Origin of the sequence: Pseudarthrobacter quantipunctorum, from assembly GCF_045291495.1 — a bacterium.
Classification (GTDB): Bacteria; Actinomycetota; Actinomycetes; order Actinomycetales; family Micrococcaceae; genus Arthrobacter; species Arthrobacter quantipunctorum.
This window is the reverse complement of the sequence record NZ_CP148033.1, coordinates 2,570,762-2,684,753: the sequence shown is the minus strand read 5'-3', so window position 1 is coordinate 2,684,753 and position 113,992 is coordinate 2,570,762. Positions and strand designations below refer to the sequence as shown.

The following is a 113,992-nucleotide window of genomic DNA, read 5'->3' as shown; positions in this document are numbered from 1 at the left end:
CGGCGAACCTCGCAAAGGCCGGGCACGACGTACGGGGGTTCGACCTCAACCCGGGTGCCCTCGCCGCCGCAGAAACCGGAGGGGTGAAGCCGGCAGGCAGCATCGCAGAAGTCGTGGCGGGCGCCGACGCCGTTTTCACCATGCTTCCGAAAGGCGAACATGCAAAGGCGGTCTACCTCGGCGGGGACGGGGTGCTGGCGCACGCCGATACGCGTACCCTCCTCATCGATTCCTCCACCATCGACATCGCCGCGGCGAAGGAACTGCACGACGCCGCCGCTGCCGCCGGCTTCCGCTTCGTCGACGCCCCGGTTTCGGGCGGCATGAGCGGCGCAAAGGCTGGAACGCTGACGTTCATGGTGGGCGGCGAACCTGGTGCCGTAGCGGACGCCAGCCGCTTCATCGAGCCGATGGCCGCCAACGTCATCCCTACCGGCGGACCCACCACGGGGCAGGCGGCCAAGATCTGCAACAACCTGATGCTGCTGATCAACCTGGCGTCCACGGCGGAGGGTGCCGTGCTGGCCGACAGGCTGGGCCTGGACAAGAAGGTGTTCTGGGACATCGCCTCGGTCTCCTCTGGCGACAGTTGGGCGCTGCGGACCTGGTATCCCGTTCCGGGCGTCGTTCCCACCGCAGCATCCAACAATGATTTCGCACCCACGTTCACAGCGGAACTGGCGAACAAGGACATCGGCCTGGCCATCAGCGCTGCCGAGGACACCGGCACACCGCTGGAAATTGGCAGGCACGTGCAGCAGCTGTACCAGCGCCTCATTGACGCAGGCGAGTCCGGCAAAGACTGCTCCATGATCATCAAGCTTGCCGATGGCTCGCTCGACGCAGCGAAGTAGCTGCCTCCGCGAGCCCGCCGTCCACGCCCCAGCCATCTGAACTCCCTTAGAAAGAGACCTCCGTGCACACTATTCCGCATTACATCAATGGCAGCCGCGTCACCGATGCCGAGCGATTCGGCCCCGTCTTCAACCCTGCCACCGGCGAGCAGGAAAAGCAGGTGGCGCTTGCCTCAGCGGCCAGGGTTGAGGAAGCCATTGCCGCTGCCAAAGCCGCGCTGCCGGCCTGGCGGGCTGCGAGCCTCGCCAAGCGGACCAACATCTTTTTCCGCGTCCGCGAAATACTCAACGAGCGCAAGTCCGAGCTCGCCGCCATCCTGACCAGCGAGCACGGCAAAGTGCTCTCCGACGCCGAGGGGGAAATTTCCCGCGGACTGGAGAACATCGAGTTCGCCACCGGCCTCTCCCACATGCTCAAGGGAGAACGCTCCGAGCAGGTGTCCAGCGGTGTGGATGTCCACTCCGTCCGGCAGCCCGTGGGCGTGGTGGCCTGCATTACCCCGTTCAACTTCCCCGCCATGGTGCCGCTGTGGATGATCGGCAGCGCCCTGGCGTGCGGCAACACGGTGCTGTTGAAACCCAGCGAGAAGGACCCGTCCTCTGCCGTGTTCATCGCAGAGGTCTTCGCCGAGGCAGGACTTCCGGCCGGTGTCCTGAACGTGGTCCAGGGCGACAAGGAAGCTGTTGACACCCTCCTGGAACATCCGGATGTCAAAGCGGTCAGCTTCGTTGGATCAACGCCCATCGCCCAGTCGATCTACAAGAGGGCAGCGGACCACGGCAAACGCGTCCAGGCCCTGGGCGGAGCCAAGAACCACATGGTGGTCCTGCCTGATGCGGACCTGGACATGGCCGCCGACGCCGCCATCTCCGCCGCCTACGGTTCTGCGGGCGAGCGCTGCATGGCGGTGAGTGTGCTCGTGGCCGTGGGCAGCATCGCCGATGACCTCGTGGCTGCCATCAAGAGCCGGATGGCCACCCTGAAAATCGGACCCGGCACCGACCCGGCATCCCAGATGGGTCCGCTGATCACGGCCGAACACCGCGAGAAGGTGGCCTCCTACGTTGCCGGCGCCGAAAACGAGGGTGCCACGGTGGTGGTGGACGGCCGGTCACAGCAGTTCGATTCGAACGGGTTCTTCATCGGCGTCAGCCTGGTGGACCACGTCAAGCCCGGCATGAAGGTTTACGACGACGAGATCTTCGGCCCGGTCCTGTCCGTGGTCCGCGTGGACAGCTACAGTGACGCTGTCCGCCTGGTCAATGACAACGAGTTCGGCAACGGGGTTGCCATTTTCACCCGCGACGGCGGCGCCGCGCGGCAGTTCGAGTTCGACGTCGAGGCCGGGATGGTGGGCGTGAATGTGCCCATTCCGGTGCCGGTGGGCACCTTCTCCTTCGGCGGCTGGAAGAACTCCCTGTTCGGTGACACCCACATGTACGGCCCGGACAGCATCCGGTTCTACACCCGCGGCAAGGTAGTGACCACCCGCTGGCCGGACCCGGCAACGTCGGTCATCGACCTGGGATTCCCCCAGGTCGACTGATACGGGCGGCGCCTGGTTGCTTCCTAGCCGTTCATGATCTCGCTGCGGCGGGCCATGTACTCCTCGACGGACAGCTCACCGTTGCTGTACTGCTGGTCCAGTTCCGCGAGCTTGCGCGCGCGGAACCCCTGAGGGGCCGACGGCGGCGGGGGAGTGGCGGGGGCAGCGGGCTGCTGCGGGGCTTCTTCGCGCTGGTTCTGCCCGTACGGCTGCTGTCCGTAAGGCTGCTGCCCGTACGGCGGGAACTGCTGGTCCGTGGGCGGGACGGGCTGGATTGGCGGCAGGGGCTGGTTGGGCGGGAGAGGCGCCGGCCGCTCGATCTGGCGGAAACCGCCCGCGAGGTAGTCCTGCTGGGTGAAGCCGTCCCGCGGCTGCTTGCTCTGCGGACCGTTGGAGCCAAAGCCACCCGGCTCGGGGAATTGCCCGGCGCCGGGGAACTGCTCCGGGTACCGTCCCGAGAAGGTTTGCTCCTGGTTCCGGCGGGCCACGGACTTCCGGTACATCCGCATGGCCATCGGAATCACGAATGACAGGATGATGATCCAGAAAAACAGGTTGCTCACGGTGCTAAGCCTCTCGTGTGTGTCCCTCCAGCTTAACCCCGGCGCGTTTACAACGGACTCAGTTTCGGCTCCCGGCGGCCTGCCCCAGCGGACCCTCGCCGGATCCCAGCGGAACGCCCGGACCAAAGACGGGACCCGGCGTCGGCCGCTTCGCCGTGATGCCGTCCCCTGACGACTGGTTGCGCAGCCGGCGCAGCACCCACGGCACAAAGTACTGGCGGGCCCATACCAGGTCCCCGGAACGCGCCTCCCGCCAGCTCCGTGGCGGGAACGGCTTGGGCTGCAGTGGCTGCAGGGTGTGCTCCACGTTCAGTGAATCCAGCACCATGGCGGCAATGGTGTGGTGGCCCAGGGGCGAGAAATGAAGCCGGTCCTCGTCCCACATCTGGGGGTCGCCGAGCTGGCGGAGGGACCACATGTCCGCAATGACGGCGTCGTGCCGGGCGGCCACTGTCCGCAGGTTCTCGTTGTAGATGGCAACCTTGCTGCGGATCCTGCCGAGCACGGACGTACCGGTGTCCGGGCCGTTGAACAGCACCACCGTGGCGCCGCCCATGGTGAGGATCTGAACCACGGAATCGAGCTTCGCGGCGAGGACGTCGGGGTCCCCTCCCCTCCGCAACAGGTCGTTGCCGCCCGCGGAAAGCGTGACGAGGTCAGGCTTCAGCGCAAGGCACGGGGCGAGCTGCTGGTCCACGATCTGCTGCAGGAGCCGGCCGCGGACGGCAAGGTTGGCATAGGCGAAGTCCGGCTGGATCCGGCCCAGTTCCTCGGCAACGCGGTCCGCCCAGCCGCGGTACCCGCCCGGGCTTGAAGGCTCGGGATCCCCGATGCCCTCCGTGAAGGAGTCACCCATGGCCACATACCGGGTCCACGGGTGGGAGCCGGCGGTCATGGATGGGGTCTCGATGGCGCTTGTGTCACTCACGGTCCTATCCTGCCTTTCGCTTCCCTGGCTACGCCAACGTAGGTAGTTACCTGTGGGTAACTGGTATGAATGGAAACCATGACTGACGCCGAAGTATTTCCTGCCCCTGTTGTCCTGTGGTCCCATCCGGAGGACCAGCGCGATGGCAAGCCCCTGCTGGTGCTCCTGCACGGCTACGGCGCAAACGAACAGGACCTGCTGAGCCTGGCCGACCTGCTGCCCGGCGGCTTCGCCGTCGCGTCCGTCCGGGCCCCCATTGCCATGGGTCCGGGGTTCACCTGGTTCCCGCTCACGGCCTCCATCGACTACTCGCTGGACCGCGTCAAGGAAGCATCGGCCTACGTGCTCGAATGGATCGACGCCATCAAGGCAGGGCACCCGTCCGTATCACTGCTGGGCTTCTCCATGGGCATGGCCATGGCCACCACGCTCCTGCGCCAGAGGCCCACGGACTTCGCCGCCGTCGTCGGGCTTTCGGGCTTCGTGGTGGACGCCGGTGAAGATCCCAGCTTCAAGGACTTCGAGCTGGACGGCACCGTGCCCATGTTCTGGGGCCGGGACCAGCAGGACCCCGTGATCACACCGGACAAGATCGACTTCACCATGGGCTGGGTGCGCAAGCACGTCAAGCTCACCAAGGTTCTCTACACCGGCATGTGGCACGGTATCAACCAGCAGGAGATCGGGCACGTGGGGGAGTTCCTCACCCACGAGGTCCTAAAGAAGTAGGAAGAACGACGGCGGGCGGCGGCATGGCGGCCGCTTGGCGGCTGCGGAGTCCGAACGGCCGCTGCCTGGCTTCCGGCAGGCCGCGGTCAGGCCCCGGGCGCGACGACCTTCACGGTCTGGCCGTTCACCGTCACGGTGTCGCCATTGTGCAGCTGCCGGCCGCGGCGGTCGTCGATCTCCCCGTTGACCTTGACCAGCCCGTTCTTGATGAGCTCCGCGGCCTCCACACCGTCCTCCACCAGGTTGGCGAGCTTCAGGAGCTGGCCCAGGCGGATCATGCTGTCGCGGATGGTGATCTCTTCAACATTGCTCATAGATGCAATGATGCCTGACGTAGGGTTGATTCAATGACTTCCAGCCCCCGCCTGCCGCTGCTCGCAGGCCTTCCACTCGCGGTGGGCGCGGGCCTCGCCATTCCCGTCCAGGGCCGGATTAACGGCGCCCTCGGCACCCGCCTCGATGACGGCATCGCCGCTGCGGTGGTGAGCTTCAGCACAGGCCTGGTGGTGATGGTCCTGATCTCGCTGCTCCTGCCGCGCGGCCGGGCAGGCCTGGCCAGGATCCTGCCCGCGGTCCGCAGCAAAGCGTTTCCGCGCATCTACGTCCTTGCCGGCGGCATCGGTGCGCTCTTCGTCTTCGCGCAGTCCTTCACGGTGGGCATCCTGGGCGTGGCGCTGTTCACCGTGGCAACTGTCACCGGCCAGACGGTCAGCGGCCTGCTGGTGGACAAGCTCGGCATTGGACCGGCGGGCCGGAAACAAGTCACGGCCATCCGCGTCATCGGCTGCCTCCTGACCATCGCCGCCGTCGCCTGGGCTGTGTCACCACGGTTCGCCGCAGCGGGCGGCACCCCGGGGGTGGCGGCCGACGGCGGCGCAGGAACAGGCGGGCCCGCAGCGCTCCTGGTCCCGCTCCTCCTGCCGGTGGCGGCAGGGTTCCTGATGAGCTTCCAGCAGGCCATGAACGGAACGGCCACCGTCCACTACGGCACACCCATCGCGGCCACCCTGGTCAATTTCATTGCGGGCTCCGTTGTGCTGTGGACGGCCTACGCGGTCAAAGTCTCGGTGGCCGGACCGGGGAACCCGCTGCCCGCTGAGTGGTGGTACTACCTTGGCGGTCCCATGGGATGCGTTTTCATCGGCCTTGGTGCGCTGTTGGTCCGGAGCCTGGGCGTGCTGGTCACCGGGCTGGGCATGATCGCCGGGCAGTTGCTCGGCTCGCTCGCCCTCGATGTGGTGCTGCCAACGCCGGGAACAATAGTGGCGCCGGCCACGGTCCTGGGCACCGTCCTTACCCTCGCCGCCATCATCCTGGCCACCCTGCCCTGGCCGCGGGGCGCCCTGCGCAGGTAGCGTCTGCGCAGATAACATCCGGGCAGGCAGCGGCCGGTAGGCTAGGGCACGCAGCTTTTTCGCATTTTCCTTCACCCGCCCCGCAGCCAGAGGTATCCCGCCGCTGGTTCCGCCGGGGCCAGAAACCGCGGACCGCACCCAGCGGCCCTGTAGAAATTGGAGTTACCCCCATGGCAGCAAAATCCGTACTCGACCAGGTCATCTCCCTCTCCAAGCGCAGGGGATTCGTGTTCCAGGCCGGTGAGATCTACGGTGGTTCGCGCTCTGCCTGGGACTACGGGCCCCTCGGCGCCGAGCTGAAGGAAAACATCAAGCGCCAGTGGTGGCAGTCCATGGTCCGCGGCCGCGAGGACGTGGTGGGCCTGGACTCCTCCGTGATCCTGCCCCGCCAGGTCTGGGAGGCCTCAGGCCACGTTGAGGTCTTCTCGGATCCGCTCGTTGAATGCCTCTCCTGCCACAAGCGCTACCGCGCGGACCACCTCGAGGAAGAGTACGAGGAAAAGAAGGGCCGCCCCGCCGAGAACGGCCTCAAGGACATCGCCTGTGCCAACTGCGGCACCCGCGGCGAATGGACCGAACCGCAGGAATTCTCCGGCCTGCTCAAGACCTACCTGGGTCCCGTTGCCAGCGAAGAGGGCCTGCACTACCTGCGCCCCGAAACAGCGCAGGGCATCTTCGTGAACTTCAACAACGTGCTCACTACGTCCCGAAAGAAGCCGCCGTTCGGCATAGGCCAGATCGGCAAGTCCTTCCGCAACGAGATCACTCCGGGCAACTTCATCTTCCGCACCCGCGAGTTTGAGCAGATGGAAATGGAGTTCTTCGTCGAGCCTGGCACGGACGAAGAGTGGCACCAGTACTGGATGAAGGAGCGCATGGCCTGGTACACCGGCCTGGGCATCCGGGAAGAGAACCTGCGCTTCTTCGAGCACCCGCAGGAAAAGCTCAGCCACTACTCCAAGGGCACCACGGACATCGAGTACCGCTTCGGCTTCCAGGGTTCCGAGTGGGGTGAGCTGGAAGGCATCGCCAACCGCACCGACTTTGACCTCTCCACCCACGCCAAAGCCTCCGGAACGGACCTGAGCTACTTCAACCAGGCCACCAACGAGCGCTACACCCCGTACGTGATCGAGCCTGCCGCGGGCCTGACCCGCTCCTTCATGGCGTTCCTGGTGGACGCCTACACCGAGGACGAGGCCCCCAACGCCAAGGGCGGCGTGGACGTCCGCACTGTCCTGAAGCTGGATCCGCGGCTGGCGCCGGTCAAGGCCGCAGTCCTGCCGCTGAGCCGCAACGAGGACCTGTCCCCGAAGGCGAAGGACCTCGGCGCCCAGCTGCGCAAGAACTGGAACATCGACTTCGATGACGCCGGCGCAATCGGCCGCCGCTACCGCCGGCAGGACGAGATCGGCACCCCGTTCTGCATCACCGTGGACTTCGACACCCTCGAGGACCAGGCCGTGACCATCCGCGAGCGGGACACCATGAGCCAGGAACGCGTCTCCCTGGACAAGGTGGAAGGCTACCTGGCCGCACGCCTGATCGGCGCCTGAGCATGGCCATCGAATACCGCGAATGGCGGGAAGGCGACGACCTGGCGCTGCTGGAAATCTGGGGCGACCCCGAAACCCACCAGGCGCGCCAGTTCCGCGGCGCGCTGGCGGTTTCCTCTGCCGGGACCAACGGCATGCCGTGGCGGCGCTGCATTGTGGCCGAGGACGTGATCGACGGCGTCGGGATTCCGGTTGCCGCCGGCGTTGTCTACGAAGCTTCCCTGCATCCCGAGCGGCTCTGGACCTACATAGAGGTGGCTCGGGACCACCGGCGCGCCGGCATCGGTGCCACCCTGCTGGCGATGCTGCGCCGCGAAGCTGCACACTCGCCGTCGGGCGTTACCAAGCTCCGCGCCAAGGTGGAGCCGGGCACCCCGGGGGCCGCCTTCGCTGAGGCCTTCGAACTGGAGCCCATCCAGCGTTCCCGGCTGGTGGTCATTGAACCGGGAGCCCTGCGGCTGCCGGTGTTTCCTGCCGACGGCAACGACGGCGCTCCGGCCAACGATGAGAACGCCGGCTCCGACGTCGTGATGGACCTGGCCACGGGCTCCGTGGAACTCACCGACGTTGTGGGCAGGTACTACACCTCCATCCACGGCTGGGATTCGCCGGGCGTACTGTCGGTGGGCCAGGTGCAGAAGCTCTTCCTGGACGACCTCACCGGTGCGCACGGCGCAATCGTGCTGCGTGCCCGGCCCGAGTCGGCGTTCGGGACAAACGTTGCACCCAGCAAGAAGGGCCGGATCCGGGCCTTCGCCGTGAGCTACGCCGCGCCGGCCAACCCGGACGCGGCGCCAGGCCAGGATGACGCCGGGCCTGAAGCGCCCACGGACGTCTTCGTCGGCCACGAGCCCGCACTTGCCCCGGACGACGCCGCTGAAGCCGTCCGCGACATGCTCGCGCTGATCGCGTACCAGCACCCGGTCATGCTGGAACTGGACGACTCCATGGCCGCCCTCCGTGCCGCCGTCGAGCCCCTGCTCGACAACGGCAAAGCCCGGCTGGCAGGCGCGGAGACCCTGGTGGTCTCCGACTAGGCGCCGCCACCCACCCAGGTCGCAGCAGGTGCCGTTATGGAGTCCCGTTTCGGCATCTGCTGCTGCCTAGCTTGGGCGGTGACCACGACGGCGGCCCTTGGCTGCGTCCTGTGCATCGAGTACCTGCCGCTCGGGTTCGGTCGGCGCGCTGCCGCCCAGGTCCGCGGGCATCCACCAGGCGCCGGGCACCGGCTGCAGCGGAAAGTCCCCAATGCACTTCGCGATCCCGTCCTGGAGCCGGACACGGAGTTCCGCAGTGCCGGCGTCAACATCGTCGCCCGGCGCGAAGGCCAGCGGCTCACCCACATGGATCCGGACCGGTGCCCGCCATGTCCTTCCGGCCGAAAAACCGTGGCCGCGGGTAAGGATCCGGTGGGCGCCCCAGACGGCGACGGGGATGACCGGAACCCCGGCTTCGGCCGCCATCCGGACCGCGCCGGTCCTGCACTCGCGCACGGTGAAGCTGCGGCTCACGCCCGCCTCGGGGAACACGCCAACATACTCACCGGCGCGCAGCTTGGCCACCGCCGCATCATAGGAGTCAGCCCGGCCGCTGTACCCAACCACCACGTGGCCGGCAGCGCTGATGGCCGGCCCGGCAAGCCAATGATCGGCGGCGCCCTGATGGACCAGGAACCGCAGCTCCGCGCGCGAGTGCTTCCACAGCAGGAGCTCGGCGACGGCAAAATCGACGTAGCCAAAGTGCGTGATGGCAAGAACGGCGCCGCTGCCCGGAACCACGGCCCTGGAGGTGCCGGTCCGTGGCCCCGAAGGCGGCAGGTGTTCCGTCCCGCTGCTGATGATCCGGATCCGGAAGACCCGGCGAAGCAGGAGTCCACCGCGGACAATCACACGGTAGAAGAGGTCATTGGGTACGGGACGCCATGCCATGGAATCGTCCCTACAGAGTCACCTGGACGGACGATTCCGGCAGCAGCCTGGTGAAATCCGCGGGCAGGGGGAGCTCACTGCCAATGCTTTCGGAGAACGCCTTCATCACAAAGCCGGTGGTCAGCGTCTGCCACACCCCGATCTTGCGGAGCATGAAGTGGCCTGCACCCTTGAGGGCAACGTACTGCATGCTGGCGGCCTCGGCAGAGGCGCGCCGCGCGAAGAGCAGGGACGCCGAGGCGCTCGTCCACCTGTCTGTGGTCCCGTGGACAATAAGCACCTTGCGGTCGGCGACTCCGGACGTGGGAGTTGCCGGGTTGAGCCAGGGGGCAAGGGCGACGACGGCCTCCACCCCTGGGTGGTCCGCGGCGCACACGGCGGTGAGCCCGCCCATGGAATGGCCCACCAGGAACACCGGCACATCCGGGTGCTGTTCCCGGATCCTGGCGAGTGCCCAGCGGGCGTCCTGCAGCGGCGACATGTCCGGGCCATTCCAGCCCCGAACGCTGTTGCGGAGCGACCACACGGCCAGCCCGTGCTTCCGGCCGGCGCGGTGCAGGTCCCACGCGAAGGGCACCATCCTTGCCGGGCTCAGGTGCCTGGCCTCCACGGGCTCACGGCTCTGGGACTTGCCCCCGTGCAGGACCAGGGCAACTCCCCGGGTGGGACCTGACGATTCCCGGACGCTGAGCACTGCCTCGCGGGCAGTGCCTGATGCTTCGGACGGGCGCGAGCCGCCGTTTTCCGAATTGCTGTTGGCCATACCTGGTACCTCCCAGTCCCCGATGATCCATTTATCAACCCTATGGTGCCGGACGTAGAGTTCAACGTATGAGGTTCTACAGCTGATGGGGTCCGGTCACTCCCACGCTTCCACAGGTCATTCGGAGCCGACGCCGCAGGCGATGGCTGCCCGGCGGAAGGCAAACCGCATCCTCGCGGCAGTGCTGATTCCGCTGACGCTCCTCACCCTCGCGGGGATGGCGATGCTCTGGCCCTCGGGCAGCAAGGAGGGCATCTCCCTGGCCAACCCCTACTCTGCCGCACCCGGGGTCACCTTCGACACCGGCACCATCCAAAGCGTGGTGACGGAAAACTGCATGCAGGGCATTGCCCAGCAGAGCCAGGGCGGCCAGGCCCAGAACCAGCAGGGCCAGCAAAGCCAACAGGGGTCCGACTGCACCTTTGCCTTCACGGAGCCGGACAAGGGCGGAAGCCCGGTCAAGGTGGTGATCAACCCGGACGTCGCCAAATCCCACGGGGTGAAGCCCGGCGACCAGATCCGGTACCTGAACCTGTCCAACGCCCCGGGCGCGTCCGCCGCCCAGGGTTCGCCCGCCTTCATCTTCGTCGACTTCGTGCGGACCCTGCCGATCGTCCTGCTGGCACTGCTGTACGCAGCGGTGGTGATAGCCGTGGCCCGCTGGAGGGGACTGCGCGCCCTAATCGGGCTTGTGGGCGCCTACTTCGTGCTGGCAAGCTTCATGCTTCCCGGGCTGGTGGAAGGAAAACCGCCGCTCCTGCTGGCCCTGGTGGGATCAACGGTGATCATGATCGGGGTCCTGTACTTCGCCCACGGCTTCTCCGCCAGGACCTCCACCGCACTGCTGGGCACCATGTTCGGGCTGGGGATCACGGCGCTCCTGGCTGCGTGGGCAACCGGTGCGGCTAACCTTGCCGGGGTGGGGAACCACGAGGCAACCACCCTGGTCAACACCTCCGCCAACATTTCCATCTCCGGGGTCATCCTCTGCGGGCTCATCATCTCCGGCCTGGGCGTCCTCAATGACGTGACCATCACCCAGTCCTCCGCGGTGTGGGAACTCTACGAACTGGCGCCGGGCAGCAGTGCCCGGAAACTCTTTACCTCGGCCATGCGGATCGGGCGCGACCACATCGCGTCCACTGTTTACACCATCGCATTCGCCTATGCCGGCGCGGCCCTGCCCATCCTCATCATCGTGATGTTGTACGACCGCCCGCTCGCCGACACCCTTACCAGCGCGGAGCTCTCCGAGGAAGTCATCCGCACCCTTGTGGGCTCCATCGGCCTGGTCCTGGCCATTCCGGTCACCACGCTGATCGCCGTGCTGGTGGTCAAGGCCACCGGAGTCCGGGCAGGAGTCCCGGAGGCGCCGGCGCCACAGGCGCCGGAAGCAATCGGACAGGATGAACCGGGAGTGACTGACACCGGGTCGCTGGCGGCCGCGGCCCTTAACCGCCAGTCGCGCCTTGCCGCCGGAGACCAGGACGACGCACCTGCCATCAGGCGGGGACGCCGGGCGGACCGCGGCTGAACCACACCGGCTGACCACCCCGGTTGACCACTTCAACTGACCAACACGGCCGGCCGCCCGATTTGCCCGGCTTTGCAACAATGGACAGGTGACTGTTGCAGCAACTCCTCCCGCCCCCAAGCTGGAACTCCCGCCCCTGAAGCTGGGTCCCATCACCGTGGACACGCCAGTGATCCTGGCTCCCATGGCCGGCATCACCAACTCCGCCTTCCGCCGCCTCTGCCGTGAATACGGCGGCGGCATGTACGTGGCGGAGATGGTGACCTCCCGTGCCCTGGTGGAACGGACCCCGGAATCGCTGCGGATTATTTCCCACGACGACGACGAAAAGGTCCGGTCCGTCCAGCTGTACGGCGTGGACCCGGTCACGGTCGGCAGCGCCGTGCGGATGCTGGTGGAAGAGAACCGCGCGGACCACATAGACCTGAACTTCGGCTGCCCGGTGCCCAAGGTCACCCGCCGGGGCGGCGGCTCGGCCCTGCCCTGGAAGATCGACCTTTTCACCTCCATCGTGCAGACCGCCGTCAGGGAGGCGTCGAAGGGCAATGTCCCGCTGACCATCAAGATGCGCAAGGGCATCGACGACGACCATCTCACGTACCTCGACGCCGGCCGCATCGCCCGCGATTCCGGGGTTGCCGCCGTCGCCCTTCACGGCCGCACGGCCGCGCAGTTCTACTCCGGACAGGCCGACTGGTCCGCCATCGCGCGCCTCCGCGAGGCCCTGCCGGACATCCCAGTGCTGGGCAACGGTGACATCTGGTCCGCTGAAGACGCGGTCCGGATGGTCCGCGAAACCGGGGTTGACGGCGTGGTGGTGGGCCGCGGCTGCCAGGGCCGGCCCTGGCTGTTCGGTGACCTGCAGGCGGCCTTCGAAGGCAGCGACACCCGGCACAAGCCGAATCTGGGCCAGGTAGCCCAGGGCGTCTACCGGCACGCCGAACTGATGGTGGAGACGTTCGGTGACGAGGGCAAGGCGCTGCGGGAGATCCGCAAGCACATCGCCTGGTATTTCAAGGGCTACGTGGTGGGCGGCGAACTCCGCACCCGGATGGCGCTGGTGAACAGCCTCGAGGAGCTGCGCGCCGCCCTGGACGAACTGGACACCGCCTCTCCCTACCCGGGTGTCGATGCCGAAGGCCCCCGCGGCCGTGCCGGCTCACCCAAGCGCCCCGCGCTGCCGAAGGACTGGCTCGAGTCCCGGGCCCTCAACGCCGACCAGTCGCGGGACATCTCCGCGGCGGAACTGGATGTTTCCGGTGGCTGAGACGCGCACTGCCGCCCCCGTCCTGCCGGGCTACGACACCCACGACTCCGCCCGGTGGGTGGAGGAGCCGCCCAAGAACGTCTACCGCTCCGATTTTGAACGGGACCGTGCCCGGGTGCTCCATTCCTCGGCGCTCCGCCGGCTGGGCGCCAAGACCCAGGTGGTGGCACCGGACACGGATGATTTTGTCCGCACCCGCCTGACCCACAGCCTCGAGGTGGCCCAGGTGGGCCGCGAGCTGGGGCGTTCCCTTGGCTGCGATCCGGACGTCGTGGACACCGCCTGCCTCAGCCACGACCTCGGCCACCCGCCGTTCGGGCACAACGGGGAATCGGCGCTCAACGAGGTGGCCCACGCCATCGGCGGCTTCGAGGGCAACGCCCAGACCCTCCGCCTCCTGACCCGGCTGGAGCCCAAGGTGCTGACGCCGGACGGCCAGCCCGCAGGCCTGAACCTCACCAGGGCCAGCCTGGATGCGGCAGCCAAATACCCGTGGTCCGCGCTGGAAGCCCCGGTGATCCACGGCCAGCGGACCAGCAAGTTCGGCGCCTATGAGGACGATCTGCCGATCTTCAACTGGATCCGGGAGGGGGCTCCGGAGCGCCGCTCCTGCCTGGAAGCCCAGGTGATGGACCTTGCTGACGACATCTCCTACTCGGTGCACGACGTCGAGGACGCAATCGTGGCGGGGCACTTCCAGCTGCGCTGGATGGACAACCCGGACCACCGCGCCCGGGTGGTGGGGTACGCCAAGCAGTGGTATCTGCCGCACAACGATCCCGCCGCCATCGACGCCGCCCTGGCCCGGCTTGAAGCCACGGATGTGTGGGTCCGCGAGGCCGACGGCAGCCGCAAGTCCATGGCGGCCCTGAAAAACATGACCAGCCAGCTGATTGGCAGGTTCTGCCAGAGCGCGCTGGAAACCACCCGAGCCGTGTACGGTCCGGAGAACCTGACGCGTTTCAACGCCGAACTCATGGTTCCGGACGAGACCGTCATGGAGATCGCCGTCATGAAGGGCCTGGCCACCACGTTCGTGATGACCACCGAGCACCGCCAGCCCATCTACGAGCGCCAGCGGGAGGTGCTCCACGCCCTGGTCACGGCCCTGAGCGCCACCGGTGACCGCCACCTGGAACCGATGTTCGCGGCGGACTGGAGGGACGCGCCCGACGACGGTGCGCGCCTTCGCGTGGTGATCGACCAGGTGGCGTCGCTCACCGACGGCTCGGCACTGGCCATGTACGAGCGGCTGGTGGGGAGCCTGCCGTCGCTGTGGTGAGGAATCCCACGTGGCGCTCATCGCCGTCGTACCCCAAGGCTAGGATGGCTCTGTGCCTGGGCTGATCAAACGCGAAGATATAGACGAAGTACGCCAGCGCACGGACATCAAGGAAGTGGTTGACGGCTACGTCACGCTCAAGGGCGCCGGGCTGGGGACTTTCAAAGGCCTGTGCCCCTTCCACGACGAACGTTCCCCCTCCTTCACCGTCCGGCCGCAGGTTGGCCGGTACCACTGCTTTGGCTGCGGCGAGGACGGCGACGTCATCGCGTTCGTGCAGAAGCAGGACCACAGTTCGTTCCAGGAAGCCGTGGAGAAGCTGGCCGCCCGGATCGGCTACGAGCTGCGGTATGAGGACGGCGGAACCGGCCCCAACCGGGAGGAAGTGGGGCGCAGGCAGCGGCTGCTGGACGCCCACAAGATCGCCGACGAATTCTTCCGCGCCCAGCTGCTGACCCCAGGGGCGGCGGAGGCCCGGACCTTCCTGCACGGCCGCGGCTTTGACCGCGCGGCGGCGGAGCACTTCGGCTGCGGCTACGCCCCGCAAGGCTGGGACGCGCTCCTCAAACACCTGCGCGGGCGGGGGTTCACAGATGCCGAGCTGAAGCTGACGGGCATGTTCTCCGAAGGAAACCGGGGGATCTATGACCGTTTCCGCGGCCGCCTGATCTGGCCCATCCGGGATATCGCAGGGGACACCATCGGCTTCGGCGCCCGCAAGCTCTTTGAGGACGACCAGGGCCCCAAGTACCTCAACACCCCCGAGACCGCTCTCTACAAGAAATCCCAGGTGCTGTACGGCATCGACCTCGCCAAGCGCAGCATCGCCAAGGACAGGCAGCTGGTGGTGGTGGAGGGCTACACGGACGTGATGGCCTGCCACCTTGCAGGAATCACGACGGCGGTGGCCACCTGTGGCACCGCGTTCGGCACCGAGCACATCAAGATTGCCCGCCGCCTGCTCTCCGACGACGGCACCGGGGGAGAGGTCATTTTCACCTTCGACGGCGACGCCGCCGGGCAGAAAGCCGCGCTGCGCGCCTTCGAGGAGGACCAGCGCTTCACCGCCCAGACCTACGTGGCGGTGGAGCCCTCCGGCGCGGATCCCTGCGACCTGCGCCAAAGCAGGGGCGATGAAGCCGTGCACGCCCTGGTGCAGTCCCGCCGGCCGCTTTTCGAGTTCGCTATCCGGACCACCTTGAAGCAGTTCAACCTGGACACCGTGGAGGGGCGCGTCCAGGGCCTGAAAGCCTCCGTGCCGGTGGTTGCCGCCATCCGGGACGCGTCCACCCGGACGGGCTACTGCCAGGCGCTCACGGGCTGGCTGGGGATGCCGGACCCAAACGAGGTGCTGCGCCTGGTCACGGCAGAAGTCAAGAACGCCGGCAAGCGCGGCGACCAGGGCGGGGCCCCCGCTCCCCGGTCTTCCGCGCCGCCCTCTGCACCCGCAGCCGCACCAGGAGGTCCCGGCGTTGCTGCAGGGCCGCCGTCGGGAGCCGTGCCGTCCTACCACCGGCCCGACCCCCGGGACCCCGTAGCCTCCATGGAACGGCAGGCGCTGGAGGTTGCCCTGCAGGAGCCCTCGCTCCTGGTCGGCGGCGTCTGGGAACGCTTTTCGGCTGCCCGCTTTGCCACCCCCGCCTTCCAGGCCGTCCACGACGCCATGCGGGCCACTGACCCCGCCCTCGCCGCCGACCCCGTTCGGTGGGTTGAGCACGTGATGCACGAGGTTCCGGAACCGCTGCGGCCCCTGGTGTCCGAGCTTGCTGTTGTTCCGCTGCCGGCCAGCACCGAGGAAGCGGTACAGAAGTATTGCCGGGACATCCTCTCCCGGCTGTTCGAACTTCAGATCACCCGGGTCAAGGCGGACAAGATGGGCCAGCTCCAGCGGCTGGACCCTGCGGCTGATCCCGAAACCTACCAGCGCCTCAACCGCGAACTCATGTTGCTGGAGATGGAACGCCGGGCGCTCAGGTCTGATGCCTGACCCCGATTTCGCTTCCAGCGGGGGTCTTTGCTAGGCTAATACCCGCTTCATTCCTCCTTAGCTCAATTGGCAGAGCATTCGACTGTTAATCGAAGGGTTGCTGGTTCAAGTCCAGCAGGAGGAGCGCGCAATCCCCGTTCCGGCCTCCGGAACGGGGATTTTTTTATGCCGGACCCTGCCCTTCAGAGCGGTAGGGATGCCGATTTCACTTTGTCCGGAATCCTTTGCTAATGTCATACCTGCTTCATTCCTCCTTAGCTCAATTGGCAGAGCATTCGACTGTTAATCGAAGGGTTGCTGGTTCAAGTCCAGCAGGAGGAGCAACCCGAAAAAATCCCCGTTCCTCCCTTGGGAGGAACGGGGATTTTTGTTTTCTAGACGAAGTCCATTTCCACCTGGAGAAAGCGCTCGGCCTCCACAATGGCGGCCAGGAACGCCTCTTTCTCCGTGGGTGACTTCCGGGGCTGGCGGGGATTCCACTCGTGGGGAGCCGAATGGATGCGGACCACTCCGGTGTCTGGTGGCGCGTAGAAGATGCCGAAGCGCTGCACGGGCCATTCGGGGGAGGTCTCAGGGGCTACCAGCAACGCGGCGTTGAAGGCGGGGTTGAACCACTGCGCGATGGGCCGCCGGCGGTCCTCCGTGAACAGCCCAGCGGCATAAAGCGCTGCCGACTGTTCGCCTGCCTGGGCGCACAGCCGCTCCCACCACAGTGGCAGTATCCGGTTATCGCACCGTTGCCATGTGGCCGGAAGCGGCGGTTGTTCCTGCCAGGTGGGCACAAACACCATTTTATCGCGGCTACTCTGCAGTCGGCAGGTCATCCACGTCCGCCACACGCTTCGCCTGCTCCCGGTTGCGGCAGCGTCAGGGGCGGTTCCAGGGCCCCGGGTTGACCCGGTACAGCAGCGCCGAACCTGCAATCATGCCCAGGACAATGCCCATGGCGGGGTTGCCCATGGCCCGGCCAGCAAAATAGCCCGCGACGGCGCCAATCACCGCACCGAGGAAGAGTCCCCGGCGGTTGCGGTGCGGCCTGCGCTTTGAGGTGTCCTTCATGGCGTCAGTGGATCGAGGGAACGGTACGTGGGCGGACCACCAGCCACAGGGCTGCCATGGCAAGCAGGATGCACGCTCCCTGCACCGCGCCCATGGGGGCGGCGCTGGTGATGCCCAGCCAGCCGACAACCGGGGAGATGAGCCCCGCCATCATGAACGTCGAGAATCCGAGCAGGGAGGCTGCGGTGCCGGCCTGGCCCGCATGGCCGGCCAGGGCGAGCACCTGTACGCAGGGGAACATGAAGCCCGTCCCCAGGATGTAGAACCACAAGGGAACCAGCACGCCCCAGAGGCCGAACCCCAGCTGGTCGAACACCACGATCAGCGTGGCCATCACGAACATCCAGGCAGTGGCGGCAGCAATGATCCACTGCGGCGGCACCCGGCGGATGAGGCGGGAGCTGGTTTGGATGCCCGCAACGATGCCCAGGGAGTTGATGCCGAACAGCAGGCCGTACTCCTGGGGGGAAAAGCCGAAAACGTCCTGGAACAGGAACGGGGAAGCGGACAGGTACGTGAACAGGCCGCCAAAATTCAGCCCCGCTACAAACAGCAGCCCAACGAATATCCTGTCGCTGAAAAGGATCCGGTAGCGCTGGCGGGCGGTCAGGCCGCTCTGGCGGCGCTTTTCGGGCGGCAGGGTCTCGCGGACCAGGAACAGGGCCGAGACGATCACCAGGGTCCCGTAGGCGGCAAGGAACACGAAGATCCCGGGCCACTCCATCACCAGGAGCAGCTGTGAACCGATCACCGGCGCCAGGATCGGTGCCAGGCCGTTCACCAGCGCCATGCGGGAAAACATCTTCACCATGGCATAGCCGGAAAACAGGTCCCGGACCATTGCCATGGCCACAACGCCGCCGCCGGCAGCGCCCACGCCCATCAGGACACGGAAAATGCCCAGGGTGGTGATGTCCGTGGACAGGGCGGCACCCACGGACGCCGCTATGTGCAGTGCTGTTGCCATGATGAGCGGGGTCCGGCGCCCGAACCTGTCACTGAAGGGGCCCACCACCAGCTGGCCGATGGCGAAACCCACGGTGGTGCCAGCCAGGGTCAGCTGGACCTGGGCCTCGGTCACGCCGAGGCTCTCCTCCAGGGCCGGGAACGCGGGAAGGTAGAGGTCGATCGTGAACGGACCCAGCGCCGTCAGGGCGCCGAGCAGCAGGATGTAAAGGAGTTTCCGGCGGCGGCTCAAAAGGTCGCCCGGATTGCTGGGTATGGTCACGGAGATCAATCCTAGGCCCGGCGCTGCCTAATTTTGCAGCGTTGTAGGGCACGCCGCCCGGCAAGCCCCGAAGTTCTCCCTTAACCTGAATGATAGTTTTGGTGCGGGGACTGTGCAGCTGCACTTTCCTGCAGCATACGGAAGCCGATTCGACCCATAACCAGTAAGGCGGAACCGATGAGCGGACGTCACAGCGGGCGTACCAGCCAGGGATTGCGCATCACTGCGCTGCCCAGGACGCTTAAACTCCTTTTCCGGTTGGCGCCGCGCCAGCTCAACGACGAAATCGCCTTCGCGAAGATCGAGCTCAAGCGCAAGGGAATCCAGGTCGGGGTTGCCGCTGCCTTTTTCGCCGTCGCCCTCGTTTTCCTTCTCTTCTTGGTGGTAGGCCTCATCGTCGCAGCCATCATGGGGCTGGCAACCATCATGCCCGCCTGGCTGGCCGCCCTCCTGGTGTCCGCGGCCTTCCTGCTGATAGCGCTGATCGGCGGCCTGATCGGCGCCCGGAAGTTCAAGAAGGCCATGCCGCTCATGCCGGAGGAGACCATCCGCGGCATCAAGCACGATATCGGCGTGGCCAAAGAAGGCTCCGCGTTCAATCCCGCTGTTCTTGATCCCAACAGCCCCGAGGCCAAGGCTGCCAAGGCCGCAAAGGATGAAGCGGCTGCCAAGGCCAAGGCCGAGAAGGCAGCCAAGGCCGCTGAACACGACAAGGAATTCCCGCACGCCTCCGAACCCGAGCTGGTGCGCCGGCTCAGCCAGCGCCGCCACCACCTCACCGAAGTGCGCGACGAACTCGGCACCGAACTGGACGTCAAGACCCAGGGCAGGTACCTGCTGGCAACGGCCCAGGACAAACTGCGGGAAGGCCAGGCCCTGGCCGGCCACGGCCGGGACATTGCCGGGCAGAAGTTCGCAGCATTGTCCGGATCCGCAGACCTGGAACAACGCTGGAAGCCGCTGGCAGCCTTCATCGCCGCGGGAACCGTCTTCCTGGTCCTGGTGCGCAAGCTCCTCCGGACGTACTAGCACCAGTAGCGGGCGGGCGTTCCGGCGGCCCGCGGAAGTTCAGAGAAAAACGGCAATAACGCTCGCAGGGGGCAGCAGGAAGGAAGGGGGACGGGGTGAAGTTCATTGGTGCCGGCTCCCGTCCCGGACGCCCCCAGGTGGACCACGACCTCGTGTTCACCATTCCCAACCTTCTCACCGTGGTGCGTTTCATGGGGGTGCCGCTCTTCATTTGGCTTGTCCTGGGCCAAAAGGAATACGGTGCCGCCGTTGTGGTGCTGGCCGTCATGGCCAGCACCGACTGGGTTGACGGGTACATCGCCCGCCGCTTCGACCAAACCTCGAAACTCGGCAGGGTCCTGGACCCGATCGCCGACCGCCTGGCGCTCATAGCGGTGGCTGTCACGCTGGTGATTGCCGGCGTCGTCCACTGGCTCTACCTGGCCGCCCTGGTGATCCCGGACGCTGTCCTGCTGACCATGACGCTGTTCTTCTTCCGGGGCCACCCGGACCTTCCCGTGAGCGTGGTGGGCAAGGTGCGCACCGGCCTGCTGCTGCTGGGAACCCCCCTGCTGGTCCTCTCACGGCTGGACACAGGGTTCCCCACTGAGTTGTTCGTCGCCGCGTGGATAGTCCTGGGCCTGGGCCTGGTCGGGCACTGGATTGCTGCCTACAACTACTTCTGGGCCATCCTGCGAAAGGGCAGAATGCAGGCACATCACGACGACGGGGCCGCCTGATGGTGTGGGTGGCAGTCGGTCTTGCGCTGCTTGGCGCCTTCTGCCTCGCCCTTGGTGCGCAGCGCCAGGGGAGTGCCGTCAAAGCTGACACTGGCGGCCTTGCCCTGAGCTCCAACGGCTTCCTGCGCCTGCTCCGGAATCCGCGCTGGGTGTTCGGCCTGCTGTTGCTGTGTGCCGGCATGGCCATGAACGCCGTGGCGCTCGTTTCTGCCCCGCTTACGGTTGTCCAGCCCATCGGCGCCATCGCCCTGGTGATCACCACGATCATCAATGCCAAGGACCAGGACCTCACCATCAACCGGGCAACCGTGGTGGCCATCGCGGCGTGCGTGACCGGCTCTGCGCTCTTCGTCCTCCTGGCTGTCAACGTCACGCAGGAAAACCACGACGTAACCCTCGCCGACGAGGTCACCATCGTGCTGCTGCTGGCGCTCGCCGTCGGACTCTTCGGCACCCTGGCCGTCATGTTCAGGCACCGGATCAACGCCTTCGTCTATATCCTGGGCGCCGGGGTCCTTTTCGGGTTCGTGGCCGTCCTGACCCGGATCATCGGCAAACACCTGCTCGATCCGAACGGGCTGTTCCTGCTGAACGTGCAGTGGTACTCCGTGGTGGCCCTTATCGCGGCGGGCGGGCTGGGGTCGTGGTTCGTCCAGAGCGCCTACTCGTCGGGTCCGCCGGACCTGGTGATCGCAGGGCTCACCGTGATCGATCCGCTGGTGGGCATAGCGATCGGCATTGTGATCCTCGGGGAACTGCGGCCGGATGTCCACGCCGTGATGGCCATTGCCATGGGAACAGCCGCCTCCCTTGCTATCGTTGGGGTGATCGCCCTTTCCAGGCACCATCCTGAGGTCACGAAGCGCAAGAAGGACGCGCGGAAGGCCGTGGGCAGGGCGAGCCGCTAGCCACTGTCCGCCCGATCCCATCCCACATTCCGCAAGCAAGATTCACCACGAGGCCAGGCGCCACCGCGCCAGCGGCCAACTGTGCTGCCAGTACATGCTGTCCGCACCGTGACCATCAGGAGCTCTCCACGTGACCACGCCCGCAGACCAGCGTCCCCTGACCATCCTGATCGCTGCAGACACCTATCCGCCGCACATTAACGGAGCGGCGCAGTTCGGCTACCGCCTGGCCAAGGGAATGACCGGCCGCGGGCACGACGTCCACGTGCTGGCCTGCCGGGCGGATAACGGAAAGAGCTTTACGGAGTTCCGGCCTGAGGGGACCGTCCACAGGCTCCGTTCCCACGGTGTCCCCACTCACGAGTACTTCCGCATTTGCCTTCCCTGGGAGATCAAAAAGGAAATCAGCCTCCTTTTTGACCGGGTGAAACCGGATGTTGTGCACATCCAAAGCCACTACATGATCGGCGAGCACGTCCTGTACGAGGCCGTGAAGCGCGGCGTGCGGATTGTTGCCACCAACCATTTCATGCCGGAGAACCTCAACCCGTTCCTGCCGTTTCCGCAGTGGTTCAAGGACATTATCGGGAAGATCTCCTGGAAGGACATGGGCAAAGTGATGGGCAAGGCGGACGTGGTCACCACGCCCACCCCGCTTGCCGCCAAGGCCATGCACCAGCACGCCTTCCTGCGCAAGGTCCTGCCTTTGTCCAACGGTATTGACTCCGCCGCCTACGAACTCCAGCCCGGCGAGCAGATCGAACCCCATGAGCACCCCACCGTGATGTTCGCCGGTCGGCTGGCCGAGGAAAAGCACGTGGACGTGCTCATCGAAGCCGTCAGCAAGACTCCGCCGGAACTCAACGTCCACCTCGAGATTGTCGGCGGCGGGGAAGTCCGGTCCTCCCTGGAAGACCTGGTCCGCCGGCTGCGGATGACCGACAGGGTGAAGTTCCTGGGCCTCGCCAGCGACGAGGAACTGCGCCGGGCCTATATCCAGGCCGACCTGTTCTGCATGCCCGGCACGGCCGAGCTGCAGTCGCTGGTCACGCTCGAAGCGATGTCCGCCTCCACCCCTGTGGTGCTGGCCGATGCCATGGCCTTGCCGCACTTGGTGCGCGACGGCGAAAACGGCTACCTGTTCACGCCGAATGACAGTGATGACCTTGCCAAGAAGATCACCATGGTCCTGGAGTTGCCGGCGGACCAGCGCGCCGCCATGGGCCTGGCCAGCCGGCAGATGGTGGAACCCCACAGCATTGAGGGCACGCTGCAGACCTTCGAGGACCTGTACCGTGGAGCGCGCTTCGAGGACAAAGTGGTCTGAACGCTTTCCCGGATTTGCTAGAGTAATTTTGCCCTGCCACCGCGTACCGATCGCGGGCGGTCCGGGCATGGGGGGCTATAGCTCAGCTGGTTAGAGCGCGGGACTCATAATCCTAAGGTCCTCGGTTCAAGTCCGAGTAGCCCTACTTTCTGATACCGGCCGTTGGGCAGGGCCGTCGCAGCCGAGAGCCGCTGGCGAATCAGATGCGGTTCCCCGCTTCCGGTGGTCGGTAGCCGCAACAGCTGGATCCCGTGCGTGCGGCAGATCTCGTCCTTCAGGTGGTCCCTGGCCTTCTGTGTCTGGTCGGCTTCATGGAAGGCAAACCCGTCAACCTCGATCGCGAGGACCGGCCTGTTGGTGATGCGGTTGTAAACCATGAAGTCAACGCTGGCCCGGTTCCGGACAAAGGTGGCCTGCTTGGCGGTGAGCCTGGACAGGTCAGGCAGCAGGTTACCCAAGAGGACCTGCGGGGCTACGGCCAAGTCCTTGAATGGCTCCTCGGCAATTATGTCCAGCAGCACTGTCCACATGATGTTCTCGGAAGCGAAAGTGGAAGTTGTCTGCAGCCGGGCGGCTAAAGGCTGAAGCGCTGCTGAATATTCTTTGTACAGGAGGTCGAAAACAGAAAGGACCCCACTCTCGAAGACACCGTCGTCTGGATCCTGGTAGTGGATGAAATGGACCAGGTCACGAAGATGGCGGCTGGCAGGGAGCATGTCGTGGTTGGTCACCAGGACAAAACGCTTAATAGCCCGGGATACCGCTACGTTGACCAGCTGTGGGCTATCCACGAAGTCGACCCCGGAGTTCCCGTCCCTGGTCTCGTCCAGGACCGTGCTCATTATGATGATCTCTTTTTCACGGCCCTGGAACTTATGGACTGTGTCAGCCTGGATGGTGTTGAGCAGGGCATCCGCCACTTTGTCCACTTGCCTGCGGTACGGGGTGACCACGCCGATATCCTCGTGCCGGGTGCCTGAGCAGAACCGTTCCAGCACTTCCTTCGCAATGACATCGGCTTCGCGCTGGTTGGTCCGCCCTCCGCCCAGGTGCTGCCGCATGTGATTGCCGGGGGCCGTGCGCACCACTGCAAGTGCCGTCCCTTCCGGTTCACTCTTGGTGTAGGGCACAAGCTGCCCGCCGTAAAACTTCCTGTTGCAGAAGTCGATGATCGCAGGATCGCAGCGGTAGTGTTCGCGAAGCATCGTCCGGGGAACGTCGGCCCCGAAGCGCTCGATGATAGAAGACAGGATGTTGTGCCGCCCGTAGTCGTAGCTCGGCGCCGGTGCTGGGCTGGCACGTTTGGCAGCTCCCAAGTCTGCGATGTGTTGAAGCTGCTGCAGGTCTCCGACGACTATCACATTGCGCGCGCAGGAGAGCGCCAGGCCTGCGGCGAGCAGGTCGACTTGGGAAGCCTCATCGATAATCAAGTAATCGAACAAGTATCCGTTATGGACGCTTCTCCGCAAGGAGTGGCAAGTACTCAGCACCACTGGATAGCTGTTGGTAAACGACGTGAACTGCCGGAGGTAGGAGTTGTCTGTGTAGTCTTGTGGCCGGACGCCGGCATAGCGGCGATACAGACTTGCCTTGAGCGACTCCTGCGATACGTGCCGCAATTCATCCTCGAGCGCGGCAAAGTCGTTTTCGGCCAGATGTATGGCGGCCTGCTCAATCTGCTTATCCAATTCCGCAATCTTGATGTCGTAGTAGGCTGCCTGAAGACGCATGACTACGTCGGTGTCACCGTGATCTATGGCCCGGGTCGATCCGTACCGGAAACGGCTCCTTATTTTGCGAAACAGCCGTCGTAGCGGGGCCTCGTTCGCTGGAATTGAAGCTGTCTCAGCCAGGAACTCAAGGATGCGGCTGGACGGCCCCTGCAGCAGGGCCAGGGCCGGCAGGGGAGCCAGATCGTGCTTGGCGACGTGGCGGCCGAAGTGGCGCTGTTCAAGCCTGTAGGCATCCAGTTCCTGGCGCTTTACTGCCAGTTCCCTGGCCACTACTTGTAACCGCTGCAGGCGCGTGTCGAGTTCCGATATCCCGCCGGCGTCTGGCATTGCGACAGGCGACGCTCCAGCGCAGCGTTGCATAGCCCTATTCTTGGCGTGCTGTTGCTCGAAGAAATCGCGTCTTAGATCGGTCCGCCTCAAGTCTGCAACAACGTGACCGAATCCCTCCTTGGCCAATTTGTCGCGAACGTTTTCCACGGCGGCATTGTTAGAGGACACGATGCCCACGCTCTTCCCCGGGTAGCGAATGATGTTTGCCACCAGGTTGAGGATTGTCTGTGTTTTTCCCGTGCCCGGCGGTCCGTCGATCACTGAGATACGGTGGGTGAGACCCTTTCTGAGGGCTTCCCGCTGGCTGAGGTTGGAAGAGAACGGAAAGATATAGCCCTCACCCTCAGCCTCAGGATCGGGAGCGTGCCCGTGAAGGTAGAGATTGAGGACGCTTTCCTGCGGGACTGTGCGAAAGTTCGCGTAGGGTCCGCGCAGTGGATCGTCCTGCGCCAAGTGGGACACAACGTCCTGCCAGTAGCTCAGGATCTTGTGTGCATCACTCCCGGTGCCAGGGTTTTGGGCGATGCTGACTTCTTCATGACGACACGTCCGGTATCTCTCGCCGGCCCTGTCTGGGAAGAAAGCCCTCCACCATGTCCCGGCCGGTCCGCGAAAGCACAACAGGTCAGTGACCCCATGGAGGGTCTGGCCGTTGAAACGTACGGAGGTCCCGCGGTCAATGTTTGTGCTGACGGGGTCACGGAGGATTGTCACATTCCGTGCCGCGTACCTGTAGCCACGGGGGCCCTTCGCCGTCCGGAAGGTGATGTGGATGACGTCCCCGTCGACTTCGTAATTAAGCACTTCAGACGTCTTGTCCACAGTGCCCTGTTGGTCCTTGCGGCGGATCAGGACTGCCTCGCGGCGCGGATCAATCAAGACATTTCCCCCCAAGTGAAGTGTTTGCTCCGTTGCGCTCCGACGTTACAGAACTTCCTGGCACGATTCATCCGGAGGACCGTCTGTTGCGAGCCGGGGCGCGGGTCCACTGAGCCGTTGCGGCAGCGATATACATGCGGTAAGTTACTCACCAGTAACTTACTGGGTCCGAAGGACCAATCCGGAGACCCTGCCGCTGATCATTTTGTGAGGTAATCATGTCCACTACTGCTGCCGACCTCAACGACCTTCCCTATGCCGACGGCGACTTCTACGCCTTCGAGCAACTGCTGAGTGACAAAGAGCGGGACCGGCTGGCGGAGATCAGGGAATTCCTGGCCCGCGAGGTGCGGCCCATCGCGGTGGACTTCTGGAACCGGGGAGAGTTCCCCATGGAGCTCATCCCGAAGCTCGCTGATATCGACCTCGTCAGCCCGGTGCGCCGGCAGGGCCATTCGAACCTGTTTGCGGGCCTGCTCCACGCTGAGGTGACCCGGGCCGATGCTTCCATTGCCACCTTCATGGGAGTCCATGACGGACTGTTCACCGGTTCCATTGAAGCTCTGGCTTCGGAGGAGCAAAAGGATGCCTGGCTCCCGGACATCTACAGCATGAAGAAAATCGGGGCGTTTGGCCTCACTGAGCCGCTTGGCGGATCAGACGTCGCAGGCGGAACCCGTACTACGGCACGCAGGGAGGGGGACTCCTGGATCCTGAATGGGGAAAAGCGCTGGATCGGAAATGCAACGTTCTCCGACTGGGTGGTGGTCTACGCCCGCGACCTGGCCGATGACAAGGTTAAGGGCTTCCTGGTTGATACGGCACTCGATGGCTTCAGCGCCAGCAAAATCGAGAACAAGATTGCGCTCCGCACCGTCCAGAACGCCGACATCAAGCTGGACAACGTGGTGGTGCCCGACTTCTTCAAGCTTGCCAACGCCAATAGCTTCCGCGACGTCAACAAGGTCCTGAAGGTCACCCGGCTCGGTGTCGCATGGCAGGCCGTCGGCCAGCAGCTCGCTGCCTTCGACGTGGCCCGGCGCTATGCCGTGGAGCGCCACCAGTTCGGGCGTCCGCTGGCTTCCTTCCAGCTGGTGCAAAGCCAGCTGGTCCAGATCCTGGGCAATGCCGTCAGCTCCATGGGCATGATGGTCCGGCTCTCCCAGCTGGAGGACGCCGGCGAGGCCAAGGACGAGCAGTCCGCCCTGGCCAAGGCGTTCACCACTGCCCGGATGCGTGAGAGCGTGGCGATCGGCAGGAGCCTCCTGGGCGGCAACGGCATTGTGACGGACTTTGAGATGGCCAAAATCTTCGCGGATGCGGAAGCCATCTATTCCTACGAAGGAACGCACGAGATCAATACGCTGGTGACCGGCCGGGCGATCACCGGGATTTCCGCCATCGTCTGAGGCCCACCGCGGCAGGCTCGCCGGCCTGCTGCCGCCTACCTGTCCAGCGGCAGCAGGACCGATGGCCTCAGGTCCATCACGAACGGCAGTGGATCGACGTAGTCTTCCCCGCGCCGGACGCCCCAGTGGAGGCAGGGCGCGGCAGTGCAGTGCCCCGGGCGCGCCGTGCCGATGACCTGTCCGGCCGCCACGGGGGCGCCGGCGGCCAGGGTGCTGTCAACCGGTTCGAAGCTGCTCCGCAGCCCGTCGCCATGGTCGATGGTGATCACCGGCCGGTCCACCACCACGCCCACGAAGCTGACGGTGCCTGCCGCCGGGGAGGTGACCGGCGCGCCGTCGGCCGCTGCTGCCAGGTCAACGCCCCTGTGGCCGCTGAGCCACGGCTTGGGTGGGGGATTGAAGTCCCGAAGCACCTGCGGGCGGGGAGCGAGCGGCCATTGCCACGAGGGCGCGGCGGTCCCCGAAAGTCCGGTGGGCGCCGCGTGGTAGCCCGCCTGTTGCGCAAGGTAGGCGGGTCCGAACGCCAGGGGCTCGCCTGCCGGGGCCAGCGAGGCCGGCAGCAGGAGGAGGGCCGCGAGCCGCAGTGGTGGTTTCATGCCACCAGAATGCTCCTGCTTTGAAGGCGCCGGGAGAGCCCGCCGGGGCTATGTGGACAAGCCCGTGCCGGCGTCGTTTCCGTCCCCGTCGGTGTCCTCCGGCTGAAGGTGCCTGTAGTACACTTGGTGGAGCAGTTTGCTGCGCCCTCAATGCTTTCGGTCCGGCGGATATCCCAGTGGTTTTTCCAACGGTATATGCCCGTGTCCGGAACGCGTCGGCACATCTCATTCAGGAGTGTGGGGGAGCAGCAGCTGACTACGCGCATCCAGCCCTCCAGAAGCGACGCTCCGGCCTCGCCGACGGGGGATCAGGCCTCCTGCGGTCAGGACCATCGTCCTGATGGGAAGCATGATGGATGCCAGGAGCACGGCCCAGCCTGGGCCACGCTAATCAACCGTCAACTATTGGCAGGGTAAGAAGCCTCCGGGCTCTCTCATGAATGACCTGCCGGAAGGAGCGTCGGCATGCCCGTCGTAACCATGCGCCAGCTGCTTGACAGCGGCGTCCACTTTGGACACCAGACCCGCCGTTGGAACCCGAAGATGAAGCGCTTCATCTTCACCGAGCGCAACGGCATCTACATCATCGACCTTCAGCAGTCGCTGTCCTACATCGACCGCGCCTACGAGTTCGTGAAGGCCACCGTTGCACACGGCGGCACCGTACTCTTCGTCGGCACCAAGAAGCAGGCCCAGGAAGCAATTGCCGAGCAGGCAACCCGCGTCGGCCAGCCGTACGTGAACCAGCGTTGGCTCGGCGGTATGCTGACCAACTTCCAGACGGTCGCCAAGCGCATCCAGCGCATGAAGGAACTCGAAGAGATCGACTTCGACGACGTCGCCGGTTCCGCGTACACCAAGAAGGAGCTGCTGCTCCTCAAGCGCGAGCTGACCAAGCTCGAGTCCAACCTCGGCGGTATCCGCAACCTGACCAAGGCACCTTCCGTGCTCTGGATCGTGGACACCAAGAAGGAACACCTCGCCGTTGACGAGGCCAAGAAGCTGAACATCCCGGTTGTGGCCATCCTGGACACCAACTGCGATCCTGACGAAGTCGACTTCCCGATCCCGGGCAACGACGACGCCATCCGCTCCGTGAACCTCCTCACCCGCGTTGTTGCAGACGCCGTTGCCGAGGGCCTGATCGCCCGCAACAACCGCGGCACGGGCGCTGCCGAAGCTCCGGAAGAGCCCCTGGCTGAATGGGAGCGCGAGCTCCTCGAAGGCAGCAAGGCTGAAGAAGCAGCTGCGGCTGCCCCGGCAGAAGAAGCCGCTGCATCTGAAGCTGCTCCGGCAGAAGAAGCTGCTGCTCCCGCTGAAGACGCCAAGTAACACAAGTACATCCGGATTTTCCGGCGCTGCCTGCAGCGCCGGAGCTGCTGACAGGATGGCGGCCCACCCGTGGGCTGCCGTCCTGTCAGTCCGTACACCACAACACATTTCTAGACAGAGGGGTTCACATGGCGAACTACACTGCCGCGGACATCAAGGCCCTGCGCGAGCGCACCGGCGCCGGCATGATGGACGTCAAGAAGGCTCTTGACGAGGCCAACGGTGACGCCGAGAAGGCCATCGAAATCATCCGCATCAAGGGCCTCAAGGGCGCTACCAAGCGTGAAGGCCGCTCCACCGCCGAAGGCCTGGTGGCCGCCAAGGTCAGCAACGGCGTCGGCGTCATGATCGAGGTCAACTGCGAGACCGACTTCGTGGCCAAGGCCGACAAGTTCATCCAGCTGGCCGACAAGGTCCTGGCCGTTGCCATCGAGTCCGGCGCTGCCGACCTCGAGACCCTGCTCGCCACCGATGTTGACGGCAAGCCCCTCTCCGAGGTCGTCGTCGAAGAAGGCGCCATCCTGGGCGAGAAGGTTGTTGTCCGCCGCATCTCCCGCATCGAGGGCGCAACGGTTGACGCTTACCTGCACAAGACCTCCAAGGACCTCCCGGCCCAGGTTGGCGTGCTGTTCGCTGTTGACGGTGAAGGCGAAGCCGCTGCCACCGCAGCCCACGACGTCGCAGTCCACATCGCTGCCATGGCTCCGAACTACCTGACCCGCGAGGACGTCCCGTCCGACCTGGTCGAGTCCGAGCGCCGCATCGCCGAAGAGACCGCCAAGGCCGAGGGCAAGCCCGAGGCTGCGCTCACCAAGATCGTGGAAGGCCGCGTTACCGGCTTCTACAAGGGTGAGGTCCTGGTTGACCAGGCATTCGCGAAGGACGCCAAGAAATCCGTGGCACAGGTCCTCTCAGAGGCCGGTGTCAAGGGAACCGCGTTCACGCGTTTCCGCGTCGGCTCCTAGTCGAAACTGCAAGGGGGTGGCCACTTCGGTGGCCGCCCCTTTTGCATGCGCGGGGGAGGCCCCCTGTGGGAGAGGCCCGTATAGGACCTTTGGCCGCGCAGCAGGATAACCTTTTTAGAGTCCACCAACGGGAAGGCATCATGGAAGCCGTCAACACTGTAATCCAGCCAGAGAAAAGCCGACGCCGGGTCCTCTTGAAGCTCTCGGGTGAAGTCTTCGGCGGCGGAAAGCTGGGCGTTGACCCTGAGACCGTCCGCGACGTCGCCAAGCAGATCGCCGCAGCCGTCCCCCAGGTGGAGGTGGCCATCGTCGTCGGCGGCGGCAACTTCTTCCGCGGTGCGGAACTTTCCCAGAGCGGCATGGACCGTTCCCGCGCCGACTACATGGGCATGCTCGGCACCGTGATGAACTGCCTTGCCCTGCAGGACTTCCTTGAACAGGCCGGCGTCGAAACCCGGGTCCAGAGCGCCATCACCATGGGGCAGGTCGCCGAGGCCTACATTCCCCGCCGCGCCATCCGCCACATGGAAAAAGGCCGCGTGGTCATCTTCGGTGCCGGTGCAGGCCTGCCCTACTTCTCCACCGACACCGTCGCCGCCCAGCGGGCCCTCGAGGTCCACGCCGACGTGGTCCTCATGGCCAAGAGCGGCGTGGACGCCGTTTACACTGCCGACCCCAAGAAGGACCCCACCGCCGAGCGGCTGGAAACCCTCAGCTACGACGACGCCCTCCGCCGTGACATCCGTGTCATGGACCAGACCGCCATGACCATGTGCAAGGACAACGACCTTTCCATGGTGGTCTTCGGCATGGAAGGCGAAGGCAACGTCACCAGGGCCATCCTCGGCGAAAAGCTGGGCACGCTGGTCACCGCCTAGCTCCGGCTAGGATGATTTCAGGACTGTTCCGTCCCTGCCCCCGCGGGCAGGGACGGGCCAGCATCAAAGAACCACGATTGTGCATGGACCCGGCGCCCCGGACTGCACCAGAATCTGAGGAGAGACCGTGATCGAAGAAACCTTGCTCGAAGCCGAAGAAAAGATGGACAAGGCCGTAGAGGTAGCCAAGGAAGACTTCGCTTCCGTCCGCACCGGGCGTGCCAACCCGGGCCTGTACAACAAGGTCCTGGTGGAGTACTACGGTTCGCCCACCCCGCTGCAGCAGCTCGCCTCGTTCGCCATCCCGGATGCCCGCACCATCCTCATCACCCCCTTCGACAAGACGGCGCTGCGCGACATTGAGCGTGCGCTCAGCGATTCCGAGGTCGGCGCCAACCCGTCCAACGACGGCAACGTCATCCGGATCACCATCCCCGAACTGACGAAGGAACGCCGCAAGGAGTACGTCAAGATCGTCAAGACCAAGGGCGAGGACGCCAAGGTCTCCATCCGCAACATCCGCCGCAAGGCCAAGGAGACCCTGGACCGCCTGGTCAAGGACGGCGAAGCCGGCGAAGACGAAGGCACCCGGGCCGAAAAGGAACTGGACAGCCTCACAAAGGCGCATGTGGACGGCATCGATGAGCTGCTCAAGCGCAAGGAAGCAGAGCTGCTCGAAGTCTGATGGGCCAGGCAGATCAGGCCCCGGCACCCAGGGCGCGCACGCGGGGGAAGCAGCCCAGGAGCAACCCGACGCCGAAGGCAGGGAGGAACCTTCCTGCCGCCGTCGTGGTGGGCCTGGCCATGCTGTTCGCCGTGCTGGGCGGACTGCTGCTGCTCCCGCTTGCCTTCGTTGCCGTAACCACCACGTTCGCCATTTTCGGCGTCTGGGAAATCTACCGCGCCCTCGAGGCCAACGGCACCAGGATGCCCACCATTCCGGTCATGACCGGTACCGTGGCCATGCCGTTCGCCGCCTACCTCGGAGGCATCGAGAGCCTCCTGTTCGCGATGCTGCTGAGCTCCGTGGCCGTACTCCTGTGGCGGTCCATCGAAAGTGCGGCCGGTTCAGCCAACAGCATCTTCGCCGGCGTCTTTGCGCTCGGCTGGGTGCCGTTCTTCATCAGCTTTGCGGTCCTGCCGCTGCACGCGGCCGGCGGTGCAACGCCGCTTGGCCTCTGGCCGGGCGGAACGGTTCCCGACGGTGCATGGCAGGTGGCCGTGATGCTCCTGCTGGTGGTTTCCAACGACACCTTCGGATACCTGGTGGGGGCCTCCCTCGGTAAGCACCCCATGGCCCCCAAGATCAGTCCCAAAAAGTCCTGGGAGGGATTCGCCGGCTCCATCGGCGGCGCCATGCTGATTGGCATCCTGGCCTGCCTTTTCGTACTGGACAAGCCCTGGTGGGTGGGTGCGGTGCTGGCGGTTGGCCTGGTTGCGGCGTCCACCGCCGGTGACCTGGCAGAGTCCATGGTCAAGCGCGAACTGGGCATCAAGGACATGAGCAGCATCCTGCCCGGGCACGGGGGAGTCATGGACAGGCTCGACTCAATCGTGTTCGCGTCCCCGGCCGCGTTCATCCTGTACGGACTGGTGTCCGGCGCCTGAGACAAACCCTGCCGGATCCACCGAGGACCCCCGGCACAAATAAGCTGGTGCAGAAGCACTCCGGCTGAAGAGCATTGAAGGAAGCAAAGTGGCATTGGACATTCATCGGCAGATCCCTGCGTCCTTTGAGCGCGTGCAGCGCGGTGAGTACGGCTACAACGCCAAACAGGTGGACCAGTTCCTGCAGCAGGCGCGGGTATCACTGGAAAACCCGGAATCAGCGCCGCAACCCATCAACAGTGCGGACGTGAGGGCCGTTTCCTTCGACCCCGTGAAAGGCGGGTATTCCGCCGCCATCGTGGACGCCGCACTGGACCGGCTCGAGGATGCCTTCGCGCGCCGGGAACGGGATGAGCTGATCGCTGCCCGTGGCGAAGAAGCCTGGCTTCGCGAGATCGGACACCTCTCGGGCATCCTGCGCGGCCGCCTGCACCGGCCGGACGGCGACCGCTTCCGCCGCCCCGCCAAGAAAAAGGTCCGCAGCTACAACACGGCCGACGTCGACAGGCTGTGCCGCGAACTGATCGCCTACCTTGAGCAGGACAAGCCGCTCAGCGTGGACAGCGTCCGCCGGGCAGTCTTCCGCCCTGCCGTGGGCCGGGACGGGTACGAGGAAGCCCAGGTGGACGCCTTCATGGACCGGGTGGTCGAGCTGATGGCTGCCATCGACTGATCCTGCCGGCCCCGGCTCCGGCTCACCGTTCGGTGGCGAGCGGCCGCTCGGGGGTGTGCAGGCGGGTCATCACCTTCGACATGGTTTTCGGGATCCGCTGCGACGTTGCGCGGGACACGGTGACCATCACCGCAAAAGCCGCGGGAACCGTCCAGGCCGCCGGCTGGGCGAGCCAGCCGGGCGTGCTGGCCGCCCCGGCCAGGGCTCCGGTGATCATTGCCCCGCCGCACAGAACTGCGCCGGTCAGCATGCCGGCGATCGCGCCGGCGTCGGTAAGCCCGCGCCACCAGATGCCCAGCAGCAGCACCGGGCAGACGGTGGACGCTGTGAACGCAAAGACCAGCCCGACACTCCCTGCAAGGGCGAACGAGTCGGTCATGAAGGCAAAGCCCAGCGGCACAACAGCGGAAATGACTGCTGCCAGCCGGAAGCTGCCCACGCCCGCCCCCAGGACGTCCTGGCTGATCACGCCGGCCAGGGAAACCACCAGCCCCGACGTCGTGGACAGGAACGCGGCGAAGGCTCCCGCCACCACCAGTGCGGACAACAGGTCGCCTGCCGTTCCGCCCACCAGTTCCCCCGGGAGCAGCAGCACCATGGCGTCCGCCTGGCCGGCGGTGGCAAGGCCGGGAGCGAACATCCGTCCCACCAGCCCGTAAGCGGTAGGGAACAGGTAGAACACGGACAGCAGCCCCAGGACGATCAGCGTGGTGCGGCGGGCGGACTGCCCGTCCGGGTTGGTGTAGAAACGCACCAGGACGTGCGGCAGGCCCAGGGTGCCGAACAGCAGGGCCACCAGGAGCGAGACGTTCTGGTAGAGGCCGGCAGGTGGCGCCCCTGTGGGATTGGCCGACGGCGGTGCAAGCGCGGCGGTGCCGTTCCCGGCAAGGACAAAGACGATGAACAGGATGGGCACGGCCAGCGCCGTGAGTTTCAGCCAGTACTGGAACGCCTGGACGAACGTGATGGAGCGCATGCCGCCCGCCACCACGGTGAGGCAGACCACGATCACCACCGCCACCGAGCCCACCCAGGACGGCAGGCCCGTGGTGATGCGGATGGTGAGGGCAGCACCATGCAGCTGCGGCACGATATAAAGCCAGCCCACCAGCACCACCACCAGGCTGGTCACTTTGCGTACCGGCAGGGAGTCAAGCCTTGCCTCGGTGAAATCGGGAATGGTGTAGGCCCCGGACCGCCGCAGCGGCGCCGCGACGAACAACAGCAGCATCAGGTATCCGGCCGTGTACCCGACGGGAAACCACAGCGCATCCGTTCCGGACAGCAGGATCAGGCCCGCTACGCCCAGGAAGCTCGCGGCGGACAGGTACTCGCCGCCGATGGCCGAGGCGTTCCACCACGGCCTGACCGTCCGGGAAGCAACATAGAAGTCACCCGTGGTCCTTGAAATCCGCAAACCGTAGAATCCGATGACTGCGGTGGCAACCGACACTCCCACCAGGGCGGTTACGGCCACGCCCGGGTTCACGGCACCCTCACTGGTCCTCAGCCAGGTCCCGGTAGCGCGCCTCGTTGCGCGCCGCAGTCCGGATGTACAGCCAGGCACTGAGCCCGATGAGCGGATAGATGCCGGCTCCCAGCAGCAGCCAGTCGAACGGGATGCCCGCCACCCGGGTTTCCGCCAAACCGGGAACCGCCGCGAGCAGCAGGGGAAAGGCGCCAAGGATCAGCAGGAAACCCGCGGCCACCACCAGGGCCAGCCGCAGCTGGGACCTGATCAGGGACCTGACGAACACCTGGCCCACTTCGGAGTCCTGCGCGGCCTCCCTCGTCTCCTTTGCCGGACGCGCCGCAGTCCTCGGAGCCGTCACCCGCACCCTGGTCATGTATTGGGCCTGATCCGGGTGGCCTCAAGCTTCTCCCGCACCGTGGGCAGGTGCCGCCTGCTGATGGGCAGTCCCGCTCCCGCCACGGTGACGCTGGGACCGTCCGCGGCGAGCTTCATCGAGGTCACGTGCTTGAGGGCCACCAGGTAGGACCGGTGCGTCCGGATGAACCCCGCATCCGCCCACTGCTGTTCGAGGTCCGCAAGCGGAACCCGGATCAGGTAGCTGGCTTCGGCGGTGTGGAGCCGGGCGTAGTCCCCCTGCGCCTGGACGTACGTGACGTCGTCGCGCCTGATCATTTTGGTGGTCCCGCCCTGGTCCACCGTGATCATCTCCGGGGCGGCACCGCCGTCGCGCAGTTCACTGATGCGCCCCACGCAGCGCGCCAGGCGTTCTGCCCGCACCGGCTTGAGCAGGTAGTCCACCGCCGCGAGTTCGAAGGCGTCCAGGGCATGGTCCTCGTCCGCCGTCACGAACACGACGGCGGGCGGCCGGCTGCTCCCGGCGATGGCACGGGCAATGTCCAGCCCGGACACCGCCGGCATGTGGATGTCCAGGAAAACGGCGTCAACGGGGGCGGAGGCGAGCGCTTTCAGTGCGTCGCCTCCGGACGTGGCCCGAAGGATTTTGCCCACACGGTCGTCCTTGCCCAGCAGGAAGGCCAGTTCTTCAACAGCAGGCAGCTCATCATCAACGACGAGGACGTTAATCATGCTCCTAGGGTAGCTTTCCGGAGCAGGGGTACCGTGCCGGCGCCGGCCCGTAGGGCCCCGTCCGGCTCACGCATCGTGCCCGGGCTGGGACTTGGGGACCCGCATGGTGATCAGTGTTCCTTCGCCGGGCGCGGTCTCAATGACCAGCCCGTGGTCGTTGCCGTAGACCTGGCGGAGGCGGGCATCAACGTTGCGCAGGCCCACATGCTCGCCGTCTGTGTGGCCGGCCAGCATGGACTGCAGCTGCTCCGGATCCATGCCCACGCCGTCGTCCTCGATGGTCACCTCCGCGAACGCGCCGGCATCGTTGGCGGTGATGCTGATGTGTCCCGGCCCTTCCTTGGCTTCGAGGCCGTGCCGGACCGCGTTCTCCACCAGCGGCTGCAGGCTGAGGAACGGGATGACGGTGCTCAGCACCTCCGGCGCCACCCTCAGGCTGACCTGGACCCGCTCACCGAACCGGGCGCGTTCCAGCAGCAGGTACCGGTCAATGCAGCGGAGTTCCTCCGCGAGCGTGGTGAAGTCCCCGTGCCGGCGGAACGAGTAGCGGGTGAAGTCGGCAAACTCGACCACCAGTTCGCGGGCGCGGGCGGGGTCGGTGTTGATGAAGGACGCGATGGCATTGAGCGAGTTGTAGATGAAATGCGGGCTGATCTGCGCGCGCAGGGCCCGCACCTCCGCCTCCATCAGCTGGGTACGGGAGGCGTCGAGCTCCGCGAGCTCCACCTGCACAGCCACCCAGTCCGCCACTTCGCTGGTGGCCCTGACCAGTCCCGCGCCGGCGGAGGGAGCGAACGCGGCGACGGCGCCCACCACCCGGGTGCCGGCACGCACCGGTGCGATCACGGCAGCGAGCGGGCCGCCGGTAGCCTCTGTGGCGGCGTCGGGCTCCCCGGCGGGAAGCACAGCCGTCCGGCCGTTCGCCAGGACGCCGGCAGCAAGGTCCATCATCCGCGGCTTCATGTCCTCGCCGGCACCGTCCCACGCCAGCACGCCGGACGTGTCCATGATGGCCAGGGCGTCACAGCCAAGCAGGGTCCGCAACTGGCGGCTGGCCTTGGCCGCACCGGCGGGGTTGAGGCCCCGGCGCAGGTGCTGGCCGGCCTGGGAAGCGGCATGCAGGGTGTGGTAGGTGGCGCGTTCAGCATCAGTACCCAGGTCGCGGAATGACCTGAGCACCTTGAGCCCCACGCCGACGACGACGGCGATGGCCATGGCGATGACGGCCACGGCCGCGGCGGTAAGGAGGGGGGAGTCCGGCATGGTGCCCAGCGTAGCCGCGGGTGCCGTTTGTCGCAGCATCCCGACCGTTGAGCGCCCGCAGGCCTGCAGGCTCTGGAACTGGCGGGATGCAGCCCGCAGAGTGATTGCAGTCACATTTGCGGTATCCCGTCTTTCGGGCCTGCCGTTGGGTGTGTTCAGGCAAGTCTCAACGAGGAGGAACGATGGGTAACGATGCCCACACTCCGGACGCAGCGGCGTCCGTGGACTTCGAGCAGGTCCAGTCGACGGAGCAGTTCAAGGAACTGCGCAAGCGTCACCGCAGCTTTGTCTTCCCCATGGCAGTCGCATTCCTGCTGTGGTACTTCGCATATGTCCTGCTCGCCGACTATGCCGTGGACTTCATGTCCACCAAGGTCTGGGGCAACATCAACGTGGGCCTGATCCTCGGCCTGCTCCAGTTCGTCTCCACGTTCGCCATCACCGGCTGGTACGTCCACTACTCCAACAAGCGGCTCGACCCCATCGCCAAGGAAATCCGGGACGAGATCGAGGGCCACGAATTCGATAAGCACGGCAACCGAGTAGGCGGAGTCACCAAATGATCAATATCGCAACAGCGGTGGACGTGGCCGCCCTCAAGGAAACCACGCTGCTCAACATGGGCATCTTCGGCATCTTCGTGGCCGTGACCATGGTGATCGTGCTCCGCGCCAGCCGGAACAACAAGACCGCCGCGGACTACTATGCGGCCGGCCGCTCCTTCACCGGCTCGCAGAACGGAACCGCCATCGCCGGCGACTACCTCTCCGCCGCCTCCTTCCTGGGCATTACCGGCGCCATCGCCATCAACGGCTACGACGGCTTCATGTACTCCATCGGCTTCCTGGTGGCCTGGCTCGTGGCACTGCTGCTCGTGGCCGAGCTCCTGCGCAACACCGGCAAGTTCACCATGGCCGATGTGCTGTCCTTCCGGCTGAAGCAGCGGCCGGTCCGCATCGCCGCGGCCATCTCCACCCTCGCCGTCTGCTTCTTCTACCTGCTGGCCCAGATGGCCGGCGCCGGCAGCCTCATCTCTTTGCTGCTGGGCATCAGTGACTGGACCGGGCAGGCCCTGGTGATCATCGTCGTCGGCGCCCTGATGATCATGTACGTCCTGATCGGCGGCATGAAGGGCACCACCTGGGTGCAGATCATCAAGGCCATCCTGCTCATCGCAGGCGCAGCCGTCATGACCCTGTGGGTCCTGGCCATCTACGGCTTCAACCTCTCCAGCCTCCTGGGCGCCGCAGTGGAGACGGCCAACAACCCGGCCGTCCTGAATCCCGGCCTGCAGTACGGCAAGACGGAAACCTCGAAGATCGACTTCATGTCACTCGGCCTCGCCCTGGTCCTGGGCACCGCAGCGCTGCCGCACGTACTCATGCGCTTCTACACGGTCCCCACGGCCAAGGAAGCCCGCAAGTCCGTGGTGTGGTCAATCTGGCTGATCGGCCTGTTCTACCTCTTCACCCTGGTGCTTGGTTACGGTGCAGCTGCCCTGGTTGGTGCCGAGACCATCAAGAGCGCACCGGGCGGCGTGAACTCGGCCGCCCCGCTGCTGGCCTTCTATCTGGGTGGGCCGCTGCTGCTGGGCTTCATCTCGGCCGTGGCGTTCGCCACCATCCTCGCCGTTGTGGCCGGCCTGACCATTACGGCGGCGGCATCGTTCGCCCATGACATCTACGCCAGCGTCATTTCCAAGGGCAAGGCCGACGCCGACACTGAGGTGAAGGTGGCCCGGCGCACCGTTGTGGTCATCGGCGTCCTGGCCATCCTGGGCGGCATTCTTGCCAACGGACAGAACGTGGCGTTCCTCGTGGCGCTCGCATTCGCCGTCGCCGCCTCCGCCAACCTGCCCACGATCGTCTACTCCCTGTTCTGGCGGAAGTTCACCACCCAGGGCGCAGTCTGGAGCATGTACGGCGGCCTGGGCTCCGCGATCATCCTGATCATCTTCTCGCCGGTGGTCTCCGGCGGAGCAACATCCATGATCAAGGACGCCAACTTCGCGCTCTTCCCGCTGAGCAACCCGGGCATCGTGTCCATCCCGCTGGCCTTCTTCCTGGGCTGGCTCGGAACGACGCTCGACAAGAATCGGGAGGATACCGCCAAGCAGGCCGAAATGGAAGTCCGCTCCCTCACCGGCGTGGGTGCCGAAAAGGCCGTCGACCACTGACCTGACGGCATCAACAGCAAAGCCTCCGCACCGGGAACAAGTTTTCCGGTGCGGAGGCTTTGCTGTGCTGCCTTTGTCTCCCGTTACCCTGCCGGCCGCAGCTTGATTTCGGTCATCTTGAGCTCTTCAGTGCCCTCGAAGCGGTAGGCGAGATCCACCTCTTTGCCGTCGCAGGCGATGAGCCCGGCAACATGTGCCGACTTCACGCCGTTTTCGGTGACCACGTTGAGGTCCCTGTAGTCCGGTGTGCAGGTTTCATCCATCCCAAGACTGCTAACCCCCTCAATGAACGCTTCCTTGGACAGCTGCTCCTGGAGGGCGGGGTCAAGGTATTCGTCGTAGGCCCTTGAGTTGTCTCCGGCGAGGACCAGCTTGGTGAAGCCGTCAGCCAGTCCCCGGGCCTGGTTGGTGGCGCTGCCCACCACGTTCACCAAAATGACTATGCCCAGGACCACCAGGAGGAGGACGCCGCCGGCGCCCGCCAGGATCATCCACAGTTTCCGCCGGCTCCTGGGCGGAGGCTGCCCCGGAAGCCCGAACGGGGATGCCTGTTCCTGCCCGTAGTAGGGAGGCTGCAGCTGCGGGGACGCCGGGCCTGCGTGGCCCGGCTGAAACGGTTCCTGGGGAGTGCTCAAGATGGAGCCTTTCCGGAAAAATGGTGCAGCGCACCGCCTGGATGCGGGGCAGCGCTGGGCCTGTCCCGCCGATTAACTGGCATTCAGCCTATAGCGCGGCCCGCCTGGTCCGAACTCCAGCCCCGCCCGCCGCCGTCGTGCTTTCCGCCATAGGGGCGCCCGCTGCTAAGCCCGCCCGGGACCGCGTTCAAGCAAAGGCTGGACGCGGAAGGGAATAAGCTCGCCCATGGCCAGCGCCGTGTCGGTCCGGTCCACGCCTTCGCAGGCCAGGATCTTCCCGTTGATCCGGAACAGGTCCTCGGCGTCAAGCGCCACCACGCGCAGCAGCAGGTCCGCTGAACCGGTCAGGCCGTAGCCCTCAAGAATTTCGGGAATGTCAGCGAGTTCCTTTGCCAGCAGGGCGAGCCGCTGCTGCTGGACATGGACGGAGATGAAGGCCATCAGCGGGTAGCCCAGGGCCGCCGGATTGATGCGCCGTTCGAAGGAGAGAAAAACGTGTTTCTTCTCCAACTGCGCCATCCGCGCCTGCACGGTGTTGCGGGAGAGTCCGAGCTTCTGGGCCAGTGCCACCACCGTTTTCCGGGGATCCTGCGCCAGGGCAGAGAGCAGGCGGGCGTCGGTGCCATCCAGGGCTTGCATAATGCGCAAGGCTAGCACGGTCCCGGGCGCTCCCGCAGAGCATTTTGCTCAGTGATCGCGCCGGTGGTTGTACCTCCTGAGCATTGTGAGTAGGGTCACAAATATCCGGGGCAACGGCGCCCGGGCGGCCGGCGGCTGAAGGGGCCACAAGTCCCAAAACCGGAGGTCAACGACGTGAGAAGGTTGCGGGCTATCGTGTCTACAGACGAAACGGGCCAGGGCGGACCAGCCGCCCCCAACAGCGCCCGGCATACCCATGCACAGGGGCGGGACCTGGTCCAGCTGGTCACCCCAACAGGGGAGCGGATCAGTCATCCGGAGTTCGATTACTGGGTCAGGGACGTCACCGACGAGCAGTTGTGTTCCCTCTTCGAGGACATGACCGTGATCCGGCGCATCGACGTCGAGGCAACGGCCCTGCAGCGGCAGGGCGAACTTGCGCTGTGGCCGCCGCTGCTGGGGCAGGAAGCCGCGCAGATCGGTTCGGGCCGGGCGCTCCGGACGGACGACTTTGTCTTCTCCAGCTACCGTGAGAACGGCGTGGCCTACTGCCGCGGAGTGGACCTGACGGACATCGTCCGGGTATGGCGCGGCAATGCGTCCTCGGGCTGGGATCCCTACGCCATCAACATGGCCACGCCGCAGATCATTATCGGCGCCCAGACCCTCCATGCCACGGGCTACGCGATGGGCATCCAGAATGACGGCGCTGATTCCGTGGCCGTGACCTATTTCGGTGACGGCGCAACCAGCGAGGGCGATGTCAACGAGGCCATGGTCTTCGCGGCAAGCTTCCAGGTGCCCGTGGTGTTCTTCTGCACCAACAACCACTGGGCCATTTCTGAACCCGTCCGGCTCCAGTCGCACATCCAGCTGTCCGACAGGGCCGCCGGGTTCGGCATCCCCAGCCTGCGCGTGGACGGCAACGACGTCCTGGCAGTGATGGCAGCCACCCGCGTGGCCTTGGACCGGGCACGCCGCGGCGGCGGCCCCACGTTCATCGAGGCCGTCAGCTACCGCATGGGACCGCACACCACGGCGGATGACCCGACGCGCTACCGCGACGCCAACGAACTCGAGGACTGGGCGGCCCGGGACCCGATCAGCCGGATCGCCGCTCTTCTTGAGCGGAAGGGCCTGCTGACGGAGGAACTCCAGCAACAGGTTAAGGGCAAGGCCGACGCCGTGGCACGCGAGATGCGGACGGGCTGCACCACCATGCCGGACCCGGAGCCCCTGGACGTCTTCAAGAACGTCTACAGCACGCCCAACTCCTGGCTGGACCGGCAGCAGGACCACTATGCCCGTTACCTGGCCACCTTCGGTGATCCCGCAGGAGCCGCTTCAGAAGAAGGTGCACGCTGATGACCCAGATGACCTTTGCCCGCGCGATCAACGCGGGCCTGCGCAAATCACTGGAGAACGATCCCAAAGTCGTGCTGATGGGGGAGGACATCGGCACCCTCGGCGGCGTGTTCCGGGTAACCGACGGGCTGCAGAAGGACTTCGGCACGCACCGGGTGGTGGATACGCCCCTGGCCGAATCGGCCATCGTGGGCACCGCCGTGGGCCTCGCCTACCGCGGCTACCGTCCCGTGGTGGAAATCCAGTTCGACGGCTTCATCTACCCTGCGTTCGACCAGATCGTCAGCCAGGTGGCCAAACTCCACTACCGCACCCGCGGCGCTGTCAGGATGCCCATCACCATCAGGGTCCCGTTCGGCGGCGGCATCGGCTCACCTGAGCACCACTCCGAGTCGCCGGAGGCCTACTTCACGCACACGTCCGGCCTGCGCGTCGTTACGGTGTCCAGTCCGCAGGACGCCTACACCGTGATCCAGCAGGCCATCTCGTGCGACGACCCCGTGCTCTACTTCGAGCCGAAACGGCGCTACCACGATAAGGGCGAGGTGGATGAGTCCCTTGACCACACCGCCCCGGTGCCCATGGGGCAGGCGCGCGTCCTCACCCAAGGCGGTGACGTCACACTGGTGGCTTACGGCCCGCTGGTCAAGACGGCCCTGGACGCCGCGTCGGCCGCCGCCGATGAGGGAATTTCCATCGAGGTCATCGACCTGCGCTCACTGGCACCGGTGGACTACGAAACCGTTGTGGCTTCAGTCCGCAGGACCGGGCGCCTGGTTATAACCCACGAGGCCGCACAATCGGGCGGCCTCGGGGCGGAAGTGGCCGCCAGCATTACCGAACGGTGCTTCTACCACCTGGAGGCGGCACCCGTCCGCGTCACCGGGTTCGACATTCCCTACCCCTACTCAAAGCTTGAGATGCACCACCTGCCGGGCCTGGACCGGATCCTGGACGGCGTGGACCGTGCCCTGGGACGGCCGAACTCCCTTAGCGGGCTGGAAGGATGAGCGGGACCATGATCAAGGAATTCCGTCTCCCGGACCTGGGGGAGGGCCTCACCGAATCGGAGATCCTCAGCTGGAAGGTGGGCGTGGGCGATACCGTCACCCTCAACCAGGTAATCGCCGAGGTTGAGACTGCCAAGGCGGTGGTGGAGCTCCCGTCCCCGTTTGCAGGGGTAATCAAGGAGCTCCATGAACAGCCGGGCACCGTCGTGGAGGTGGGCAAGCCGATCGTCTCCTTCGAGGTGGCGGACGACGTCGGCCCGGCACCTTCCGGGGCGGGCGGTCCTGCCGCTTCGGTCAAGGACGAGGCCGCGGGTCAGGCGGTGGGGCAGGACGCGGGGGAGAGCGCGGCCGGGACCCCCATGAGGGAACCCAACCTTGTGGGCTACGGTGCCGTCGTCGAAAGCACCGGCCGGCCCGCGCGGCGTCCACGGACCTTCCCTGTGGCCGGACCCGCCGACACCGTGTCCACGGCACCCTTGCCTGCGGAAACTCAACCCGCGGCCGTTGAGCACGTTGAGGCCGCACCGGAGCAGCCCGCAGGTGAGCGTCCGCGGTCCACCCCGCCCGTCCGGAAGCTGGCCAAAGACCTCGGGGTGGACCTGGCCAGGGTCACTGGTACCGGCCCCCAGGGGCTAATTACCCGGGAGGATGTCCAGCACTTCATGGACAGCCGGTCCTCGGAGCCAGGGCGGCCCGGTATGCCGGCCGCGGACCATGCGGGAGTGCAGGCCGGCGGGGGCGGACGGGAAACTCGCACCCCCATCAAGGGGGTCCGCAAGTTCACGGCCGCCGCCATGGTGCAGAGTGCTTTCACCGCGCCGCATGCCACTGAATTCCTGACCGTCGACGTCACTCCCTCCATGGAGCTGCTGGCCAGGCTTCGGGACAGCAGGGAGTTCGCGGGCGTCAAGCTCACTCCGCTGACCCTGGCCGCGAAAGCGGTGCTGATCGCCCTCAGGCGCAATCCTGCGCTCAACTCGCGCTGGGACGAAGAGAACCAGGAGATCGTCACCTACAACTACGTGAACCTGGGCATAGCAGCCGCCACGCCCCGGGGGCTGACGGTACCCAACATCAAGGACGCGGATTCACTGTCCCTGGTCCGCCTGGCGGAAGCGCTCGCGGCGCTCGCGGACACAGCCCGTGCCGGCAAAACCGCGCCGGCTGATCTGTCCGGAGGGACAATCTCGATCACCAATATCGGCGTTTTTGGTATTGATGCCGGCACCCCCATCCTGAACCCGGGGGAAGCGGCGATCCTTGCCCTGGGGGCCGTGCGGAGGACGCCTTGGGAGTACCGCGGGGACATCGCACTGCGCCAGGTGATGACCCTCAGCCTCTCTTTCGACCACCGGCTGGTGGACGGCGAACAGGGCTCCCGCTTCCTTGCCGACGTCGGAGCCCTCCTCGCCGATCCCGCCATGGTGCTGACCATGGTCTAAACCCCCGGACTTTTTGTCCAGATACGCACGGTTGGGGACGGGCAGATTCATATGGTGGTTGCAACGCTCTGATTGATGGAGCGTTTGATGCCGAAGTTGTTTCCTGTCCATGTTCGTGATGATTTTCTTGATTTGGTGTGCTCCGGCGCGTCCGTCAGTGAGGCTGCACGGCGTGTCGGAGCCTCGCGCGGGACCGGGAAGAAGTGGTGGGCCGAGTCTGGTCAGATGACGCTGAGCATCTCGGCCCATGGCGGCCTGGCAGATCCTGCCCCGTCCGTGGAGGTCTCCTGCGGGCGGGCACTAAGCGAAGCCGAGAGGGGGATGATTCAGATGGGCCGGCAAGCCGGGATGAGCTACGCGAAGATCGGTGCGGCCATCGGACGGGACAAGTCCGTCATCTGGCGGGAGGTCAACCGCAACTGTGACGCCGAGGGCAGGTACAACGCTAAAGTCGCGCACACCAGAGCCCATCAGGCACGCCGCCGGCCCAAGCCCTTCAAGCTCATCGAGGACGAGGATTTGTGCCGGCTGATCGCGGTGTGGATGGACGATGGGTGGAGCCCTAAGCTGATCTCGTCGATGCTGGCGTTTTACTTTGCCGGTGACCAGACTATGCAGGTGAGCCACGAGACGATCTACCAGGCCCTATACGTCCAAACCCGCGGAAGCCTGCGGAAAGACCTGGCCGAAAACCTCAGCCTGAAACGTAAACAACGCATCCCCCACACCGCCGACCGGCTCAAGAGCAGCCCCTACAAGGAGGCGTTCAAGATCAGCGAACGCCCCGCCGAGGTCCAGGACCGGGCAGTCCCCGGGCACTGGGAAGGTGACTTGATCATCGGTTCTGACGGGACCGCGATCGGCACTCTCGTGGAGCGCTCAACCCGGTTCACGATCCTGCTGCACCTGCCCGGGGACCACACCGCCGAAACCGTCGCCGCCGCGATGATCCGGGAAATGGCGAACCTCCCGGAGCACCTGCGCCGCTCGATCACCTGGGACCGCGGCACAGAACTCGCCGGCTACGCGAAGATCCAGACCGCGCTGGAAACCACGCTCTATTTCTGCGACCCGCACTCGCCCTGGCAGCGCGGCACCAATGAAAACACCAACCGGCTCCTGCGGTTCTGGTTCGAAAAAGGCTCCGACCTCTCGGCCCATACCCCTGAGGACCTCAACCGCATCGCGGCAAAGCTCAACCGCCGCCCCCGACCGACCCTCAACCTCGACACCCCAGCCAACCGGCTAAACCAGCTGCTGCAAGCGGCCTAACCACCCCGCGTTGCTCCCACCACTTGACATTGCCACGGTTTAAGCCGGCATATCTGGACAAAAACTCCGGGCTCTAGGGGGTGGTTCGGGAGTCGGCCAGCAGCGCAGCCAGGGCCATGTTCTCGAGCAGGGGCCGGGCCGTTCCGGACCCCATTTTCCTGCCGTGGTTGCGGACGGAGTGCGGGGTGGAGTTGATGAGTCCGAACGTGGCATGGGCCCGCATCCGGAGCTCCGAAGCGTCCGTCTCGGGATGGAGCCGCGCGAGGACCTCCACCCACACCTCCACATAGCTGCGCTGGAGGGTCCTGACTGCCGCCTGGTCCTCAGCGGAAAGGCAGCTGAAATCCCTGTCCTGGACCCGGATGACGTCAGGCTTGCCCAGCGCGAAGTCCACCTGGAACTCCACCAGGCCACGCAGGGCCGCAAGGGGATCGGCATTGCAGGCTGCCACCCGGCGCCCGCCGTCCAGCAGTTCCTGGCTGACGGTGACCAGCAGGTCCGCCAGGACCGCCTGCTTGCCGGGAAAGTGGCGGTAAACGGCCGGGCCGCTGACGCCGGCGGCTGCCCCAAGGTCCTCCAGGGAGACCCGGCTGAACCCGTGCAGCGCAAACAGCGACGCCGCAGCGGACAACAGCGCCTGGCGGCGGTTCTGCTTTGCCCGGCTCCGCTGTGTTGGGCTGCCGGGCTGGGGTGCGCTGCCGGGCTGGGTCGTGCTGCCGGCTGCAGCGGCGTCAGTGCTTGGCACAATTCCTCCTCGGACCCCGGAAGTCTAGCAAGGCAGCTGCTGTGTTGGACATCACAGTTAATCGAGACTAACCTGAATTTCAGTTATTGATCACTAACCGAGTGGGCTTCTTGGCCCCGGCCGGAACAGGAGCAGGACGCGTCGATGGAGACCCTTGCCAGCAGGATCGACCCCGCCAGCAGCACTTTCCTGGCGAACCGCGATTCGCAGCTGTCGCTGACGGAGGACCTGCGGAAAAGGCTGGCGGACGCTGCCCTGGGCGGACCGGAAAAATCCAGGCAGCGGCACGTGGCCAGGGGCAAGCTCCTGCCCCGCGAGCGCATCGACCAGCTCCTGGATGACGGCAGCCCGTTCCTGGAAATCGCTCCGCTGGCTGCCAACGGGATGTACAACAACGAGGCCCCCGGCGCGGGGGTCATTGCAGGCATCGGCCTGGTCCATGGCCGCCACGTGCTGGTAATTTCCAACGACGCCACCGTCAAAGGCGGGACGTACTATCCGCTGACGGTGAAGAAACACCTGCGGGCCCAGGAGATAGCCCTCGAGAACAGGCTTCCGTGCATCTACCTCGTGGATTCCGGCGGGGCCTTCCTGCCCAAACAGGACGAGGTTTTCCCGGACCGGGACCACTTCGGCCGCATCTTCTACAACCAGGCCCGGCTCTCGGCGGCCAAGATTCCCCAGATCGCCTCGGTGATGGGGTCCTGCACGGCCGGCGGCGCCTATGTGCCGGCCATGAGCGACGAAACAGTCATCGTCCGGAACCAGGGCACCATCTTCCTGGGCGGGCCGCCGCTCGTGAAGGCGGCGATCGGTGAGATCGTCACGCCGGAGGAGCTCGGCGGAGGGGACGTGCATTCGAGGATCTCCGGCGTCACCGACCACCTCGCCGAAAACGACGAACACGCGCTGCAGATCATCCGGGACATCGTGTCCACGCTCCCGCCTCCGGCGCCGCCCGCGTGGGAGGTGGATGCCGCCGTCGAACCTTCCGCGGAACCGGAGGAGCTCTACGGCGCCGTTCCCACGGACGTCAACGCCGCCTACGACGTGCATGAGGTCATCGCCCGGCTGGTGGACGGCAGCCGGTTCCACGAGTTCAAGAAGGAGTACGGCGCCACGCTGGTCACCGGGTTCGCCCGGCTGCACGGGCATCCCGTGGGGATCGTAGCCAACAACGGCGTGCTCTTCAGCGAGTCCTCCCTCAAAGGCGCCCACTTCATTGAACTCTGCGACCAGCGCGGCATCCCGCTGGTTTTCCTGCAGAACATCTCCGGCTTCATGGTGGGCAAGGACTCGGAGCAGGGCGGGATCGCCAAGAACGGCGCCAAGATGGTCACCGCCGTGGCTACGGCCCGGGTGCCCAAACTGACGGTGGTCATCGGCGGGTCCTTTGGCGCCGGCAACTACTCCATGTGCGGGCGCGCCTATTCCCCGCGGTTCCTCTGGATGTGGCCGGCCGCCCGGATCTCGGTCATGGGCGGCAACCAGGCCTCCAGCGTCCTGGCCACGGTGAAGCGGGACCAGTACGAGGCAGCAGGCCAGGAATGGTCCGCCGAGGACGAGGAAGCCTTCAAGGCCCCTATCCGCCGGCAGTACGAGGACCAGGGCAGCCCGTACTACTCCACCGCCCGCCTCTGGGATGACGGAGTGATCGATCCGGCCGACACCCGCACCGTCCTGGGCCTGGCACTGGACGTGGTGGCCCGCACGCCGTTGCCTGAAACCTCCTTCGGCCTCTTCAGGATGTGAGCGAGCAAATGACCACCCCTTCCCTGGCCGGCGCCCCCACCGCCACCCGGCCCATGTTCGGCACCGTCCTGGTGGCCAACCGCGGCGAGATTGCCTGCCGCGTGATCCGAACGCTTAAAGCCTTAGGCATCCGGCCGGTGGCCGTCTACAGCGATGCCGACGCCGGCGCCCGGCACGTGCGCGAAGCGGACACTGCCGTCCGGGTCGGCCCGGCAGCGGCCACGGAGAGCTACCTGAACATCGAGGCGATCATCGAGGCCTGCCGCAGGACCGGGGCGGAAGCGGTGCACCCCGGCTACGGCTTCCTCAGCGAGAACGCGGAGTTTGCCCGGGCCCTGGAACGGGCCGGGATCGCGTTTATCGGCCCGGGCGTGGAAGCCCTGAACATCATGGGGGACAAGATCCGGTCCAAGAACCATGTGGCCGGTTATGGCGTCCCCGTGGTGCCCGGCGTCGCGAAACCAGGGATGACGGACGGGCAGCTGGTTGACGCAGCCGCCGGCGTGGGGTTTCCGCTGCTCATCAAGCCTTCCGCCGGCGGGGGCGGCAAGGGCATGCACGTGGTGCAGCGTCCGGAGGACCTCCCGGCGGCGCTGGCCACGGCCAAGCGGGTAGCAGCCAGTGCCTTCGGCGACGACACCCTGTTCCTGGAACGCCTGGTCACCACCCCGCGGCACATCGAAGTGCAGGTCCTGGCGGACAGCCACGGCAACGTCATCCATCTGGGCGAGCGTGAATGCTCGCTGCAGCGGCGGCACCAGAAAGTCATCGAGGAGGCACCGTCGCCGTTGCTCGAAGCCCTGCCGGACGGCGCCGCCATCCGCGCCCGGATCGGTGAAGCGGCCTGCAACGCGGCCCGGAGCGTGAACTACAGCGGCGCCGGAACAGTCGAATTCCTCGTCTCCGACGACGCGCCGGACCAGTTCTACTTCATGGAGATGAACACCCGGCTGCAGGTGGAGCACCCGGTCACCGAGATGGTCACCGGCATCGACCTCGTCGAGTGGCAGGTGCGGATCGCCGCCGGCGGGGAACTCACCGTCCGGCAGGCCGACGTCGAACTTCACGGCCACGCCGCTGAAGCGCGCGTCTACGCGGAGGTCCCGGAGAAAAACTTCCTGCCCTCCACCGGGACTGTGCTGCTGCTGGACGAACTGCCCAGGGGGACAAGCGGCAAAGTCAGGGTGGATTCTTCCCTGGTGGAAGGCCTGGAGGTTTCCTCCAGCTACGACCCCATGATCTCCAAGGTCATCGCGTGGGGGGAGGACCGCACAGCCGCCCTGGACACCCTGGATGCGGCGCTCGCCGGCTATACGGCGCTCGGCCTGGACACCAACGTGGAATACCTGCGGCTGCTGATCAATGATGCCGATGTCCGCGCCGGGCGGCTGGAAACCGGGCTGATCGAACGAAAGCTGCCGGACCTGGCCTTCCGCAGGGTTGCCGACGCGGAACTGGCGGCGGCCGCGCTCTTCACCCTCGCCATGGAGGAACAGAACAACACTCCCTCATCGCCGGGACCCTGGCATGCGCGCAACGGTTGGCGGCTTGGGGCGCCGGCGCCGCGCCTGGTCAGCCTGGGAACGCCCGACGGCGGCGTGGCAGCCGTGCGGATCAGCAGCGCCGCGGAGGTGGGCGCGGAGGGGGACGGCCCTGTCCGAGGCGGCGCTGTCCCCGGTAGCGCCGGTTCCGGAAGGGTGTTCCTCGTTGCCGTGGGGGACGGGCCTGCCCGTCCGGCACAGCTGGAGTTCGCCTCCCGGCGGCAGGCAACGCTGACCCTCGACGGCCACGCCAGCACCTATTCCATCGCGCCGGTCTTCCGCGGCCCGGCGGCCCCGACGCGTGATTCCCCGGCACCCGGCGTGCCCGCAGAACTGTTCCTGGGTACCGGGGGCTGGTCCTGCCGGCTGGCAGTCCTGGGCCGGGAAGCGCGGCTTGAGCGGGTGCTTGCGGCCCTCCACCGGGAGGAGGGCGCCGCCGATCCCGCCGTGCGTTCGCCCATGCCGGGAACAGTGGTGTCGGTTCCGGTCAGTGATGGCGACACCGTGGCGGCCGGCGAGCTTCTGGTCTCGGTCGAGGCCATGAAGATGGAGCACCAGCTGGTGGCCCCGCTGGACGGGACGGTACACCTCAGCGCCCGCCCCGGCGACCTGGTGAAGGCGGACCAGGTGCTGGCCACCGTCCATCCCCACACAGCCGCCGCAAGCGAAGATACAGGCGCAGATACGGGCGCAGATACAGGCACAGACACACTCAATGGCGAAGGAGCCTAGGCATGGCAGGGTTTGAACTCAGCGAGGAATACCAGGACCTCAGCGACACGGTCCGGGACTTCGCGGACACCGTGGTGGCGCCGGTGTCCGCCAAGCACGACGAGGAGCACAGCTTCCCGTACGAGGTGGTCAAGCAGATGGCGGAGATGGGGCTGTTCGGCCTGCCCTTCCCCGAGGAATTCGGCGGCATGGGCGGGGACTACTTCGCCCTTGCCCTTGCCCTGGAGCAGCTGGGCCGGGTGGACCAGTCCGTGGCCATCACCCTGGAGGCCGGCGTCTCCCTGGGGGCCATGCCCATTTACCGTTTCGGCACGGACGCCCAGAAGCAGGAGTGGCTGCCCATGCTCGCCTCGGGCCAGGCGCTCGCCGGATTCGGGCTGACTGAACCGGAGGCAGGATCGGACGCGGGCGGCACCAAAACCACGGCGCGGCGTGAGACCGTCGGAGACAAGACTGGGTGGGTGATCAACGGCAACAAGGAGTTCATCACCAATTCCGGGACGGACATCACGCGGCTGGTGACGGTCACTGCCGTCACCGGGCAGAAGGAACGCGCGGACGGGACGGTGCAGAAGGAAATCTCCACCATCCTGGTGCCCACGGACACCCCCGGTTTCAAAGCGGAGAAGCCCTACAACAAGGTGGGCTGGAACGCCTCGGACACCCACCCGCTGACGCTGAAGGATGTCCGCGTTCCGGAAGAAAACCTGCTGGGAGTGGAAGGCCGCGGCTACGCGAACTTCCTGTCCATCCTCGATGAAGGGCGGATTGCCATCGCAGCGCTGGCTGCCGGCGCGGCCCAGGGCTGCGTGGACCTCTCGGTCAAGTACGCCAAGGAGCGCAGCGCCTTCGGCCACCAGATCGGCAAGTACCAGGCCATCTCCTTCAAGATCGCCCGCATGGAGGCCCGGGCCCACACCGCCCGCCTGGCCTACTACGATGCGGCGTTCCGCATGCTGGCCGGAAAGCCGTTCAAGACCCAGGCGGCCATCGCTAAGATGGTCGCAGGCGAGGCAGCCATGGACAACGCGCGGGATGCCACCCAGGTATTCGGCGGCTATGGCTTCATCAACGAGTTCACCGTGGCGCGCCACTACCGCGACTCCAAGATCCTTGAAGTGGGGGAGGGCACCACGGAGGTGCAGCTGATGCTCATCGCCCGCGAACTGGGTCTGTAGTACTGGCACTGTAGTAACTGGCACCGTAGCCGGCCTGAGAGGATCACTGATGATTGACAAGGTTGTTGCCAGCGCTGACGAAGCCGTAGCGGACATCCCGGACGGAGCGTCCCTGGCCGTGGGCGGTTTCGGGCTCTGTGGAATCCCGGTCGCCCTCATTGACGCACTGCACCGGGCAGGGACAACAGACCTGGAAACCGTCAGCAACAACTGCGGCGTGGACGACTGGGGGCTCGGCATCCTGCTCCGGGACGGGCGGATCCGCCGCACCATCAGCTCCTATGTGGGCGAGAACAAGGAGTTTGCCCGCCAGTACCTGGCCGGCGAACTTGAGGTGGTGCTCACCCCGCAGGGCACCCTGGCTGAGAAGCTGCGCGCCGGCGGCGCCGGGATCCCCGCCTTCTATACCAAGGCGGGGGTGGGCACACAGGTGTCGGAGGGCGGGCTGCCCCAAAAGTACGACGCCGGCGGCGGGATTGCCGTGGCGTCCGCACCCAAGGAGGTGCGCTCCTTCGGCGGGGTTGACTATGTGCTGGAGGAAGCCTTGACCCCGGACTTCGGGCTGGTCCATGCCTGGAAAGGGGACCGGCACGGAAACCTGGTCTTCCACGCCACCGCCATGAACTTCAACCCGTTGTGCGCCATGGCCGGCAGGGTCACCATTGCCGAGGTGGAGGAACTCGTGGAGCCGGGCGAGCTGGACCCGGAACACATCCACACCCCCGGCATCTTCATCCAGCGCGTGGTCCTCGCCGCCAACGCGGAGAAACGCATTGAAAAACGGACCGTGGCCCTGGCGCGGCCCGGACAGGCAGCATCCGCACACGACGCCGGCAGCACCCGGCAGGCAGGAGCATAGCCATGGACCCCAACAGCCCCGACGCTCCCCGCCCCGAAGGCGTCCGGCCCGGGTACCGCCGGGCCGCCGCCCAGCAGCACGAGATGCCGGCTGACGGAGCCGGCGCCAAAGGGTGGACGCGGAACGAGCTGGCCGCCCGGGTAGCCAAAGAGCTCAGCAACGGCCAGTACGTCAACCTGGGCATCGGCATGCCGACGCTCATCCCCAACTACATCCCCGAGGGTGTGGAAGTGGTGCTCCACTCGGAGAACGGAATCCTCGGCGTCGGCCCCTATCCGGCGGAGGACGCCATTGATCCGGACCTGATCAATGCGGGCAAGGAGACTGTCACCGTCAACAAGGGGGCGGCGTTCTTCGATTCGGCATCGTCCTTCGGGATGATCCGCGGCGGCCACGTGGACGTGGCCGTCCTCGGCGCCATGGAGGTGGCGGCGAACGGTGACCTGGCCAACTGGATGATTCCGGGCAAGATGGTCAAGGGCATGGGCGGAGCCATGGACCTGGTGTTCGGCGCCAAAAAGGTGATCGTGATGATGGAGCACGTGGACCGCAACGGGAACCCCAAGATCGTCCAGCAGTGCTCCCTGCCGCTGACCGGCAAAGCCTGCGTGGACCGGATCATCACGGACCTGGCCGTCATCGACGTCGTCACGGATGAATACGGGTCCCGGCTGGTGCTGCGCGAACTGGCGCCCAACGTCTCAGCGGAGGACGTTGCCGCGGCCACCGGGGCCGAGCTGTTCGAAGAGGACCAGGAACTGACCGTATGAGCGGCGGCGGCATGGACGGCGGCGCTGCGACGGGCCCGGCCAGCGGGGGGCCGCGGGTGATCGAACAGCGCGGGCTCTATTTCGAGGAGCTTGAGGAAGGCGTCACCTACGCCCACCGGCCCGGGCGGACGGTGACAGAGGCGGACAATGTCCTGTTCACCACGCTCACCATGAACACCCAGGCGCTGCACCTGGATGCCGCCTGGAGTGCCGGGCAGCCCTTCGGGCAGCGGCTCATGAACTCCATGTTCACGCTGGCCACCATGGTGGGACAGTCCGTTTCCCAGCTGACACAGGGGACCATCATTGCGCAGCTTGGCCTCACTGACGTTTCCTTCCCGCACCCGCTCTACCACGGTGACACGCTCTACACCGAGACCGTGATCAGCGGAAAGCGGCTCTCGGGCTCCCGGCCCGGGCAGGGGATCGTCACCATGGAGCACACGGGCCGCAACCAGGACGGCACGGTGGTGGCACTAGCCACGCGGAGCTGCCTGATGTGGACGCGGGAAGCCCATGCGGGCCGGCCCGGCAGCGGGCAGGGGAACGGACAGGAGACAATGCCGGTATGACATTCGTGATGGGTCCCGCCCTGCTGTTCTGCCCCGCCGACCGGCCCGAGCGCTACCAGAAGGCTGCTGCCAGGGCGGACGCCGTGATCCTGGACCTTGAAGACGCCGTGGCGCTGGCGGACAAGCAGCGCGCCCGCGGCGCCATCCTCGCCCAGCTGGGAACCACGGGGGTGGAACCGGAGCTCGAACCTAGCTGCACCATCGTGCGGGTGAATCCCGCCGGCACCGAGGAGTTCGAGAAGGATCTTCACTGCCTTGCCCACACCCCCTACCGGACGGTCATGCTGGCCAAGGCGGAAACCGTCCAGCAGCTCGAAGCCCTGGAGGGCTACAAGGTGATCGCGCTGTGTGAAACAGCGCTGGGAGTCCTCAACGCCCCCGCCATTGCAGCCGCCCCCAACGTGGTGGGCCTGATGTGGGGGGCAGAGGACCTGCTGGCATCGCTGGGCGGTACGTCCAGCAGGAAGGCCGACGGCGGCTACCGGGCCGTGGCGCAGCACGCCCGTTCCGCCGTGCTGCTGGCTGCGCGCGCCCACGGCAAGGAGGCGGTGGATGCGGTGTACACGGACATCCCGGACCTCGCCGGGCTGGAGGAGGAAGCTGCCGACGCCGTGGCTTCCGGCTTCAGCTCCAAAGCGTGCATCCATCCGAGCCAGGCCGCCGTGGTCCGGGCCGCCTACGCACCCTCCGACGCCGACGTCGCGGCTGCCGAAGCGCTCCTCGAGGCTGCAGCATCGGCCGGCTCGGGCGTGTTCCAGCACCAGGGGAAGATGATCGACGGTCCCATCCTCAAGCACGCCCAGGAAATCATCCGCCGCGCCCAGGCCATCGGTTAGCCGGCCTTCCCAGCGCGGCCGCCTTCACCCCATCCGCCCGGGTGAGCGCCGCAGTGACAGCGGCGGAATCGGCTCGTAGAGCAGCGTCCGCACCCAGCGGTTCCCGGTCTCCCTGAACTCTTTCCGGCTGGCAAAGCGGTAGTGGTAGCTGCGCACGCGCACCCAGCGCGGCGGCGCGCCGTCGAACGGGTCATGGCGGAGGAGCCGCAGGGTCTGCCGGTCCGCCTCCAGCAGCTTTCCCAGGAAGGCGTAAAACCACTCCTCGTGGACGGTCCTTAGCGGCAGGAACCACATCAGCCAGTCAAGCCGCAGGTGGTAGGGCGCCCACTGGCGGGGGAGCCTGCGGACATCGCCGGGCTTGCCCCTGAAGCCGTACTCCCGCCAGCCGGAGGCGCTGTCCGGCTCCTGGTCGAGGGTTCCCTCCACCACAATCTCGATCCGCTGCTTGGTCACGGTGCCGAACGCCCCGTAGGTATTGACCAGCTGCCACCGGTTGAAGCTGGCATTCATCAGCTGGCTGCGGGAGAAAAGGTTGCGCAGCGGCCAGTAGCTGAGGACCACCAGCAGCAGCGTTGCCGCCAGGGTGACGGCCAGCCACCACAGGGGAGTCTCCCTGTCTGCGCCGGCCTGGCCGTGCCAGTCCAGGGGGATGGCCGGCAGCACGGCGTGCGCAACAGGATCGCTGACGGCGGCGAAGGCCAGCACAATGGCGATCCAGTTCAGCCAGGCGAAGTTGCCGCTGGCCACCAGCCACAACTGGGTGAAAATAACGATCCCCGCGGCCACGCTGGCAACGGGCTGGGGCGCGAACAGGAAGAACGGCACCACCAGCTGGGCGAAGTGGTTGCCGATGACTTCAACCTTGTGCAGGGGCTTCGGCAGCAGATGCGCCTGCCTGCTCAGCGGCCCCGGCATCGGCTGGGTCTCGTGGTGGTAGTACAGGGCCGTCAGGTCGCGCCACTCCCGGCCGCCGCGGATCTTGATCATCCCGGCACCGAACTCCAGCCGGAACACCAGCCACACGATCAGGATCAGGATGGTGCGCGGCGGATCTGTCTGGTCCGAGCCCAGGAAGGCCACGGTAAAGCCGGCCTCAAGGAGCAGCATCTCCCAGCCGAAGCCGTAGAAGGTCTGCCCCACGTTGACGATGGACATGTACAACAGCCAGAGGAGCAAAAACGCGATGAGCGGGACCCAGGGCGGGCCCTGCTGCGGGATGCCCGCCACCAGGAGCGCCGAAACCAGCAGCCCGGTGGCGCATACCCAGCGCAGCAGCCTGTCCGAATACCGCCAGCGGAACAGGGACGGCCGCCGCAGGCGGCTGAAACCGGAAAGGTATTCAGGTACCGGGAGGAGGCCCCGCTCACCCAGGAGCGCCGGGAACTGGTTCAGCGAGGACAGGAACGCGACGAAATACAGTGCCGCCACGCCCCGCTGCAGCACCTGCCGGGCAAATTCGTATTCCGGCGCATCAAACCAGGAGAGCCAGTCCACGCACTCCACGTTACGCCCGGCTCCCGCAGGGATGCTACAGCGGGTAGGCCACAGCGGGGAGGCCACCAGGAAGATGCCACTAGGAAGTTGCCACTAGGATCGAGGGATGTTCGTGCTGGTGCTGATCGCCGTTATTGCAGGCGCGCTGGCCCAGCGGATCGCGGGCCTGGGCTTTGGCCTGCTCGTTTCCCCGGTGCTTGTGGTGCTCCTGGGCCCTTTCGACGGCGTGATGATCATCAACCTGTGCGGCGCCACATCCTCGCTCCTTATCCTCTCCCGGGTGTGGAGGCACGTGGCCTGGAAGAAGTACTTCGGGCTGGCGCTCGCAGCACTGGCGGGGGTGTTGCCCGGCGCCTGGTTGGCAAGCAACGTGCCGGAAGCCCCGCTGGAAATCTGCATCGGCGTCCTGCTCATCATCGCCCTGCTCGCATCCCAGCGGCTGACCAGGAGTTCCTGGCGTGCCAGCGGACCGGTCCCCATGGCATCCCTGGGATTTTCCAGCGGCCTCATGAATGCCGCCGCGGGTGTCGGCGGCCCGGCCATCACGGCCTATGCCATTGCCACCCGCTGGGAGCAGAAAAGCTTTAGCGCCACCCTGCAGCCCTACTTCATCACCACCGGCTTCACATCGCTGCTCAGCAAGTACGTGCTGTCCGGCGGGCACGTCCCTGCCCTGGAGGGCTGGCAGTGGCTGGCGATCCTGGCGGCCATGGTGACCGGCATCGTGGCGGGCGACCTGCTCGCCGGCAGGGTCCGCCCCGCGTCCGCCCGCCGCATCGTCACGGTGATTGCCTACCTCGGCGCCGTGGCCACCCTGGCCAAGGGCCTGGTTGAACTGGCTGCCGCCTGAGCGCTGCGCAGGATACCTCGTCCGGCGCCCACGCCTGCTGGGATGAATCCGGCGGCGCACCCGCCCTCGACAAGCTCCACCTGCGCCGGGCTGCACAAACATGTTTTGCTGGACCCATGACACGTGTTGCAGTGATAGGTGCAGGGATCGTCGGGCTGTCCACAGCCCATGCCCTCCGGAAGGCGGGTGTGGACGTCACCGTCTACGAGTCCGGGACCCCGGGTTCGGGGCAGTCGGCCGGGGAATCGAGGATCTTCCGGCACGCGCACGACGACGTCCGGCTGGCCGCGTTCGTGGGTCACAGCCGCACCCTCTGGCGGGACTGGGAGGCTGACTTCGGCGTAGAGCTGGTCTCCGGTGCCGGTGCGGTGGCCATCGGGGACAGCGTGGAGGACAAGCTCCGCGTCCTCAGTGGCCTGCCGGAGATTCCGGTGAGGCTGCTGGCGCCGGCAGAACTTGCGGCGGCGCTGCCGATCCTCGCGGACTTCCAGGGCAAGGCGATGTTCGATGCCCAGGGCGGGGCAATCCGCACCCGCGCCGCGTTCCGGGCCCTGGCCGGGACGCTGGAGGACGCCCTCGTGGCGGACCACGTGCTGACTGTCCGGCCTGCCGGCCGCAGTGTGGAGGTCCGCACCGGGACACGGGTAGACCGGTTCGACCATGCGGTCCTGTGCGCCGGCCGCGGGACGGCAGCCCTGGCCCGGGGCGCGGGGCTGGACATACCCGTTGAACACGCCGCGCATGCCCGGGTGACGTTCCGTGTGCGGGATGACGCGCCCGCTCCGCTGCCAACATTCCAGGACGGCAGCGGGGTCTTCGGGGAAACCGGCGTCTATGCTGCACCCTCGGCCGACAACCGGCGTTACGCGGTGGGCCTGAGCGAAACAACAGACGTGCGCCAGGACGGGAGCCTCGCCGACCCGGCTGCCCTGGAATCGCTGTCGGCCCGTGCGGCGGCCTACGTAAGGACGGCGCTGCCCGGCCTGGATCCCGAACCGGACGGCTACGTCCACTGCTGGGTGACGCGACTGCCGTGGGGCGATGACGGCGTGGGCATCTGGTCTGCCGGCAACGTCAGCGCGGTAGCCGGGCACAACCTCTTCAAACAGGCGCCGGCGCTGGGGGAGGCGCTGGCAGAGACAGCACTGTCCGGCGTCGTCCCCGCTGTCCTGCGGCCGGAATCACAGCTCGGAAGGTCCTGAACGGCCGGGCACCACGGTGCGCGATACTTAAGCAATGCAGCCACGCAGAATCGTCCTCCTCGGATCCACCGGTTCCATCGGCACCCAGGCGATTGACGTCGTCGACGGCGCCCCGCACCTTTTCGAGGTAGTGGCCCTCAGCGCCGGGGGAGGGAACCTGGAGCTCCTCGCCGGCCAGGCGGTGCACACCGGCGCGTCGGTCATCGGCATCGCCGGCGGTGACCCCGGAAAGCTGGCCTCGCTCATTGCCGACGCTGCCGCGGCGGCGGGAAAGCCCGGCTACCGGCCGGAAATCATCGCCGGACCGGACGCCTCCACCCGGATCGCCGGCGTTGAAGCGGACGTGGTGCTCAATGGAATCACCGGATCGATCGGCCTAGCACCCACGCTGGCGGCCTTGCATTCCGGGGCCACGCTTGCCCTGGCCAACAAGGAATCCCTCATCGTGGGCGGATCGCTGGTGAAGGCGGCAGCCCGGGAGGGCCAGATCGTCCCCGTTGACTCCGAGCACTCAGCGATCTCGCAGTGCCTGCGCTCGGGCTCGGCCGCGGAAGTGGAAAAACTGATCCTCACAGCATCCGGCGGTCCCTTCCGCGGCAGGAGCAGGGACGAACTGCATGGGGTGACCCCCCAGGAAGCCTTGGCCCATCCCACCTGGGACATGGGCCTCATGGTCACCACCAACTCGGCCACGCTCGTCAACAAGGGCCTGGAAGTCATCGAGGCGCACCTGCTCTTCGACGTGCCGCTTGAGCGCATCGAGGTCGTGGTCCACCCCCAGTCCGTGGTGCACTCCATGGTGCAGTTCATCGACGGGTCCATCATTGCCCAGGCATCCCCGCCCGACATGCGCCTTCCCATTGCCCTGGGGCTGGGCTGGCCGGACCGGGTGCCGCAGGCCGCCGCTGCCTGCGACTGGACGCGCGCGGCCACCTGGACGTTCGAGCCGCTGGACACGGAAGCCTTTCCCGCCGTCGGACTCGCCAAGGATGCAGCGAGGCAGGGCAGCACGTTCCCCGCCGTGTTCAACGCCGCGAATGAGGAAGCCGTGACCGCCTTCCACGCCGGGCGCATCAGGTTCACGGACATCGTGGACACAATCGATGCCGTCCTCAGCGAACACCCAGGGTCCTCCGGGCTGACAGTGGAGTCAGTGCTGGATGCTGAAAGCTGGGCACGTGCCCGCGCCAATGAACGTTTAGCAGTCAGAAGTCTCTAGGAAGCAGCAGCACGTCAATGACCCCCGTCCTCCTTTTTGTCCTCGGCGTCGTCTTTGTGGCGATCGGCATTGCCGTGTCCATCGCGCTGCACGAAGTAGGGCACCTGGTGCCCGCCAAGCTGTTCAAGGTGCGCGTCACCAAATACATGATCGGCTTCGGCCCCACCTTGTGGTCCAGGCGGAAGGGCGAAACCGAATACGGGGTGAAGGCCATTCCGCTGGGCGGCTTCGTGTCCATGATCGGCATGTACCCGCCCAACAAGGACGACGGCTCCGTCCGTCCGTCCAGCACCGGCATGTTCCAGACCCTGGCTACCGAAGCCCGGTCCATGGCCCACGAGGAAGTGGGGCCGGGTGACGAAAAGCGGGTGTTCTACCGGCTTCCGGTCTGGAAGAAGGTCATTGTGATGCTGGGCGGACCGGCCATGAACATGGTCCTTGGCGTGCTCCTCACCGCGGTGCTGCTCATGGGCTTTGGCATGGCCACGGCCACCACCACCATCTCCGAGGTTTCCAAGTGCCAGGTGGCGGCAGGGGAGACCGTCGATCCGGATTCGGCGGACTGCCAGCCCACGCCCGCTGCCGCGGCCGGCCTCAAACCGAATGACAGGATCACCTCCTTCGACGGCAAGGCCGTCACGGGCTGGGACCAGTTGACCGAGTGGATCCGGGCCTCCGCAGGGCGCGAAGTGGACATTACCGTTGAGCGGGACGGCACCCTGGTGTCCACCACGGTGACCCCGGTGCTGTCAGCCCGGCCCGTCATCGGGGCGGACGGCCGGCAGGAAACGGACGACGCCGGCACCCTCCGCTACCAGGACGTCGGCTTCCTGGGCATCGGCTCCCAGACAGAACTCGTGGCTCAGCCGGCGTCGTCCGTCCTGCCTATGGCGGGGGAGAACATCCGCCAGGTGGCAGGGGTGGTGTTCAACCTTCCCGCCCGCGTGGTGGGCGTGGCGAAGGCTGCCTTCAGCGAGGAACCCCGCGACCCCAACGGCCCCATCAGCGTGGTGGGCGTGGGACGGGTTGCCGGCGAAGTGGCCGCCATGGAAGAAATCCCGGTGCAGTCCCGGGTGGCCGCACTGATCGGGCTGCTTGCGGGCCTGAACTTCGCGCTCGCGGTCTTCAACCTGATACCGCTGCTGCCCCTGGACGGCGGGCACGTTGCCGGAGCCCTGTACGAGGGGGCGCGGCGGCAGGTGGCCCGGCTGTTCGGCAAACCGGACCCGGGTGCCTTCGACATCGCCAAGCTGCTGCCGGTGACCTACGTGGTGGCCGCGTTGCTGATGGGCATGAGCGCGCTCCTTATCTACGCCGACATCGTGAAGCCGGTCAATCTCTTCGGCTGACACTTGCCGCTCCCTCCGGAGCTGTGCCGTGCAGCCACTTAGGAAGGGCGGTCACATGAATCCGCAGGACACCGGCCGGTGGGTCCGAGTGGGTCTCTGGACGCTGCCTGCGTCATGGCTCCTCACCGCCTGGTCTTCCCTGGAGCCCCAGCCGGACCAGGCGGCGGATCCCGGCGCCTGGGCAAGGTTTGTCAGTACGGACTCCTACCAGGTCAGCCACCTCATCGGCAGTACGGGAGGCACCATCCTGGCTGTCTTCGGCCTCTTTGCGCTGGGCTGTTACCTGGCCGGCAGCCGGTCGGGACGCCTGGCGCTGGGAGCAGCGGTCACCGCGGCCGCGGGCACTGCCTTGCTGTTGGTGCCTGCAGTCATTTCCACGTTCGTAACTCCCGCCGTGGGCAGGGCCTACCTGGCGGGAAACCAGGACATCATGCAGCTCGAATTCCCCGGATCGATGACGGCAGCGTTTATGGCCGGGCTCCTGCTTGCTTTTGTTGGGACTGTCCTGCTGGGTGTCGCCGTTTGGCAGTCACACGTACTTCCGCGGTGGGCAGGGGCACTGTGGGTGGCCGGTGCCGTGGTGTTCTATGCCCTCGGAGTCGTCCTGGGGCAGGCCACAACCGGAAGCAGCCTGCCAACCCAAAGCGCGGGAGCCGCGCTGCTGGCAGTTGCCGGCGGATGGATTGCCTGGCGTGGTTCGCCCCAAGGGCACCGCAGGGGATCCCCTGCAGGGTGATTGCACGAAATCAGCCTATTACGGCTGATATCAATTAATCAGCCGAATATGTTTGATTAATAAACATCAGCTGCGTACGGTTAGGGCATGTACGTCCTCACGATCGACCAGCAGGGCAGCACGACGGATGTGGACCGGGTTCCGGACCTGATCGCGGCGCTCCGCAACCTCACGCCCGTGCCCTTTGAACGATCAGTAGGGGACGAACTCCAGGGAGTGGTGGAGGACGCCGCCGATGTGGTGGACGTGGCCCTGCACGCGCTCCGCGGCGGGCACTGGTACGTCGGGATAGGAATCGGGGTGGTCGGCCTGGCGCCCGGTGCCAGCCCCCGGGAGGGCTCCGGAAGCGGGTTCGTGGCGGCCCGCAAAGCCGTGGAACTTGCCAAGGGCGCCGCTGGACAGGTGCCGTTGTCAGTGGTGTCCGGCAGTATGGTCCGCGGTAAGGATCTTCAACCCCATGCCCAGGAGGATGCCGTGGCCAGCGCAAATGCCCAGGCGGTGCTTCGCCTGATCGGACGCCTGGTGCAGCAGCGCACCGAGGCCCAGTGGCGGGTGGTGGACCGGCTGCGGGCCATCCAGGGCGAGGTCAGGCATGGCAGCCAGAAACAGGTGGCCCGTGAGCTGGGAATAACCGAACAGTCGGTGAGCCGCACCGTCCTCAGGTCCGCATGGCAGGAAGAATGGGCGGCGAGGCCGGCAGCGGCCATGCTGCTGGACCATGCCTATTCCCTGGCGGCCCGCACTCCAACGGAAGGAAACCGGTGAACGCACTCTGGATCGCGGTTGCGCTGCTCGTCGCCGGATTCGCCGGCTGGCCCGTGACGGCCCTGGTATTCCGGCTGGCCAGGACAATCGATGACCGGGCGGACGCGGCCAAGGCTGCGGAGGAAGCCAAGCGGGCCGCTGAAGATCCGTCCGCGGATGTGACTGTTGACCCGGCCTCCGCTGGCGGCTCCCAGGGCGTCGACGGCGAGCTGACCGCAGCAGCCGACGCGCCGCCGTCGGGCCCTCCCGGTTCCGGACCGGCCGCTCCCACGCAACGGATCCTTCGGGGCGGTGCCATCATCGGGATCCTCGAGCGGCTGGGAGTGTGCCTTGCCATCCTGACCGGCCAGCCGGTTGCCATTGCCTACATTGTGGCGATCAAGGGCCTGGGCAGGTTCGCGGAGCTTAAGGAAACCCCGGTGGCGGCCGAAAGGTTCATTATCGGAACGCTTACGTCCATGCTCTGGGCTGCCGGAACAGCCGCAGCCATCAAGGTCATCTTCCTGGCCTGAGCGCCTCCAGGTCCGGGCCCCCTGCCCTGGCGGCCGGGCGCGTCCACGCTCCGGATGGGTGCGAAGGCGGGCAGGGCGATAGGGTAGCGGTATGACTGTTTTTGCCGTTGAGTACGTTTATGCCGCAGAGTCCACAGAAGACCGCAACGCCGCCCGGCCCGCGCACCGCGAATGGACTGCCGGCCTGGCGCAGGACGGCGCCATCCTGGCCAGCGGCCCGTATGGCGACGGGGCCGGTGCGCTGCTGATTTTCAAGGCTGACAACGAGGCCGCCCTCAATTCGATCCTCAAGCAGGACCCGTTCGCAGCCGCCGGGGTGATCGCCGGAACCCGGATCACCGAATGGTCGCCCATCACCGGCGTGCTTGCCGGCCTCGCCGCTTAAGCCTCCTCCCGCTTTCAATCTCTAGGAGTCCTCGTGACCTCGGTCAGCCTGGGAATGCCCTCAGCACCGCCACCCGTCCTTGCCCCCCGCCGCAAGACCCGGCAGATCAAAGTCGGTTCCGTGGGTGTTGGATCGGACTCGCCCATCAGCGTGCAGTCCATGACCACCACGCCCACCACGGACATCAACGCCACGCTGCAGCAGATCGCCGAACTGACGGCGTCCGGCTGCGACATTGTGCGCGTGGCCTGCCCGTCCGCCGATGACGCCGAGGCGCTGCCGATTATCGCGCGGAAGTCGCAGATCCCGGTAATTGCGGACATCCACTTCCAGCCCAAATACGTCTTCGCGGCGATCGAGGCCGGCTGCGCAGCGGTACGCGTAAACCCCGGCAATATCCGCAAGTTCGATGACCAGGTCAAGGAGATCGCCGCTGCGGCGCGCGATCACGGCACCTCCATCCGCATCGGCGTCAATGCCGGATCCCTGGAGCCGGGCATCCTCAAGAAGTACGGCAAGGCTACCCCTGAAGCACTGGTGGAATCCGCCGTCTGGGAAGCGTCCCTCTTCGAGGAGCATGGCTTCCACGACTTCAAGATCTCGGTTAAGCACAATGACCCCGTCATCATGGTGGCGGCCTACGAGATGCTGGCGGAGAAAGGCGACTGGCCCCTGCACCTCGGCGTCACCGAGGCCGGCCCGGCGTTCCAGGGAACCATCAAGTCGGCCACGGCCTTCGGCGCGCTCCTGTCCAAGGGCATCGGCGACACCATCCGGGTTTCCCTTTCGGCCCCGCCGGTGGAGGAAATCAAGGTTGGAAACCAGATCCTGCAGTCCCTCAACCTGCGTCCCCGCAAGCTCGAAATCGTCTCCTGCCCCTCCTGCGGCCGCGCCCAGGTGGATGTGTACACCCTCGCCGAGCAGGTCACTGCCGGGCTGGAAGGAATGGAGATCCCGCTGCGCGTCGCGGTCATGGGCTGCGTGGTGAACGGACCCGGTGAGGCCCGCGAAGCAGATCTTGGTGTTGCCTCAGGCAACGGCAAGGGCCAGATCTTTGTGAAGGGCGAAGTCATCAAGACTGTCCCCGAGAGCCAGATTGTTGAGACACTGATCGAAGAGGCCATGCGTATCGCGGAAGAGATGGGGGAGGCCGATGGCGAAGATGCTGTCAAGGGTAGCCCCGTGGTTAGCGTCTCGTAAGGACGTCCCCGACCCGCCGGGGATTTCCGTCCGCACCCTTGACGGGGACGACACCGCTGCCCTTGTGCTCCTGGCGCAGCGTGATCCGGTCTCCAACGTGTTTATCCTCGCGCATCTGCGCGCCACCGGCACCGCGGCTCCCACCAGCGGCGGTGCCGGCGTCCTGGGAGTGTTCGACGACGGCGTCCTGGCAGGTGCCTGCTGGGCCGGCGCCAACCTGGTGCCCATCCAGCTGGAGCCTACCCTGGCCGGAGTGGTGGCCGCGGCCGCCAACAGGTCCGGCCGCCGCTATGCCTCCGCCTTTGGGCCGGCCGCCGCCGTGCTGGCCCTGCATGCCGAGCTGGTTGACCTGGGGCACCGGGCCCACGAGGTGCGCCCGGACCAGCCTTTGATGACCATCAGTGAAGGGCCCTCCGTGGAGCCGAACCCGGGGCTGGCGTTGGGAAACCTCGCGGACTTCGACCGCATCCTGCCGGCCTGCGCCGCGATGTTCGAAGAGGAAGTGGGGTACTCGCCCTTCTTGGGCGGCAGGGAGTTCTACAGCCGCCGCGTGGAGGGCCTCATCCGGCAGGGCCACTCCCTGGTGCACTTGAACGAGGCCCGCGAAGTGGTGTTCAAGGCTGAACTGGGTGCCGTCACCTCCGACGTCACGCAGATCCAGGGTGTCTGGATGAACCCGCTGTACCGCGGCCAGGGCCTGAGCGCCGGGTACATGGCTTCCGTGGTGGAGCAGGCGCGGAAGGTCGCGCCCGTCACCAGTCTCTACGTCAACGGTTTCAATACCCGTGCGCGCGCCACCTACGAGCGGGTGGGCTTCAGCCAGGTTGGGACGTTCGCGACGGTGCTCTTCTAGGACACTTTCCGGGCGCCGGAAAGGCCCCAACCTGGATCCTGGTGTCGGGAATGTGGGAAGCACTTGTCATCGTGCGCTGGATCACATAGGTTCGATCTAGCTGCGCTGGAGTGGCGTGGGCGGTCTCACCAGTCCTCACCAGTACTTGGGCGATAACGGCGTCGAGCCACGCCCGGATGCGATGACCAGCCTCTTGGGGGGCCAGGGGCTTTGCATGTCCGGGCGTGGCTCAACTGCGTTCCGGGCTCCCGCAAGCCGGTAGATTAGTACCCAGACGAAACGCCCGGCTTGCTGTTGCCCCAGCACCTCCCCAGAAACGGATACCCACCCGTGGTTACAAGACTGTCCCAGCTGTTCCTCCGCACCCTGCGTGAAGATCCCGTCGACGCCGAGGTGGCCAGCCACCGGCTCCTGGTCCGCGCAGGCTACATCCGCCGCGCGGCCCCGGGCATCTACACCTGGCTGCCGCTGGGATTGAGCGTCCTGCGCAAAGTGGAAGCCATCATCCGTGAGGAAATGGCCAGCATTGGGGCACAGGAAGTCCACTTCCCGGCCCTCCTGCCCCGCGAACCGTACGAGGCCACCAACCGCTGGACCGAATACGGCGAGGGCCTGTTCCGGCTCCAGGACCGCAAGGGCGCCGACTACCTGCTGGCCCCCACCCACGAGGAAATGTTCACGCTGCTGGTCAAGGACCTGTATTCGTCCTACAAGGACCTGCCGCTGAGCCTCTACCAGATCCAGAACAAGTACCGCGATGAGGCGCGTCCCCGCGCCGGCCTCCTGCGCGGACGCGAGTTCATCATGAAGGACTCCTACTCCTTCGACGTTGACGACGCCGGCCTGGACGCCAGCTATGCCGCCCACCGCGGCGCCTACTTGCGCATCTTCGAGCGCCTTGGCCTGGAGGTCATTCCGGTCACCGCGACCGCCGGTGCCATGGGCGGGTCCAAGAGCGAGGAATTCCTGCACCCCACGGACATCGGCGAGGACACGTTCGTGCGCTCCGCCGGCGGCTACGCAGCGAACGTTGAGGCCGTCACCACGGTTGTCCCGGCGGACATCGACTTCAGCGCGGCTCCCGCCGCCGAGGTCCGCGACACCCCGGAAACCCCCACCATCGACACGCTGGTGGCCGCCTCCAACCAGATCGCGCCCCGCAGCGAGGCCGACGGCGGCGCCTGGACTGCCGCCGACACCCTGAAGAATGTGGTGCTCGCCGTCACCCTGCCCACCGGAGAGCGCCAGCTGGTGGTCATCGGCGTTCCTGGCGACCGCGGCGTGGACCTGAAGCGCGTTGAGGCGAACATCGGCTCGTTCCTGCCCATTGGCGGCGAAATCGGCCTTGAAGCGGCCAATGACGACGACCTCAAGAAGCAGCCGCTCATCGTCAAGGGCTACCTGGGCCCCGGCCTGTCCCTGGACGAGCCCCTGCTGGGCGCTGAAAGCCAAACGAAGCTCCTGTACCTCGTGGACCCCCGCGTGGTCCGCGGCACTTCCTGGATCACCGGCGCCAACCAGGCCGGCAAGCACGTGTACGGCCTGGTGGCCGGACGCGACTTCACCTGGGACGGCGTCATCGAATGCACCGAAGTCCGCGAAGGCGACCCCGCCCCGGACGGTTCCGGCCCGCTGGAAACCGCCCGCGGCATCGAGATGGGGCACATCTTCCAGCTTGGCCGCAAGTACGCAGAGGCCCTGGAACTGAAGGTCCTGGACCAGAACGGCAAGCAGGTCACCGTCACCATGGGCTCCTACGGGGTGGGAGTCACCCGCGCCGTGGCAGCACTGGCCGAGTCGAACCACGACGCCCGGGGGCTTGTCTGGCCGCGGGCTGTCGCCCCTGCAGACGTCCATGTCGTGGCGGTTGGCAAGGGCGAGGAGATCTTCGCGACCGCCGAGCGCCTGGCAGCCGAACTTGAGGCAGCGGGGCTCGACGTCCTCCTCGATGACCGGCCCAAGGTTTCTCCCGGGGTCAAGTTCGGGGATGCGGAACTGGTGGGCGTTCCCACCATCCTTGCCGTTGGCCGCGGCCTGGTGGACGGGGTTGTGGAGATCAAGGACCGCCGCAGCGGCGAGGCCGAGAACGTGGCGGTGGACAAGGCTGTTGACTATGTAGTCAACGCTGTCCGCGCCCACTGACGCAACGGTGGAGTTTGGACTCGAATCCCTCGGGCTGACAACGCTCCTCTTGATCGTCCTGGCCGGTTTTGCCGCCGGATGGGTTGACGCAGTGGTGGGCGGGGGCGGGCTGATCCAGCTTCCGGCCCTGCTGCTGGTCCCGGGGATCACGCCCGTCCAGGCGCTTGCCACGAACAAGATGGGGTCCATCTTCGGCACCGCCACCAGCGCCGCCACGTACTACCGCCGGGTGGGGCCCGATCTCAGGACGGCCCTGCCCATGGCCGTGATCGCCCTGGCGGGCAGCTTTGGCGGCGCCGTCCTGGCGGCAAACCTGCCCGCCAGCGTCTTCAAACCCATCATCGTCACGGCGCTGGTCGCTGTCGCGCTTTTCACGGCCCTGAAGCCGGACGTCGGCGGCATCACCGCGCTGCGCCACGCCGGCCACAAGCACTATGTGGTGGCCTGCCTGATTGGAGCCGTCATTGGCTTTTACGACGGCCTCATCGGGCCGGGAACGGGCTCGTTCCTGGTCATTGCGCTGGTCTCCGCCATGGGTTATGCCTTCCTCGAGGCCAGTGCCAAAGCCAAGATCGTCAACATGGCCACCAACGCGGGGGCGCTGTTGTTCTTCCTGCCCCACGGGTCCATCCTGTGGGGCGTGGGCCTGCTGCTGGGGGCGGCGAATATGGCCGGCGGCTACCTGGGAGCCAGGACGGCCGTGAAGCAGGGCAGCCGGTTCGTCCGGGTGGTCTTCCTGCTGGTGGTGTCGGCACTGATCATCAAGCTCGGCTACGACGTCTGGCAGGAAAACTTCGCCTGATACTGCCTGTCACCGGGGCCTCGTGGGCGCTGGCGCTGAGGCGTAGCATGCAGGTATGTCACACGGCGACGACGAGTACGCGCCGGCCCTGGCAGCAGCGGTCCGGCACTCCACAGCCTGGCTTGGCAGCCTTCCGGACCGGCGGGTGGGACCGGTGGCGGCAGCCCACGATCTTGCGGAGGCTTTTGGCGGGCCGCTGCCCCGGGGTGGAATGCCGGCCGAGGAGGTAGTTGACCTCCTGGCCGCAACGGCGGAACCAGGGCTCATGGCAATGCCCTCCGGGCGGTTCTTCGGCTGGGTGATCGGCGGGAGCCTGCCCGCCGCCCTGGCCTCAGACTGGCTGGTGAGCGCCTGGGACCAGAACGCCGGGCTGCGGTATGCCACCCCCGCCATGGCGGCCATCGAGGAGGCCGCGGGCAGTTGGCTCCTTGAGCTTCTGGGTCTCCCGGCGGCCTCCGACGTCGGCTTCGTCACCGGCGCCACCATGGCCAACTTCACCGGGATGGCCGCTGCCCGGTGGCGGCTTCTCAGCGACGCAGGCTGGGACCTGGACCGTGACGGTCTGTTTGGCGCTCCCCGGATCCGCTGCTTTGTGGGAAGGGAAAGGCACGACACCGTGGATCTTGGCCTGCGCTACCTGGGCCTGGGCAAGCCCACGGTGGTGGACGCCGACAGCCAGGGACGGTTGATCCCCGAAGCCCTGGACGCGGCACTCGCCCAAGGTTCGGGCCCGGCGCTGGTCTGCGTGCAGGCAGGGAACCTCCATTCCGGCGCTTTTGATCCCTTCCCCGAAGCCATCCGCGTTGCCCGCAAGCATGGCGCGTGGGTGCATGTCGACGGCGCTTTCGGCCTCTGGGCAGCCGCAGTGCCCGAACTGCGCGGCCTCACCCGGGGGTACGAGGAAGCCGACTCGTGGGGCACCGATGCCCACAAGACGCTCAACGTTCCCTACGACTGCGGCATAGCCATAGTCCGGGACGCTTCAGCCCTCCGCTCCGCCATGGGCCTGCACACCAGTTACCTGGTGCACGACGCCGAAGGTCCCGGCGATCCGTTCGAGAAAGTCCCCGAACTGTCGCGGCGCGCACGCGGCGTGCCGGTATGGGCAGCGCTGAAGAGCCTCGGCAGCGACGGCGTGGCAGCGCAGGTGCGGGGGATGGCTGCGGCTGCCGCGGACATTGCAGCAGGCCTCGGTGGGGTGGACGGCGTGGAGGTGCTGAACGACGTCGGCTACACCCAGGTGTGCCTGGCATTCGGCGGCGACGAGACCACCCGCGCCGTGACCGCGCGGATCATCGCGGACGGCAGGGTGTGGATGTCCGGCTCCCGCTGGCGGGACCGGGACATCCTGCGCGTCTCGGTCAGCAACTGGCATACCGGGGAGGATGAAGTCCGCACCGCGGTGGATGCCGTCAAAGCCGCTCACTCCGCCGTGCGCCCCGGCTGACGGGCTGCGTGTTCCCTGCCACCCGGCGTGCAGCGGACAGCGTGCCCAGCCGGACGTCAGGCCGCGGGCGCCTGGCCGGGCTCCGGCAACGCATGGGCCGGCGGCAGTCCCTCCAGGGTGCGGCCGGCAAGGGTGCTGGCAACCCAGAGGGACCGGGCCAGGTCGCCGCGGTGGCCCGGCTTTCCGGCGTACCACAGTGCGTTTGCCACTTCCCTGGCCAGGCCCCACTCCCGTGCGGCGTCGGGGTCAAGACCGGCAGCGGCGCTGAAGTCCGTGCAGCGCTGCCGCAGGCCGGCTTCGGGCTGGTTCAGCGGGAGGTCCTGCAGCCGGTTCCACAACAGCGGCGCCACCGCGAACTCGGCTTCACCGATCATGGGCTGCGGATCGATGGCGGCGAACGCGTCCGCCGTCGGCCTCCCCGCTTTTGCCGCAGCATCCGGCCTGGCCAGGATGTTGAGGTAGTGCAGGTCCGTGTGGACCAGGACGTCCCGGCCCCCGCGGCGCCCCACCGCGCCGCGGGTCTGGCACACCTCAAGCGCCGCTTCCAGCAGCCACCGTGGAAAGGGGCGGCCGAGCTGTTCCCAGTCAGCGGGAAAGTCGTCGCTCCACTGTTCGGCGCGGGCGGCGATGTGCTCGAACTCCCCCCACTGCGGCCGGCCGTCGGGAACAAGGCTCAACTGCCGGACAAGGCCGCCCCAGACTGCCACGGCATCAGCCAGGGGGACGGTAGCCAGGGAGTGCCCGGCGTCGAGCCTTTCGAGGAGCATGGAACACGTGCCGGCGTCGGCTCCCAGCAGTTCGACGGCACCGTGCCCGCCCCACAAGGCCAACGCATGGCGCTCAACGCGCGCTTCGTCGTGCGGGAAGGCGATCTTGAGGGCCGCCGGCATGCCGTCGTCCCTGAGCACCGGTACCACTACCGCTCCGTGGCCGTTCCACGGCAGGGAGCCAGGGGCGAGGTCCGGTGCGAGCCGCCACCGCTCCAGCAGGCCGGAGATGATGCCGGGCAGGGAGGCGAGCCAGTCGCGTCCTGCGCTGGTGCGGGCATAGCGCGCAGCAAGGTCCGGTGGAATCGGTACAACGGTTGACTGGCTCATCAGTTCCAGCCTAAGTGCAGGGGCCTTCTTCCCGGCCTAACGTATCCGCCGGAACATAAGGCTCCTACACCACGCCCGTGGCGCCGAGCAGGGTGCCGATGCTGAAGGTGGCAGCCAGCGCCAGGGCGCCGCCCACCACCACCCGGACTGCTGCCCGGGTTTTCGACCCGCCGCCGATCCAGGCGCCCAGCGTTCCCGTCAGTGCCAGCGCCACCAGGACTGCGGCGAAGGTCAGGGGAACCCGGATCCCGGGCGGGGGGAGAAGGATCGCCAGCATCGGGAGTATGGCGCCGATGACAAAAGCGACGGCGGAGGCGAAGGCTGCGTGCCAGGGGCTCACGATATCCGTCTCATCGATGTTGAGCTCCGCGGAGAGGTGCGCCGCCAGGGGATCGTGGGCCGTGAGCTCTTCAGCGACCTTCCCGGCCGTTTCCGGGCTAAGGCCCTTGGCTTGGTAGATGGCGGTGAGTTCGGCGAGTTCCGCCTCCGGTTCCTCGGCCAATTCCCGGCGTTCCTTCTCGATGAGGGCCCGCTGGCTGTCGCTTTGGCTGCTCACGGAGACGTACTCGCCGAGTGCCATGGATACCGCTCCGCCCACCAGCCCGGCAGCGCCGGCGGCGAGGATGGGACCCGTTTCGGAGGTAGCACCTGCCACGCCCACCACGATAGCCGCGACGGAGACGATACCGTCGTTTGCGCCCAGGACGCCGGCCCGGAGCCAGTTCAGCCGTTGGGCAATGTCCGTGCCGTGCGGTTCGGTTTCCAGATGGCGGCGCAACTCGGGGCTCGGAGCGTCCGTTCCTGCTGGCTGGGACTGGTCGTGTGCATCCATGCCTTCAGCAAACCATCATGAGTCCCTCCGGGCCAGCCTGCCCTGCGACCAGGACGGCGCCGCCAGTGGCGGCCGGCGGTCCTGTGGGGCGGGAGTCGCCGTCTGACGGGAGGCACAGTCCGGCGGGAGGCACAGTCCGGCGGGCCGCCGCCGTTGCCGGGGGAGCCTCGGCCGGGCGGGAGTCACGGTCGGGCAGGACCCCGGGTTTCCGCGGGCGGGGGCGCGGGACTGGCCGGAAGCTCCGGGAGCTGGTCCTGGTCAAGCAGGACGCCGGGAACCGGCCCCACAACGCCGTTCCAGTGTGCAGCGCGCCGTGCGGCGGACTGCAGGGCAGCGATCGCCCAGGCGCGCAGCCCGCCGTCGGCCCGCGCAATAACGTCCCCGTAGGCAGGCAGGGCTGCCAGTTCCAGGCGGGCCAATCCCTCGCCGGGCGCCGCCAGGAAGTCCGGATCCAGCACAAAGCCCGGCTGCTGCGACTGGGGGGTACTGCAGGCGGCACGGGCGTACGCCGCGGCCCCGGCCGCGAGTTCCCGGTGCTGCCCAAGGAAGGCCTCCGCCGCCTGGGAATCGACGGGTCCCAGCCGGGGGAGTGCCGCCTGGTAGGCGTAGGTGCTCTGCTGCTCGGCGGCCACAGCCGCGGACAGTGCGAGTCCCAGCCCGGCTGGGGTGTCCGCGGCAGCTGGTCCCCGTCCTGCAGCGCCTTGTCCTGCAGCGCCTTGTCCGGCCGCGCCCTGTCCGGCCGCGCCCTGTCCTGCCGCAGCACCGGGTTCCGTTGCGGCGCCGGGGCCTGTAGTACCGGGCGCCGGAAAGGGGGACGGGCAGGCAGATGCCGTCGCATCGGGTGCAGGCGCCGACGGGCTGGCCACGGGCGGCGCTGCTGCGCCGGCGTGGGGAAGCGTTTCCGGGGCGATTCCCGCTGCGGCGGCGAGGTTCTCCGCCGCCAGCAGCTGGGCGGTGCCGGCGCCCGCCAACAGGCGCGCCATCCCGCCGTCGGCCTCTGCGGCATCGGTGAGGCGTTGCACACCACTGGCCGACAACGCTGAAGCCAGCCCCGCGGTGGTGGGCTCCGGCGTCGCTGAGGGCCCCGACGGCGGCCCCGACGGCAGGGGAGTGGCGGACGCTGATGCATCATGCGGCGGGTAGGAATCCGCCGGTGAAAGGAAGGCGCGGGCCTGCAGGGTCAGCAAGGTCACAGTTTCGCCGGCGGCGGCTGGGTTTGCGTCGCCGCTGGCCCCGGCGGCGGCGGACAAACGCCCGGCTGCGGCACGCAGATCCAGCGCATCCTGCAGGGCAGCCGCCCTGGCCTGCTCGGAGAACGGGGGATCCCCGGGTTCCGGAGGATCGGCGGGAACAAGCGAGAATCCGAGGCTGAGCACAATCAGGGCTGTGAACGAAATAACGGCGTACCGGAAATAGCGCAGCTTTGGGCGGTTTTCCGGATCGTCTTCTTTCACAACAGACCATGGTGTCACGCCGTCGGGGGAATCTCCGCCCCACCGGACCGGTAAAATAGCTACGCTAGTACACACAACATCATCTATAAGGGAGGCGGCGCGGCATCGTGAGCAACGCAGAAGCCACGGCTTCATCAGACCAAACCGGAACGGGTAAGGCTGAAGCCGCCCCCGCACACAACCCGGAAGCTGACCGGCTCCGCGCACTCCTTGAACCTGCGGTGCAGGCGAACCGCCTCTACCTGGAGGACGTGGCCATCGTGGCCGGTTCCCACCGCGTGGTCCACGTCGTGGTGGACCTTCCCCAGGAGGAAACCGGCGGCGTCAGCCTCGACGTCATCGCCGACATCTCCAGGATCCTCTCCGACGTCCTGGACAACGATCCCGGAGACGACGGCCGGCCCTATGACCTCGAGGTGTCCTCTCCCGGCGTCGGGCGCCCCCTGACGGAGCCGCGGCACTGGCACCGCGCCAAGGGCCGCATGGCCAGGATCAACGTTGTCCAGGGCGAAAACGTCATGGGCCGGATCAAATCGGTGGACGGTGACGGCGTGACCATCGTCCCCGAGATCGCCGTGAAGAAGGGCATGAAGCCCAAGCAGGGCGACCCCATAAAACTTCCTTTCGACAGGATCCGCACCGGAAAAGTCGAGATCGAATTCAGCCACCTGAACGGGGATGGTCTGGAACCTGAACACAATGGACCTTCTGAGGAGGCCTGATGGATATTGACATGAGCGCACTGAGACTTCTGGAGCGTGAGCGTGAAATCCCGCTGGACCTCCTGATCCCCACCATTGAGCAGGCGCTCCTGGTGGCCTACCACAAGTCGCCCGGCGCCTTCGAAAAGGCCCGTGCCGAGCTGGACCGCAAGAGCGGCCACGTGACCATCTGGGCTGTGGAGATTGACGACGACGGCGCCCCCGTCGGCGAGTTCGAGCACACCCCTGAAGGCTTCGGCCGGATCGCCGCCAGCACCGCACGCCAGATCATCCTGCAGCGACTGCGCGACGTTGAAGACGACAACGTCCTGGGCGAGTTCAAGGGCCGTGAAGGCGAGCTGGTGTCCGGCACCATCCAGCAGGGCAACAATCCGCACATGATCCAGGTCAATCTGGGTTCCGTGGAGGCGCTGCTGCCGCCGCCGGAGCAGGTTCCCGGGGAAAAATACATCCACGGCAACCGGCTGCGTGCACTGGTAATCGACGTCCACCGCGGCTCGAAGGGCCCGTCCGTCACGCTGTCCCGGTCCCATCCGGGCCTCGTTCGGAAGCTGTTCGAACTGGAAGTGCCCGAGATTGCCGATCGCTCCGTCGAGATCGTTGCCCTGGCCCGCGAAGCCGGCCACCGCACCAAGATCGCAGTCAAGGCAAACGTTCCCGGCATCAACGCCAAGGGCGCCTGCATTGGCGAAATGGGGTCCCGCGTCCGCGCCGTGATGACCGAACTCAATGACGAAAAGATCGACATCGTCGACTTTAGCGAGAATCCGGCCACCTTCATCGCCAGCGCCCTGTCGCCGTCGCGCGTGAATTCGGTCACAATCACCGATGAAGCCACCCGCTCGGCGCGCGTTGTAGTCCCGGACTACCAGCTGTCCCTGGCCATCGGCAAAGAGGGCCAGAACGCCCGGCTGGCGGCCAAGCTCACCGGCTGGCGGATCGACATCGTGTCCGACGCCGCGGCTGCCCGCGACAACTGAACAGTTTCTGACGCCCTCCCGGCCTCGAATCGCCCGCCCAGTTTCGGGCAGAAAGGCTGGGAGGGGCTAGAATAGTAAAGACCGCGCCTAACGGCCGGCAGCCGTGCGCCCTGGGCGTGCCCCATTCCGTTCACTCGGAGGAGGGCCGTCCGCGGCCAGCAGATATGAACGTCAGGAAGATGACCGTGCCAGTAGCAAGCGGGAATCAGCCGGAGCGTACCTGCATCGGATGCCGGAAGAAGGGCAAGCGGAATGAGTTACTCCGGCTCGTCGCCGAAGGCAGCGGATCAAACGTTGTCCTGGTGGATGAACGACGCCGGATGGCTGGCCGGGGTGCATGGCTGCACCCCAGCGAATCGTGCCTGGCTCTGGCTTTGAAGCGGCGAGCATTCGGACGCGCCCTCCGGGGAGCGGCCGGTACCGCCGCCGTGGAACGCCGGATCACATCAGGCCCGAGCGTTGCACGCGTTCCGGCAACTGCAACACCAACCGTCCAACCTGAAAGCGGGTCAGAAAACTGATGGAAACCCGATGAGTTCCCAGCGATGAGTGCGCAACGATGACAACTTTGTTGCGCTCTGCAATGGGCCCTTCTGCAGCATTTGCGGCTTGGGCCCGCAGTAAGAAGTAGACGGTTCGTGCCTGGCTCGGTGCGGACCGAGACAGGAGAAATGTGGCCAAGGTCCGCGTACATGAGCTCGCCAAAGAGCTCGGTATTACTTCCAAAGATGCAGTGACAAAACTGCAGGAACTGGGCGAATTCGTTCGCTCTGCCTCTTCAACCATTGAGGCCCCCGTTGTGCGCAAGCTGCGCAACGCCTTCCCCGACGCCGCCCCCAAGGCTGCAGCACCGGCAGCAGCGCCCAAGGCGCCCGCCCCGGCGGCAGAGGCGCGTCCCTCAACACCCGCACCCGGTCCGGCAGCACCGAAAGCCCCGGCCCCCAAGGCTGAGGCCCCCGCGGCCGCCGCCCCGGCAGCACCGGCACAGGCAGCTGCTCCGGCAGCCCCCGCTGCCAGCGCGCCCGCAGCTCCGGCTGCACCGGCCCCGGCCGCTCCGTCCACCGGAGCGAAGCCCGGCGCACGCCCGGCACCCAAGGCTGAAACCCCCGCTGCACCTACCCGTTCCGGCGGCTCAGGGCAGGGTGGCTCCGCTCCCCGCCCCGGCGGTCCCCGTCCGGGCAATAACCCCTTCGCCACGTCCCAGGGCATGCCCCGCGGCCGCGGCGGCGACGGCGAGCGTGCTCCCCGTCCCGGCAACAACCCGTTTGCCACCTCGCAGGGCATGCCCCGCCCGGGTGGAAGCCGCACCGACGGCGACCGTCCCGGTGGTCCGCGTCCGGCAGCAGGTGCCGGCGGTCCCCGTCCCGGTGGTCCGCGTCCGGCAGCAGGCGCGGGCGGCCCCCGTCCCGCAGCAGGTGCCGGCGGCCCGCGCCCCGGTGCACCGCGCCCCGGTGGTGCCGGTGGAAACCGTCCTACTCCGGGCATGATGCCCAACCGCACTGAGCGTCCCGCACCCGCAGGTGCAGGGCGTCCCGGTGCCGGTGGGCGTGGTCCCGGACGCCCGGGTGGCGCTCCCGGAACCGGCGGTCCCGGTGGCGGCGGCGGTGCTCCCGCCGGCGGCGGCTTCGGCAAGGGCGGCCGCGGCCGCGGCGGTACCCAGGGTGCCTTCGGCAAGGGCGGCGCCGGTCGTGGCAAGCAGCGCAAGTCGAAGCGTGCAAAGCGCCAGGAACTTGAGCAGATGAGTGCCCCGTCGCTGGGTGGCGTGAGCGTACCCCGCGGCGACGGCAACACCGTCATCCGGCTGCGCCGCGGCTCGTCCATCACGGACTTCGCCGACAAGATCGAGGCAAACCCCGCCGCACTGGTGACCGTCCTCTTCCACCTCGGCGAAATGGCCACGGCCACGCAGTCGCTGGATGAAGAGACCTTTGCCCTGCTGGGCGAGGAGCTTGGCTACAAGCTCCAGGTTGTGTCTCCGGAAGACGAGGAGCGCGAGCTGCTCTCCGGCTTCGACATCGACTTCGATGCCGAGCTCGAAGCCGAAGGCGATGAAGAACTCGAGGCACGTCCTCCTGTTGTCACCGTCATGGGCCACGTGGACCACGGTAAGACCCGCCTGCTTGACGCCATCCGCAAGTCCGACGTCATGGCCGGCGAGCACGGCGGCATCACGCAGCACATCGGTGCCTACCAGGTCACGCACAACCACGAAGGCGACGACCGCAAGATCACCTTCATCGATACCCCGGGCCACGAGGCGTTCACCGCCATGCGTGCCCGTGGTGCGAAGGTCACCGACATCGCCATCCTGGTGGTCGCAGCGGACGACGGCGTTATGCCGCAGACCGTTGAAGCCCTCAACCACGCACAGGCGGCCAACGTGCCCATCGTCGTGGCCGTGAACAAGATCGACAAGGAAGGCGCCAACCCGGACAAGGTCCGCGGCCAGCTGACCGAGTACGGCCTGGTTCCGGAAGAATACGGTGGCGACACCATGTTCGTAGAGGTCTCTGCCCGCCAGAACCTCAACATCGACGAGCTGCTCGAGGCTGTCCTGCTGACCGCAGACGCTGCCCTGGACATGCGCGCCAACCCGAACAAGGACGCCCGCGGTATCGCGATCGAAGCCAACCTGGACAAGGGCCGCGGTGCGGTTGCCACCGTCCTGGTGCAGTCCGGTACCTTGCGCGTCGGCGACACGATCGTTGCAGGCACGGCCCACGGCCGCGTCCGCGCAATGTTCGACGACGACGGCAGCGCACTGACCGAGGCCGGTCCGTCCCGCCCCGTGCAGGTGCTGGGTCTGTCCAACGTGCCGCGTGCAGGCGACACCTTCTTCGTGACCGCTGACGAGCGCACCGCCCGCCAGATCGCCGAGAAGCGTGAAGCAGCCGACCGCAACGCCGCCCTGGCCAAGCGCCGCAAGCGCATCAGCCTGGAAGACTTCGACCAGGCAGTGGCCGACGGCAAGATCGACACCCTCAACCTCATCCTCAAGGGTGACGTGTCCGGTGCCGTGGAAGCCCTCGAAGACGCCCTGCTCAAGATCGACGTCGGCGAAGGCGTGCAGCTGCGCGTCATCCACCGCGGTGTTGGTGCCATCACGCAGAACGACGTCAACCTGGCAACAGTGGACAGCGCCGTCATCATCGGCTTCAACGTCAAGCCTGCCGAGCGCGTTGCCGAACTGGCAGACCGCGAAGGCGTGGACATGCGCTTCTACTCCGTCATCTACTCCGCAATTGATGACATCGAGATGGCGCTCAAGGGCATGCTCAAGCCGGAATACGAAGAATTCCAGCTGGGCACCGCCGAGGTCCGCGAAGTCTTCCGCTCCTCCAAGTTCGGAAACATCGCAGGCTCGATCGTCCGCTCGGGCATCATCCGCCGTAACACCAAGGCACGCATCAGCCGCGACGGCAAGATCATCGGTGACAACCTCACCGTTGAGACGCTCAAGCGCTTCAAGGACGACGCCACCGAGGTCCGGACGGACTTCGAGTGTGGTATCGGCCTTGGCTCGTACAACGACATCAACGAAGGCGACATCATCGAGACCTTCGAGATGCGTGAGAAGCCGCGCGTCTAGGTTGTTCCAGCCTTAGAAAAGGGTGCGGGGTCGTTGGATTTTTCCGGCGGCCCCGCCCCTTCGCTGGGCGGCCAACGTCTTACGACGTCGGCCACCCAGCTTCGGCAGGCCCGATGCCACTCCCAGGCCGCCGGAAAAATCCAACGCGGGTCCTTCGAAGACTCGCCATAGTGCGTGGCACCAATCGAACGTGGGTACGTCAGCTGCAACACGCCGTCGTACGTTCCAAAATTTTTTAGGAGTTGTTCATGGCTGATCCGGCACGTGCTGCCAAGTTGGCGCAGCGGATTAAGGTTGTTGTTGCTGAGGCCCTGGGCCGGAAGGTTAAGGATCCCCGGCTGGAGGGCATCACTGTTACCGATGCCCGGGTGACCAATGATTTGCAGCATGCCACCGTCTACTACACCGTGTTCGGTGACCAGGCTGTCCAGGCGGATGCTGCCAAGGGACTGGAGAAGGCCAAAGGCGTGCTTCGGCAGGAGGTTGGCCGGAACATTACCGTTCGGCTGACGCCCAGCCTTGAATTCGTTGCGGACCAGATTCCCGTGGTTGCCTCCAACCTTGAGGAGCTGTTGCGCGAAGCCAAGAAGCGTGATGCAGAGGTTGCCGCACTGGCTGCCCAGGCCAAGCATGCAGGCGACGCCGATCCGTACAAGAGCGACGTAGCGGCAGAGGTGGACATCGACGAGGACGACTTCGACGAAGAGGACCTCGACCTCAGCGACGATGAAGACCTTGACGAAGACGGCAACAAATAGCCTTCAGTAACGCCGAAATGCCCGGACCGCACACGCGGTCCGGGCATTTCGCTGCTCCGGATACAACCGGCACTACCCGATGCCGGCTTTGATCACCTTGCCTTGGGTGGGATCGGCGAAACTGAACCCAACTGTGGCGTAGAGCGTCTTTCCCCGGACTTCCACTGCCGCAGGCCCGTCCACCGCGAGGAACTGCTTCCTGTCGCTGCCCGAGTCATCGATCTCAATGATCTCGTTGCCGAACATGGACGCCACGTACACGTCGCCGTCGTCAGCGATTGCCAGGCCCGTCGGGCTCAGGAGGTCCTCAGCCCACACCTTCACGCTGCCGGTCGAAGGGTTCACGCGGAAGACGGCACCCCGGGCTCCCAGGGAAGGATCCTCAGGCCCGCCGGGAAGGGACGTGACGTACAGCCGGCCGTCCGGTCCGAACTCCAGATCCGTCGGCACGGGTTCAAAGGCGTATTCGTGCCCAACAACGCACGCAGGGACCTCCACGGTGTTTCCCTCCATGTCCACGGGGATCCTGGTCCCGGCAGGGATCACCGCAGGCCGGGGCGGCAGGACTGCCAGCGTGTCAACGTCCCCTGTGCCGATGTCCACTTCCAGGATTGCGTTTGCCCCCGCATCCGCCACGTACGCCTTATCACCGTCAATGGCCACGGCGTAGGGATTCGAGTCCAGGCCGCCCTGGTACCGGGCCGGCGGGAACGCAGGCCACTCGGCCAGGCACGCATCCGGGACCTCGGATCCGAAGCCGTAATGCTGGGCGCCGTCCGGGTTCTTTTCCCGTTCGTAGCCGGCGAGGTCGGCAAGGTCATGGACGTCACCGTCTGGTTCCAGTGACTTCAGCCAGCCTTTGAGGGCGGCCGGGTCGCCTTCCCCGGCGCCCGCGTTCTCCAGGAAGTACCTCGTGCCGTGCCGGGTTTCAACGCCTCCCACGCCCCAGCCCTCTGCGCCTTGATGGAGGGGAGTGGTGGACCCGTCACTGTTGACGCGGCTGAGGAGGCCGGCGAAATTCTGGGTCACCAGGATGGTTTTTTCATCGTAGGTTACGGTCAGGCTGAGGGGCCCCACCAAGCCCTCGGCCAAAGTGCGTGGCATCGCGTGTTCGGGGTCGGAACCCGCCCCTGCGGGCACGGCAGGAAAAACTATCGCCGCAGCGGCGAGGCCTGCAGCGAGGGCAAACTTTGTTTTCATTGGGTACTCCGGGTTGGCGCCCTTAATGGGCCGGATATGGGAGCCTCCCATGGAGGCTGTAAATGCGGACACCCCCGGCGCCAGAGTATTCCTGCACGGTTGGAATGTCGCCGGGATTTCCCCCTATCCGCCCCCTAATGCCATCCCCTAACGGCAGCCCCAATGACTAGGATCTAGCTATGACCGAGCCGAATGACACCCACCACACCGCGAAGTACCTCGAGCAGGCCGTGGAGCTGGCCACCAGGAACGTCGGCGCAGGAGGGGGGCCGTTCGGCGCGCTGGTGGTGACCGCCGACGGGCGGGTGCATGAAGGCGTCAACCGCGTAACCCTGGACAACGATCCCACCGCCCACGCCGAAGTGGTGGCCATCCGGGCCGCGGCTGCGGCAACAGCCAACTATGACCTGCAGGGGGCGGTTCTCTATGCGAGCTGCGAGCCCTGCCCGCTGTGCCTGGCGTCCGCCCTGTGGGCAAGGATCGACCGCGTCTACTTTGCCGCCGACCGCCACGGCGCCGCGGACGCAGGGTTCGACGACGCAGTCTTCTACGAGTACTTCGACGGAACCCGGCCGGAACTGTTGCCCGTCATACGGAGCGACATCCCGTCGTCGCACGCGCCGTTCCAGGCGTGGGGAGACTTTGCCGGCAGGAAGGAATACTAGGAATGGAACCGGCACTCGCAACCTGTCCAGCCTGCGGAAAGACCAACAGGGTCCCTGCCCAGGCGGCAGGCAGGCCGCGCTGCGGCAACTGCAAAGCGGACCTGCCCTGGATTGTGGCCGCGGGGGATGCGGACTTCGCGGCCGTCGCCGAGCAGTCACCCGTTCCCGTGCTGGTGGACTTCTGGGCTGCCTGGTGCGGCCCCTGCCGCATGGTGAGCCCGGTGCTGGACAAGCTGGCCAGGGAACGGCCCGGCCGGATCAAGCTCGTCAAAGTGGACGTGGACAAGTCTCCGGGCCTGTCGCGGAGATTCGACGTACAGGCGATTCCCACCCTGATGGTGATGGTCGACGGAAAAGTGGCCGCCCGCCAGGCAGGAGCGGCCCCCGCGGAGGTTCTGCGTTCATGGCTGGACGGTGCGCTGGCGGGAAGGGGAAACTAGCCCGCCCTGCCGGAACCAACAGGTGGCAGGCCCGGCGGCCTGCCAAGAGCTTCTTATTCAGCCCTGTCCGGCAGCCTGCCCAGGCCCTCCACCAGGTCTTCCTGCCGCCCGCACAGCGCTACCCGGACCCACCCTTCACCGATGGAACCGAAGGCAGTCCCCGGCGCCAGGGCAACACCCGAGTCTGCGAGGAACCGCCGCACCCAGCTGCGGACGTCCCCGCCGGTTGCGTGGGAGACATCCGCCCACAAATAGAAGGCCCCTTGCGCCTTGAGGTAGGGAATTCCCTTCGCGTCGAGAACGGCGGACGCCGCATCGCGGTTCGCCCGGTAGTGCCCGTGCGCATGCTCCACATAATCCTGCGGCCCGGTCAGGGCAGCAAGTGCAGCGTACTGGGAAGGTGAAGCGACGCAGGAGACAATCGCCTCCATCACGTTGTCCATCTTCTGCTTGATGCCCGGCGGGCAGACCAGGGCGCCGATGCGCAGCCCGGTGAGTCCGTAGGTCTTGGACAAAGTCAGCGAGGTGAAGACGCGCGCGTCACCCGGCGCATCGCCGTCGAACTTTGCGGGGCTGACGTGCGGCACATCGTAGGTAAACGCTTCATAGCATTCATCGGAGATGACCCAGAGATCATGACGGCGGGCCAGGTCCATCAGGTCCCGGGTCAGGTCCTCGCCCAGCACGGCGCCGAGCGGGTTGGAAGGGGAGTTCAGGACCAGCACCCGCGTGCGGTCAGTGACGAGCGCCTCGATGTCCGCGGGCCGCGGCTGGAATCCGTGATCCGGGTAGAGCGGGTAGCCAACGGGAACTGCGTTCAGCAGCCGGGCGGTCATCGCGAAGGTGGGATAGCCGGGGTTGGGGACCAGGATTTCGTCGCCGGGGGAGAGCAGGAGGCTCATGGCAAAGTGCAGGCCCTGCTGTGCCCCGTCCACCACGTACACCCGGTCGACGGCAATATCGATGCCCTGCTGCTCCCGGAATCGGGCCGCGAACGCCTCGCGCAACCCTGGAATGCCCGCGTTGGGCGTGTAGTTGGTCTCGTCCCGGTCCAGGCAGGCAATGCCGGCGTCCAGGACATGCCGCGGCAGCGGAAAGCCCGGCTCGCCGATGCTGAGCACCAGGGCGCCCGGAGTGCGCCACGCGGCCTCGGTGATTTCGCGGATCTGGTTGACGGGCACGTCGCGGACATGGGCAGCAAGCTCAGGCATGCCTGCCATCCTAGCTGGCGCCGGGACAGCCCTCCCGGGTGCCGGGGCCCGGGCGTGGGCAGGGGCCGGGACCGGCGCCGATATACTGGGAGGCGTGCTTTCTGGACTGGTGATAGTGGACAAGCCGCAGGGATGGACCAGCCATGATGTGGTTGGCCGGATGCGGCGCCTCGCAGGTACCCGGAAAGTAGGGCATGCCGGAACGCTTGACCCCATGGCCACCGGCGTCCTGGTGGTGGGGATCAACAAGGCAACCCGGCTGCTGACCTACATCGTGGGCACGTCCAAGACCTACACCGCCACCATCCGCCTGGGCCAGTCCACGGTAACGGACGACGCCGAAGGGGACGTCACTGCCACGGCCGGCACCTCAGGGGTCAGCGAGCAGGCAGTGTACGACGGTGTTGCGGCCCTTACCGGCGACATCCAGCAGGTGCCCAGCAGCGTCAGCGCCATCAAGGTCAATGGGGAACGCGCCTACGCGCGGGTGCGGTCAGGCGAAGACGTGAAGCTCGCCGCCCGCCCTGTCACCATCCACCGGTTCGAGGTGCACGCGATCCGGCGGGACCCGGAGGCAGACGTGGTGGACCTGGACGTCACCGTGGAGTGCTCCTCCGGCACGTACATCCGGGCCCTCGCCCGCGACCTGGGCAATGCACTGGGAGTGGGCGGACACCTCACCGCGCTCCGCAGGACCCATGTGGGGCCCTACTCGCTGGACCAGGCCCGCACCCTGGACCAGCTGGCCGAGGAGCTCAACGTCCTGGAAATGTCCCAGGCGGCGCGGGCGCTGATGCCCAACCGCGAGCTCAGCGCCGAGGAAGCCACTGAGATCTCCTTTGGCCGGCGCATCGCTGCCGGCGTCGCACCTGGAAGTCCCGGTGCCGCCACCGCCGACCACCCAGCAGCCGCCTTCGCGCCGGACGGAAGCCTGGTGGCACTCGTGGCCGATGCGGGCAGCTTCGCCAAACCCGTGCTGGTGTTCGCGCCCGGCAACGGCGCCCCCTCAGCCGGCAACACGGCGGAGGGCTGACGGTGGACGCGTATTTCTACATCATCCTGGTGGTGGGGCTCCTTTCCACGGCGGTGTGCCTGGCAGCGGGCATCCTCAAGAAGGCCCCGAATGATGTCACGATCCTGTCCGTGGCTGCGGTGGAGGTTGCCCTCCTCGTCTACCTGGTGGGATCTGTCGTCCGGGTCGTGGCCGGCGAACCCATCGCCGGGGAGGCGTGGGAGTTCTGGGGCTACCTGGTGACTGCCATGCTCCTGCCCCCGGCCGCCGTGTACTGGTCCATCCTGGAAAGGACCAGATGGAGCAACTTTGTCCTGGCCGCCGTCGGCGTTACCGCGCTGGTCATGGCCGCCCGCATGAACCAGATCTGGTACTGAAGTGGAAGAAGCACGCAACGTGAAAGACCAGCAGACCACTGCCGCCGGGCACAGCCAGGCGGGCAGCAGCGCGTCCAACAGCCGCAACACCGGCCCCGGGCGGCTGCTGATCGCCGTCTACGCCGTCTTCGCTATCTCGGCCTCCGCGCGCGCGGGCTACCAGATCCTCACCAAGTTCTCCGAGGCGCCGCTCGCTTACCTGCTCTCCGCCTTCGCAGCCATTGTGTACGTGGTGGCGACCATCTCGCTGGCCAAGGCCGGAAGTACCTGGTTCAAGGTTTCGGTTGCCGCTGTGCTGGTTGAACTGCTCGGTGTTCTGGTGGTGGGTGCCCTGAGCCTTTTCGACCCCGTCCAGTTCCCGCATGAAACCGTCTGGTCGCTGTTCGGCCGCGGCTATGCATTCATTCCGCTGCTGCTGCCCATCCTGGGACTGGTGTGGCTGTACCGCCGGCGCCCCGGTGCACGGACCGCCGCCTGAGGAACTTTCCTCCCGGACCGGCGGCCCCTTGCCGGAACACATGAAATATGTTTCACTGTTCCGTGTGGAGGGGAGTATCCCCAGAATGCCTCGTCGTCAGTCCGGCCGCCCCTGAGCGGCCCGGCGGGGCAGGCTCCCGAAGGGAGCCGGGAAAGACCTCCAGTTGGTACATCTGACTGGAAGCGGGTTCCCCCTGATGAACGTTCCCTTATGGGCCTGGCTGGCCGTACTTCTCTTCATCGTCCTGATGCTTGCCCTTGACCTCTTCGCGCACCGCAAAGCGCATGTGATTGGGGTGCGGGAGGCAGCATTGTGGTCCGCGGTCTGGGTCGCCTTCGGTGTCGGCTTCGGCGTGCTGGTGTGGCAGGTTTACGGTGCCGAGTTCGGCCAGCAGTATTTTGCCGGCTACCTGATCGAGAAGTCCCTTGCGGTGGACAACGTCTTTATCTGGGCCATCATCTTCACCTACTTCGCGGTGCCCAGGGAGTACCAGCACCGCGTCCTGTTCTTCGGCGTCCTGGGCGCCCTGGTGTTCCGTGGCATCTTCATCGCCGCAGGCTCAGCCATCATCGCCAGCGCTGGGTGGGTGCTCTACATTTTCGCGGCGTTCCTTCTCATCACCGGCTACCGAATGATCCGGCACCGGAATGACCACCTGGACCCGGATAAGTCCCGGGCGTTGAAGCTCTTCCGCCGCCACGTCCCCATGACCGATGACTTCCACGGGCAGCGTTTCCTCATCCGGCGGCGGGGCGTCCTCCTGGCCACCCCGCTGCTGGCAGTCCTGGTCCTCGTCGAGGCCACGGACATCATCTTCGCCGTCGACTCCATCCCCGCGATCTTCGCCGTCACCGACGACGTGTTCCTGGTGTTCACCGCGAACGCGTTCGCGATCCTGGGCCTTCGGGCCATGTACTTCCTCCTGGCGGACCTCATCCACCGGTTCATCTACCTGAAAACCGGACTGGCCCTCGTCCTGATCTGGGTGGGCATCAAGATGTTCCTGAAGATCGACATCTACTACATCCCCACGCCGGTTTCCCTGGCGGTCATTGCCGCCATCCTCCTCGTATCGGTGGCAGCCAGCCTGTGGGCAACGCGCGGCCAGGGCCGCCAGCCGCTTCCCGCGCCGGAGCGTGCACCGTTCGGGACAGCATCACCCGAGGAGATGGCAGCCCTTGAACCGCTGTGGCGCCGCCGGGAACCAAGCAGGTCCAACCATCCGTAACACCGAAAGTGATGGAGCATCCATGACAGCTGAAAGTTCCATCCACAGCGGCCAGGAAGCTCCACGTCCAGGCGGGCCCGCCCGGCCCGCCTGGACGTTCCTCACCAACCACGGCCATGTCCTGCTTTCCGTGGCGAGGGACCCGGACATCCGGGTAACTGACATCGCCGCGCGCGTGGGCATCACCACCCGGGCCGCCCTGCAGATCCTCAAGGACCTGGAAAGTGCGGGCTACCTCCAGCGGGCAAGGGTGGGGCGCAGGACCCACTACACCATCCGCCCCCATCAGCACTTCCGTCATCCCGCAACTGCGGCGCAGGAAGTGGACGGGCTGATCCGCCTGTTCGCCGGACCCGCTCCGGACGAGGGGCCGGCGGCGGAACAGTAACAGCCCGGCGCGCGGCCTTCCCGGCGTCCGGGCGGGACTCCGAATGCAGGTAATCTTAGAGAGTTCCGCGGCCGGCACCAGGCCCGAACATTGATACTTGCAAGCGGTTAAGGCGAGGGTGATGGTCTACATCTGGAACGATCCGTCCGAGGTCCCGGCGGACTTCGGCCCATCTGTTGTCACCATCGGAAACTTCGACGGCGTGCATCGGGGACACCAGCAGGTGCTGTCCGAACTGATCCGTACGGCCCGGATCACAAGGTCCAAAGCAGTTGTGGTCACCTTCGATCCGCACCCTGCCCTGGTCCACCGTCCGGAGTCGGCGCCTGAGCTGATCATGGGGCTGCAGGACAAGCTGGAGGCCCTGGGGGAGTTGGGCCTGGATGCCATCCTGGTCATGAAGTATTCGCTGGACCTCGCCAGCCTCACTCCAGAGGAATTCGTGGAGCAGTACCTCGTGGACTGCCTGCATGCCGGCCATGTTGTCATCGGCCACGATGTACGCTTCGGCCGCGGCAACTCCGGGGACCTGGACACCATGCGGGAGCTCGGCCGGAAGTTCGGTTTCGAGGTACAGGTGATCAGGGAGTTCGGTTCTGAGGGCTACCCCCTGCATGACGACGACGGCGAGGACCGCCGCTGTTCGTCCACCTGGGTGCGGGAAGCCTTGCAGGAGGGGGACGTTGCAACGGCGTCCGCCGTCCTGGGACGCCCGCACCGGATGCGCGGCGAGGTTGTCCATGGCGCGGCACGCGGCCGGGCCCTCGGTTTCCCCACTGCCAACCTGGCCAGCAACGCAAGCGGACTCATTCCTGCTGACGGCATTTACGCCGGCTGGCTGGTTGACCAGGCAGGGACGCGGTGGCCTGCGGCTATCTCTGTGGGCTCAAACCCCACCTTCGACGGCGTCAGCCGCCAGGTGGAAGCCCATGTGATCGACCGGCCCAAAGAGGACGTGGAAGATTTCGATCTGTACGGCCAGACAGTAGTTGTGGAATTCGTTGCCCGCCTCCGGGGCATGGTGGCCTACCGTGGACCGGAAGCACTCGTGGAACAGATGCGCCTGGACGTCGTCCAGGCACACGAGCTGCTGGCCAGGCGCTGAACCGGCCGGAAGGGCGCCACCAGGGAAAGGCAGCACCGTGTCCGTCGAAAAGAACACCCGGAAGCTGGACAAGGGCATCGTCCGCGACTTCAGCTCACGGATGAGCTACGCCTCCTACCTGCAGCTGCCAACCCTCCTCAGCGCCCAGCAACCGGTCAGCGAGCCGGAGCACCATGACGAAATGCTCTTCATCATCCAGCACCAGACCACCGAACTGTGGCTGAAGCTGGTCCTGCACGAACTGCGCAGCGCGGCGGCCTGGCTGCGGGCCGATGACCTCGGGTCGGCGCTCAAGGGCATCGCCCGGGTCAAGCACATCCAGAAAACCCTGACCGAGCAGTGGTCCGTCCTGGCCACGCTGACCCCCACCGAGTACTCCCAGTTCCGCGGCTTCCTGGGCAACTCCTCCGGCTTCCAGTCGAGCCAGTACCGGGCGGTTGAATTCGTGCTGGGCAACAAGAACCGCAAAATGCTCCCGGTGTTCGAGTCCGACCCCGAAGCGCACTCCATGCTGGAGGAACTGCTGGCAGCCCCCAGCATCTACGACGAATTCCTGGCCTACCTCGCACGGCAGGGCTTCGATGTGCCGGCGGCGGTCCTCCAGCGGGATGTGACCAAGGCCCATGAGTACACCCCGGAACTCGTGCCGCTGTTCAAGCACATCTACGAGAACGCCGCCGCCAACTGGGGCGCCTACGAGGCCTGCGAAGAACTGGTGGACCTTGAGGACAACTTCCAGCTGTGGCGGTTCCGGCACCTCCGCACCGTCCAGCGGACCATCGGCATGAAGTCGGGCACCGGCGGTTCGAGCGGCGCCGCCTTCCTGCAGAAGGCCCTTGAGCTGACGTTTTTCCCGGAATTATTCGCAGTCAGGACGGAGATCGGCCAATGAGCATCCGGCAACAGCCCGCTACACCAGGCGCAGAAGCGGCAGGAGCCTCCTTGCAGCAGCGCGCAGAAGAGCTGGACAGCCAGGATCCGCTGGCCCACTACCGCCACCACTTCATTGGCGCGGACACCCCGTTGTCCTACCTGGACGGCAACTCCCTGGGCCGGCCCCTCAAGCGGACCGCCGACGACGTCGCCGCCTTCATCCGCGACGACTGGGGAGGCCGCCTCATCCGCGGCTGGGATGAACACTGGCTCGCTATGCCCCAAGCCATCGGTGACCAGCTGGGCCGGGCAGTGCTGGGCGCTGCCCCCGGCCAGACCATCATTGCGGACTCCACCACCGTGGTGCTGTACAAGCTGATCCGTGCCGCCCTCGCCGCAGTGGCCAGCCCCGACCGCAACGAGCTGGTCCTGGACACCGAAAACTTTCCCACGGACCGCTACCTGGTGGAAGGCATAGCGCTGGAAGAGGGGCTGACCCTCCGCTGGATCCAGGCGGATCCGGCCGCCGGGGTGACCGTTGAGCAGGTGCGCGAGGCAACCGGACCGCGTACCGCCGTCGTCCTCCTCAGCCAGATCGCCTACCGTTCCGGCCACCTGGCCGACCTTCCGGCCATCACGGCGGCAGTGCACGACGCCGGCGCGCTGGTGGTGTGGGACCTGTGCCATTCCGCGGGGTCGGTGGAGATCGGGCTGGATGCGGCGGGTGTGGACTTCGCCGCCGGCTGCACCTACAAGTACCTCAACGGGGGACCGGGCTCGCCGGCTTTTGCCTACGTGAACCAGCGGCACCTGCCATCGCTCAACCAGCCCATCTGGGGGTGGATGGGGCGCAAGGACGCCTTTGAGATGGCGGCTGGATACGAGCCGGCCGCCGGGATCCGCGGATTCCTCAGCGGGACGCCGGCCATCTTCGGCATGATCGCCATGCAGGGCACCCTGGACGTGATCGAGGAGGCGTCCATGGCGGCCATCCGGGAGAAGTCGGAGAAGCTGACGGCCTTCGCCGTCGAGGTTTTCGATGCCCTGCTGGCTCCCCTCGGGGCGGAGCTGGCAACACCCCGGGACCCTGCACGGCGGGGCAGCCACATCACGGTGGATCACGCAGAGTTTACGAAGGCAACGGTGGAGGCGCTGTGGGACGGGGACGTCATTCCCGACTTCCGTGCGCCGCACGGCATCCGTGTGGGCCTCTCCCCGCTCAGCACCCGTTTCCGGGAGGTCCTGCAGGGCATGGAGGAAATACGGAACCGCCTCCAGGCATGACGAAGGCCCCCTTTCGACAAGATTAGGCAGCGGCCGGTAAACTAAACGATGGATCCGGCTGCAGTCCGTGGCGGCTGGTTCCTGTTGCGTACGGCGCTGACCGGTTTCCGGTTGCCAGCCGCGGCAGCAGACCCGGCAGTGAAGTACTGACCTGGGCCCTCACGGCACATCCCAAGGAGATATTGTGGCACTTGACGCCGCTGTAAAGCAGTCCATCATCAAGGAATACGCAACCGGCGAAGGTGACACCGGTTCACCCGAGGTCCAGGTTGCTGTCCTGACCCAGCGGATCAAGGATCTGACTGAGCACATGAAGGAGCACAAGCACGACTACCACACCCAGCGCGGTCTGCTGGCCATGGTTGGTCGTCGCAAGCGCATGCTGAGCTACCTCAAGAAGACTGACATCGCCCGCTACCGTTCGCTCATCGAGCGCCTCGGCCTGCGCCGCTAGTCACACTTTGGGGCGGCCCTTTCCCCCGTGGAACGGGCCGCCTTCTTCACCTGAATAACTAAACAGGAGGATCAACCGCATCACGCATTCGCGGTCCTCGGTAGTGATCCCCGGGAACGGCTCCCTTGAAGGCAGCCCCGGCCCGTGGGTCTCGATCGATGACCGGGTGCAGGGCCAGTAGACAGATGCTGGCTGGGTTGATGCGGCTGGACTTCCGTAAAACAGAAACGGAGGTGACTCTCTTGGAGGGTCCCGAAATCCAGTTCTCAGAAGCAGTCATTGACAACGGCCGATTCGGCAAGCGGGTTATCCGCTTTGAAACCGGCCGCCTTGCCAAGCAGGCAGCCGGCGCAGCAATGGTGTACATCGACGACGACACCGCACTGCTGTCCGCCACCACTGCCGGCAAGCACCCGCGTGAAGGCTTTGACTTCTTCCCGCTGACGGTCGACGTCGAAGAGCGCATGTACGCTGCCGGCCGCATCCCGGGTTCGTTCTTCCGCCGCGAAGGACGCCCGTCCACCGAAGCCATCCTGGCCTGCCGCCTGATGGACCGTCCGCTGCGCCCCGCCTTCATCAAGGGCCTGCGCAACGAGGTCCAGATCGTGGTCACAGTCCTGGCCATCAACCCGGATGAGCTCTACGACGTGGTGGCCATCAACGCCTCCTCCATGTCCACCCAGCTGTCCGGCCTGCCGTTCTCCGGCCCCATCGGCGGCGTCCGCGTTGCCCTCGTTGCCGACGAGAACGGTTCACAGTGGGTGGCTTTCCCCAAGCACTCCCAGCTGGAGAACTCGGTGTTCAACATGGTTGTTGCCGGCCGTGTCGCCGGTGACGACGTCGCCATCATGATGGTTGAAGCCGAAGCCACGGACAACTCCTGGAACCTCATCAAGGAACAGGGCGCCACCGCCCCCACCGAAGAGGTTGTGTCCGAGGGCCTCGAGGCTGCCAAGCCGTTCATCAAGGCACTCTGCGACGCCCAGGCGGACCTGGCAGCCCGCGCTGCCAAGCCCACCGTCGAGTTCCCGGTCTTCCTGGACTACGAGGACGACGTTTACGCCGCCGTTGAGGCCGCTGCCGCTGAGAAGCTCACCGCTGTCTTCCAGATCGCCGACAAGCAGGAGCGCGACAATGCTTCCGACGCTCTGAAGGACGAGGTCACCTCTTCCCTGGCCGGCCAGTTCGAAGGCCGCGAGAAGGAGCTGTCCGCAGCATTCCGCTCGGTCACCAAGCACGTTGTGCGCCAGCGCATCCTCAAGGACCAGATCCGCATCGACGGCCGCGGCCTGACGGACATCCGCCAGCTCACCGCCGAAGTTGAGGTCCTGCCCCGCGTCCACGGCTCGGCCATCTTCGAGCGCGGCGAGACCCAGATCATGGGTGTCACCACGCTGAACATGCTGAAGATGGAACAGCAGATCGACTCGCTGTCTCCGGTCAAGACCAAGCGTTACATGCACAACTACAACTTCCCGCCGTACTCCACCGGTGAAACCGGCCGCGTCGGTTCCCCGAAGCGCCGCGAAATCGGCCACGGTGCACTGGCAGAGCGCGCGCTCGTGCCGGTCCTGCCGTCCCGCGAGGAGTTCCCGTATGCCATCCGCCAGGTGTCTGAGGCTCTGAGCTCCAACGGTTCGACGTCGATGGGTTCCGTCTGCGCCTCCACCCTCTCGATGCTGAACGCCGGTGTGCCCCTGAAGGCCGCCGTTGCCGGTATCGCCATGGGCCTGGTGTCCGACCAGGTTGACGGCCAGACCCGCTACGCAGCCCTGACCGATATCCTCGGCGCCGAAGATGCCTTCGGCGACATGGACTTCAAGGTTGCCGGCACCTCTGAGTTCGTGACGGCCATCCAGCTGGATACCAAGCTCGACGGCATCCCCGCCTCCGTGCTGGCAGCAGCCCTGAAGCAGGCCCGCGAAGCCCGCCTGCACATCCTCGAGGTCATCGACTCGGCCATCGACACCCCGGACGAGCTCTCCGAGTTCGCACCGCGCGTGATCGCCGTCAAGATCCCCGTGGACAAGATCGGCGAGGTCATCGGCCCCAAGGGCAAGATGATCAACCAGATCCAGGAAGACACCGGCGCCGACATCTCCATCGAGGACGACGGCACGGTCTACATTGGCGCCACCAACGGTCCGTCTGCCGAGGCAGCACGCTCCGCCATCAACGCCATCGCCAACCCGCAGGTCCCGGAAATCGGTGAACGCTACCTGGGCACGGTCGTCAAGACCACCACCTTCGGTGCCTTCGTTTCGCTGACCCCGGGCAAGGACGGCCTCCTGCACATCTCCGAGCTGCGCAAGCTGGCCAACGGCAAGCGCGTGGACAACGTCGAGGATGTTGTTTCCGTCGGCCAGAAGGTCCAGGTGGAAATCACCAAGATCGACGACCGTGGAAAGCTCTCGCTTGCCCCCGTAGTTGCCGAGGAAGAAGGCGCCGCGGACGAGACCGAGCGTGCCCACGCCACGGAACCGGCTGAAGGCGCTGACGTCTAGCAATCCGCCGTGCGGGCACAGCCTGCAGGTTGAAGTATGAATCGGCGGGGCCGGTGGATGATCCACCGGCCCCGCCGCTGTTACGATGGCAGCCAGATCCCGGCTGCCCCTTTTGAAAGGCCTCAATGACTGTTGTACCCCTGCCGCTTGAGCAGAACCACCCTGGCGACACCCTGGTCCACGGTTCCGACGGCGGCTCCGAAGTCCGGCGTTCGGTGCTGCCCGGGGGAGTGCGGGTACTCACCGAGGCGATGCCCGGGCAGCGGTCGGCCACTATTGGTTTCTGGGTGGGGGTCGGTTCGCGGGATGAGGCACCGGGACAGCACGGCTCCACCCACTTCCTGGAGCACCTCCTGTTCAAGGGCACCAGGCGGCGCACCGCGCTGGAGATTGCCTCTGCCTTTGACGAGGTGGGCGGCGAGTCAAACGCTGCCACAGCCAAGGAGAGCACGTGCTACTTCGCACGGGTCCTGGATACCGACCTGCCCATGGCCATTGACGTCATCGCGGACATGATCACCGGAGCCGTCCTGGATCCTGCCGAGATGGAGCAGGAGCGCGATGTCATCCTGGAGGAAATCGCCATGGACAGCGATGACCCCACCGACGTCGCCCACGAGCATTTTGTGGCTGCCGTTCTTGGCAGCCACCCCCTCGGCCGCCCCATCGGCGGCACCCCCGACGCCATCAAGGCTGTAGCCCGCGACTCTGTGTGGGAACACTACCAGCGGTACTATCGGCCCGATGAGCTGGTCATCACGGCAGCTGGGGGACTGGACCACGACGTCGTCTGCAACCTCGTGGTGGATGCCCTCCAGTCGGCAGGCTGGTCGCTCGAGTCCGACGCCGCACCGGTGGAACGCAGGTCCACCGACCGCGCCCTCATCACGGGAACGGCTGGCCTGCACGTGGTCAAGCGGGCCGTAGAGCAGGCCAACATCATCATGGGCTGCCCCACCATCGTTGCCACGGACGAGAGGCGCTACGTCATGAGCGTCCTGAATGCCGTGCTGGGCGGCGGCATGTCCTCGCGCCTGTTCCAGGAGATCCGGGAGAAGCGCGGCCTCGTCTACTCCACCTACTCCTTTGCGTCTTCCTATGCGGATGCAGGCTATTTCGGCATGTACGCCGGGTGCACACCGTCCAAGGTCCGCCAGGTGCTGGAGCTGCTGGCTGTGGAACTGGACAAGCTCGCGGAGCACGGGATTTCCGAGGACGAGCTCCGCAAGGCCGTTGGCCAGCTGGGTGGCGGAATTGTGCTGGCGCTGGAGGACACCGGTTCCCGGATGTCCCGGCTGGGCCGGGCCGAGCTCGTCTCCGGCGAATACCAGGACATCGACGAAACGCTGCGCCTGATCAAGGCTGTCACCGCCGAACAGGTGCAGGAACTTGCGGCCGAATTGGCTGCAGCGCCGCGGACCGTGACCGTGGTGGGACCGTTCGAGGAGACCGAAACCTTCGGCTTCTGACTTCCGGGCCGCAGGCTTAGGATGAACCCCTGAGGGCAGGTCATTGCCCGGGTGAGGGGAGGACAACATATGGACCGGCCCCGAATCGATCCTGGCCACCCGGCGCTGGCGAGCCTGCTGGGACGCTGGCGGGGAACCACGCGGCTAGAGCCCGGCCCCTGGGGCCCGGAACGGTCAGTTGACGCGGAAATGACGTTCACCCTGGTTGCCGGCGGTTTGGCGGTGGTGCAGAGCTACCGACACACTGAACCCGACGGCGGCCACTTCGAAGGCCACGGCATCTTCACTGTTGACCCGGACCGCCAAGATGTTTTCTGGTACTACGTCAACAGTATGAGCCCGGCCCCGGCGGCCCCGGCGCGCTGCACCTGGCATGACGGGGTCCTCCAGGTGGAACGCCACACCGGAGCGGGTTCCACGCGCCATACCTTAAGTGTCAGCGAGGGACTCCTCTTGGACATCGCCGAACTCCGCCGGGATGACCCTTCCGGCACGGATCTCCGCGACCGTAGCGCCGCAAACGGGGCTGCGGACTCATATAAGCCCTTCATGACGTCGCGGTACCGGCGTGACCCTGGCGCACCACAGGCGGGATGACCCACGGCTGTGGCGTACTACCGGAATGCACCCCCGCGGCTCCAGTGGTGTCTATTCTCGTGTCTCGGCCACAACATGTCCCGATAACGCCAGCATCAAATAGAACTCGCCGAAATGATCCTGCGGCAGGTCGCACTCCGCTACTCCCGGGTCTTCCGGAATCTCAAATTCCGGCAGGTCAACAAGGGGAGGATCCTCGTCATCAGGCATCCCTGTATTGGCGGCATGGCCTACTGAACCTCTGCCCGGCTCGCGGACGTCAGTCATCCATGAAGAAGCCAGCCAGCCAGGCAAATGGGGTGGTTCCCAGTCCTGGTGTTCGCTTTTGTAATGCCGGCCGGTGGGTGAAGTCCAGCCGGGTGGTTCGTTTTTCGTGGCCGGTGTTGGTGTCCAGCCGGTGGTGTGGCGGAGTTTGTGGTGTTTGGGGCAAGGCTGTCCGAGGTTGCTGATCCCGGTGGTGCCGCCGTGGTGCCAGGCAAGGAGGTGGTCTGCTTCGTTATCCAGTGAACTGTTGCTGCAGCCGGGGAAGGGGCATGTGCCGTCCCGCAGCCGGAGCCAGTTCCGCATGGCTTTGGTGACCCGGTAGCTGGTCCGCCCGATCTCCAACGGGGCCCCGTCCCTCGGATTAACCAGGACACGGTGGAAGGAGTCGGCGCCGTCGGCGACGAGTTTCCGGGCCATGGACGGCGGGATGGGTCCGAAGCCGTCGAGCATGGCTGGTTCGTCGGTCAGTCCCATCAGCGAGAACACCGGCACCGTGATGAGGACCTGCGCCCGGATCGACGACGACGGGGCGGAATCTGTTGCTGCACCTGCACCTGCCCCGTCGCTGGCACGTGCACCGCCGCTGTCGCTGGCACCGTTGCCTGCAAGGACGCTTGGACTGTCACCATCAACGCGACTGCTGGCGCCGTTGACGGCGCTGGTGTCTGCAGGAACGCTGGAGCCGTCACCACTACCGCCATTGGTGCCGCTGCTGAGGATCGCTTGGGCGAATGTGTCGGCCCGTATTTGGGTGAAGGTGCGGGGTTCGTTGGGTCCTTGTGCGGCCCTGGCGAGTGCGTTGAGCCGGTTCCAGCCTGCCATGGCCTGGTGGGCGGGGAGATAGGCCGAGAGCCAGGCCATGCCGTCCTGATCCGGCCTGTATTCGACCCGCCGGTCCGCCACACCCTTGGCATGGCGCTTCTCGATGGATTCGGCGTGGTGGCGTTCCCGCCAGGTCCGGGCTTTATGCCGGAACCGGTGCGCGGGCATCTCCCCGATCGTGGCCGCGGTGGCCGGTCTTGGTGTGTCCGGGTCGAGGAAGTGGGCTTCGAGGGCTGCGGCGCCGGCGGGGTCGAGGGTGGCCGCCTCGTCCGCCATGCCCCGGGCGTGCTGCCAGGAGAGCGAACCGGCCTGCAGGGCCGAGAGTGTCAGGGGCAAGGTGGTGGTCAGCGCGTGGGATTCGGACAGGAACGCACTTGCGGCCCGCGGCCCGATGGTCAGCACTGCCCCGATCTCAGCTGCGATAGCCATCTCCCGGGCCTGCACCGGCGCCCCGGGAGGGGCCAGGGCATGGGCGGTGTCGACGTACTTCATGGCAGCCCGGGCCTTCAAACCCGCCAGTCCGGCTTCTGCTTCCTTGGCGCCGGCGAGAATGTCCAAGTTCCCATCGGCCAGCCCGGCCAACGGATCAGCAGCCGAGAACGTCTCCGAACCACACGCGTCCACCTCAGCATTGAGCACGGCAAGGGCGGCCCTGATATCCGCAAACGCCTTCACCACCGTTTCCCTGCCCATGTACTAATCATCGGGGGAGGGTCTGACAATCAGGGCTGGGCAAATGGACCGGCCGGAAAAGGCGGTCCCTAGCCCCCGGCGAAAGGAGGCAGAACGTCCACCACGTCGTCCGCTTTTAACACAACTGAGTGGTCACGCACCGCCACTTCGTTGAGCAGGAAACTGCTCCGGGACAGGATGCGGGGCAGCGGGGGAGTCCCGGCAGGAGGCTCGGGGCGCTCCATGGACCGGACGGCGTCGAGGAGGTCCGCAACGGTGGCGCCCGGCGCCAGGTCAAAGGTCTCCTCCTCGAGGCCCGCAGCAGCGCGTGCGGCAGCGAAGTAACGTACGTTCAAAGAATTCAGCCCCCGATGGCGCTCATGCTGCGGTCCGGCTGGACGAAGTCCGGAGCATCAAGTCCCACGTGGTCCATTCCGTGGGCCTTCGGCTTAAGCCACATTGCGTCCTGCCACCGCCGGGCGAGGGCTTCATCGCTTGCCCCGGTGCGCAGGAGGCCCAGCAGATCGAACTCCTCGCGGGAAAACAGGCAGCTCATGATTTTGCCCTCTGCTGTGATCCGGGTGCGGCGGCAGTCGGAACAGAAAGGTTCAGTCACGGACGCAATGATTCCAACGGTTCCCAGCACCGGACCGGACCCATGATCGGACCCTGCCGTCCGTCGTCGTACTTCAAAACGTTCTGCAGGAGCACCGTCGCGGGCGCGGGAGTCGGGGCTGAGGACAAAGTCAGCGGAGAGCAGCTGCCGGATTTCGGCAGCGGTGATCATGTTCCGCCGCGTCCAGCCATGGTCGGCGTCCAGCGGCATCTGCTCGATGAAGCGAAGCTCGTAGCCGCGGCCCAGGGCCCAATCCAGCAGGGACGGTGCCTCGGCGTCGTTGATTCCACGCATCAGCACCGCGTTGAGCTTGACCGGCCCGAGGCCCGCAGCCCACGCGGCATCCACGCCCGCCAGCACCTGGTCCAGGAACGGCCGGCGGGTCAGCTGGGTAAAGGTTTCCTCGTGCAGCGAGTCAAGGGACACGTTGATCCGGGTCAGTCCGGCAGCCTTCAGGGCGGCCGCCTTCTTCGCCAGGCCCACCCCGTTGGTGGTCATGGAGATCGGCAGGTCCGGGTGGTTGCTTCGCAGGGCGGCAATGATGTCCACGAGGTCGTGCCGGACCAGCGGTTCGCCGCCAGTCAGCCGCAGCTCGCGGACTCCCAGCTGCCCCACCCCAATGTCCACGATCCGGACGATCTCCGCAGCGGTCATCACCGCCTGCTTCGAAAGCCACTCCAGGCCTTCTGCCGGCATGCAGTAGGTGCAGCGCAGGTTGCATTTGTCAGTCAGGGACAGCCTCATGTCCGTCGCCCGGCGGCCATAACGGTCTGCCAGCCCTGCCGGCGCATCCCCCGGGCGTGCCGCCGGGACCGACGGCAGGGGCGCGTCTGCTTCCTCCCGTGGCTGCGGCATTCCTAGCTGGACACTCATGGATTCAGGCTACGCCACCTTGGGGCGCACATCACACCCGGGGTGGCGAACGCCGGAAACAGCAAGCCGGGGAACGGCGCCATGCGCAGTCCGCGAATCTAAGCTGGAGGTGTGAGCAGCTCCGAGCCAAGGCAGGCAAGGCACGACGACGGGCCGCGGCAGCCAGCGCGCGCGGAGCCTTCGCGGCTGGCGGCTTCGCAGCCGGGCCAGGCAATACCGGGTCAGGCTGTGCCAGGGCAGGCGGCGCCGGGCCCGGTGGTTCCGCAGCAGGCAATTCACGACGGCGGGCCGCGGCAGCCAGCGCGTGCGGCAGCAGCCGCCGGCGTGGTTGCCGTGGGAAGCGCCGCAGTGCTGGGGGAACTGCTGGCCGGATTCTTCAGTCCCTCGCTGTCACCCGTCACAGCTGTCGGAGGTGCCGTCGTTGATGCCGTGCCGCCGGGCGTCAAGGACTGGGCCATAACCGTATTCGGCACGGCGGACAAGGCAGCACTCCTGGTGGGCATCGCCCTGGTGATGGCCTTGGCGGCCGCCCCGGCAGGAGTCCTGGGATACCACAAGCGCTTTGCCGGCACCGCACTGATCGGCCTCTTTGGCATGGTGGGCTTGGCCGCCGTTTTGACCCGGGCCCAGGCCAGTGCCAACGCGGCAGTGCTGGCGGTGCTCACCGCCGTCGCCGCCGTACTTCTGCTGAGGTTCCTCGTCCGCAGGCTCCAGGATTGGGACGCCGGGAGGACGCCGGCGCCGGCTGCCGTACCGGCAGGCGGCGCGCCGTCGGCACGCCGCCGCTTCCTCCAGGCGTTGGCCGGGGGAGCGGCGTTCACTGCGGCAGGAGGCCTGCTGGCGGGAGCCTGGCGGGGTGCTGCAGCCATTGCCAGCGAGGCCAGGAGCCGCGTGGCGCTGCCGGTTCCAGCATCCCCGGCGCCGGCCATACCGGCGGCGGCGGAGGCCAAGGTCGACGGCCTGCAGCCGCTGGTCACGCCCAACAAAGACTTCTACCGGATCGACACCGCCCTGGCAGTCCCCGCCGTGGACCCTGCCACGTGGGTTCTCAAAGTCACCGGACTGGTGGACCGGGAGGTGGAACTGACCTTCGCCGATCTCCTGGCCAAACCCCTGACCGAACGCCACACCACCATTGCCTGCGTGTCCAACAACGTGGGCGGAGACCTGATCGGCAATGCCCGCTGGCTGGGCTGGCCGGTGCGCGAACTGCTGGCACTGGCCGGGCCCTTGGCCGATGCGGACATGGTGTTGTCAAAGAGTGCCGACGGCTGGACTGCCGGCACGCCGCTTGAGGTACTCGGCGACGGCAGGGACGCCCTGCTTGCCGTCGCCATGAACGGCGAACCGCTGCCCCTGGAGCACGGATTCCCTGTCAGGCTGGTAGTGCCCGGCCTGTACGGGTACGTGTCCGCCACCAAATGGGTCACGGAGCTGAAAGTCACCCGGTTCGCGGATGACGCCGCCTACTGGACGCCCCGGGGCTGGTCCGAGCGCGGACCCATCAAGACCTCCTCGAGGATCGACGTGCCGCGGAACGGCCGTCCAGTGAAGGCCGGAACAGTAGTGTTCGGCGGCGTGGCGTGGGCACAGCACACAGGTATTGGAAAAGTGGAACTGCGGCTGAACCGCGGACCGTGGCAGCAGGCGCACCTGGCAGAAGGCATCTCGGTGGACACGTGGTACCAGTGGAAACTCGGCGTGGAGCTGACGGAGGGCCAGTATGAAGTCCAGGTCCGTGCCACGGACCTTGCGGGACAGGTCCAGGACGAACGGAGCCGGCCGGTTGTCCCGGACGGAGCCACCGGCCTCCACACGATTAGAGTGGACGTGACACCCTGAACGCTCGAACTGAAGGCGGAACCATGGCCAGCCCGCAACCGCATGGAACGCCTGCAGCACCGGCAGCGCACGGGACGGAGCACCCGCGGCAGCACGCAGACGCACAGCACGCTGACGCAAAGCACCAGGCGAGGTCCGTGGCCGAGCACGCAGCAGCCGTTACTGCACTGTTGGAGCCTTTGCGGGCCGGGCACCGGACGGAAACGCTGCCCTTGGCCCGTGCCCTGGGCCGCGGTCTGGTGGCGGACGTGCGTGCGCCCATCAGCCTGCCGCCCTTCGTCAACTCCCAAATGGACGGCTATGCCATCCGTTCAATCGACGTGCCCGACGGCGGTGCAGAGCTGGGCATTATGCCTCCCGTTCCAGCGGGCGCAAGCCCTGGAGCACTGCAACCCGGCATGGCTGCGCCGATCATGACGGGAGCGATGCTCCCCTCGGGGGCCGACGCCGTCGTCCCTATCGAGCGGGCCGTTCCGGACCGCTTCCTGCCAGCCACCGCCCAGCCAAAGGAAGACGCCACCGTCTGGCTGCCACCCGCGGCGGCAGGCACGTTTGTCCGGGCGGCAGGAAGCGACGTCCAGGCCGGCGGGACGGCCCTGGCTGCGGGCACCTTCCTTGGCCCGGCCCAGCTGGGGCTCCTGGCCGCGCTGGGCCTGCCGGAGGTGACCGTTTTCCAGGCCGTGACAGTCCTGCTGGTCACCACGGGTGACGAAGTGGTGGAGCCCGGCCGTGAGCTTCCGCCCGGCAAGATCTTCGACTCCAACGGGACGCTCCTGGAAGCCGCCATGGAACAGGCAGGACTGCAGGTCCGCCGCGCCGGCATCGCCACGGACAACCCGGACCGGCTCAGGACGCTGCTGAGGGAAGAGGGCGCGGGAGCCGACCTGATCGTGACCACCGGCGGGGTCAGCAAGGGCGCCTACGAAGTGGTCCGGCAGGCCATGGCGGACCAGCCGGTCGAGTTCCTGCACGTGGCCATGCAGCCGGGCGGTCCGCAGGGGATCGGCACCTTCGAAGGCCGGCCCTTCCTCGGGTTCCCCGGCAACCCGGTGAGCTGCCTGGTGTCGTTTGAAATGTTCCTCCGCCCCGTCCTTGCCGGCCTGCTGGGCGCCCCGGCGCCCCGCCTGCCGGTCCGCGCCCGGCTCAGCCAGCCGCTGACCTCACCCGGGCACAAACACCAGGTCCGCCGTGGCAGCCTTGGGGCGGATGGAACCGTGGAGTTGCAGGGCGGGGAAAGCTCGCACCTGATGCATGCGCTCGCCGGCTCCAATGTGCTGGTCCATGTTCCGGAAGGAGTGGCCGCGCTCGCGGCAGGGGCGGAGGTGGAAGTATGGATGCTGTGAATGCAGAACAGACCCCGGCCGCGCTGACGCACCTGCGCCAGGACGGCAGCGCCCAGATGGTGGATGTATCCGCCAAAGCCGAAACCACCCGTGAGGCCACCGCCACCGCCACGCTCCGCACCACCGCCGAGGTGATGGGCCTGCTGGGCTCGGGCGGCCTGCCCAAGGGGGACGCCCTGGCCGTGGCACGGGTTGCCGGGATCATGGCCGCCAAGAAAACCCCTGAACTGATTCCGCTGTGCCATCCGCTTCCCCTGTCCAAGGTCACCGTGGACTTCGAGCTGGCAGCGGACTCCGTTTCCATCCTCGCCACGGTCAAGACCCGCGGCGTTACCGGCGTGGAGATGGAAGCACTTACTGCTGCCTCCGTTGCCGCGCTGAGCGTGTACGACATGGTCAAGGCAGTGGACAAGCATGCCGTCCTCACCGACATCAAGGTGCTGGCCAAAAGCGGCGGCAAGAGCGGGGACTGGACACTGTGAGCAGCCCCGGCACTTTGAATGCCCCCGAGCCGCACCGCCACGGCGACGTGCAGGGCCGCAAGGCCGGCGTCGTTATTGCTTCCACCCGTGCAGCGGCCGGGATCTACGACGACGAAACCGGTCCCGTGATCACCGACTGGCTCACCGAACACGGCTTTGACGTGTTCCCCGCCATGGTGGTCCCCGATGGCGAGCCGGTAGGTGCAGCCATCCGCGCCCTCCTGACCCAGCGCCCCGCCGTCGTCATCACCAGCGGCGGCACGGGCCTCAGCCCGGACGACCGGACCCCCGACGTCACCCTGCCCCTGCTGGACCGCGAGATTCCCGGCATCATGGAGGCGGTCCGCCGTGCCGGAGCCGCGAAAACCCCGCTGGCGGCCCTCAGCCGCGGCTATGCCGGTGCGGCTGGAAGCACGTTCATCATCAACCTGCCCGGATCACCGAAGGGCGTCATGGACGGGCTGACAGTCCTTGACCCGGTAATCGGGCACCTTTGCGACCAGCTGGAAGGCGGACATGGGCACTGAAGCAGCTTTCGAGGTAGTCAACGCGGTCCTGAGCGCGGAACCCATCTCGGTGGACCAGGCCATTGCTGCGGTGGAAAGTGACACCGCAGGCGCGGTAGTCAGTTTCAGCGGCGTGGTGCGCAACCACGACGACGGCAAGGCAGTTGAGCGGCTGAGCTACAGCGCGCACCCCACGGCCCACCAAGTGATGGCCGACGTCGTTGCCCGCCTTGCGGCCGAGCAGCAGGCCCAACGGGATGGCGGCGCCACCGGCCCATCCCCACAGCCCGTCCGGATCTGGGCGGCGCACCGGATCGGCATGCTGGAAATCGGTGATCCCGCGCTGGTGTGCGCCGTGTCCGCGGCCCATCGCGGGCAGGCCTTTGCCGTGTGTTCGGAACTGGTGGACAGGATCAAGGAGCAGGTGCCCATCTGGAAGGAACAGTTCTTCGTTGACGGCACTGTTGAATGGGTGGGTGCCGGCAGCTGACGCTGCTGCTCCGGCTGGTGGATCATCGAAGGGGTGACACCCGCCCTGTTCCTGCGAGGTAATGCACAGTCCCTGGTTCCTCCGCGTCAAGGCCCCGCCGGTAGGGTTAAGGCCATGACCGAACAACTCCCTGCTCCCATGCCAGTTGCCGTGCTGGGCGCGAACGGGCGCATGGGCGCCGAAGCCGTTAAAGCCATTGAAGCAGCGACAGACATGAAGCTCGTGGCGGCCCTGGGCCGGGGCGATTCGCTGGACCGGATCACCGCCGCCGGCGCGCAGTATGTTGTGGACCTGACCGTGCCGGAAAGCACCGAAGCGAACGTCCGCTTCGCCGTCGAGCATGGTATCCACGCCGTAGTGGGCACCACCGGCTGGGATGCAGAGCGCCTGTCCGGGCTGAAAGGCCTGCTGGCAAACCACCCGGAAACGGGCGTCCTGATTGCTCCGAACTTTGCCCTGGGTTCCGTGCTCGCTTCAGCCTTTGCGGCCAAGGCATCCAAGTACTTTGAATCCGTGGAGATCATCGAGCTCCATCACCCGGACAAGGTGGATGCCCCCTCCGGTACCGCGGTCCGCACGGCGCAGCTGATCGCGGCAGAACGCAACGCCGCAGAGATTCCGCCGAGCCCGGACGCCACCACCTCTGAGCTGGCAGGAGCACGGGGCTGCAAGGTTGACGGCGTGCGCGTCCATAGTGTGCGCCTCCGGGGACTGGTGGCACACCAGGAAGTCCTGCTGGGCGGTTCCGGCGAGCAGCTGACCCTGCGCCACGACTCCTTTGACCGCGCTTCCTTCATGCCCGGCGTGCTCCTTGGCCTGCGCAACGTGGCTGCCCACCCCGGACTGACGGTGGGCCTGGACGGCTACCTGGACCTGGGGCTCTAGGCCATGGGCGCACTGCTGGCCGGGTTCCGGAAGAACCGCACCAAGATCTGGGTTGGGGCGGTAACCCTTTTGCTGGTCTTCTACCTGGTGGTGTCCTTCCAGCGTTCCATCCTTCTCCTGACGGACAGCAACCTGGCGGCCCAGGCGATCGGGGCTGCCTATCTGGTGCTTCCGGTCATCGGCGCCTGGGCGCTGATCAGGGAACTGATGTTCGGGGCCCGGACCGAGCAGATGGCAAAGGTCCTGGAGGCCGAGGGCGGCCTGCCGGTGGATGAACTGCCCAGGACGCCTGCCGGCCGGATTGTCCGCTCGGCAGCGGATGCCGAGTTCGAGAAGTACAAGGCCGAGGCCGAGGCTGCCCCGGACGACTGGCGTTCCTGGTTCCGGCTGAGCTGCGCCTATGACGCCGCTGGGGACCGCAAGCGTGCCCGGGCCTCCATGCGTGACGCCGTCAGGCTCTTCCAGGGCAACGCCCCCGCCTAGGGTTCGGTAACGCCAGGCCCTTACCGGACAGCCCTGACGTTTCCCCGGCCCACCTGGTTTGCCGCGTGCCCCAGCCACTCGAGAGGGCCGCGCCACTTCAACAGCACGAACACCATGCCCACGATGACGGCAGTGGCAGCCTGGGCAAAGTACATCCCGTCCTCGGTCCAGCCGGCGGGCAGGGGCTTGAGGTAGAACCCGGAGACCACCCACACGTGGACCGTGTACAGGGTCAGGGTCATTGCACCCGCACCCCGCAACGGCAGCAGCAGGTCCAGGTCCACCCACTCGGCCAGCCGGCCCAGCAGGAGGCATGCGCCAATCACTGCCACGGCCACGGCGGACGTGTGCAGCAGGTCAAGTGTCGTTGCCGAGTGCGGCGCCGCGGACGCCAGCCACCACCACGAACCCTCCTGTGGAATGCCCGTCAGGTTGACCTGCAGAACGCTGCCCAACGGATAGCCGGGGGAATTGAGGACGTCCTCCAGGGCAGCGCGGCCGCCCCAGCTTTCCATCGCGGTGACGCCCAGGGTTTTGGCCAGGACGGCAACCACCGAACCGGCCACCAGGAGGACCACCGGAAGCATCGCCCTGGCCAGCACCAGCCTGCCAACAATGAGCCCTACCAGCAGGTAAGAGAGCCACTGGAACACGGGGTAATAGCCAGTGAAGAACAGGTCAGCCAGCAGCCGTGACGGGGTGGCAAGGTCCTCCCAGGACGGGTTGTGGCCCAGCTTGAGCGGAGGCTCGGCAGCCAGGAGCCACGGGCGCAGCAGGTATGCCAGGACGGGGGAGCCCAGGATCCAGCCGCCCGCCCAGGCGCAGAGCCGCTTCAGCCCCATGCCCAGGAAGGGCAGGACGCACAGGAACAGCACGGCGTAGTGGACCAGGATGATGGCAAGGTTGACTTCCAGCCCGCCCAAAGTCAGTCCGACGGCGGCAATCACCAGGGCTCGCAGAGCGATGCCGCGGCGGGCGGCGGAGAGGTCCGGGCCCTGCAGCGGCCTGTGCTTTCCCGTGGACAAGGCCAGGCCCACCCCTGCCAGGACGGCGAACAGCGCCGCCGCCCTTCCCGAAAACGTGAGGCCGATCCAGGTGGGGGTCAGCTCGGCGTTGGATTCGAAGGTGGGGAGCAGATGGGTGGCCATCATTCCCAGCAGGGCGAGACCACGGGCCGCGTCGATGCCGTGGAGGCGCCCCGTGACGGGCTGCCCGCCGGATTTCCGGGACGTTCTGGCCGCATTACGGGACGTCATGACCAGATCGTCTCACACCTGCCTGTGCCGGACCTGCCGGCACGACATCCTTGTATTCGAATATATGTTCGAATAAGATTGCCGCCATGTACACTCCATCATCCGTAAGCCCTGCGGATCAGCCCGGCACTGCCGGGCTTGCAAGGGCCATGAGTCCGGGGGTCGTTGACTACCTCTTCCGTCAGCTGGTGGCCGGCCGGCCGCCCGAGGATGTCCAGTGGCAGCGGGAGGGCATCAGCCTCGCCGCCCAGCCGGAGGGCGCAGAGCTGGCGCGGCGCCTCGCCGAGACAGACATCGATGCCCTCACACCCGTAGAGCTCTTCCATTACGTCAGGGCCGCCCAGCGGCTGTCGTCCTGGGCCGAGGACCTGCGCCAGGCCGCCGTCGGACGGTATTGCCACCCGCCGGAGTGCCAGGCGCCGGCGGAGGCAGCCCGCCCTGCCCGGCACTCCGCCTCCTGACCTGCGGCAGCTCAGGGCACCAAGGTCGGCGGTGCATCGTTTCCTGACAGCCGGTGTATCCGCTTCCTGACCGCCGGCTGCTCCGGTCGTGGTTCGGCGGCGCATCGCTTCCTTGCCGCCGGCAGCTCAGGTTGCCAGGTTTGCCGGCCGCGGGCTTTCCGGCAGTGGGCTTTGCGGCCGGGAGGCCCGGCGGCCGTGCCAGGGGAGGCAGTCGGTGCCCGGAAAATGGTGGACGGTGGGGGCGCCGCCAGCGGGTCGGAGGCGAAGCCAGTCGGTTATTTGACGTGCATCACGCCCCTGGCATTGTCCTAACCAGCCGCGGACAGGGTAACGTTTTTTCCATGGCTGACACATCCGCGCATCTCCCTGCCCTTGGTACTCTTCTGACCGCCATGGTCACACCGTTCACCAAGGACGGCGCAGTGGATTATGAGCAGGCCGCAGCCCTGGCCAGCAAGCTGGTGGACGACGGCTGCGACGGCCTGGTGGTCACCGGAACCACAGGCGAAACCTCTACCCTCACCGACGAGGAAAACCTCGGCATGTTCCGCGCCGTCAAGGACGCGGTCGGCGGCCGGGCTGCGATCATCGCCGGCACGGGCACCAATGACACCGCCCACTCGGTCCACCTGTCCCAGCAGGCAGCAGCCCTCGGCGTCGACGGCCTCCTCCTGGTGACGCCTTACTACAACAAGCCAAGCCAGGCCGGTGTCCGCGCGCACTTCGAAACCGTCGCCAACGCCGTGGACGTACCCGTCATGCTGTACGACATTCCCGGCCGCTCCTCCATCCCCATCGAGCCCGACACCATGATCCGGCTTGCGCAGCACCCGAACATCGTGGCTGTAAAGGATGCCAAGGCCGACTTCGTCGCTGCCGCCCGCGTCATGGCCGAGACGGACCTCCTGTTCTATTCCGGAGACGACGGACTGACCCTTCCGTGGATGGCCCTGGGCGCCGTCGGACTCGTGGGCGTAACGACGCACGTGGCGACGCGCCGCTTCCGTGAGCTCATCGACGCCGTCAACGCGAACGACCTCAGCACCGCCCGGAAGATCAACTTTGAACTCCTGCCCGTAGTACGCGCCACCATGACGCGGGTCCAAGGGGCCGTTGCGGCCAAGCAGATTCTTAAATGGCAGGGAGTCCTGCCCAACTCGATTGTCCGTTTGCCCCTCGTGGAGCCGGACGAAGCCGAGATCGAAACCATCCGCGGGGATTTGGCGGAAGCGGGGCTGGTCTTTTCCTGAGGAGTAAGACCAGCACCCTTCCGCCTGGAAAGTAGTGCAATATGACCCAAACTGCCCTTACCGGCCTTGTCACCCCTCCCCGCCTGCCGCAGGGAACGCTCCGGATTGTTCCGCTGGGCGGACTGGGGGAGATCGGCCGGAACATGGCCGTGTTCGAGATCGACGGCAAGCTGCTGATCGTGGACTGCGGCGTCCTCTTCCCCGAGGAAACCCAGCCCGGCGTTGACCTGATCCTGCCCGATTTCTCCTACATCGAGGACCGGCTGGACGACGTCGTGGCCGTGGTGCTTACCCACGGACACGAAGACCACATCGGAGCCGTTCCGTACCTGCTCCGGCGCCGCAACGACATCCCGCTTGTGGGCTCCCAGCTCACCCTCGCCCTGATCGAGGCGAAACTGCAGGAGCACCGCATCCGGCCTTACACGCTCACGGTTGAGGAAGGGCAGGTGGAGAAGTTCGGCCCCTTCGAATGTGAGTTCGTGGCCGTCAACCACTCCATTCCCGACGCCCTGGCGGTGTTCATCCGGACAGCCGGCGGCACTGTGCTGCACACCGGCGACTTCAAGATGGACCAGCTTCCGCTGGATGGACGCATCACGGACCTCCGCCACTTCGCCAAGCTCGGCGAGGAAGGCGTGGACCTCTTTATGTCCGACTCCACCAATGCGGACGTCCCGGGATTCACCACTGCCGAAAAGGAAATCGGCCCCACGCTGGAACGTCTTTTCGGCCAGGCCACCAAGCGCATCATTGTCGCCTCCTTCTCCTCGCACGTGCACCGGGTCCAGCAGGTCCTGGACGCAGCCGCCAAGCACAACCGCAAAGTGGCCTTCGTGGGCCGCTCCATGGTCCGCAACATGGCCATTGCCGAAAAACTTGGCTACCTGGATGTCCCGGCGGGCCTCATCGTCGACATCAAGAACATCGACAACTTGCCGGACAACCGCGTGGTGCTGATGTCCACCGGTTCCCAGGGCGAGCCCATGGCCGCCCTGTCCCGGATGGCCAACGGTGACCACCGGGTGGTGGTGGGCGACGGCGACACCGTCATCCTCGCCTCGAGCCTCATCCCCGGCAACGAGAACGCCGTCTTCCGGATCATCAACGGGCTGCTGAAGCTGGGCGCCGACGTGATCCACAAGGGCAACGCCAAGGTGCACGTCTCCGGCCACGCCGCGGCGGGGGAGCTCCTGTACTGCTACAACATCCTCGAGCCGCTGAACGCCATGCCGGTGCACGGTGAAACCCGCCACCTCATCGCCAACGGCAAGATCGCCATCGAGTCCGGCGTTCCCGAAGCAAGCGTCATCCTCGCCGACAACGGCACGGTCATCGACCTCAAGGACCACCGGGCTGACGTGGTGGGACAGGTGGAAGTCGGCTTCATCTACGTGGACGGCTCCAGCGTGGGCGAGATCACCGACGCCGACCTCAAGGACCGCCGGATCCTCGGTGACGAAGGGTTCATCTCCATCATCACGGTCATCCACCGGGCCACCGGCAAGGTGGTGTCCGGGCCGGAGATCCACGCCCGCGGCGTGGCAGAAGATGATTCCGTCTTCGACGACATCATCCCCAAGATCAACGCCGCGCTGGAGGAAGCCGTCCTCAACCACGCGGACCACACCAGCCACCAGCTCCAGCAGGTGGTCCGCCGCGTGGTGGGCACCTGGGTCAACCGCAAGCTGCGCCGCAAGCCCATGATCATTCCCGTGGTGCTCGAGGCCTAACATCGGCCGCCTGTACCGGCCCGCGCTCCCGTTCCCAACGGGACCGCGGGCCGGCGGCGTTTAAGGGCCGTAAACCGGGGACCGGCGGCACCTAAATCCCCGGGAATCCGGCCCAACTCGGGTACCGTGGCTACTATGGCCACTCGTACTACTTCCGCGCCCAATGGATCCAGCAGGGGCCGCGCCGGCAGCAAAACCGGCAGCTCCTCCGGCCGCGGCGCTGGTTCTGCGGCCGCCAAATCCGGGCGTGGCGGCGGCTCCTCCAGCACTGCCCGCACCCGCCAGTTACCCGCCGTCGAGCACCATCGGCCGTGGCTGCTGCGCGTGGTGGGCGGGGCGTGGCTGGGCCTCGGCCATCTGGTGGGCGGCGGCGTTCGGCGCATCGGCCATGATGTCAGCGACCTGCCGGCAGAGGACCGCCGGGACGGTGCGGCCCTGTTTAACCTGGCACTCGGGATCTTCATCGCCACCTTCGCCTGGTGGGGCCTGACGGGCTGGTTCCCGGACGCCGTGTATGCCGTGGTCAACGGGACATTCGGCTGGATCTCCCTGCTGCTTCCGCTCATGCTGTTTGTCTGCGCGTTCCGGCTCTTCCGCCAGCCATCCGACGGCCGTGGCAACAACAGGGTTGGCATCGGCTTCCTGATCATGACGTTCGCGGGCTGCGGGCTGGCGCACATCCTGGGCGGGGAGCCCACCGTTGCCCAGGGTTTTGACGGGCTCCGCCAGGCGGGTGGAATGCTCGGGTTCCTTGCCGCCTCGCCCCTGGCCGCCATCCATTCGGCTGTCCCTTTGGTGCTCTACTCCCTGCTGGCGTTCGTCTCTCTGCTGATCATCACCGCCACCCCGTTCACTGCGATCCCGCGGAGGCTGCATGCCGCCTACGAACACCTCATGGGCATCGACCTGCTGGATGAGCAGGACCGGGACAAGCATGACCGCAGCTACCTGGAACGGACCCCGGCGGCCGCGCCCCCCAAGAACGCCAGGAAGAAGAAGCGGCGCTTCTTTGGCAAGGATGAGGAGGACAGCGACGCCGGCCTGGAAGGCTACGTGGGCGACGAAGCCTTCGAGCATGCAGTGATCGACGACGACGACGCAAAGGGAGGCGCGGAGCCGCGCCCGGCACCTGGTGTCCGCCGCCCCACCCAGGCGGAAATCGCCGTCGAAAAGATCAAGGCAGCCCAGGGACTGGGCGCAGGCGCCCCCGCATCCCCAGGGGAAAACGCCACCGAAGCCATTCCCATGATCACCCCCGGCATGGCCCCGCCTGCGGCGAAGCCGGCGGCCGCGCCCACCGTGCCTTCCAATCCCGTGGCACCCGCGCCGCCGCCGGTTCCCATCCCGCAGCGCACCGAGCAGCTGTCCCTCGCAGGCGACGTCACCTACACGCTCCCGGCCTCTGACTACCTGACCCCCGGATCCATCCCGAAGGAGCGCACGGAAGCGAACGACGCCGTCGTCGCAGCCCTGACGGACACCCTCCAGCAGTTCAACGTTGACGCCACGGTCACCGGCTTCAGCCGCGGCCCCACCGTGACCCGGTACGAGATCGAGCTGGCCCCGGGAACCAAGGTGGAACGGGTCACCGCCCTGTCCAAGAACATTTCCTACGCCGTGGCGTCCAGCGACGTGCGCATCCTCAGCCCCATCCCGGGCAAGTCTGCCATCGGCATCGAAATCCCCAACACCGACCGCGAAACCGTCTCCCTGGGCGACGTCCTCCGCAGCCAGAACGCCCGCCGGACGGACCACCCCATGGTGATGGGCGTGGGCAAGGACGTGGAAGGCGGCTACGTGGTGGCCAACCTCGCCAAGATGCCCCACCTGCTGGTGGCCGGTGCCACCGGTGCCGGTAAATCATCTTTTGTGAACTCGATGATCACCTCCATCCTGATGCGCGCCACCCCCGATGAGGTGCGCATGGTCATGGTGGACCCCAAGCGCGTGGAACTCACGGCATACGAGGGCGTCCCGCACCTTATCACCCCCATCATCACCAACCCGAAGAAGGCCGCCGAGGCGCTCCAGTGGGTTGTCCGCGAGATGGACGCCCGCTATGACGACCTCGCCAACTACGGCTTCAAGCACATCGACGACTTCAACAAGGCTGTCCGCGCCGGCAAGGTCCAGCCGCCGGTGGACTCCAAGCGCGTCATCCGCCCCTACCCGTACCTGCTGGTGATCGTGGACGAGCTCGCCGACCTGATGATGGTGGCTCCGAGAGATGTTGAAGACTCGATTGTCCGCATCACCCAGCTCGCCCGGGCGGCCGGCATCCACCTGGTCCTCGCAACCCAGCGGCCGTCCGTGGATGTGGTGACCGGCCTCATCAAGGCGAACGTGCCCTCGCGCATGGCCTTCGCCACTTCCTCGGTCACCGACTCCCGGGTGGTCCTGGACCAGCCCGGGGCCGAAAAGCTTATCGGCCAGGGTGACGCCCTGTTCCTGCCCATGGGGGCCTCCAAGGCGATGCGCGTCCAGGGCGCGTGGGTCACCGAATCCGAAATCCACAAGGTGGTCGAGCACGTCAAGGGACAGCTCCAGGCCACCTACCGCGACGACGTCGCTGCGGAAGCGCCGAAGAAGCAGATCGACGACGACATCGGGGACGACCTCGAGGTCCTGCTGCAGGCCACCGAACTGGTGGTCACCACGCAGTTCGGCTCGACGTCGATGCTGCAGCGGAAGCTGCGCGTCGGCTTCGCCAAGGCCGGCCGCCTGATGGACCTGCTGGAATCACGGGGCGTGGTTGGTCCCTCCGAAGGCTCCAAGGCCCGGGACGTCCTGGTGAAACCGGACGACCTCGCGCCCGTCCTTGCCGCCATGAAGGGCCAGGAAGCCCCGGCAGCACCAGACTCGCAGACCGCCGCGCTGAGCGAGAACGCCAACGCCAACATCGCCCAGGGCGGCTACGCCGAAGACCTGGTGGCTGCGGACCTGGACCAGCGGAAGCAGAACGTCGAATATTACGACGGCTCGGATTCCCCGCCCGGCGGCTATGACGACGAAGACGGCTCCGAGGACGCCTGGTCCCTGACCGGGCGCTAGCCCGGGGACTGTAGCCTAGGAACGTGACTAGCACCGATGCAACCGCCGCCGGCCCGGGCCGTGCCGGGGTCTGGAACCTTCCCAACATCCTGACCATGATCCGCATCGCGCTGGTGCCGTTTTTTGTCTGGTTCCTCATCGCGGACGCCCCGGGGCTGCGCAGTGAGGCAGGCGTGTGGCGCTGGGCAGCGGTCCTTACGTTCGCCGTCGCCATCTACACGGACAAGCTCGACGGCGACATCGCCAGGAGCCGGAACCTCGTGACTGACTTCGGCAAGATCGCTGATCCCATCGCCGATAAGCTCCTTATCGGTTCGGCGCTGGTGATGCTGTCGGTGCTCAGCGAACTTCCATGGTGGGTTACCGTCCTGATCCTGGTCCGGGAATGGGGCGTCACCGCCCTGCGCTTCTTTGTGATCCGCTACGGCGTTATCCCGGCCTCCCGCGGCGGCAAGCTCAAGACCGTTGTCCAGACCGCGGCGATCTTCCTCTACCTCCTGCCGCTTGGTTCTTTTGCCCCGTGGCTGGTGTGGGTGGCGTTCGCGGTGATGATGGCCGCCGTGGTGATCACGGTGTGGACGGGCGTGGAGTACGTAGTGGAGGCGCTGCGGATCCGGGCAAAGGGAAAGCTGCAGGCACGCAGCGATAAAGGCCAGGAGCCCGCATGACCAATCTCCACCATCTGTCCGCTGAGGCGGTCCGCCAGGCGCTCGACGCGGGGCGGACCGTGGCCACAGCCGAATCATTGACCGCCGGCATGGTGTCCGCCGTCCTTGCCGATACCCCCGGCGCCTCCGGCATCCTGCAGGGCGGGGTGGTTGCGTACCAAAACTCCGTCAAGGAAAGGGTCCTGGATGTCCCGCCAGTGCTGCTGGCGCGGGCCGGATCCGTGGACCCGGACGTCGCGGCGGCCATGGCGGCAGGAGCCCGGACCGTCCTCGGGGCTGACATCGGCGTCTCCACCACCGGCGTTGCCGGACCCGAAGCGCACGACGGAAAGCCCGTCGGCACCGTCTACATCGGCATAGCCACCGCAGCCGGGACTTCGGCCTTCGAATACGCCTTCTCGGGAAGCCGTGCCGAGATCCGCGGACAGGCGTGCGGTGCGGCCTTGGAAAGGCTCCTCGAAGCGCTGTCCGGGTAGGGCCTGCCGCCCCGAAGTTACTGGGAGTAAAGTTGGCGGGAACAAAAGCCGGTACCGATTAGTTATTACTTTGTGTCGCTTCCGAAGAGCGGAGGCGCCTAGGATGAAATGACCACGACGGTTCGCCTTGGGGCGGACCTGACCAATGAGGGAGCAAGGCGATACAGATGGTAAAGCAGCCCGTATCCGTAAACGGCGTTGTCCGCTGGAAGGATGTGGGCCTCGCCGATCAGGGCAAGAGCGAACAGAAGGAGCGCAAGATGGTTGTACTTCGTCACGAAATTGGTGATGTCCTGCGCGATGTCCGCCAGCGTCAGGGGCGTACGCTCCGTGAAGTTTCGCACAGCGCCCGTGTCTCCCTGGGTTACCTCAGTGAAGTGGAGCGCGGCCAGAAGGAAGCATCATCCGAGCTGCTGTCTTCGATCTGCTCGGCCCTGGACGTTCCGTTGTCCAGCATGCTCCGCGAAGTAAGCGACAGGGTGGCCGTTGCAGAAGGCGTTGCCGTTCCGGACACCGTTCCCCAGGAATTCTCCCAGCGTTACGGCCGCGACCTTGAGCGCGACCTCAACACTGAACTTAACGACGAACTGTCCACGGGCCTTCTTTCCGGCGCCCGGTAGGGTCCCGCCGAAAGACGGCTCCCGGAACGTAATGCACTGAAGCCCCCGGCCGCGGCCGGGGGCTTCAGTGCGTTTTTTGCTACTTGTCTTCCCCGGCGGGCGCCGTGCCGTCCTTCGGGAAGCCGTCACGCTCGTAGGTGGAGTTCAGCTTGGCCATACAGCGGGCCAGTTCCTCCAGTTCCTCAACCGGCCATTCACCCAGGCGTTCGCGGAACACCTGCCGCCGGGCGTCCTGGACCTGGTGCATCTTTTCCTCGCCTTTGGGTGTCAGGCGGATGGCCTGCGCCCGTCCGTCCAGGGGATCAGCCTCCTTGGACACCAGCCCCAGGCTCTCCAGGAAAGCAATCTGCCGGCTGACGGAAGGCTTTCCGACGCCGATGTTCATCGCCAGGTCGGTAAGGCGGATCGGCCCCTCCCGGCGGATGACCGTCAGGAGGCCGTACGCCGCAGGTTCCATATCCGGATGCACCTGGCGGGAAAGCTGGTTGGAGATCGACCTTGCGCGCCGCCAGAAAAGGCTGATCTGGTGTTCCACGTTCTGCACGGCGGCGTCCACGGTGGCTTCGTCGTGGCGGCCCTGCAGGGACGGGACATCAGGGGAGTTGCTCATGGCAACAATTCTAGTGCGCGGGATCATGAGAGACTTTTCTGGTGCGAATCAGCGATTATTGGCGACTCATGGACGACGAATTTGGCGCCGGGTACTCGCGGGTCCTCAGCAGCACCCTTGTCCTGGCAGGGGTGGGCGGGCGTACCGCGGACCAGGCGCTTGCCGCCGGCATAGAGCCCCGCAAGGTGTGGCTGGCCCTCTGTGATGTGCAGGATGTTCCCGCGGAGCGCCGGCTGGGCCGGGACATCAAGCCCCGCACGGACTAGCCGGATTCTCCTGACACGCCGTGCGGTTGTTCGAATACCTGTTCGGGTAAAGCTATGCTTTTCCTAGCGGGTTATCCACATAGCCGCCCTCACCCGGCCGGAATGTCAGTGGGTCCCAGTAGCGTCAGAGATGACCAATAAACGGCCGCTGAGGCCACTCCAAAGCGAGAAAGCATTAGAGGTGTGAACCATGGCGGCAGCCCCGGATCGTGCAAAAGCGCTCGAAGCAGCGCTGGCCCAGATCGACAAGCAGTTCGGTAAAGGCTCGGTCATGCGGCTCGGCGATGAAGTCCGTGCCCCGATCGAGGTCATCCCCACCGGATCCATTGCCCTGGAT

110 protein-coding genes and 3 tRNA genes (2 of these 113 cut by a window edge) are annotated in these 113,992 nt (G+C 66.4%); 85 read left to right on the top strand and 28 right to left on the bottom strand.

Annotated elements, in window-relative coordinates:
- Positions 1-854, top strand: the 3' portion of a protein-coding gene (gene mmsB / locus WHH00_RS12225; RefSeq protein ID WP_406633091.1) for a 3-hydroxyisobutyrate dehydrogenase. The gene continues 49 nt to the left of window position 1, outside the view; only the last 854 of its 903 coding nucleotides appear in the window; its start codon lies beyond the left edge, outside the window; its stop codon occupies positions 852-854.
- Between the two features lie 62 nt (positions 855-916).
- A complete protein-coding gene (locus tag WHH00_RS12220; RefSeq protein WP_406633089.1) occupies positions 917-2,401 on the top strand; it encodes a CoA-acylating methylmalonate-semialdehyde dehydrogenase in 1,485 nt (494 codons plus the stop codon).
- A gap of 23 nt (positions 2,402-2,424) precedes the next feature.
- Here WHH00_RS12220 and WHH00_RS12215 read toward each other — a convergent pair whose 3' ends face one another.
- Together WHH00_RS12215 and WHH00_RS12210 are read right to left on the bottom strand one after the other, a co-directional pair.
- Positions 2,425-2,964: a hypothetical protein gene (locus WHH00_RS12215; protein ID WP_406633087.1), complete on the bottom strand. Its 540-nt coding sequence runs from the start codon at positions 2,962-2,964 to the stop codon at positions 2,425-2,427.
- A 58-nt stretch (positions 2,965-3,022) separates the two neighbouring features.
- Positions 3,023-3,892: an SGNH/GDSL hydrolase family protein gene (locus WHH00_RS12210; RefSeq protein ID WP_406633086.1), complete on the bottom strand. Its 870-nt coding sequence runs from the start codon at positions 3,890-3,892 to the stop codon at positions 3,023-3,025.
- Positions 3,893-3,970: 78 nt separating this feature from the next.
- On the opposite strand from WHH00_RS12210, the gene WHH00_RS12205 reads away from it, so the two are divergent.
- Positions 3,971-4,621, top strand: coding sequence for an alpha/beta hydrolase (locus WHH00_RS12205; protein WP_406633084.1), 651 nt, complete (start codon positions 3,971-3,973; stop codon positions 4,619-4,621).
- A gap of 86 nt (positions 4,622-4,707) precedes the next feature.
- Here WHH00_RS12205 and WHH00_RS12200 read toward each other — a convergent pair whose 3' ends face one another.
- A complete protein-coding gene (locus WHH00_RS12200) occupies positions 4,708-4,935 on the bottom strand; it encodes an RNA-binding S4 domain-containing protein (RefSeq protein WP_231455315.1) in 228 nt (75 codons plus the stop codon).
- 33 nt (positions 4,936-4,968) lie between these two features.
- Here WHH00_RS12200 and WHH00_RS12195 point away from each other — a divergent pair, with 33 nt between their 5' ends.
- The 3 genes from WHH00_RS12195 (at position 4,969) to WHH00_RS12185 (ending at position 8,569) form a co-directional block, all read left to right on the top strand.
- Positions 4,969-5,976 carry a DMT family transporter gene (locus WHH00_RS12195; protein WP_406633083.1) on the top strand — a complete coding sequence of 336 codons (1,008 nt, stop codon included), beginning with the start codon at positions 4,969-4,971 and terminating at the stop codon, positions 5,974-5,976.
- A 170-nt stretch (positions 5,977-6,146) separates the two neighbouring features.
- The gene (locus WHH00_RS12190; RefSeq protein WP_104185255.1) at positions 6,147-7,532 is read left to right on the top strand and encodes a glycine--tRNA ligase; all 1,386 of its coding nucleotides are present in this window, start codon (positions 6,147-6,149) and stop codon (positions 7,530-7,532) included.
- Positions 7,533-7,534: 2 nt separating this feature from the next.
- Complete coding sequence (locus tag WHH00_RS12185) at positions 7,535-8,569, top strand: GNAT family N-acetyltransferase (RefSeq protein ID WP_406633080.1); 1,035 nt, start codon at positions 7,535-7,537, stop codon at positions 8,567-8,569.
- Positions 8,570-8,635: 66 nt separating this feature from the next.
- On the opposite strand, the gene WHH00_RS12180 is transcribed toward WHH00_RS12185, so the two are convergent.
- Together WHH00_RS12180 and WHH00_RS12175 are read right to left on the bottom strand one after the other, a co-directional pair.
- Entirely contained in the window at positions 8,636-9,460 is an 825-nt protein-coding gene (locus WHH00_RS12180) for a lysophospholipid acyltransferase family protein (RefSeq protein ID WP_406633078.1), read from the bottom strand.
- 10 nt (positions 9,461-9,470) lie between these two features.
- Positions 9,471-10,223, bottom strand: coding sequence for an alpha/beta hydrolase (locus tag WHH00_RS12175; protein ID WP_406633076.1), 753 nt, complete (start codon positions 10,221-10,223; stop codon positions 9,471-9,473).
- A gap of 142 nt (positions 10,224-10,365) precedes the next feature.
- Between WHH00_RS12175 and WHH00_RS12170 the strand changes: the two genes are divergently transcribed.
- From WHH00_RS12170 to WHH00_RS12145, 6 genes are all read left to right on the top strand, one after another.
- Positions 10,366-11,757 (top strand): YibE/F family protein, encoded by a 1,392-nt coding sequence (locus tag WHH00_RS12170; protein ID WP_406633074.1) that lies wholly within the window; start codon positions 10,366-10,368, stop codon positions 11,755-11,757.
- Positions 11,758-11,845: 88 nt separating this feature from the next.
- Positions 11,846-13,024 (top strand): tRNA dihydrouridine synthase DusB, encoded by a 1,179-nt coding sequence (gene dusB / locus WHH00_RS12165; protein WP_406633072.1) that lies wholly within the window; start codon positions 11,846-11,848, stop codon positions 13,022-13,024.
- Complete coding sequence (locus WHH00_RS12160) at positions 13,008-14,306, top strand: deoxyguanosinetriphosphate triphosphohydrolase (protein WP_231455322.1); 1,299 nt, start codon at positions 13,008-13,010, stop codon at positions 14,304-14,306. Before dusB ends, WHH00_RS12160 begins: the two co-directional genes overlap by 17 nt.
- Before the next feature lie 52 nt (positions 14,307-14,358).
- Entirely contained in the window at positions 14,359-16,293 is a 1,935-nt protein-coding gene (dnaG, locus tag WHH00_RS12155) for a DNA primase (protein ID WP_406633070.1), read from the top strand.
- 51 nt (positions 16,294-16,344) lie between these two features.
- Positions 16,345-16,417 (top strand) — tRNA-Asn (locus tag WHH00_RS12150).
- A 124-nt stretch (positions 16,418-16,541) separates the two neighbouring features.
- A tRNA-Asn gene (locus tag WHH00_RS12145) sits at positions 16,542-16,614 on the top strand.
- Between the two features lie 53 nt (positions 16,615-16,667).
- Here the strand turns inward: WHH00_RS12145 and WHH00_RS12140 are convergent.
- The 3 genes from WHH00_RS12140 to WHH00_RS12130 form a co-directional block, all read right to left on the bottom strand.
- Entirely contained in the window at positions 16,668-17,075 is a 408-nt protein-coding gene (locus tag WHH00_RS12140; RefSeq protein WP_231455324.1) for a hypothetical protein, read from the bottom strand.
- Between the two features lie 85 nt (positions 17,076-17,160).
- Complete coding sequence (locus WHH00_RS12135; RefSeq protein WP_406633068.1) at positions 17,161-17,352, bottom strand: hypothetical protein; 192 nt, start codon at positions 17,350-17,352, stop codon at positions 17,161-17,163.
- Between the two features lie 4 nt (positions 17,353-17,356).
- Entirely contained in the window at positions 17,357-18,580 is a 1,224-nt protein-coding gene (locus WHH00_RS12130) for a multidrug effflux MFS transporter (protein ID WP_406633066.1), read from the bottom strand.
- A gap of 177 nt (positions 18,581-18,757) precedes the next feature.
- Between WHH00_RS12130 and WHH00_RS12125 the strand changes: the two genes are divergently transcribed.
- From WHH00_RS12125 to WHH00_RS12105, 5 genes are all read left to right on the top strand, one after another.
- Positions 18,758-19,609 carry a phage holin family protein gene (locus tag WHH00_RS12125; RefSeq protein WP_406633064.1) on the top strand — a complete coding sequence of 284 codons (852 nt, stop codon included), beginning with the start codon at positions 18,758-18,760 and terminating at the stop codon, positions 19,607-19,609.
- Positions 19,610-19,704: 95 nt separating this feature from the next.
- The gene (locus WHH00_RS12120) at positions 19,705-20,328 is read left to right on the top strand and encodes a CDP-alcohol phosphatidyltransferase family protein (RefSeq protein WP_406633062.1); all 624 of its coding nucleotides are present in this window, start codon (positions 19,705-19,707) and stop codon (positions 20,326-20,328) included.
- A complete protein-coding gene (locus tag WHH00_RS12115; RefSeq protein WP_406633060.1) occupies positions 20,328-21,236 on the top strand; it encodes a DMT family transporter in 909 nt (302 codons plus the stop codon). Before WHH00_RS12120 ends, WHH00_RS12115 begins: the two co-directional genes overlap by 1 nt.
- A 130-nt stretch (positions 21,237-21,366) precedes the next feature.
- Positions 21,367-22,563, top strand: a complete 1,197-nt coding sequence (locus tag WHH00_RS12110; protein ID WP_231455330.1) for a glycosyltransferase — start codon at positions 21,367-21,369, stop codon at positions 22,561-22,563.
- A 71-nt stretch (positions 22,564-22,634) separates the two neighbouring features.
- Positions 22,635-22,708, top strand: a tRNA-Ile gene (locus WHH00_RS12105).
- Here WHH00_RS12105 and WHH00_RS12100 read toward each other — a convergent pair.
- Positions 22,668-25,088, bottom strand: a complete 2,421-nt coding sequence (locus WHH00_RS12100; protein WP_406638587.1) for an AAA domain-containing protein — start codon at positions 25,086-25,088, stop codon at positions 22,668-22,670. The two genes, WHH00_RS12105 and WHH00_RS12100, sit on opposite strands and share 41 nt — an antisense overlap.
- A gap of 635 nt (positions 25,089-25,723) precedes the next feature.
- On the opposite strand from WHH00_RS12100, the gene WHH00_RS12095 reads away from it, so the two are divergent.
- Entirely contained in the window at positions 25,724-26,914 is a 1,191-nt protein-coding gene (locus WHH00_RS12095) for an acyl-CoA dehydrogenase family protein (RefSeq protein ID WP_406633057.1), read from the top strand.
- Positions 26,915-26,949: 35 nt separating this feature from the next.
- On the opposite strand, the gene WHH00_RS12090 is transcribed toward WHH00_RS12095, so the two are convergent.
- Complete coding sequence (locus WHH00_RS12090) at positions 26,950-27,510, bottom strand: M23 family metallopeptidase (protein ID WP_406633055.1); 561 nt, start codon at positions 27,508-27,510, stop codon at positions 26,950-26,952.
- A 465-nt stretch (positions 27,511-27,975) separates the two neighbouring features.
- Between WHH00_RS12090 and rpsB the strand changes: the two genes are divergently transcribed.
- The 6 genes from rpsB to WHH00_RS12060 all read left to right on the top strand — a co-directional run bounded on the left by rpsB (position 27,976) and on the right by WHH00_RS12060 (position 32,966).
- Complete coding sequence (gene rpsB, locus WHH00_RS12085; RefSeq protein WP_406633053.1) at positions 27,976-28,842, top strand: 30S ribosomal protein S2; 867 nt, start codon at positions 27,976-27,978, stop codon at positions 28,840-28,842.
- A gap of 128 nt (positions 28,843-28,970) precedes the next feature.
- Positions 28,971-29,807, top strand: a complete 837-nt coding sequence (gene tsf, locus WHH00_RS12080) for a translation elongation factor Ts (RefSeq protein WP_231455334.1) — start codon at positions 28,971-28,973, stop codon at positions 29,805-29,807.
- 140 nt (positions 29,808-29,947) lie between these two features.
- A complete protein-coding gene (pyrH, locus tag WHH00_RS12075; protein WP_174178863.1) occupies positions 29,948-30,685 on the top strand; it encodes a UMP kinase in 738 nt (245 codons plus the stop codon).
- A 127-nt stretch (positions 30,686-30,812) separates the two neighbouring features.
- The gene (gene frr / locus WHH00_RS12070) at positions 30,813-31,370 is read left to right on the top strand and encodes a ribosome recycling factor (RefSeq protein ID WP_066274709.1); all 558 of its coding nucleotides are present in this window, start codon (positions 30,813-30,815) and stop codon (positions 31,368-31,370) included.
- A complete protein-coding gene (locus WHH00_RS12065; protein WP_406633050.1) occupies positions 31,370-32,293 on the top strand; it encodes a phosphatidate cytidylyltransferase in 924 nt (307 codons plus the stop codon). The genes frr and WHH00_RS12065 overlap by 1 nt, the downstream gene beginning before the upstream one ends.
- A gap of 88 nt (positions 32,294-32,381) precedes the next feature.
- Entirely contained in the window at positions 32,382-32,966 is a 585-nt protein-coding gene (locus tag WHH00_RS12060; RefSeq protein WP_406633048.1) for a DivIVA domain-containing protein, read from the top strand.
- Between the two features lie 22 nt (positions 32,967-32,988).
- Here the strand turns inward: WHH00_RS12060 and WHH00_RS12055 are convergent, their stop codons facing one another.
- The 4 genes from WHH00_RS12055 to WHH00_RS12040 all read right to left on the bottom strand — a co-directional run bounded on the left by WHH00_RS12055 (position 32,989) and on the right by WHH00_RS12040 (position 36,789).
- On the bottom strand, positions 32,989-34,455 hold the full coding sequence (locus WHH00_RS12055; protein WP_406633047.1) for a cation acetate symporter: 1,467 nt from the start codon (positions 34,453-34,455) through the stop codon (positions 32,989-32,991).
- Between the two features lie 7 nt (positions 34,456-34,462).
- Positions 34,463-34,813 (bottom strand): hypothetical protein, encoded by a 351-nt coding sequence (locus WHH00_RS12050; RefSeq protein WP_231455338.1) that lies wholly within the window; start codon positions 34,811-34,813, stop codon positions 34,463-34,465.
- Positions 34,810-35,526 (bottom strand): LytTR family DNA-binding domain-containing protein, encoded by a 717-nt coding sequence (locus tag WHH00_RS12045; protein ID WP_350003682.1) that lies wholly within the window; start codon positions 35,524-35,526, stop codon positions 34,810-34,812. Before WHH00_RS12045 ends, WHH00_RS12050 begins: the two co-directional genes overlap by 4 nt.
- Before the next feature lie 66 nt (positions 35,527-35,592).
- Complete coding sequence (locus WHH00_RS12040; RefSeq protein ID WP_406638584.1) at positions 35,593-36,789, bottom strand: sensor histidine kinase; 1,197 nt, start codon at positions 36,787-36,789, stop codon at positions 35,593-35,595.
- A 182-nt stretch (positions 36,790-36,971) separates the two neighbouring features.
- Between WHH00_RS12040 and WHH00_RS12035 the strand changes: the two genes are divergently transcribed.
- Positions 36,972-37,352, top strand: coding sequence for a DUF485 domain-containing protein (locus WHH00_RS12035; RefSeq protein ID WP_066274718.1), 381 nt, complete (start codon positions 36,972-36,974; stop codon positions 37,350-37,352).
- Positions 37,349-38,965, top strand: coding sequence for a cation acetate symporter (locus WHH00_RS12030; RefSeq protein ID WP_406633044.1), 1,617 nt, complete (start codon positions 37,349-37,351; stop codon positions 38,963-38,965). The genes WHH00_RS12035 and WHH00_RS12030 overlap by 4 nt, the downstream gene beginning before the upstream one ends.
- Before the next feature lie 83 nt (positions 38,966-39,048).
- On the opposite strand, the gene WHH00_RS12025 is transcribed toward WHH00_RS12030, so the two are convergent.
- Positions 39,049-39,600 (bottom strand): hypothetical protein, encoded by a 552-nt coding sequence (locus WHH00_RS12025; RefSeq protein WP_406633042.1) that lies wholly within the window; start codon positions 39,598-39,600, stop codon positions 39,049-39,051.
- Between the two features lie 165 nt (positions 39,601-39,765).
- The gene (locus WHH00_RS12020; protein ID WP_231455343.1) at positions 39,766-40,239 is read right to left on the bottom strand and encodes an Lrp/AsnC family transcriptional regulator; all 474 of its coding nucleotides are present in this window, start codon (positions 40,237-40,239) and stop codon (positions 39,766-39,768) included.
- Between the two features lie 195 nt (positions 40,240-40,434).
- Here WHH00_RS12020 and pdhA point away from each other — a divergent pair, with 195 nt between their 5' ends.
- The 4 genes from pdhA to WHH00_RS12000 all read left to right on the top strand — a co-directional run bounded on the left by pdhA (position 40,435) and on the right by WHH00_RS12000 (position 45,328).
- On the top strand, positions 40,435-41,604 hold the full coding sequence (gene pdhA, locus WHH00_RS12015) for a pyruvate dehydrogenase (acetyl-transferring) E1 component subunit alpha (RefSeq protein ID WP_406633040.1): 1,170 nt from the start codon (positions 40,435-40,437) through the stop codon (positions 41,602-41,604).
- Positions 41,604-42,614, top strand: coding sequence for an alpha-ketoacid dehydrogenase subunit beta (locus tag WHH00_RS12010; protein ID WP_406633038.1), 1,011 nt, complete (start codon positions 41,604-41,606; stop codon positions 42,612-42,614). Before pdhA ends, WHH00_RS12010 begins: the two co-directional genes overlap by 1 nt.
- A complete protein-coding gene (locus WHH00_RS12005; RefSeq protein ID WP_406633036.1) occupies positions 42,611-44,056 on the top strand; it encodes a dihydrolipoamide acetyltransferase family protein in 1,446 nt (481 codons plus the stop codon). The genes WHH00_RS12010 and WHH00_RS12005 overlap by 4 nt, the downstream gene beginning before the upstream one ends.
- Positions 44,057-44,143: 87 nt before the next feature.
- A complete protein-coding gene (locus WHH00_RS12000; protein WP_374152828.1) occupies positions 44,144-45,328 on the top strand; it encodes an IS30 family transposase in 1,185 nt (394 codons plus the stop codon).
- 73 nt (positions 45,329-45,401) lie between these two features.
- Here the strand turns inward: WHH00_RS12000 and WHH00_RS11995 are convergent, their stop codons facing one another.
- Positions 45,402-46,073, bottom strand: a complete 672-nt coding sequence (locus tag WHH00_RS11995; RefSeq protein ID WP_406633033.1) for a TetR/AcrR family transcriptional regulator — start codon at positions 46,071-46,073, stop codon at positions 45,402-45,404.
- Between the two features lie 144 nt (positions 46,074-46,217).
- Here WHH00_RS11995 and WHH00_RS11990 point away from each other — a divergent pair, with 144 nt between their 5' ends.
- The 7 genes from WHH00_RS11990 to WHH00_RS11960 are packed head-to-tail and all read left to right on the top strand — an operon-like array spanning position 46,218 to position 54,313.
- Positions 46,218-47,825, top strand: a complete 1,608-nt coding sequence (locus tag WHH00_RS11990; RefSeq protein ID WP_406633031.1) for a carboxyl transferase domain-containing protein — start codon at positions 46,218-46,220, stop codon at positions 47,823-47,825.
- Positions 47,826-47,833: 8 nt separating this feature from the next.
- Positions 47,834-50,098, top strand: coding sequence for an acetyl/propionyl/methylcrotonyl-CoA carboxylase subunit alpha (locus WHH00_RS11985; protein WP_406633029.1), 2,265 nt, complete (start codon positions 47,834-47,836; stop codon positions 50,096-50,098).
- A gap of 2 nt (positions 50,099-50,100) precedes the next feature.
- Positions 50,101-51,276 carry an acyl-CoA dehydrogenase family protein gene (locus tag WHH00_RS11980; RefSeq protein WP_350004714.1) on the top strand — a complete coding sequence of 392 codons (1,176 nt, stop codon included), beginning with the start codon at positions 50,101-50,103 and terminating at the stop codon, positions 51,274-51,276.
- A gap of 49 nt (positions 51,277-51,325) precedes the next feature.
- A complete protein-coding gene (locus WHH00_RS11975; protein WP_350004713.1) occupies positions 51,326-52,135 on the top strand; it encodes a CoA transferase subunit A in 810 nt (269 codons plus the stop codon).
- A 2-nt stretch (positions 52,136-52,137) separates the two neighbouring features.
- Positions 52,138-52,905, top strand: a complete 768-nt coding sequence (locus WHH00_RS11970) for a CoA transferase subunit B (protein ID WP_350004711.1) — start codon at positions 52,138-52,140, stop codon at positions 52,903-52,905.
- The gene (locus WHH00_RS11965) at positions 52,902-53,477 is read left to right on the top strand and encodes a MaoC family dehydratase (protein WP_350004709.1); all 576 of its coding nucleotides are present in this window, start codon (positions 52,902-52,904) and stop codon (positions 53,475-53,477) included. The genes WHH00_RS11970 and WHH00_RS11965 overlap by 4 nt, the downstream gene beginning before the upstream one ends.
- Entirely contained in the window at positions 53,474-54,313 is an 840-nt protein-coding gene (locus WHH00_RS11960; protein WP_406633026.1) for an HpcH/HpaI aldolase/citrate lyase family protein, read from the top strand. Before WHH00_RS11965 ends, WHH00_RS11960 begins: the two co-directional genes overlap by 4 nt.
- A gap of 24 nt (positions 54,314-54,337) precedes the next feature.
- Here WHH00_RS11960 and WHH00_RS11955 read toward each other — a convergent pair whose 3' ends face one another.
- Positions 54,338-55,807 (bottom strand): lipase maturation factor family protein, encoded by a 1,470-nt coding sequence (locus WHH00_RS11955; protein ID WP_406633024.1) that lies wholly within the window; start codon positions 55,805-55,807, stop codon positions 54,338-54,340.
- A gap of 106 nt (positions 55,808-55,913) precedes the next feature.
- Here WHH00_RS11955 and WHH00_RS11950 point away from each other — a divergent pair, with 106 nt between their 5' ends.
- From WHH00_RS11950 to WHH00_RS11890, 13 genes are all read left to right on the top strand, one after another.
- Positions 55,914-56,657, top strand: a complete 744-nt coding sequence (locus WHH00_RS11950) for a TSUP family transporter (RefSeq protein ID WP_406633022.1) — start codon at positions 55,914-55,916, stop codon at positions 56,655-56,657.
- 116 nt (positions 56,658-56,773) lie between these two features.
- Positions 56,774-57,859, top strand: coding sequence for an NAD(P)/FAD-dependent oxidoreductase (locus tag WHH00_RS11945; protein ID WP_406633020.1), 1,086 nt, complete (start codon positions 56,774-56,776; stop codon positions 57,857-57,859).
- Positions 57,860-57,893: 34 nt separating this feature from the next.
- Positions 57,894-59,078, top strand: a complete 1,185-nt coding sequence (gene dxr, locus WHH00_RS11940) for a 1-deoxy-D-xylulose-5-phosphate reductoisomerase (protein WP_406633018.1) — start codon at positions 57,894-57,896, stop codon at positions 59,076-59,078.
- 17 nt (positions 59,079-59,095) lie between these two features.
- Positions 59,096-60,427: a M50 family metallopeptidase gene (locus WHH00_RS11935; protein ID WP_406633016.1), complete on the top strand. Its 1,332-nt coding sequence runs from the start codon at positions 59,096-59,098 to the stop codon at positions 60,425-60,427.
- Positions 60,428-60,482: 55 nt separating this feature from the next.
- Positions 60,483-61,163 carry a hypothetical protein gene (locus tag WHH00_RS11930; RefSeq protein ID WP_406633014.1) on the top strand — a complete coding sequence of 227 codons (681 nt, stop codon included), beginning with the start codon at positions 60,483-60,485 and terminating at the stop codon, positions 61,161-61,163.
- A gap of 87 nt (positions 61,164-61,250) precedes the next feature.
- Positions 61,251-61,928, top strand: coding sequence for a MarR family transcriptional regulator (locus WHH00_RS11925; RefSeq protein ID WP_406633013.1), 678 nt, complete (start codon positions 61,251-61,253; stop codon positions 61,926-61,928).
- Positions 61,925-62,440 carry a hypothetical protein gene (locus WHH00_RS11920; protein ID WP_406633011.1) on the top strand — a complete coding sequence of 172 codons (516 nt, stop codon included), beginning with the start codon at positions 61,925-61,927 and terminating at the stop codon, positions 62,438-62,440. The genes WHH00_RS11925 and WHH00_RS11920 overlap by 4 nt, the downstream gene beginning before the upstream one ends.
- A gap of 91 nt (positions 62,441-62,531) precedes the next feature.
- Positions 62,532-62,825, top strand: coding sequence for a YciI family protein (locus tag WHH00_RS11915; RefSeq protein WP_231455361.1), 294 nt, complete (start codon positions 62,532-62,534; stop codon positions 62,823-62,825).
- Between the two features lie 33 nt (positions 62,826-62,858).
- Positions 62,859-64,025, top strand: a complete 1,167-nt coding sequence (gene ispG / locus WHH00_RS11910) for a flavodoxin-dependent (E)-4-hydroxy-3-methylbut-2-enyl-diphosphate synthase (RefSeq protein WP_066274770.1) — start codon at positions 62,859-62,861, stop codon at positions 64,023-64,025.
- The gene (locus tag WHH00_RS11905) at positions 63,988-64,878 is read left to right on the top strand and encodes a GNAT family N-acetyltransferase (protein WP_406638582.1); all 891 of its coding nucleotides are present in this window, start codon (positions 63,988-63,990) and stop codon (positions 64,876-64,878) included. Before ispG ends, WHH00_RS11905 begins: the two co-directional genes overlap by 38 nt.
- Before the next feature lie 330 nt (positions 64,879-65,208).
- The gene (locus tag WHH00_RS11900; RefSeq protein ID WP_406633008.1) at positions 65,209-67,020 is read left to right on the top strand and encodes a proline--tRNA ligase; all 1,812 of its coding nucleotides are present in this window, start codon (positions 65,209-65,211) and stop codon (positions 67,018-67,020) included.
- 7 nt (positions 67,021-67,027) lie between these two features.
- The gene (locus WHH00_RS11895; RefSeq protein WP_406633006.1) at positions 67,028-67,822 is read left to right on the top strand and encodes a sulfite exporter TauE/SafE family protein; all 795 of its coding nucleotides are present in this window, start codon (positions 67,028-67,030) and stop codon (positions 67,820-67,822) included.
- Between the two features lie 55 nt (positions 67,823-67,877).
- Positions 67,878-69,269 (top strand): pyridoxal phosphate-dependent decarboxylase family protein, encoded by a 1,392-nt coding sequence (locus tag WHH00_RS11890; RefSeq protein WP_406633004.1) that lies wholly within the window; start codon positions 67,878-67,880, stop codon positions 69,267-69,269.
- A gap of 56 nt (positions 69,270-69,325) precedes the next feature.
- Here WHH00_RS11890 and WHH00_RS11885 read toward each other — a convergent pair whose 3' ends face one another.
- From WHH00_RS11885 to WHH00_RS11875, 3 genes are all read right to left on the bottom strand, one after another.
- A complete protein-coding gene (locus WHH00_RS11885) occupies positions 69,326-70,366 on the bottom strand; it encodes an aminoglycoside phosphotransferase family protein (protein WP_406633002.1) in 1,041 nt (346 codons plus the stop codon).
- A 64-nt stretch (positions 70,367-70,430) separates the two neighbouring features.
- Positions 70,431-71,198 carry a VIT family protein gene (locus tag WHH00_RS11880; protein WP_231455365.1) on the bottom strand — a complete coding sequence of 256 codons (768 nt, stop codon included), beginning with the start codon at positions 71,196-71,198 and terminating at the stop codon, positions 70,431-70,433.
- A gap of 182 nt (positions 71,199-71,380) precedes the next feature.
- Positions 71,381-72,652, bottom strand: coding sequence for a DUF4439 domain-containing protein (locus WHH00_RS11875; protein ID WP_406633000.1), 1,272 nt, complete (start codon positions 72,650-72,652; stop codon positions 71,381-71,383).
- 107 nt (positions 72,653-72,759) lie between these two features.
- Between WHH00_RS11875 and rimP the strand changes: the two genes are divergently transcribed.
- The 5 genes from rimP (at position 72,760) to rbfA (ending at position 78,701) form a co-directional block, all read left to right on the top strand.
- Positions 72,760-73,374 (top strand): ribosome maturation factor RimP, encoded by a 615-nt coding sequence (gene rimP, locus WHH00_RS11870; protein WP_406632998.1) that lies wholly within the window; start codon positions 72,760-72,762, stop codon positions 73,372-73,374.
- Positions 73,374-74,354 carry a transcription termination factor NusA gene (nusA, locus tag WHH00_RS11865; protein ID WP_350004674.1) on the top strand — a complete coding sequence of 327 codons (981 nt, stop codon included), beginning with the start codon at positions 73,374-73,376 and terminating at the stop codon, positions 74,352-74,354. The genes rimP and nusA overlap by 1 nt, the downstream gene beginning before the upstream one ends.
- 164 nt (positions 74,355-74,518) lie before the next feature.
- Positions 74,519-74,875 carry a YlxR family protein gene (locus WHH00_RS11860; RefSeq protein ID WP_406632996.1) on the top strand — a complete coding sequence of 119 codons (357 nt, stop codon included), beginning with the start codon at positions 74,519-74,521 and terminating at the stop codon, positions 74,873-74,875.
- Positions 74,876-75,027: 152 nt separating this feature from the next.
- Positions 75,028-77,943, top strand: a complete 2,916-nt coding sequence (infB, locus tag WHH00_RS11855; RefSeq protein WP_406632994.1) for a translation initiation factor IF-2 — start codon at positions 75,028-75,030, stop codon at positions 77,941-77,943.
- A gap of 248 nt (positions 77,944-78,191) precedes the next feature.
- Positions 78,192-78,701 (top strand): 30S ribosome-binding factor RbfA, encoded by a 510-nt coding sequence (gene rbfA, locus WHH00_RS11850; protein WP_231457771.1) that lies wholly within the window; start codon positions 78,192-78,194, stop codon positions 78,699-78,701.
- A gap of 72 nt (positions 78,702-78,773) precedes the next feature.
- Here rbfA and WHH00_RS11845 read toward each other — a convergent pair whose 3' ends face one another.
- Positions 78,774-79,901 (bottom strand): ScyD/ScyE family protein, encoded by a 1,128-nt coding sequence (locus tag WHH00_RS11845; RefSeq protein ID WP_406632991.1) that lies wholly within the window; start codon positions 79,899-79,901, stop codon positions 78,774-78,776.
- Positions 79,902-80,080: 179 nt separating this feature from the next.
- Here WHH00_RS11845 and WHH00_RS11840 point away from each other — a divergent pair, with 179 nt between their 5' ends.
- Both WHH00_RS11840 and trxA read left to right on the top strand, forming a co-directional pair.
- Positions 80,081-80,566 carry a nucleoside deaminase gene (locus WHH00_RS11840; RefSeq protein WP_406632989.1) on the top strand — a complete coding sequence of 162 codons (486 nt, stop codon included), beginning with the start codon at positions 80,081-80,083 and terminating at the stop codon, positions 80,564-80,566.
- A gap of 2 nt (positions 80,567-80,568) precedes the next feature.
- Positions 80,569-81,006, top strand: coding sequence for a thioredoxin (gene trxA / locus WHH00_RS11835; RefSeq protein WP_406632987.1), 438 nt, complete (start codon positions 80,569-80,571; stop codon positions 81,004-81,006).
- 53 nt (positions 81,007-81,059) lie between these two features.
- On the opposite strand, the gene WHH00_RS11830 is transcribed toward trxA, so the two are convergent.
- Positions 81,060-82,217 (bottom strand): pyridoxal phosphate-dependent aminotransferase, encoded by a 1,158-nt coding sequence (locus WHH00_RS11830; RefSeq protein WP_406632985.1) that lies wholly within the window; start codon positions 82,215-82,217, stop codon positions 81,060-81,062.
- Positions 82,218-82,311: 94 nt separating this feature from the next.
- Here WHH00_RS11830 and truB point away from each other — a divergent pair, with 94 nt between their 5' ends.
- The 12 genes from truB to WHH00_RS11770 all read left to right on the top strand — a co-directional run bounded on the left by truB (position 82,312) and on the right by WHH00_RS11770 (position 93,986).
- A complete protein-coding gene (gene truB, locus WHH00_RS11825) occupies positions 82,312-83,250 on the top strand; it encodes a tRNA pseudouridine(55) synthase TruB (RefSeq protein ID WP_406632983.1) in 939 nt (312 codons plus the stop codon).
- A 2-nt stretch (positions 83,251-83,252) separates the two neighbouring features.
- Complete coding sequence (locus WHH00_RS11820) at positions 83,253-83,606, top strand: hypothetical protein (protein ID WP_406632981.1); 354 nt, start codon at positions 83,253-83,255, stop codon at positions 83,604-83,606.
- 19 nt (positions 83,607-83,625) lie between these two features.
- The gene (locus WHH00_RS11815; protein ID WP_350004653.1) at positions 83,626-84,084 is read left to right on the top strand and encodes a hypothetical protein; all 459 of its coding nucleotides are present in this window, start codon (positions 83,626-83,628) and stop codon (positions 84,082-84,084) included.
- Between the two features lie 196 nt (positions 84,085-84,280).
- On the top strand, positions 84,281-85,312 hold the full coding sequence (locus WHH00_RS11810) for a TerC family protein (protein ID WP_406632979.1): 1,032 nt from the start codon (positions 84,281-84,283) through the stop codon (positions 85,310-85,312).
- A gap of 22 nt (positions 85,313-85,334) precedes the next feature.
- Positions 85,335-85,700, top strand: a complete 366-nt coding sequence (locus WHH00_RS11805; RefSeq protein ID WP_406632977.1) for a helix-turn-helix transcriptional regulator — start codon at positions 85,335-85,337, stop codon at positions 85,698-85,700.
- A gap of 121 nt (positions 85,701-85,821) precedes the next feature.
- Positions 85,822-86,805 (top strand): bifunctional riboflavin kinase/FAD synthetase, encoded by a 984-nt coding sequence (locus tag WHH00_RS11800; RefSeq protein ID WP_406632974.1) that lies wholly within the window; start codon positions 85,822-85,824, stop codon positions 86,803-86,805.
- Positions 86,806-86,842: 37 nt separating this feature from the next.
- Positions 86,843-87,697 carry a tryptophan 2,3-dioxygenase gene (kynA, locus tag WHH00_RS11795; protein WP_406632972.1) on the top strand — a complete coding sequence of 285 codons (855 nt, stop codon included), beginning with the start codon at positions 86,843-86,845 and terminating at the stop codon, positions 87,695-87,697.
- Positions 87,694-88,962 (top strand): kynureninase, encoded by a 1,269-nt coding sequence (gene kynU / locus WHH00_RS11790; RefSeq protein ID WP_406632970.1) that lies wholly within the window; start codon positions 87,694-87,696, stop codon positions 88,960-88,962. Before kynA ends, kynU begins: the two co-directional genes overlap by 4 nt.
- 184 nt (positions 88,963-89,146) lie before the next feature.
- Positions 89,147-89,416, top strand: a complete 270-nt coding sequence (gene rpsO / locus WHH00_RS11785) for a 30S ribosomal protein S15 (protein WP_013600532.1) — start codon at positions 89,147-89,149, stop codon at positions 89,414-89,416.
- A 242-nt stretch (positions 89,417-89,658) separates the two neighbouring features.
- The gene (locus WHH00_RS11780) at positions 89,659-91,920 is read left to right on the top strand and encodes a polyribonucleotide nucleotidyltransferase (RefSeq protein ID WP_231457784.1); all 2,262 of its coding nucleotides are present in this window, start codon (positions 89,659-89,661) and stop codon (positions 91,918-91,920) included.
- A 125-nt stretch (positions 91,921-92,045) separates the two neighbouring features.
- A complete protein-coding gene (locus tag WHH00_RS11775) occupies positions 92,046-93,389 on the top strand; it encodes a M16 family metallopeptidase (protein ID WP_406632967.1) in 1,344 nt (447 codons plus the stop codon).
- A 69-nt stretch (positions 93,390-93,458) separates the two neighbouring features.
- A complete protein-coding gene (locus WHH00_RS11770; protein WP_406632965.1) occupies positions 93,459-93,986 on the top strand; it encodes a DUF1579 family protein in 528 nt (175 codons plus the stop codon).
- A gap of 51 nt (positions 93,987-94,037) precedes the next feature.
- Here WHH00_RS11770 and WHH00_RS11765 read toward each other — a convergent pair whose 3' ends face one another.
- From WHH00_RS11765 to moaA, 3 genes are all read right to left on the bottom strand, one after another.
- Positions 94,038-95,765 (bottom strand): DUF222 domain-containing protein, encoded by a 1,728-nt coding sequence (locus tag WHH00_RS11765; protein ID WP_406632963.1) that lies wholly within the window; start codon positions 95,763-95,765, stop codon positions 94,038-94,040.
- A 68-nt stretch (positions 95,766-95,833) separates the two neighbouring features.
- On the bottom strand, positions 95,834-96,100 hold the full coding sequence (locus WHH00_RS11760; protein WP_231456897.1) for a MoaD/ThiS family protein: 267 nt from the start codon (positions 96,098-96,100) through the stop codon (positions 95,834-95,836).
- A 5-nt stretch (positions 96,101-96,105) separates the two neighbouring features.
- On the bottom strand, positions 96,106-97,233 hold the full coding sequence (gene moaA, locus WHH00_RS11755) for a GTP 3',8-cyclase MoaA (RefSeq protein WP_406632960.1): 1,128 nt from the start codon (positions 97,231-97,233) through the stop codon (positions 96,106-96,108).
- A 324-nt stretch (positions 97,234-97,557) separates the two neighbouring features.
- On the opposite strand from moaA, the gene WHH00_RS11750 reads away from it, so the two are divergent.
- The 7 genes from WHH00_RS11750 to WHH00_RS11720 all read left to right on the top strand — a co-directional run bounded on the left by WHH00_RS11750 (position 97,558) and on the right by WHH00_RS11720 (position 103,264).
- Positions 97,558-99,075, top strand: a complete 1,518-nt coding sequence (locus tag WHH00_RS11750) for a molybdopterin-dependent oxidoreductase (protein WP_406638580.1) — start codon at positions 97,558-97,560, stop codon at positions 99,073-99,075.
- Positions 99,076-99,098: 23 nt separating this feature from the next.
- Entirely contained in the window at positions 99,099-100,418 is a 1,320-nt protein-coding gene (gene glp, locus WHH00_RS11745) for a gephyrin-like molybdotransferase Glp (RefSeq protein WP_406632958.1), read from the top strand.
- Positions 100,406-100,900: a cyclic pyranopterin monophosphate synthase MoaC gene (gene moaC / locus WHH00_RS11740; protein ID WP_406632956.1), complete on the top strand. Its 495-nt coding sequence runs from the start codon at positions 100,406-100,408 to the stop codon at positions 100,898-100,900. The genes glp and moaC overlap by 13 nt, the downstream gene beginning before the upstream one ends.
- Positions 100,897-101,427 (top strand): MogA/MoaB family molybdenum cofactor biosynthesis protein, encoded by a 531-nt coding sequence (locus WHH00_RS11735; RefSeq protein ID WP_350004632.1) that lies wholly within the window; start codon positions 100,897-100,899, stop codon positions 101,425-101,427. Before moaC ends, WHH00_RS11735 begins: the two co-directional genes overlap by 4 nt.
- Positions 101,417-101,896 carry a molybdenum cofactor biosynthesis protein MoaE gene (locus WHH00_RS11730; RefSeq protein WP_406632953.1) on the top strand — a complete coding sequence of 160 codons (480 nt, stop codon included), beginning with the start codon at positions 101,417-101,419 and terminating at the stop codon, positions 101,894-101,896. Before WHH00_RS11735 ends, WHH00_RS11730 begins: the two co-directional genes overlap by 11 nt.
- Before the next feature lie 114 nt (positions 101,897-102,010).
- Complete coding sequence (gene dapB, locus WHH00_RS11725; protein WP_406632951.1) at positions 102,011-102,781, top strand: 4-hydroxy-tetrahydrodipicolinate reductase; 771 nt, start codon at positions 102,011-102,013, stop codon at positions 102,779-102,781.
- Positions 102,782-102,784: 3 nt separating this feature from the next.
- Positions 102,785-103,264 (top strand): hypothetical protein, encoded by a 480-nt coding sequence (locus WHH00_RS11720; protein WP_231456904.1) that lies wholly within the window; start codon positions 102,785-102,787, stop codon positions 103,262-103,264.
- A gap of 20 nt (positions 103,265-103,284) precedes the next feature.
- Here the strand turns inward: WHH00_RS11720 and WHH00_RS11715 are convergent, their stop codons facing one another.
- Positions 103,285-104,520, bottom strand: coding sequence for a heparan-alpha-glucosaminide N-acetyltransferase domain-containing protein (locus WHH00_RS11715; RefSeq protein ID WP_406632949.1), 1,236 nt, complete (start codon positions 104,518-104,520; stop codon positions 103,285-103,287).
- An 86-nt stretch (positions 104,521-104,606) separates the two neighbouring features.
- On the opposite strand from WHH00_RS11715, the gene WHH00_RS11710 reads away from it, so the two are divergent.
- From WHH00_RS11710 to WHH00_RS11680, 7 genes are all read left to right on the top strand, one after another.
- Entirely contained in the window at positions 104,607-104,981 is a 375-nt protein-coding gene (locus WHH00_RS11710) for a hypothetical protein (RefSeq protein WP_406632947.1), read from the top strand.
- 341 nt (positions 104,982-105,322) lie between these two features.
- A complete protein-coding gene (gene dapA / locus WHH00_RS11705; RefSeq protein WP_406632945.1) occupies positions 105,323-106,231 on the top strand; it encodes a 4-hydroxy-tetrahydrodipicolinate synthase in 909 nt (302 codons plus the stop codon).
- Between the two features lie 41 nt (positions 106,232-106,272).
- On the top strand, positions 106,273-107,964 hold the full coding sequence (locus tag WHH00_RS11700; RefSeq protein WP_231456908.1) for a ribonuclease J: 1,692 nt from the start codon (positions 106,273-106,275) through the stop codon (positions 107,962-107,964).
- Positions 107,965-108,099: 135 nt separating this feature from the next.
- A complete protein-coding gene (locus WHH00_RS11695) occupies positions 108,100-111,015 on the top strand; it encodes a DNA translocase FtsK (RefSeq protein ID WP_406632943.1) in 2,916 nt (971 codons plus the stop codon).
- Positions 111,016-111,038: 23 nt separating this feature from the next.
- Entirely contained in the window at positions 111,039-111,683 is a 645-nt protein-coding gene (pgsA, locus tag WHH00_RS11690) for a CDP-diacylglycerol--glycerol-3-phosphate 3-phosphatidyltransferase (protein WP_406632941.1), read from the top strand.
- Complete coding sequence (locus WHH00_RS11685) at positions 111,680-112,159, top strand: CinA family protein (protein WP_406632939.1); 480 nt, start codon at positions 111,680-111,682, stop codon at positions 112,157-112,159. Before pgsA ends, WHH00_RS11685 begins: the two co-directional genes overlap by 4 nt.
- Before the next feature lie 167 nt (positions 112,160-112,326).
- Complete coding sequence (locus tag WHH00_RS11680) at positions 112,327-112,779, top strand: helix-turn-helix domain-containing protein (RefSeq protein WP_041652016.1); 453 nt, start codon at positions 112,327-112,329, stop codon at positions 112,777-112,779.
- Between the two features lie 79 nt (positions 112,780-112,858).
- On the opposite strand, the gene WHH00_RS11675 is transcribed toward WHH00_RS11680, so the two are convergent.
- The gene (locus WHH00_RS11675; RefSeq protein WP_231456912.1) at positions 112,859-113,389 is read right to left on the bottom strand and encodes a MarR family winged helix-turn-helix transcriptional regulator; all 531 of its coding nucleotides are present in this window, start codon (positions 113,387-113,389) and stop codon (positions 112,859-112,861) included.
- A gap of 41 nt (positions 113,390-113,430) precedes the next feature.
- On the opposite strand from WHH00_RS11675, the gene WHH00_RS11670 reads away from it, so the two are divergent.
- Together WHH00_RS11670 and recA are read left to right on the top strand one after the other, a co-directional pair.
- Positions 113,431-113,655, top strand: coding sequence for a DUF3046 domain-containing protein (locus WHH00_RS11670; RefSeq protein WP_406632936.1), 225 nt, complete (start codon positions 113,431-113,433; stop codon positions 113,653-113,655).
- Between the two features lie 190 nt (positions 113,656-113,845).
- Positions 113,846-113,992, top strand: partial view of a recombinase RecA gene (gene recA, locus WHH00_RS11665; protein ID WP_066274884.1) — the 5' portion only. Its footprint extends 909 nt past the window's final position; the window shows 147 of its 1,056 coding nt (coding positions 1-147); its start codon is at positions 113,846-113,848; its stop codon lies off the right edge, out of view.

Coding starts and splice junctions, on each gene's coding strand:
- WHH00_RS11990 (WP_406633031.1), top strand. CDS start 46,218: ATGGAGACCCTTGCCAGCAGGATCGACCCCGCCAGCAGCACTTTCCTG.
- WHH00_RS11700 (WP_231456908.1), top strand. CDS start 106,273: ATGACCCAAACTGCCCTTACCGGCCTTGTCACCCCTCCCCGCCTGCCG.
- glp (WP_406632958.1), top strand. CDS start 99,099: ATGGCCAGCCCGCAACCGCATGGAACGCCTGCAGCACCGGCAGCGCAC.
- WHH00_RS11885 (WP_406633002.1), bottom strand. CDS start 70,366: ATGAGCCAGTCAACCGTTGTACCGATTCCACCGGACCTTGCTGCGCGC.
- WHH00_RS11695 (WP_406632943.1), top strand. CDS start 108,100: ATGGCCACTCGTACTACTTCCGCGCCCAATGGATCCAGCAGGGGCCGC.
- dapB (WP_406632951.1), top strand. CDS start 102,011: ATGACCGAACAACTCCCTGCTCCCATGCCAGTTGCCGTGCTGGGCGCG.
- WHH00_RS12185 (WP_406633080.1), top strand. CDS start 7,535: ATGGCCATCGAATACCGCGAATGGCGGGAAGGCGACGACCTGGCGCTG.
- WHH00_RS11770 (WP_406632965.1), top strand. CDS start 93,459: ATGGACCGGCCCCGAATCGATCCTGGCCACCCGGCGCTGGCGAGCCTG.
- WHH00_RS11845 (WP_406632991.1), bottom strand. CDS start 79,901: ATGAAAACAAAGTTTGCCCTCGCTGCAGGCCTCGCCGCTGCGGCGATA.
- WHH00_RS11970 (WP_350004711.1), top strand. CDS start 52,138: ATGGACCCCAACAGCCCCGACGCTCCCCGCCCCGAAGGCGTCCGGCCC.
- WHH00_RS11710 (WP_406632947.1), top strand. CDS start 104,607: ATGTACACTCCATCATCCGTAAGCCCTGCGGATCAGCCCGGCACTGCC.
- WHH00_RS12035 (WP_066274718.1), top strand. CDS start 36,972: ATGGGTAACGATGCCCACACTCCGGACGCAGCGGCGTCCGTGGACTTC.
- nusA (WP_350004674.1), top strand. CDS start 73,374: ATGGATATTGACATGAGCGCACTGAGACTTCTGGAGCGTGAGCGTGAA.
- WHH00_RS12190 (WP_104185255.1), top strand. CDS start 6,147: ATGGCAGCAAAATCCGTACTCGACCAGGTCATCTCCCTCTCCAAGCGC.
- moaC (WP_406632956.1), top strand. CDS start 100,406: ATGGATGCTGTGAATGCAGAACAGACCCCGGCCGCGCTGACGCACCTG.
- WHH00_RS11805 (WP_406632977.1), top strand. CDS start 85,335: ATGACAGCTGAAAGTTCCATCCACAGCGGCCAGGAAGCTCCACGTCCA.
- WHH00_RS11980 (WP_350004714.1), top strand. CDS start 50,101: ATGGCAGGGTTTGAACTCAGCGAGGAATACCAGGACCTCAGCGACACG.
- WHH00_RS12090 (WP_406633055.1), bottom strand. CDS start 27,510: ATGAAACCACCACTGCGGCTCGCGGCCCTCCTCCTGCTGCCGGCCTCG.
- dxr (WP_406633018.1), top strand. CDS start 57,894: ATGCAGCCACGCAGAATCGTCCTCCTCGGATCCACCGGTTCCATCGGC.
- dapA (WP_406632945.1), top strand. CDS start 105,323: ATGGCTGACACATCCGCGCATCTCCCTGCCCTTGGTACTCTTCTGACC.
- WHH00_RS11880 (WP_231455365.1), bottom strand. CDS start 71,198: ATGGATGCACACGACCAGTCCCAGCCAGCAGGAACGGACGCTCCGAGC.
- WHH00_RS12065 (WP_406633050.1), top strand. CDS start 31,370: ATGGGCCAGGCAGATCAGGCCCCGGCACCCAGGGCGCGCACGCGGGGG.
- trxA (WP_406632987.1), top strand. CDS start 80,569: ATGGAACCGGCACTCGCAACCTGTCCAGCCTGCGGAAAGACCAACAGG.
- WHH00_RS12125 (WP_406633064.1), top strand. CDS start 18,758: ATGAGCGGACGTCACAGCGGGCGTACCAGCCAGGGATTGCGCATCACT.
- rbfA (WP_231457771.1), top strand. CDS start 78,192: ATGGCTGATCCGGCACGTGCTGCCAAGTTGGCGCAGCGGATTAAGGTT.
- WHH00_RS11935 (WP_406633016.1), top strand. CDS start 59,096: ATGACCCCCGTCCTCCTTTTTGTCCTCGGCGTCGTCTTTGTGGCGATC.
- kynU (WP_406632970.1), top strand. CDS start 87,694: ATGAGCATCCGGCAACAGCCCGCTACACCAGGCGCAGAAGCGGCAGGA.
- WHH00_RS12180 (WP_406633078.1), bottom strand. CDS start 9,460: ATGGCATGGCGTCCCGTACCCAATGACCTCTTCTACCGTGTGATTGTC.
- WHH00_RS11905 (WP_406638582.1), top strand. CDS start 63,988: ATGCTGTCAAGGGTAGCCCCGTGGTTAGCGTCTCGTAAGGACGTCCCC.
- WHH00_RS11950 (WP_406633022.1), top strand. CDS start 55,914: ATGTTCGTGCTGGTGCTGATCGCCGTTATTGCAGGCGCGCTGGCCCAG.
- WHH00_RS11715 (WP_406632949.1), bottom strand. CDS start 104,520: ATGACGTCCCGTAATGCGGCCAGAACGTCCCGGAAATCCGGCGGGCAG.
- rpsB (WP_406633053.1), top strand. CDS start 27,976: ATGCCCGTCGTAACCATGCGCCAGCTGCTTGACAGCGGCGTCCACTTT.
- WHH00_RS11925 (WP_406633013.1), top strand. CDS start 61,251: ATGTACGTCCTCACGATCGACCAGCAGGGCAGCACGACGGATGTGGAC.
- WHH00_RS12170 (WP_406633074.1), top strand. CDS start 10,366: ATGGCTGCCCGGCGGAAGGCAAACCGCATCCTCGCGGCAGTGCTGATT.
- WHH00_RS11945 (WP_406633020.1), top strand. CDS start 56,774: ATGACACGTGTTGCAGTGATAGGTGCAGGGATCGTCGGGCTGTCCACA.
- WHH00_RS12160 (WP_231455322.1), top strand. CDS start 13,008: ATGTTTCCGGTGGCTGAGACGCGCACTGCCGCCCCCGTCCTGCCGGGC.
- WHH00_RS11680 (WP_041652016.1), top strand. CDS start 112,327: ATGGTAAAGCAGCCCGTATCCGTAAACGGCGTTGTCCGCTGGAAGGAT.
- WHH00_RS12040 (WP_406638584.1), bottom strand. CDS start 36,789: ATGCCGGACTCCCCCCTCCTTACCGCCGCGGCCGTGGCCGTCATCGCC.
- WHH00_RS12200 (WP_231455315.1), bottom strand. CDS start 4,935: ATGAGCAATGTTGAAGAGATCACCATCCGCGACAGCATGATCCGCCTG.
- WHH00_RS11830 (WP_406632985.1), bottom strand. CDS start 82,217: ATGCCTGAGCTTGCTGCCCATGTCCGCGACGTGCCCGTCAACCAGATC.
- WHH00_RS11985 (WP_406633029.1), top strand. CDS start 47,834: ATGACCACCCCTTCCCTGGCCGGCGCCCCCACCGCCACCCGGCCCATG.
- WHH00_RS11800 (WP_406632974.1), top strand. CDS start 85,822: ATGGTCTACATCTGGAACGATCCGTCCGAGGTCCCGGCGGACTTCGGC.
- WHH00_RS11685 (WP_406632939.1), top strand. CDS start 111,680: ATGACCAATCTCCACCATCTGTCCGCTGAGGCGGTCCGCCAGGCGCTC.
- WHH00_RS12135 (WP_406633068.1), bottom strand. CDS start 17,352: ATGAAGGACACCTCAAAGCGCAGGCCGCACCGCAACCGCCGGGGACTC.
- WHH00_RS12005 (WP_406633036.1), top strand. CDS start 42,611: ATGAGCGGGACCATGATCAAGGAATTCCGTCTCCCGGACCTGGGGGAG.
- WHH00_RS12045 (WP_350003682.1), bottom strand. CDS start 35,526: ATGATTAACGTCCTCGTCGTTGATGATGAGCTGCCTGCTGTTGAAGAA.
- WHH00_RS12030 (WP_406633044.1), top strand. CDS start 37,349: ATGATCAATATCGCAACAGCGGTGGACGTGGCCGCCCTCAAGGAAACC.
- WHH00_RS11930 (WP_406633014.1), top strand. CDS start 60,483: ATGAATCCGCAGGACACCGGCCGGTGGGTCCGAGTGGGTCTCTGGACG.
- WHH00_RS11775 (WP_406632967.1), top strand. CDS start 92,046: ATGACTGTTGTACCCCTGCCGCTTGAGCAGAACCACCCTGGCGACACC.
- WHH00_RS11915 (WP_231455361.1), top strand. CDS start 62,532: ATGACTGTTTTTGCCGTTGAGTACGTTTATGCCGCAGAGTCCACAGAA.
- WHH00_RS12115 (WP_406633060.1), top strand. CDS start 20,328: ATGGTGTGGGTGGCAGTCGGTCTTGCGCTGCTTGGCGCCTTCTGCCTC.
- WHH00_RS11860 (WP_406632996.1), top strand. CDS start 74,519: ATGAACGTCAGGAAGATGACCGTGCCAGTAGCAAGCGGGAATCAGCCG.
- WHH00_RS12020 (WP_231455343.1), bottom strand. CDS start 40,239: ATGCAAGCCCTGGATGGCACCGACGCCCGCCTGCTCTCTGCCCTGGCG.
- WHH00_RS11975 (WP_350004713.1), top strand. CDS start 51,326: ATGATTGACAAGGTTGTTGCCAGCGCTGACGAAGCCGTAGCGGACATC.
- pyrH (WP_174178863.1), top strand. CDS start 29,948: ATGGAAGCCGTCAACACTGTAATCCAGCCAGAGAAAAGCCGACGCCGG.
- WHH00_RS12050 (WP_231455338.1), bottom strand. CDS start 34,813: ATGACCAGGGTGCGGGTGACGGCTCCGAGGACTGCGGCGCGTCCGGCA.
- WHH00_RS12195 (WP_406633083.1), top strand. CDS start 4,969: ATGACTTCCAGCCCCCGCCTGCCGCTGCTCGCAGGCCTTCCACTCGCG.
- WHH00_RS12000 (WP_374152828.1), top strand. CDS start 44,144: ATGCCGAAGTTGTTTCCTGTCCATGTTCGTGATGATTTTCTTGATTTG.
- WHH00_RS12095 (WP_406633057.1), top strand. CDS start 25,724: ATGTCCACTACTGCTGCCGACCTCAACGACCTTCCCTATGCCGACGGC.
- moaA (WP_406632960.1), bottom strand. CDS start 97,233: ATGAGTGTCCAGCTAGGAATGCCGCAGCCACGGGAGGAAGCAGACGCG.
- WHH00_RS11965 (WP_350004709.1), top strand. CDS start 52,902: ATGAGCGGCGGCGGCATGGACGGCGGCGCTGCGACGGGCCCGGCCAGC.
- WHH00_RS11675 (WP_231456912.1), bottom strand. CDS start 113,389: ATGAGCAACTCCCCTGATGTCCCGTCCCTGCAGGGCCGCCACGACGAA.
- WHH00_RS12205 (WP_406633084.1), top strand. CDS start 3,971: ATGACTGACGCCGAAGTATTTCCTGCCCCTGTTGTCCTGTGGTCCCAT.
- WHH00_RS11765 (WP_406632963.1), bottom strand. CDS start 95,765: ATGGGCAGGGAAACGGTGGTGAAGGCGTTTGCGGATATCAGGGCCGCC.
- WHH00_RS11730 (WP_406632953.1), top strand. CDS start 101,417: ATGGGCACTGAAGCAGCTTTCGAGGTAGTCAACGCGGTCCTGAGCGCG.
- WHH00_RS11840 (WP_406632989.1), top strand. CDS start 80,081: ATGACCGAGCCGAATGACACCCACCACACCGCGAAGTACCTCGAGCAG.
- WHH00_RS11720 (WP_231456904.1), top strand. CDS start 102,785: ATGGGCGCACTGCTGGCCGGGTTCCGGAAGAACCGCACCAAGATCTGG.
- WHH00_RS12010 (WP_406633038.1), top strand. CDS start 41,604: ATGACCCAGATGACCTTTGCCCGCGCGATCAACGCGGGCCTGCGCAAA.
- tsf (WP_231455334.1), top strand. CDS start 28,971: ATGGCGAACTACACTGCCGCGGACATCAAGGCCCTGCGCGAGCGCACC.
- WHH00_RS11890 (WP_406633004.1), top strand. CDS start 67,878: ATGTCACACGGCGACGACGAGTACGCGCCGGCCCTGGCAGCAGCGGTC.
- WHH00_RS11810 (WP_406632979.1), top strand. CDS start 84,281: ATGAACGTTCCCTTATGGGCCTGGCTGGCCGTACTTCTCTTCATCGTC.
- WHH00_RS12175 (WP_406633076.1), bottom strand. CDS start 10,223: ATGGCCAACAGCAATTCGGAAAACGGCGGCTCGCGCCCGTCCGAAGCA.
- WHH00_RS11960 (WP_406633026.1), top strand. CDS start 53,474: ATGACATTCGTGATGGGTCCCGCCCTGCTGTTCTGCCCCGCCGACCGG.